Here is a 111,361-nt window from a genome sequence, read left to right on the forward strand (position 1 = left end):
GTAACCCTCTGCGGCACACGGAACGCCCCGACTCGTCGGGGCGTTTTTGTTTGTGCAAATCGTCGGACAAACTATTCTTTTGTTACCGATCCGGTAACGGTGTTTTGCTTGAAAGGCCCTGAATAGACGCCTCGATTGCGACCTTGGTAGCGGGACAGAAGCCGGCGCAATTCACTAGACTGCACGTCCTGCTACCTGTTGCCCGAGATAACAATCCATGTACCGTGACCGTATCCGCCTGCCTTCGTTGTTGGACAAAGTGATGAGCGCTGCCGACGCTGCCGCTCTGATTGAGGACGGCATGACCGTCGGCATGAGTGGCTTTACTCGCGCAGGCGAAGCCAAGGCCGTCCCTCAGGCGCTGGCTGAGCGCGCCAAGGTCACGCCGCTGAAAATCAGCCTGATGACCGGCGCAAGCCTGGGCAACGACCTCGACAAACAGTTGACCGAAGCCGGTGTGTTGTCGCGACGCATGCCGTTTCAGGTCGACAGCACCCTGCGCAAGGCGATCAATGCCGGTGAAGTCATGTTCATCGACCAGCACTTGTCGGAAACCGTGGAGCAATTGCGCAACCAGCAATTGAAGCTGCCGGACATCGCCGTGATTGAAGCCGTAGCGATCACCGAACAAGGGCATATCGTGCCAACCACCTCGGTCGGCAACTCGGCCAGTTTCGCGATTTTCGCCAAGCACGTGATCGTCGAGATCAACATGGCGCACAACCCGAATCTCGAAGGTCTGCACGACATCTATATTCCGACCTACCGTCCGACCCGCACGCCGATTCCGCTGGTCAAGGTCGACGATCGCATTGGCAGCACCGCCATCCCGATTCCACCGGAAAAAATCGTCGCCATCGTGGTCACCAACCAGGCTGACTCGCCCTCCACTGTGCTGGCGCCAGACGCCGAGACCCAGGCCATTGCCGACCACCTGATCGACTTCTTCAAACAGGAAGTGGCAGCCGGGCGCATGACCAACAAGCTCGGCCCGCTACAAGCCGGAATCGGCACCATCGCCAACTCGGTGATGTGTGGCCTGATCGACTCGCCGTTCGAAGACCTGACGATGTATTCCGAGGTGCTGCAGGATTCGACCTTCGACCTGATCGATGCGGGCAAGCTGAGTTTTGCTTCGGGCAGTTCAATCACCCTGTCGAGCCGGCGCAATGCTGACGTCTTCGGCAATCTGGAGCGCTACAAGGACAAGCTGGTCCTGCGCCCGCAGGAGATTTCCAACCACCCTGAAGTCGTGCGCCGCCTCGGCATCATCGGCATCAACACGGCGCTGGAGTTCGACATCTATGGCAACGTCAACTCCACTCACGTCTGCGGAACGCGGATGATGAACGGCATCGGCGGCTCGGGCGACTTCGCGCGCAACGCGCACCTGTCCGTGTTCGTGACCAAGTCGATCGCCAAGGGCGGTGCGATCTCCAGCGTGGTGCCGATGGTCAGCCATGTCGACCACACCGAACATGACGTCGACATCCTCGTGACCGAAGTGGGCCTGGCAGACTTGCGCGGCCTGGCGCCCCGGGAACGCGCCCGGATCATCATCGACCAGTGCGTGCACCCGGATTACCGCCAGGCGCTCAATGATTACTTCACCACCGCGTGCGCCATCGGTGGGCACACCCCACACATCCTGCGTGATGCCCTGAGCTGGCACATCAACCTGGAAGAAACCGGGCAAATGCTGAAGAAGTAATTGGTACAGATGGCAGCTGGCGCAAACACAGTTTCGTCAGCTTGCTCTTGCCTCTTCGAAATATGAAAAAAACTGTACTGCTGTACTGGTCATTTCCTAAGGAAAACTCCTACCTTTTCGGACAAAAACAACATTTTCGCACCTTAATAGTGCGGATAGGTACAGTTGCCTCAATTTAGACCAGTACACCCCCTATAAACAGTTAACTGAGCTCTCACAATACAGATGAACTGTATCTACAGAGACTAGGCAAACGAGAGGATCATGGGCACCAGTTAAACCACTACCTAATCCCGCCATAAGCGGAAGGATGTCAACCATGGAACGTACACTCAGTTCCGAACTGTTCTTCGAAGACACTGCTGCAAAAACCCAGGCTTCCCTGCCTCTGCGCGTTATCGCCAACCTGATGCTGTGGCAGCGCCGCATCACCAGCCGCCATCAACTGGCTCGCCTGGATTCGCGTCTGCTGGCTGATGCCGGGATTAGCGAAGCACAACGCTACGAAGAGCTGAGCAAGCCGTTCTGGCGCTAAGTTAGCGTCGCTGGCTCTGACCTGAAGGTCCACCGCCAGCAACCCGAATTGAAAAAACAAAGCCCGTCGTGGGAAACCACGACGGGCTTTGTCGTTTCGGAGAAGAAAGAAAAAAGCAGTACAGTTTTAACAAACAAAAATTATACCTGAACAGTTGCCTCACCAGATTTGATACAGTCTGGCAACTTCGCCAGATCAACACGATGAGACTGTCGCGGCGTCACGCACAGACAGCTACTATCAATCAGAACTTGGCGGGCAACGAGCGTCTGACACAGCAGACACTGCGCCATCTTCCAATCGGCTTACCCTAGGAGTTACACCATGTCCCGACTTCGCCTGCTCAGCGCTGCAGCCCTGCTTGCCGTAGCTGCCAATTCCCACGCCACCAGTTTTATCGTGACCACCGACGCAGTCGTTGGGGCACTCAAATCCAGTTCCGATGCGACGTCCGACATCACGTCTTCATTCAAGGATGACAAGATCGTGCTCGCCGCGCGTGACGATGCCGCCAGCTTCGTTGCCAGCGAAGGTTCCATCCGTGGGGTGAAACTGGAAAGCGCACTCAACCATATTCGTCATCAGGCACCCCAGTTGAACGCAACCGACGCACAACTGGCGCAGGCGATCCTGACGATCTGATCGACTGCTCTGTTCGGGGACACGCTCGACGTGCCCCGATATTTCCGTGCTGGCTCTGGAATGGGCCTTGCGCTAGCCTTGGGACTCACTTTTAACTGTCGAGTCTCATGCGTTTTCTTGCAAATCTGTTGATCACTCCAGTCATGATTACGGCTGCCTGTTCAGGTTCAGCCCACGCTTACGACGCCTTTAACCTGTCAACCCAGGGGATCGTGGCCAGTGGATATGCCACAAGCATGGTGACCTCCGCCCCCTTCGACCATAAACTGCTGCTCGCAGCCCAGGATGACGCCGCGGCATTCATTGCCAGTGACGGCCAGCTAAGAGGCGCACAACTGGAGTCGGCCCTGCGGTATCTGCGCCGAACCCAGGTAAAACTTCATGCCAGCGACCTTGAACTGGCACAAGCAATTCTCGTCCAATAGTTATCCCTGTTTTTTCTGGAGTCATTCCATGCGTAACCCGCTGATTGCTGCCACCTTAGGCCTGCTGCTGTTGGCCGATGTGGCCCAGGCACATACCCTGGTTGCCACCAGTAATATCCTGATCCGTGCTACCCAGCGCACCCTCGATTTCACCTCCGACACCACCACGTCCATTCGCGATTCGAAAATCGTGCGCGAGGCCCAGGACGACGCCGCCAGTTTCGTTGCCAGCAATGGCGACATACGTGGCGCTCATCTGGAATCCGCCTTCGATTTGCTGCGCACCCGCGTGCCGGAAGCCCGTGACGCCAGTGACCAGGATCTCGCTGAAGCCATCCTCGCACTGTGAAGCGTCCAGGCGCCTGGCTGCTGGCCGGGGCCCTGTTGCTGCTCGGCAACACGGCCCACGCCGGCCTTCAATTACAGCTCAAGACCGAAGGTCTGACACCCGCGCAACAGCACGCCAGCCAGGCGTTGCTCGATGAAGCCATGCAGGCACTGCCGCCACGCTTCGTCGAGCAACTCGATCGACGCATCGATGTCGGCTGGACCGATGACATGCCAAGAAATGCCTACGGTCAGGCGACACTGGTGTCCGAACTCGACCTGAACCGCAACCTGCTGGCCGGCCTCACCGATGGCAGCGCCGCGACCAAAAAAACCCATCGCCCCCATGGCACCGTACGCCGGGAAATGCTCGCCACGGTGTTGCACGAGCTGACTCACATCTACGATCGCTCACGCCTGTGGCCAAAATCGGAGCGTGCACTGATTCAACGCTGTACCCGCCAAGACAGCAGCTCAGGGCTGGTCGGCATCCCCGACCAATGCCGCGGCCAGACCGGCCGCCGCTTTACCCTCAGCGATGATCCACGCCTGCTCGACCTCGCCGGCTGGCCGCAATACGTCGGCCGTCGTGGCGAACGCGAACAGTACAACCGGCAGATCGCGCGCAGTCCGGACATCTACGAGACGAGCAGCCCCAAGGAGTTCGTCGCGGTCAATATCGAGTACTTCCTGCTCGATCCGAGCTATGCCTGCCGTCGTCCCGCGTTGTACCGCTACTACAAAGAACATTTCGGCTGGGCACCCGCTGCCAAAGACGCTTGCGGCAAAACCGTCGCCTTCCTCAATGCCGGCAGTGATTTCGCCAAAACACCACTGGGACAGGTCGATCCTGAACGGGTTTACGCCATCGATTACCTGTTGGCCGAAGCCAACCAGAACCTGTTCAGCTACTGGGGTCACAGCATGTTGCGCCTGGTCATCTGCGCACCGGGCCGGCCTCGCGGACCGGATTGCCGACTGGACCTGGACCAGCATCTGGTGCTGTCATACCGCGCATTTGTCGGTGATGTGCAGATGTCGAGCTGGAATGGGCTGGTCGGCAAGTACCCGTCGCGATTGTTTGTCCTGCCGCTTTCCCAGGTAATCGACGAATATACCAAGACCGAGTTGCGTAGCCTGGCCTCGGTACCACTGAACCTGTCGCGCCGCGAGATCGAAGATGTGGTGGAGCACGCCGCCGAAATGCACTGGAGCTACGACGGCAACTATTTCTTCCTGTCCAATAACTGTGCGGTAGAAGGACTGAAACTGCTGCGTAGCAGCACTAACAACCCGCAACTGGTTGGTCTGGACAACATCATGCCCAACGGCATGCTCGAAGTGCTCAAGGGGCGCGGTCTGGCCGATACCAGCGTGCTGGATGATCCTCGCGAAGCACTGCGCCTGGGTTATCGCTTCGACTCCTTCCGTGATCGCTACCAAGCGATGTTCGAAGTGTTGAAAAAGCAGATGCCGATCAAACAGGAAACTGTCGAAGAGTGGCTGGATCTTAAAGCCGCAGAGCGGCGGCAATGGTTCGAACAGGCCGATTTGCGTACCAGCGCAGCATTGCTGCTGCTGGAACAGGCGAGTTTCCGTCGACAGATGTTGCTGGCCCAGGACGAAGTGAAGCAGCGCTATCTGGGCGCTCGGGAGCTTAAAAACGGCGGCATGGACAAGGCCAACGAGACACTGAAGCAGATTCTCGCCAACAGCGGCTTCCTCAGCCGCCCGGCAGAGTTGCTGGGGACCACTGGTTACGGGTTGCCACAACCGAGCGAATGGCAGCATCTGGAAGCGGAAAGCAGCCAGCGCCAGAAACAACTCCTGGCGCTGTCCGGGGATCTGGACAAGGAGGTGAGGGCGTTGCTTGAACCGGGCCGCGCCGCCGAGATGGCCGCCAACGAGGCCAACGTGACGCAGATCGGTGAGCACCTGCGCAAACTGCACAAGGCATCAGGCGGGATAGAATTGCCTTGATACCGCACCTTGTGGGAGCGAGCTTGCTCCCACAAGGTTTACAGCGTTCAGGAGCTTTACCTTCAGCTGACGCGGGCTTTACGCACGCCTTCGGCCAACGCCGAGCACAGGCTCAGAACGCCATCGACGGCTTGTTCCGGGGAAGTGGCATTGGCGATGTGATCGATCAACGCCGAACCCACCACAACACCGTCAGCCAGCCGCGCAATGGACGCCGCCTGTTCTGGAGTCCGGATACCGAAGCCGATGCTGATCGGCAGATCGGTATGGCGACGCAGACGGGCGACCGCTTCCTCGACGTGCTCCAGCGTGGCGGCACCGGCACCGGTCACACCGGCCACCGAGACGTAGTAGACGAAGCCGGAGCTGCCGTTGAGAACGGTCGGCAGGCGCACATCATCGGTGGTTGGCGTGGTCAGGCGAATGAAGTCCAGGCCCGCTGCCTGCGCCGGGTCGCACAACTCTCCGTTATGCTCTGGCGGCAGGTCGACCACGATCAGGCCGTCAACGCCGGCCTCCTTGGCTTCGGCGATGAAGCGCGGTACGCCGTACATGTGAATAGGGTTGAAGTACCCCATCAGCACCAGCGGCGTTTCGTTGTTGTCCTGGCGGAACTCGCGAACCATTTGCAGGGTTTTTGCCAGATTCTGCTTGGCACCCAATGCACGGATGTTGGCGAGCTGGATTGCCGGGCCATCAGCCATCGGGTCGGTGAAGGGCATGCCCAGTTCGATCACGTCGGCACCAGCCGCCGGCAAGCCCTTGAGGATGGCCAGGGAGGTGTCATAGCCCGGATCGCCGGCAGTGACGAAGGTCACCAGGGCGGCGCGGTTCTGTTCCTTGAGTTCGGCAAAACGCGTTTGCAGGCGGCTCATCAGTGTTTCTCCTGCTTCGATTGTTCCATGTGGTGCATCACGGTTTGCATGTCTTTGTCGCCACGGCCGGACAGGTTGACCACCATCAGGTGATCTTTTGGCAAGGTCGGTGCGCGCTTGAATACTTCAGCCAGGGCATGGGCGCTTTCCAGGGCAGGGATGATCCCTTCCAGGCGGCAGCACTGGTGGAATGCAGCGAGGGCTTCGTCGTCGGTCACCGAGGTGTACTGAACGCGGCCGATATCATGCAACCAGGCGTGTTCCGGACCAATGCCCGGGTAGTCCAGGCCAGCGGAGATCGAGTGGGCGTCGATGATCTGGCCATCGTCGTCCTGCAGCAAGAAGGTGCGATTGCCGTGCAACACACCGGGTACGCCGCCGTTCAGGCTGGCCGCATGCTTGCCGGTCTCGATACCGTAACCGGCGGCTTCGACGCCGATGATCTCGACACTCTGGTCGTCGAGGAACGGGTGGAACAGGCCCATGGCGTTGGAACCACCGCCGATGCACGCCACCAGGCTGTCTGGCAGGCGACCTTCCTGGGCTTGCAGCTGCTCGCGGGTTTCCTTGCCGATCACGGCCTGGAAGTCGCGAACCATCGCCGGGTAAGGGTGCGGACCGGCCACGGTACCGATCAGGTAGAAGGTGCTGTCGACGTTGGTCACCCAGTCACGCAGGGCTTCGTTCATCGCGTCTTTCAGCGTGCCGGTACCGGCTACCACCGGGATAACCTCGGCACCCAGCAGCTTCATGCGGAACACGTTGGCCTGCTGACGCTCGATGTCAGTGGTGCCCATGTAGATCACGCAATCCAGACCGAAACGCGCAGCGACGGTGGCAGTGGCCACACCGTGCATGCCGGCGCCGGTCTCGGCGATGATGCGCTTCTTGCCCATGCGCCGCGCCAGCAGGATCTGGCCAATGCAGTTGTTGATCTTGTGCGCGCCGGTGTGGTTCAGCTCTTCACGCTTGAGGTAGATCTTCGCGCCGCCGCAGAACTCGGTCAGACGCTCGGCGAAGTACAGTGGGCTTGGACGTCCGACGTAGTCGCGCTGGAAGTAGGCCAGTTCTTCCTTGAATGCAGGATCTTCCTTGGCCAACTCATATTCACGGGCCAGGTCGAGGATCAACGGCATCAGGGTTTCGGCAACGTAGCGGCCGCCGAACGCGCCAAACAGGCCGTTGGCATCAGGGCCGTTGCGCAGATTAGTCTGGGTCATGGGGCGCTCCAGTTGAATGCGTGAAGTGATGCATAAAGAGATAGTGGGCTTCACTCTACCCCTGACGCCCCGACCTGAAAACCGATAAGATCGCCACAACCTGTCAGGAAAACTCACAGATCAAATGAGCCATGACCTTCCTCCGCTGAACGCGCTTCGCGCCTTCGAAGCCACTGCCCGCCTGAACAGCGTCAGTCAGGCGGCGGAACAGCTGCACGTCACCCACGGTGCGGTCAGCCGGCAACTCAAGGTGCTTGAAGAACACCTCGGCGTAAGCCTGTTCATCAAGGACGGTCGCGGCCTGAAACTCACAGATGCCGGGTTGCGACTGCGTGATGCCAGCAGCGAAGCCTTCGAGCGCCTGCGCAGCGTTTGCGCCGAACTCACACAAAGCACAGTCGATGCGCCATTCGTGCTCGGTTGCTCGGGAAGCCTGCTGGCGCGCTGGTTTATCCCGCGACTGGGGCGGCTCAATGCCGACCTGCCGGACTTGCGCCTGCACTTGTCGGCCGGCGAAGGCGATCTGGATCCGCGAAGACCGGGGCTGGATGCCTTGCTGATATTTGCCGAGCCGCCCTGGCCGGCGGACATGCAGGTTTTTGAGCTGGCCAGCGAACGCATCGGCCCGGTCATGAGCCCGCGGTTTGTCGGCTATGAACGGCTCAAGCAGGCGCCGGAAACCGCGCTGCTGAACGAACCCTTGCTGCACACTACCTCACGCCCGCAAGCCTGGCCGAACTGGGCGCAACCACGGGGGCTCGACCCCAGGGCGCTGAAGTACGGTCAGGGATTTGAACATCTGTATTACTTGCTGGAAGCCGCCGTCGCGGGTCTGGGCGTGGCGATTGCTCCCGAACCCTTGGTGACGGAGGACTTGAAGGCCGGGCGCCTGGTTGCGCCTTGGGGCTTCAGTGAAACCCCGGCGCAACTGGCGTTGTGGCTACCCAAGCGCGCCGCGGACGGGCGCGCCCGACAACTGGCGCAGTGGCTCAAGAACGAACTGCGTCGAGCGGATTAATCACGCTTGCACAACAGATAAGCGGCCAGCAGGCCCAATGCGCCCACGGCGACACCGGCAGTTGTCCAGGGGTGGTCCTGGGCGTAGTCCCGGGTGGCAATCCCGGTTTCGCGGGTTTTGACCTTGACCTCTTCATAAGCATCGGCAAGCAGATGGCGCGAGTGTTTCAAGGCATTCTCGGCGTTGCTTTTCAGGGTCTTGAGGGTTTTACGCGACTCGTCCGAGGTGTCGTCCTTCAGGCTTTCCAAAGACTTGAGCAGACTCTCGATCTCGGCTTCCATGCTTTGCAATGAGGCTTTGCGTAACGAGGTGTTGGCCATGGTGGCTCTCCTGCATTGGTGATGAGTGGCGTGTGTTGGTTGGGACTTCACGGGTTCGAGAAAGTGCAGAAAATCTGAACCTCACCCTCAGAACGGCCAACAGAAGAAATAGGAAAAATCACTGCTAGTCTGTAATTCACACGCCGAGGAGAACGCCATGTCTGACCATCACACCTACAAGAAAGTCGAGCTGATCGGCTCGTCCACCAGCAGTATCGAAGATGCGATCAATAACGCGCTGGCCGAGGCCAGCAAAAGCATCAAGTACATGGAATGGTTTGAAGTGACCGAGACCCGTGGGCACATCAGGGACGGTAAGGCTGCGCACTTTCAGGTGACCTTGAAAGTCGGATTCCGGATTGCCAGCAGCTGACTTTGGGCTAGTCTTCTGAACTTGCACGCCGGTCGAATGCCATAGGGAATGGCAAAGCACTCCATGAGTGCGTCCGGCTGACGGCTGGTTACCCCTATGATCCGACCAGGGAATGCAACCGATGAAGAAGTTTATGTTGGCAGTAGGTTTGTTGAGCCTTGCGGGGAGCGCATTGGCGGGCGGCAAGCCATGCGAAGAGCTGAAAGCCGAAATCGCAGCGAAACTTGATGCCAAGGGCGTATCCGGTTATTCGCTGGAGATTGTCGACAAAGGTGCCGCTGCCGGCGGGAAAGTTGTTGGCAAATGCGAAGAGGGCGCCAAAGTGATCGTCTATAAAAAGTAGGCCGATTCTCGCCCGAATAAAAAAGCCGACGCCAAGGCGCCGGCTTTTTTATGCCTGCCGTTTGAGTATCAACCCCGCATGACCTGCGCCAGCAGCTCGTAGGAATGCACGCGATCGGCATGTTCGTACAGGTCACAGGTGAAAATCAGCTCGTCGGCCTGGGTCTGTTCGATCAGGACCTCAAGTTTGGCGCGGATTTTCTGCGGGCTGCCGATCATGGCCAGCCCAAGGAAATCGTGCACGGCATCTTTTTCATGGGGCAGCCACAGGCCGTCCATGGACTTCACCGGAGGACGCTGTACCAGGCTTTGGCCACGCATCAGGGCGAGAATTCGCTGGAACACCGAGGTCGCCAGGTAATCGGCCTGCTCGTCGGTATCGGCTGCCACCAATGGCACGCCGAGCATCACGTAGGGCTTGTCCAAAACGGCTGACGGCTTGAAATGATTGCGATAGACCCGAATCGCCTCATGCATGTAGCGCGGAGCGAAATGCGAGGCGAAGGCGTAGGGCAGACCGCGCTCGCCGGCCAATTGCGCACTGAACAGGCTCGATCCCAACAACCAGACCGGCACTTTGGTCCCGGTTCCCGGCATCGCGATGATGCGTTGGTCCGGGGTACGCGGCCCGAGGTAGCGCACCAGTTCCGCCACATCTTCCGGGAAGTCGTCGGCGCTGCCGGAGCGTTCGCGGCGCAGTGCACGCGCGGTCATCTGATCGGAACCGGGAGCGCGCCCCAGGCCTAGATCGATCCGGCCCGGATAAAGGCTTTCCAGGGTGCCGAACTGCTCGGCAATCACCAACGGTGCGTGGTTGGGCAACATCACCCCGCCCGAACCGACTCGAATGGTTGACGTGCCACCGGCCAGATAACCGAGCAGCACCGAAGTCGCGGAACTGGCGATGCCATCCATGTTGTGATGCTCAGCCACCCAGAAGCGGTTGTAGCCGAATTTCTCGACGTGCTGCGCCAGGTCCAGCGAATTGCGCAGCGACTGGGCCGCGCTGCCGTTCTCGCGCACCGGCACCAGATCGAGGGTCGAGAACTTGATATCGGACAGTCGTTTCATAAACCTGCTTCTCCAATTGAGGGCGCAGGTTTGTTCTTGCGAACGCAAACCTGCCGAATCCAAAAGCCTGATTCATGCAATGAGGGCATATACCCGAGTTTCAATAGCCCGGTAAAAAATCCCGCAAAAAAAGCAGACTGATCGGACGAGATGAACTTTGCCCCACCGTCTATCCTCACAACCCAGGCAAACGGAAACCACGAAGGCGCGACGTTTCGCGCCAATCTTGAGGAGGCAGGCATGGCTATCGTTAAGAAAGCTTCGGCTCATTGGGAAGGTGATCTGAAAACCGGCATCGGCTCGATTTCCACAGAAACCGGCGTGCTCCGCGAAGCACCCTATGGCTTCAAGGCGCGCTTCGAAGGCGGCCGGGGTACCAACCCGGAAGAGCTGATCGGCGCGGCCCACGCCGGCTGTTTCTCCATGGCGTTTTCCATGATTCTCGGTGATGCCGGCCTGAAGGCCGATAGCATCGATACCCAGGCTGAAGTCACCCTGGATCAAGTGGACGGCGGTTTTTCGATTACCGCAGTTAAATTGATTCTGAAGGCAAAAATCCCCGGGGCGACCCAGGCCCGGTTCGAAGAGCTGAGCAACAAGGCCAAAGAGGGCTGTCCGGTGTCAAAAGTGCTGAATGCGAAGATCAGCCTGGAGGCAACGTTGGTCGGCTAGATTTTCATTGAAGACAAAAGATCGCAGCCTTGCACAACCTGCCGGGATCATTCGGTAAAAGGAGCTCAAGGCTGCGATCTTTTTTGCGTCCCGACAGACTTGCCCGCTAAAACTGTGGTCGAATAAATGACAGCAGCGAAAACCACGATTGTGCGTGCTGCCTCAAAGGAGCTTCACCATGAAACGTTTTGCCTTGGCGGTTATCTGTTGCGCACTGGCCACTTCGGCCCTTGCGGCACCGAAACCCTGCGAAGAACTCAAGGCCGAGATCGAAGCCAAGATCCAGGCCAGCGGCGTCACTTCCTACACGCTTGAAATCGTCACCAACGACGAGGTTCATGACCAGAACATGGTCGTGGGCTCGTGCGAAAACGGCACGAAGAAAATCATTTACCAGAAAAACGACCGCTGAACCATTCACATCAGGCAGTAGGATTCCCGGTCTTCAGCAACGATTTCGCGTTTGGCGTTGTACAGCCGGGCACCGGGGGTAAAGGCAATGGAACGGCCTTCGAGCACATAACGCTGGCCGGCTTCGAAATGATCGTATTTGATGGTCAGGTAGCACAGCCGCTCCGAAGGGCCGCTCATCATGCCCAATCCGCCACCGGGTACTTCAAAGTCGAAACGCACGATCAGTTCATGGCTGCCCGGCGTGACCTCGAAAAAACGCCCGTCGCGCAGGCGTTGTTTATCCAGTCGTTCGGCCATCAACAACTTGTCGTTAGGGAAAGGTGTCGAGAATTCGACCCAGGCCATTTTGGGATTGGGTGTCGGCATCGGGCTTTGGCAACCCGCGACAACACCGACGGCGAGTAACAGCATCAACCTGCGCATGATGGATGTCCCAAGGGATATGCATCCAGCATAACGCCGATCAGGTGTGTTGACAGCCTGCCGGCGTGCCGCGCCCAATCACTTTGCGCTGCTGATCGTAGAGTTTCGCCCAAGGCCGAAACCCGATGTTCCCTGCCTGTAGCTGATAACGCTCACCCGCGTTGAAGTCGCTGAATTTCACATTCAACTGACAATCGCGCCACAACGGCTCGGCGTCTGGGCCGATATTGGTGGGCTGGACCGCGAATTGGTAGCGGACCGTCAACTCATGGCCACCGGGTTGAACCTGGAAATAGCGTTTATCGTCGGTGTTCCTGTCATCGACCTCCAGCGCCTGCAGCGCCGTATCTTCTTGCTTCGAGTCCAGGTCGATCCAGGCTTGCGCGGGATCGTGGCGGGGTATTCCGAAACCAGCACAGCCGGCCAGCATCAGCAGGCCTCCTGTCAGTATCAACATGCGCATAGCGGAGCTCCATTCAAGCGGGATAGTCTTGCGGAAAGACTCTCCAAGGAAGAATTATTGTGATCAGGCCGCTTCCTAGCCTTGGGTTACTTGATCGCGTTTTTCGCGTTTGGTTTCCGAGCCTGTTGTTTTTGTTGCTCAACGGCTGCACCAGCGCCAGCTATTACAGCCAACTGGCCAACGGCCAACTGCAGTTGCTGCGAGCCAGGGAGCCTGTTTCCAGCGTGATTGCCGACCCGGCGCGCGATCAAAAACTGCGCACACACCTGGAGCAATCGCAAAAGGCCCGAACCTTCGCCAGCCAGCAATTGCACCTGCCGGATAACCAGAGTTACCGCTTGTACGCGGACATTGGGCGTCCCTTCGTCGTCTGGAATGTCTTCGCCACTCCGGAATTTTCCCTCAAGCCCGTAAACCACTGTTTCCCCATAGCCGGTTGCGTGGCCTATCGCGGTTACTACAGCCAGAGCGCAGCCCGCGGCGCAGCGGCTTTGCAACGCTTGCAAGGCATGGACGTGTCGATTGGCGGCGTCGAGGCCTATTCGACACTTGGCTGGTTCAACGACCCGATCATCAGTTCGATGATGGGCTGGGGGGATGAGCGACTGGCCACGTTGATCTTTCACGAGCTGGCCCATCAGCGCTTCTATGTGAAGGACGACACGGAGTTCAACGAATCCTTCGCCACCTTCGTCGAGCAGGAAGGTACTCGCCAATGGCGCGCTTACCGCCAGCTGCCACCGGATAACAATGCGCAGGCACGTCAGCGCGACCAGTTCACTGAATTGGTGCTCAAGACCCGCACCCGACTGGAAAAGCTCTACACCTTGCCGCTGCCAACTGAACAAATGCGCCAGCGCAAGGCGGCCGAGTTCGAGCGCTTGCGCAGCGAATACCGGCAATTGCGCGACAGTCAGTGGGACGCAGACAAACGCTATGACGCCTGGATCTATGCCCCCATGAACAATGCCCGGCTATTGCCGTTTGGCTTGTACGACCAATGGGTGCCGGCTTTTGCCGCACTGTTCCATCAGGAGAATGGCGACTGGCTTAAATTTTACGCCGCCGTGGAAAAGCTTGGCGCCTTGCCGACGGACGAGCGCAAGGCCGCGCTGAAGGCTTTGGCTGACGGAGCCGATCAACCAAAGAACCAGTAGCAAACCCCGATCGCACCCAGCACCCCGGCAAGCTCGGCCAGCAATGCACAACCAACGGCATGGCGTGCACGCTGGATGCCCACGGCGCCGAAGTACACCGCCAGGACATAGAACGTCGTTTCGGTACTGCCCTGGACAGTTGCCGCCACCAGTGCCGGGAAGCTGTCCACGCCCGAGGTCTTCATGGTTTCAATCAGCATCGCCCGGGCGGCGCTACCGGAGAAGGGTTTGACCATCGCCGTAGGCAGCGCATCGACGAAACGCGTGTCCCAACCGGCCCATTCCACCAGATGACGGATCCCGTCCAGGCCAAAGTCCAGCGCCCCGGACGCGCGCAGTACGCCTACCGCGCAGAGCATCGCCACCAGGTAGGGCAGCAAGTTTTTGGCGACGTCGAAACCCTCTTTGGCTCCTTCAACGAAAGCCTCGTAGACCTTCACTTTGCGCAGCGCGCCGATCACTAAGAACAGCATGATCAGGCCAAACAGAGTCAAGTTGCCGAGGATCGATGACAGGCCGGCCAGAGCGGTCGCCGAAAGGGTCGCCAGCAACGCCATGAAAGCACCGAGGGCGAGGGCGCCGGGGATCAGGTAGGCCAGCACGACGGGGTCCCAGATGCGCAGGCGCTGCATGAACGCCACCGACAGGAAGCCGACAATGGTGGAGCAACTGGTCGCCAGCAGGATCGGCAGGAACACCAGCGTCGGGTCCGGAGCCCCTTGCTGGGCGCGATACATGAAGATCGTCACCGGCAACAGGGTCAGCGAGGAGGCGTTGAGCACCAGGAACAGGATCTGTGCGTTGCTGGCGACGGTCGCGCTGGGATTGAGTTCTTGCAGTGCTTTCATGGCCTTGAGGCCGATCGGCGTGGCGGCGTTGTCCAGGCCCAGGCCATTGGCGGCGAAGTTCAGGGTGATCAGACCGATGGCCGGATGACCCGGCGGGACTTCAGGCATCAAGCGCAAGAACAGTGGTCCCAGGGCCTTGGCCAGCCATTCGACGATGCCGGCTTTCTCGGCAATGCGCAGAAAACCCAGCCAGAGGGTGAGGGTGCCGAACAGCAGCACCATGACTTCGACCGACAGCTTGGCCATGGCAAAAATGCTTTCCACCATCGCCGCGAATATCCCGGCGTTGCCACCAATCAGCCACTGGGCCAGCGCCGATACGGCTGCCACGATGAAGAAGCCAAGCCACAGGCCATTGAGCATCAGTCAAATCCCCCCAAAAGATCCGCGAATGATAGCGGGGTGGCCAGAAACGACAAACCCCGGATTTCTCCGGGGTTTGTCTGGTGCGGCAGATGCTCCCACAAGGGGTATTACATCAGCTCTTGGAAATCTCGCCTACCGGCAGCTTTTCCTTGCTGCGCCAGTGCGGCAGGGAGTTCCAGTAGCGCTGGCCCTTGGCGTCGTCGTACATGCCTTCCCAACGAGCGATAACCAGAACCGCCAGGGCGTTGCCGATCACGTTCAGCGCGGTACGGGCCATGTCCATGACACGGTCGACACCGGCGATGAACGCCAGGCCTTCCAGAGGAATACCGACGCTGCCCAGGGTGGCCAGCAGTACCACGAAGGACACACCCGGTACGCCGGCGATGCCTTTGGAGGTGACCATCAACGTCAGTACCAGCAGCAGTTGCTGGCTGATCGACAGGTCGATGCCATACAGCTGGGCAATGAAGATTGCCGCGATGCTTTGGTACAGGGTCGAACCGTCGAGGTTGAACGAGTAACCGGTCGGCACCACGAAGCTGCAAATCGCTTTCGGCGCGCCGTAGGCTTCCATCTTCTCGATCACGCGCGGCAGCACGGTTTCGGAGCTTGCGGTGGAGTAGGCCAGTACCAGCTCATCCTTGAAGATGCGCATCAGCTTGATCACCGAGAAGCCGAACAGGCGAGCGATCAGGCCCAGGATCACGAAAGCGAAGAAGGCGATGGCGACGTAAACCAGGATCACCAGTTTGGCCAGCGGTATCAGCGAGGCGAAGCCGAAGTTGGCAACGGTCACCGCGATCAGTGCGAACACGCCGATCGGGGCGTAGTTCATGATCATGTGTGTGACCTTGAACATGCTTTCCGAAACGCCCTGGAACATCTTCACCAGCGGCTCACGCAGGTCCGCCTGCAGGCTCGACAGACCGAGACCGAACAATACGGAGAAGAAGATGATCGGCAGCATTTCGCCGCGAACCATGGCCGCGAAGATGTTCGACGGGATCAGGTTGAGGATGGTTTCGATGAACGCGTGTTCATGCTGAACCTCGGCCGCCGTGGCCTGGTACTTGGATATGTCCACAGTGCCCAGGGTGCTCATGTCGATGCCGGCACCCGGATGGAACAGGTTGGCCAGCAGCAGGCCGACCACGATGGCGATGGTGGTGACGATCTCGAAGTAGATGATGGTCTTGAAGCCGATGCGCCCCAGCTTCTTGGCGTCACCGACGCCGGCAATGCCGACGATCAAAGAGGAGATGACGATCGGGATCACGATCATCTTGATCAGACGGATAAAGATATCGCCTGCCGGTTGCAGGACGTTGCTGATCCACCAGGCTTTTTCGGCACTGAAATGGTTGAGCAGCGCACCGATTGCTATCCCCAATACCAGACCGATGAGGATCTGCCAGGCGAGGCTAAGCTTTGCCTTCTTCATATTTTTACCCTTACTTGCGTTTGACTCAGGGAGATGCGCGAACTGGAACGCTTATGGCGAAAAAGTCCAGTGCATCTGCCCCCCGTATAAGGTGCCCCGGAGCGCGTGTTTGCCGCTCTCTGGCAGGCGAAAAAAGGCGCAACTATTCCGATGCAGGTAAGCGCCGTCTAATGCCGTAAACGCCTACCCTATGCAGAATCGGCATGAGGTTTTTTTAGCGAAACGCGCGTCCCAACCGGTTCGAATACGACATTTCAGCAGGCATAAGTGCCGTGAACCGGCCATCACAGAGCAGATTGAATATTTTTTGAGCAGCGACTGAGCGTTGATTTTTCAGCAAAATCCCGCAGGACGAAGGGAAAAATCGCGGCCAAAGAAAGGTGATTTTTCTCGATATACGGTCACCAATGAAACACCGAGAAAAGTATTTTCCGACGTAACAGGGATAAGGACGGGATAACACTGACGAAATAGAGACGAGCGCTCTATTTCAATATGTTGCTTGATCAAGCCCTTCGCAAGCCCGTCGAGCCTTGGCGGTCCGGCGAACTTGCGCAGTAGCTTCTCCTGACCCGGCCCTTGCGCAGGTACTCCCTGTACCCGTAGGTCACTCCGCCCCTGAAACAGGCAGAACGTCCCGACCCCTTGGTCATGCGCCGGCCTTCCTCAGGTGGCGCAGGTGGAAAGAGGCGCTGGCCTCCTTCGTGTACAAATTCTGTTCTATCAGCAAGCCCTTGATGGGGCCTCAGGCAAGTCGGGAAAACGCCAGCCCGCATGCCATGGCACTACCGCCCAACAGCAGGGCGGCTGCCAGTGACTTGAACAAACCTCTCATATCAGCCTCGACCGCGACGGCCAAAGAAGAAGGAAGCAATGAACATCACCAGGAACACGACAAACAGAATCTTGGCGATACCCGTGGCGGTGCCCGCGATACCACCGAAGCCCAGTACAGCGGCGATGATGGCGATGATCAGGAATGTGATTGCCCAGCTCAACATGGTGATTCTCCTTACGCTTCTGTTTAGAGGTGCTGCATTTCCCGGCGCATGGGGTGCGGCGGAAGTTATGTCTAGAACACCCAACGCTCTTGATGACGTATCTCACCCACAGGCCCGGCCTGGTCGACATCCATCATGCGCATCGGTGGGCTATCAGCCTGACTACTGCTGACGGCGCTGAAATGGGTTTGGGTCGGATGCGGAATCGACAGGAATGGCGCTTCCGGCTGCCGGCTCTGCTCCCAGCGCAGAAACTGCTGGCCGCCAAGCAAGGTAATCAACAGCGCCAGAACAGCAAACAGTCCTTGCTGGATATACACAGGCGAGAGTTGCAGGAGGGCGGCACGTTGACGGTTCATCCTGGGGCTCCTACCACTGGGGTCGGTTCGATAGCGGGCGCTTGTTTTTGAATACCCTGGTTAATCAGACAATTGCAGAGCGCATGCCAGCTTTGATACGAATTAATTCCCTTTAATATCAATATGTTATGAACGCCAAGGAAACCACTTCGCGCGCATCCTGCACGATGCCATCTATGCAGTCGTGCGTATTGCACGACGGGTCTGAAGGAAGGCGTAAATTTTTTGAATTGAGAGGAGGGTACGGAGGTCAGAAATTCACGCTGGCCGTTGGCAGATTCCGGGTATCTATCAAAAGACCCGCAAAGTCAGGTGGCTAACCGATACATCCGATGAGAGCTACCCTGCCATGACAGGAATGGCTCAGAATCAATCATGCAACTTGCCCGATTTCTCCGGGACTAAATTAAGATCATTCTTTAAGGAGCGTAGGAAAATGGAATCCGCCACTGAGCATCAAGGCCGCATTCTGCTGGTGGACGATGAGTCCGCCATCCTGCGTACTTTCCGTTACTGCCTTGAAGACGAAGGCTACAGCGTGGCCACCGCCACCAGCGCCGCGCAGGCAGATGCCCTGTTGCAGCGACAGGTTTTCGACCTGTGCTTCCTCGATTTGCGTCTGGGTGAAGACAACGGCCTCGATGTGCTGGCCCAGATGCGTATCCAGGCGCCCTGGATGCGGGTGGTGATCGTCACTGCCCACTCGGCCGTCGACACGGCCGTGGATGCGATTCAGGCCGGTGCCGCCGATTATCTGGTCAAACCGTGCAGCCCCGATCAATTACGTCTGGCAACCGCCAAGCAACTGGAAGTTCGACAACTGTCGGCGCGACTGGAAGCCCTGGAAGGCGAGGTGCGCAAGCCCAAGGATGGTCTGGACTCCCACAGCCCAGCCATGAAAGTGGTACTCGAAACCGCCCGTCAGGTCGCCACGACTGACGCCAATATTCTGATTCTGGGTGAATCCGGTACCGGCAAGGGCGAACTGTCCCAAGCCATTCATGGCTGGAGCAAACGCGCGAAGAAATCCTGCGTCACGATCAACTGCCCGTCGCTGACCGCCGAGCTCATGGAAAGCGAACTCTTCGGCCACAGCCGCGGCGCCTTCACCGGCGCCAGCGAAAGCACCTTGGGGCGAGTCAACCAAGCTGATGGCGGAACGCTGTTTCTCGACGAGATCGGCGACTTTCCCCTGACATTGCAGCCGAAATTGCTGCGTTTTATTCAGGACAAGGAATATGAGCGCGTCGGTGATCCGGTGACCCGTCGTGCCGATGTGCGCATCCTTGCGGCCACCAACCTCAACCTTGAGGACATGGTGCGCGATGGTCGTTTCCGTGAAGACCTGCTCTATCGCCTGAATGTCATTACCTTACACCTGCCACCGCTACGCGAACGCCGCGAAGATATTCTCAACCTGGCCGACCGCTTCCTGGCGCGCTTCGTCAAGGAATACGCCCGTCCCGCGCGCGCCTTCAGCGATGAGGCCCGGGAAGCGCTGCTGAGTTATCGCTGGCCGGGCAACATCCGTGAGCTGCGCAACGTGATTGAGCGGGCGAGCATCATCTGTCCGCAGGAGCGGGTCGAGATCAGCCATCTGGGCATGGCTGAAACCCCGGTCACCAATGCACCGCGCATCGGCGCGGCACTGAGCCTGGATGAGCTGGAAAAGGCCCACATCGGCGCGGTCCTCGCCACCGCCGACACCCTGGATCAAGCGGCGAAAACCCTGGGCATCGACGCCTCGACGCTGTACCGCAAGCGCAAGCAGTACAACCTGTGAGCAATCGCCGATGAAACTGGCGATGAAATTACGGACCCGGCTTTTCCTGAGCATCTCCGCACTGATCACCGTCGCGTTGCTCGGGCTCTTGCTCGGGTTGGTCAGCGTGATGCAGATGGCCGGCAGCCAGGAAGCACTGATCCGCAATAACTTCATCACCCTGGACCTGGGGCTCAAGCTGCGTCAGACCCTGGGTGATCAATTGATCATCATGCTCAGCGAGAAGCCTGACTCCGCCGCTTTCGCGGCCTCGAAGCAGCATTACTTCGAACTGCTGGAGGAAGGCATCGCCCAGGAGCCGGCAGATACCGGAAGCGAGCACGGCTTCAGAAAAGCCAAGGCCGACTACGAGAGCTTTATCCAGGCTTATGAAACGTCCCCGAACCCGTCGAATGTGCTCAGCAGCCACGACAACCTGACGGAAAAATTCAACGCACTACGCAATGGCCTGATCGCCGAGCACAAGCGCGCACTGGATAACATCAGCGATACCGAGCGACAGGCCCGGGAGCAGGCATTGCTGATTGCAGGGTTGCTTGGCCTGGTGGGGCTGGCAGTGCTGATCATCGGCTTCGTGACCGCGCAAGCTATCGCCCGACGTTTCGGGGAGCCCATCGAGGCCTTGGCCAAGGCGGCGGACCATATCGGCCAGGGCAATTTCGATGTCACCCTGCCGATTTCTTCGGCGATGGAACTGAACCAGCTGACCCGACGTTTCGGGATCATGGCCCAGGCATTGCGTGAACATCAGGCCACCAACGTCGATGAGCTGCTGGCCGGTCAGCAGCGTTTGCAGGCCGTGCTCGATAGCATCGACGACGGACTGCTGATGATCGACCGCCAGGGTCATCTGGAACACCTTAACCCTGTAGCCCAGCGTCAATTGGGCTGGGAGTCCGATCGTCTGGGTCAGGGGTTGGGCACGGCGCTGAAGCGCCCCGAGCTCGATGAGCAGCTGCAACTGGTACTGCGCGGCGGCACACTGGAGCGGGCGCTGGAAGACTTGAGTGTCGAAGTCGACGGCGAGTCGCGACTGCTGACCTACAGCCTGACTCCGGTCAGCCATACCCAGGGCCATATTCTGGGCGCCGTGATGGTGCTGCATGACGTCACGGAACAGCGTGCCTTCGAACGGGTACGCAGCGAATTTGTATTACGCGCCTCCCATGAATTGCGCACACCAGTCACTGGCATGCACATGGCCTTCGGATTGTTCCGTGAGCGCGCGCACTTTGCCCAGGACTCCCGGGAAGCCGACCTGCTCGATACCGTGAATGAGGAGATGCAGCGGCTGATGCAGTTGATCAACGACCTGCTGAACTTCTCCCGTTACCAGAACGGTTTGCAGAAGCTCACCCTGACGCCTTGTTCCATCGAGGCGTTGCTGGAACAGGCTCGCTCACGCTTTGCCACGGCGGCCGAAGAGCAGGAAATCAATCTGCTGGTGGAGGTGCAGGAGCCTTTGCCGCGGTTACAGGCCGACCAGCCACAACTGGAGCGGGTACTCGACAACTTGCTCGACAATGCCTTGCGGCACACCGGATCCGGCGGGCGGATACGTTTGCATGCCCGGCGCCACGGTGACCGGGTCATCATCAGCGTCGAGGACAACGGCGAAGGTATTGCCTACGGCCAGCAGGGGCGGATCTTCGAGCCGTTCGTGCAGGTCGGACGCAAGAAAGGCGGGGCCGGGCTCGGCCTGGCCTTGTGCAAGGAGATCGTGCAATTGCATGGCGGGCGGATGGGCGTCTATTCACGGCCGGGGCAGGGTACTCAGTTCTACATGGCGCTGACCGTCTAGGTCACCCTCACGCTTCGTCATCCAGGCGCCGGCCTCCCCGACGACGCCCCCGGGTAATCAATTCAGTGAACTGCACTGCGCTCAGCGCCCGCGCGAACAGCCAGCCCTGGCCGAACTTCACGCCTTCACTGCACAGGAACGCGGCCTGGGCCTCATGCTCGATGCCCTCGGCAATCACCTTCAGGTGCAGCGACTGGGCCATGTGAATGATGTGCGGGGCCACGCCGCTGCTGGCGGCGTCATGGCCCAGCGCGTCAATGAACGCCTTGTCGATTTTCAGGCAATCCACCGGCAGGGTTTGCAAATAGGCGAGGCTGCAATAGCCGGTGCCAAAGTCATCGATCAACACCTGGTGTCCGACATCCCGTAGCGCTTGCAGGTTTTCCCGGGCCACCACCACATCGACCAGCCCGCGCTCGGTGACTTCAAAGGCAATTTGCCGCGCAGCGACGCGGTGCAGGGTCAACAACCGCGCCATCACCTGGCCGATCCGCGGAACCATCACATCACACGCCGCGAGATTGACCGAGATGTACAACTGCGGGTTGGCACGCAGCAACTGGCCGAGTTGCTCGAGCAGGCGTTGCAGGACGAAGTCCGTCATCTGGCGAATCTGCCCGGTATTCTCTGCCATCGGAATGAACAGGTCGGGACTGGTCAGGGTGCCGTCCGGCCTGCGCCAGCGCAGCAGTGCTTCAGCCCCGACACAGTTGCGGCTATCGAGGTCGAAGATAGGTTGATACAGCACCTGCAACTCGCCCCGGCGAATCGCGCCGGTCAGTTCGGCGTCCAGCGACTGCCGCTGGCGCACCAGCAGAAACACCAGGAACCCGACGCAGATGCCCAGCGCGAGGCTGGCCGGCAGCAACCACCACCAGACCGCCGGGATATGCATGCCGGTGCGTGGGCTGATCAACACCAATTGATATTCCGGGTTGTCGGTGGGCATCCGGTATATCAGGCGTGCCTGGGTGATTTGCAGCGCATCACGGTTTTTCGGTGGCCAGGCCTCGTCCGGTGGCCATACCTGAGAAGCGCCGAGCACCGGAATCGCGCGCGCGCCATGGTCCAGGACTACCAGCAGGCTGCTGCCCGGCGACAGGTCGACCATATCGGTCAAATGCCCGCGAGAGGTCGCGACCCGGAAATTCCCGCGCCCGAGCATCAGCGCGGCGCGGTTTTCATCGGGTTCGGTGGTGGTGTTGAGCCAATAGCTGTAAGTCGGGCCCTTGATGTCTGGCGATCGACTCAGCGACAACCCTTCCTGGCGGGGGCGATTGGAGCAGATTCGCGAGGAGTCCATGTAGGCAGCTTCGTAGACGAAGCGATAATTGAACGAAACCTGCTGCAAGGTTGCGATCATTTCAGCATCGCAACCGCGCAACGGTTGCGCCTCAAGGTCGTCAAGGCTTTCACGCAGTTGACCGAAGAGCTGTTCCAGGCGGGCGAGGAAGCGTTCGCCCTGAGCATTCATTTCTTCGCTTTCGTTTTGCTCGACCTGGTGTATGGCGACGAACAGGCTGCCGGCCATCAACAACGTTGCGCTCAAGACAGTAGACATCAGCCCCAGGAACCAGGGGCGATGGAACCAACTACGTAAGGTCTCTCGAGCAGCGGTCATTGTGAAATATCCGAAGGATTACCAATGAGTTATAGCTGCTGATTGGAAAAAAGCCCTGACCGTCGGGCGGGCGTCATTATTTTGTCTGATTCAACACCAAAAGTAGCGCGGCAGTTTGCGCATCCGGAGTGCCATCGAAGTGCGCCGGACGGAAATGCATCTGGAATGCCGCGATCACATGTCGTGTCGCGACATCGAGCTCGCCGGTTTGTGGCGAGGCATAACCCAGGCGGGTCAACTGCGCCTGAAACCAGCTGATGCTCGGCAACTGCTCGGCGAACAACATTTGCTGGCGCGCCACCGCCTGTTCATTCGGCCAGATACCCAGGCCTTCGGCGGCCAGACGCTTCCAGGGAAACAGCGGCCCCGGGTCCAGCTTGCGCAAAGGTGCAATATCGCTATGGCCGATGATGTCGCGAGGCTTGATGCCCTGACGTTTGCTGATGTCCTTGAGCAATACGATCAACGACTGGATCTGATCTTCGGTGTAGGGATACCACACGCGTCCGGTCGGGGTGTCCTTGAAGCCCGGATTGACGATTTCGATACCGATGGAACTGGAGTTCAGCCAGGTCCGGCCATTCCACTCGCTCTCCCCGGCGTGCCAGGCCCGCACATTTTCATCCATCAGCTTGTAGATGGTGGCGCCCTTGTCGTCGCCGATCAGGTAATGGCTGCTGACTTCACCGTGGGTCAGCAATTGCAACGAACGCTCCAGCGAGGCATTGGTGTAATGCACCACCACGAACTGCACACGGCTGTCGTAATTGGCTGAGGGATGACTGGTGTCAAAACGGGGACCGCCGGCGCAGCCGGCCAGCAGAATCAGTGACGCAATCAGAGCAAAATATTTCATGGCGAAGGCAGTACACACAAGACAATAATGCAACAGTGTAACGTAATGCCTGGCGGGCTGACGGCAATCAAACAAAATGGAACAATTGACGATCAGCCCGGCTCCACGCGATTGCGTCCGGCATTTTTTGCGCGATACAGCGCCTGATCGGCTCTTTTAAGCACCTGATCGCCGTGTTCACCCGGCCTGAACGCCGTCATCCCGATAGACACGGTGATGGTCACCGGCTCTCCCTTGAAGTGGAAAGGACAAGCCTCAATGGAGGCCCGCAAGGCTTCCAGCAACTTCAACCCCGCCGCTGGCACCGTGGATGGCATCAACAGCACAAACTCCTCGCCGCCAAACCGGGCAATGAAATCCGTCCCGCGCAACCGCTTGCGCAACACACTGGCGATGATTTTCAGCACTTTGTCACCGGCCAGGTGCCCGTAGTTATCGTTGATGCGCTTGAAATGATCGAGGTCGAGCATGGCCAGCAACAACGTGTTGCCATGTTGCTGCCATTGTGTGATTTCATGATCCAGGCGCTCGCTCCAGGCCGCACGGTTGGGCAGCCCGGTCAACGGGTCGACCAATGCCTTCTGCCGTTGCTCTTCAAGGTGCTCGCGGTAACCCTGGGCCTCCTGCTCCATATGGGCGACCCGTTCGGCCAGGCTGTGCAAGCGCACAGCGACCTCCTGCTCGCGCTCATCGCGTTGTTTCTGGTGCTGGTCCATGGTACCCAGCAAGCCTTCGAGATGGTTTTCCAGTACGTGCTTGAGATCCTCCAGGTCCGCCGCTTCCTGCATGCTGCTTTGCAGGCCATCGACCTGTTCACGGATCTGCGTATCCATCTGCCGCGCAGCCGAACGGTTGTCGGCGTGCCCTGCGGTGGCGGCCTGCAAGTTGCTCTGGAACGACTCGAGACGCTCGTTCAATCGTTGCAGATAGGCTTCGAACTCATGCTGGCCGCTGTCGGTAATAGCCAGCATCAACGTGGCGAAGTCGTCGAGGATCGGCAGCAATTCGTACCAGTTCAGACCGTTTTTCAAACGATCGCGCATGGATTCGGCTTGCGGGCGATGACGTTCGGGCAATGTCAGGTCGTCGAGCAGCCCCAGCAGCGTGTCTTCGATGTGACTGGCCACCGAGCTGTAGGAGGGCTCGGGGGAATCCGGAAGTGCATAGAGAATATCGTGTTCGGATAGCGCCTGATCGACGACGGCCACATCCTCCATAGGCATCGGAGGTAAAGGCAAGCTATCCGGCGAAACTTGCGCGGTCAGCTCGTCAGGGTTTGCTTCCGATTCAGGAGTCGTCGCGATGGTTTCCGGGGCGGACTGCCCGGCCGATTCGATTTCTGCCGCGACGGCACTGGCCGGTTGAGGTTCCACAGCCGGGTGGGCAAAAGCTACGATTGCCGGAGCAGGCGCAGCCACGGTTGGCCCGGTCGGTGCAGACTCACCTTCAACTCGCGCAGCGGGGGGTACCTGGAAAGTTGCCGCAGGATTCCTGGCTACAGAGACCAGATCAGGAGAAATAACCGTTGATGCCGCTGCCTCCTCCGCTTCACGACCGCCGAACAACCGCTGCAGCAAGCCCGGCCGGCCATTCTCCGTCGGGGTCTCCAGCTGGCTCAGGGCCTTGCCCTGCAAGCCACTCAGCTCGCTGAGCAGCAAGGGTATCTCACGTGCCTGACTGACTCGCGCATCCAGTTGCTTGGCGAAACTCTTGAGTGGCCGACTCACATCCCGTGGCAACGGCAATGTTTGCAGTTGTGTGACCAGCGCATTGAGGGCGGCACTGGTCTGGTTGACCCGGGTTTCCCGACGCTGCTCCGAGTCGAGCACTGCCTTTTCAAGGCGTGGAATCAGCGCGGCCAGGCCTGCGTCCATGTCGTCGGTGCGCACGACCTCGCGCATTTCTTTCATGCATTGGTCAACGGCGCGGTCAGTACCTTCCGCCGCCAGGGTGCTGCGCACCAGCCCGCGACGCAGCAAGTCGAGCCGCGCGTCCCAGCGACGTTCGAGCTTTTCCTGTTGTTCGATGCTTTTGAGGTATTTCTCTTTCCAGCGCTGTGCTTCGTCGCTCATTCAGGGGTTCCGCGAGGGGCAGGACTCAATGCGGGCAATGCATCGGCCGTGAGCGAACCCGGCAAACGAATCTCTACCGCTACCGGCAGGTGATCGGAAATGGGCTGTGCCAGCACCTCGACCTTTTCCAGGGTCAGGCTCGGGCTCAGCAAGATATGGTCCAGGCAGCGCTGTGGGCGCCAGCTGGGAAACGTCGCTTCCAGTTGCGGCGCAAGCAGGCCGAGATCGCGCAACGGGGAATGTTGCAGCAGGTCACTGGCATGGGTGTTCATGTCGCCCATCAGTACCTGGTGCTTGTAGTCGCCAATCAACTCGCGGATGTAGGCCAATTGCAGGCTGCGGGCCCGGGCGCCCAACGCCAGGTGCATCATGACCACCACCAGCGCTTCCGGGCCTTCGCCGAACCGCACCAGAATGGCTCCGCGCCCCTTTGGCCCCGGCAACGGATGATCCTCGATTGCCCATGGGCGCAACCGGCTGAGCACGCCATTGCTGTGCTGGGCCAGGCGACCGAGATTGCGATTGAGTTGTTGATACCAGTAGGGAAAGGCACCGAGCTGGGCCAGGTGTTCGACCTGATTGACGTAGCCTGATCGCAGGCTGCCGCCATCGGCCTCTTGCAAGGCGACCAGATCGAAGTCGCCCAGCAGATTGCCGATTTTCTGCAGGTTATCGGCACGCCCGGTGTGCGGCAGCAGGTGCTGCCAGCCCCGGGTCAGGTAATGCCGGTAGCGCTCGGTACTGATACCGACCTGGATATTGAAACTGAGCAAGCGCAGACGACTGTCTGCGGGCAAGCCCGTGGACTCCAGATGATGCTCGTTGACCCGCGGATCATGCAGGCCAACGATGCGTTCAGTACCCCATCGGCGCATGGCAGTGACTGCCCTTAGTTGGCGGCAGCCTTGTTAGCCGCTCGCTCTTTGTCGATCAGTTTGTCGGCCAGTTGCAAGGCCTGTTCGGCACCGCCGGCGGAACCCACGTCAAAGCGGTACTTGCCATTGACGATCATGGTTGGAACGCCGGAGATTTCGTACTTCTTGGCCAGTTCACGAGCCTTGACGATCTGGCCCTTGATAGCGAAAGAGTCGAAAGTCGCAAGGAACTTGTCCTTGTCCACGCCTTGGGTAGCGAGGAAGTCGGCCATGTCGTTCTTGTCGGTCAGTTTCTTGTGTTCTTTCTGAATGGCATTGAACACCGCGGCATGGACGTTGTGTTCGACACCCATGGCTTCAAGGGTCAGGAACATCTGGCCGTGAGCGTCCCACGGGCCACCGAACATGGCTGGAATGCGCACGAAGTTCACGTCCGAAGGCAGCTTCTCGACCCACGGATTGATCACTGGCTCGAAGGCGAAGCAATGCGGGCAGCCGTACCAGAACAGCTCTACCACTTCGATCTTGCCAGGCACGGCGACCGGAACAGGGTTGGTCAGTTCGACATAAGGTGCGGCGGGGGCGTCAGCGGCCTGGGCAGTCATGCCGAACAGGCTGGCAGCGGCAAAAACGGCGCTGATGATCAGATTACGCATGCTTTACTCCTGGACAAATTTTATCGCCTCGCGCGACTTGTTATCGGACAGATCCTGGCGGGCTTGAGTTCTGTAGTGTAACGGCAGCGGCCACAAAAAAGGGCGGCCAAGGCCACCCTTTTTATACTTGCTGTGACGGATTAATCGAGCGTTAACACTGCAGGCGATAAGCTCGCCGCTCAACGCCTGATCCGCCGGCCTTAGTGCAGGCCTTGAATGTAGCTGGACACCGCGGCGATGTCTTCGTCGCTCAGCTTCTTGGCAATGCTCTGCATGGGCTTGGTATCGCCGTCGTTGGTGCGGCCGCCTTCTTCCTTGCGGAAATCGACCAGTTGCTTTCCGACGTATTGAGCGTGCTGACCACCCAGGTGCGGGAAACCGGCAGCCGCGTTACCTGCGCCATTTGGCGAGTGGCAACCGGTGCAGGCTGGCAAGCCCTTGGCCAGGTCACCACCACGGAACAGGGCTTCACCGCGAGCGACAATCTTCGGATCGGCGGCACCGACGCTACCTTTCTGGCTGGCGAAGTAGGCGGCGATGTCCGCCAGGTCCTGATCGCTCAGGTTGGTGAGCAGGCCGGTCATTTCCAGAACAGTGCGCTTGCCCGACTTGATGTCGTGCAATTGCTTGGTCAGGTAGCGTTCACCCTGACCCGCCAGTTTTGGAAAGTTTGGCGCCATGCTGTTGCCATCCGGGCCGTGGCAGGCGCCACAGACGGCGGCTTTGGCCTGGCCGGCTTTTGCATCACCCGGTTGTACTGCCTCACCTGCAGCATGGGCCATGCCGGAGATGCCCACGGTCAACAGCAGACTCACGATCAATTTCTTCATCAGCTAATCCAACTACGGCTAAGGGTTAAGAGTTATGGACCGGGCTTACTCGCTCATCCAAAGGATGATGGCTTGGTAATCCTCGGCACTGCAGTCCATGCACAAACCACGCGGCGGCATCGCCTTGAAACCCTGGGTCACGTGTTGCACCAGCGTCTCCATACCTTTCGCCAACCTCGGCGTCCAAGCTTCCTGATCGCCTTTTTTCGGCGCCATGGGGAGTTGGCCGGAATGACAGGCACCACAAACACGGTTGTACACAGCTTCCGGATCCTGTGTAGCCTGAGCGCTGTAAAGCGGCATCAATACACCGGCAGCTAGCAGCCATTTCGTCATAAAACGACCTTTTCAGGGTTGAGAGCGGGCTGCGTTCTAGTGCGCAATCAAGGTCTGTCGCTCTCGTGAACTTCATCCTACGCTGGGACAAAGCGCACACAAAATCTGCGGCATTATATACTGGCGTCACTGAAACGGAAGCGACACTGCTTGCCGCACCCATTCCTGGCGCCGCCCACATCGGAAATCCCATGCAACTCAAGAATCCCATCCTCGGTCTGTGCCAACAGTCCACCTTCATGCTCAGCGCCGCCAAAGTCGACCAATGTCCGGATGACGAGGGCTTCGAAGTCGCCTTCGCCGGGCGTTCCAACGCCGGCAAGTCGAGTGCCTTGAACACCCTGACCCACGCCAGCCTGGCGCGCACCTCGAAAACCCCGGGGCGCACGCAACTGTTGAATTTCTTCAAGCTAGACGATGAACGCCGTCTGGTCGACCTGCCGGGCTACGGTTATGCAAAAGTACCGATCCCGCTCAAGCAACACTGGCAGCGTCACCTGGAGGCATATCTGGGTGGTCGCGAGAGTTTGAAAGGTCTGATCCTGATGATGGACATCCGCCATCCGATGACCGATTTCGACCTGTTGATGCTCGACTGGGCCGTGGCTGCCGGCATGCCGATGCACATTCTGCTGACCAAAGCGGACAAGCTGACCTACGGCGCGGCCAAGAACACACTGCTCAAGGTTCAGGCGGAAATCCGCAAGGGCTGGGGCGACCTGGTGACAATCCAGCTGTTTTCGGCCCCGAAACGCATGGGCCTGGAAGATGCCTACACCGTACTGGCCGGCTGGATGGAACTGGCGGACAAGGGTGCCGAAGCAGAAGCCCAGTAAGTGCGAAAACTGCCTGCGGTGCACGCGGGCAGTTTTCTCGGGGCAAAAAAAACCCCGGGCTTCATATGGGGAGGGAGAAGTTCCGGGGTTGAAGCTCTAGACCGCTAGGGCGGGGTCCAGATATCTGCCAACACTTAACACAACATAGGAGCATCGAAGGGCTTCACCAGCCATTCAGTAACTCTGAGTGGTGGTGTGCAAGATTAGTTCAGATTTTTTTCAAATGGGTTTGAAATAACTCTGATAACCCTTCGGACCAAACTGTTTTTGGCGCCCTTCTGCCGCGGCACTATGCCGCAGCAGAAAAGGTCTTTTCAGGGGGCTCAGTGAGCCTCATCCCAGTTGTTTCCAACACCCACTTCGACCAGCAACGGCACATCCAGTTTCGCCGCCTCGCTCATGTGCACGCGAATTTCATCGCGAACCTGGTCGACCAGGTCTTCACGCACCTCGAGCACCAGCTCATCGTGCACCTGCAAGATGACTTTGGCGTCCAGGCCCGACACGCTCAGCCAGTTATCCACCGCGACCATGGCTTTCTTGATGATGTCTGCAGCGGTGCCTTGCATCGGCGCGTTGATCGCCGTGCGTTCGGCGGCGGCGCGCTCTTGCGGCTTGTTGGAGTTGATGTCCGGCAGGTACAGGCGACGGCCGAAGAACGTCTCGACATAACCTTGCTCGGCGGCCTGGGCACGCGTGCGGTCCATGTACTGGCGAACGCCGGGGTACCGGGCGAAGTAGGTATCGATGTAGGCCTTGGCGGTCTTGGTGTCGACGCCGATGTCCTTGCCGAGCTTCTGCGCGCCCATGCCGTAGATCAGGCCGAAGTTGATCGCCTTGGCGCTGCGGCGCTGGTTGGAGGTCACGTCGGCCAGTTCGACCTTGAACACTTCGGCGGCGGTCGCGGTGTGTACGTCCAGATTGTGGCGGAAGGCGTTCATCAGCCCTTCATCCCGGGACAGGTGCGCCATGATCCGCAGTTCGATCTGCGAATAATCCGCCGCCAGCAGCTTGTAACCGGCCGGGGCCACGAACGCCTGGCGGATGCGCCGCCCTTCGGCGGTGCGCACCGGGATGTTCTGCAGGTTCGGATCACTGGAGGACAGCCGCCCGGTGGACGCCACTGCCTGGTGATACGAGGTATGGATCCGCCCGGTACGCGGGTTGATCTGCTCCGGCAGACGGTCGGTGTAGGTGCTTTTCAGCTTGCTCATGGAGCGGTATTCCATGAGCACTTTCGGCAATCGATAGTCGTCTTCTGCCAGTTTGGCCAACACTTCTTCGGCAGTGGACGGCTGGCCCTTGGCGGTTTTCTTCAATACCGGCAGGCCGAGCTTCTCGTAAAGGATCACGCCAAGCTGCTTGGGCGAACCGAGGTTGAATTCCTCACCTGCAATCTCAAAGGCTTCACGCTCCAGCGCCACCATCTTGTCGCCCAGTTCAATGCTTTGCACGCCCAGCAAGGCGGCGTCGACGTATGCGCCCTGGCGCTCGATACGCGCCAATACCGGTACCAACGGGATTTCGATGTCGGTCAGCACGCTGGCCAGGCTCGGAATGGCCGAGAGCTTTTCGAACAGGGCATGGTGCAAGCGCAGGGTGATATCCGCATCTTCGGCGGCGTAGGGCCCGGCCTGCTCCAGGGCGATCTGGTCGAACGTCAGCTGTTTCACGCCTTTGCCGGCGATGTCCTGAAAACTCACTGTGGTGTGGTCCAGATACTTCTGCGCCAGGCTGTCCATGTCATGGCGCGTGGCCGTGGAGTTGAGTACGTAGGACTCAAGCATGGTGTCGAAGGCGATGCCACGCACGGTAATGCCGTTGTCCTGATCGCCGCCGATGGCGCAGTTGGCCAGGATGTTCATGTCGAACTTGGCGTGCTGGCCGACCTTGAGTTTGCTCGGGTCTTCCAGAATCGGCTTGAGTGCGCGCAGGACCGTATCGCGATCCAGCTGCTGCGGCACGCCAATGTAGGAATGGGTCAACGGGATGTAGGCCGCTTCATTGGCCTGAACCGCGAACGACAGGCCCACCAGTTGCGCCTGCTGCGCATCGATGCCGGTGGTTTCGGTGTCGAAGGCAAACAGCTTGGCGTTGTTCAGTTTTTCCAGCCAGGCATCGAACCGCGCCTGATCGAGGATGGTTTCATAGGCGGCTTCAGCAGCGGCGGCTGGCGCTTCGGCCTCTGGTTCGCTGAACAGATCGGCGGCCGGTGCAGGCTCGGCGGTAGCGCTCAGTTCCAGACGCTTGGCATCCCGATCGAGGTCGTTCAACCAGCTCTTGAATTCCAGCAGGGTGTACAGCTCGTAGAGTTTGGCCGGATCTTCAGGACCCATTTGCAAGTCATCGAGCCCAACGTCCAGCGGCACATCGACCTTGATGGTCGCCAGCCGATAGGAAAGGAAAGCCATTTCCTTGTGCTCTTCGAGCTTGGCCGGCAGGGTCTTGGCGCCGCGAATCGGCAGGGTCGGCACAATATCGAGCTGCGCATAGAGTTCGGTCAGGCCCCCGTTCACACCGACCAGCAGGCCGGAAGCCGTTTTCGGGCCGATACCCGGAACACCTGGAATGTTGTCGGACGAATCGCCCATGAGCGCCAGATAATCGATGATCTGCTCCGGAGCGACGCCAAATTTCTCCTTCACGCCCTCCACGTCCATGCTACTACCGGTCATGGTGTTGACCAAGGTAATGTGACCGTCGACCAGTTGCGCCATGTCCTTGTCACCGGTGGAGATGATCACCGGACGATCCGCCGCCGCGCTGCTGCGGGCCAAGGTGCCGATCACGTCATCGGCCTCGACGCCTTCGACGCACAGCAGCGGGAAGCCCAGGGCGATCACGCTCTGGTGCAGCGGCTCGATCTGCAAGCGCATGTCGTCGGGCATGCTCGGACGGTTGGCCTTGTATTCGGCGAACATCTCATCGCGAAAAGTCCCACCCTTGGCGTCGAACACCACGGCGAACGGACTGTTCGGATATTGCTTGCGCAGGCTCTTGAGCATGTTCAACACGCCCTTGACCGCGCCGGTCGGCAGGCCTTTGGACGTGGTCAGCGGTGGCAGTGCGTGAAATGCGCGGTACAGGTAAGAAGAACCGTCCACCAGGACGAGGGGGGCTTGGCTCATGAGCAGGATCAACCTTTTCGGCGGGTCCGGCGCTAGAATAGCGGGACCGTTGACGACAAAGGGACAAGGTTATCATGCGCACACTAAATCGCCTGTTGCTGGCTGGCTTGTTTGCAATCACACCACTGGCCGTCATGGCGGCGGACGATGCGCCATCGCCGGAACCGGATGTGACTATTCGCACGGAAGGCGACAACACGATCAAGGAGTACCGCCAGAATGGCTTCCTGTATGCCATTCAGGTAACACCGAAGGGCGGAAAACCGTACTTTCTGGTGCGGGCAGATGGATCGGACGGTAACTTTATCCGCTCGGATCAGCCCGATATGCTGATTCCGTCGTGGAAGATTTTCGAATGGAAGTAGTTTCTTAATTTCAATCGGCGCCGGCTCAACAGCGGCGCCCGTACTGGCAGCTTAAACATGTCTGTGTTCACCCCCCTGGCTCGGCCCGAGCTGGAAGCTTTTCTCGCCCCTTATGGCCTCGGCCGCCTGCTTGATTTCCAGGGGATTGCCGCCGGTAGCGAAAACACCAATTTCTTTATCAGCCTGGAGCAGGGCGAATTTGTCCTGACCCTGGTCGAGCGCGGCCCGGTTCAGGAAATGCCGTTCTTCATCGAACTGCTCGACGTGCTGCACGGCGCGGACCTGCCGGTGCCTTATGCCTTGCGCACCACCGACGGCGTGGCCTTGCGCGAACTGGCGGGCAAGCCTGCGTTGCTGCAACCGCGCCTGGCTGGCAAACACATCAAGCAAGCCAACGCGCAACATTGCGCGCAGGTAGGTGAGTTACTCGGCCATCTGCACCTGGCGACCCAGGCCAACATGATCAAGCGCAAAACCGATCGCGGCCTGGACTGGATGCTGGAAGAGGGCACGCAGTTTTTGTCGCACCTCGGTGGTGCCGAACAGAAAGAGCTGCTGCAGCGGGCGCTGGAAGAAATCACCCGGCAGAAAGAAAAAATCCTGGCACTGCCACGGGCGAACATTCACGCCGACCTGTTCCGTGACAACGCGATGTTCGAAGGCACGCACCTGACCGGGTTGATCGACTTCTACAACGCCTGCTCCGGGCCGATGCTCTACGACGTGGCGATTGCCTTGAACGACTGGTGCTCGGACGACGATGGCGTGATCGATGGACCACGAGCGCGGGCCTTGCTCGGCGCTTACGCGGCCTTGCGACCGTTCACCGCCGCCGAAGCCGAGTTGTGGCCGACCATGCTGCGGGTCGCTTGCGTACGGTTCTGGTTATCACGCTTGATCGCCGCGGAGTCGTTCGCCGGGCAGGACGTGTTGATTCACGATCCGATGGAGTTCCAGTTGCGCCTGGCGCAGCGCCAGACAGTCAATACGCCGCTGCCTTTCGCCCTTTAAATTGTGGCGAGGGAGCTTGCTCCCGCTGGGTTGCGAAGCGACCCCCTCTTTAGGCCTGCTGCGCAGTCCAGCGGGAGCAAGCTCCCTCGCCACAGGGTTATTGCATTAATTAAAGCGACTCCAGGCACCCTGCCAGATCATTCCCCAACTTCTCCAACACCTGCTCATAGCCCTGAACGGTCGCCGGTGTGTACCCGCCCAGCGCATCCAGTTCAGCCAGCTTCACTGGCAGTCCGGCCACCAGGGTTTCCGCCAGGCGTGGCCGCAGCGGTGGTTCACTGAACACACAGGTCTTGCCGACTTCCTGCAACCGCGCGCGCATTGCCGCGACATGCTGGGCACCGGGTTGCACTTCGGCCGCGACGCTGAACACACCCACGTGCTTGAGGCCGTAGGCGTCTTCGAAGTAGTCGAAGGCTTCGTGGAAAACGAAGTAGGGCTTGCCTTGAACATCGGCCAGGCGTTTCTTCAGGCGCGCATCCAACGCATCGAGACGCTCGTCGAAGGCTTTCAGATTGCTCTCATAGCGCGCGGCATTTGCAGGATCGGCGGCAATCAGGTCAGCGGCCATTTTCGTGGCGATGACCCGGGCGTTGACCGGCGACAGCCACAGGTGCGCATCCAGACTGCCCGGACGGTGATCGTGGTCGTGCTCGTCGGCTTCTTCGGCGTGTGAGTGGTTATCTTCGGCAAAACGACGCAGTTTCATGCCCGGCAAATCCTGCACGGCGACGTTAGGCAACGTACGACCATTGAGCACCCGTGGCAGGAAGCCTTCCATGTCCGGGCCGATCCAGTACAGCAGGTCCACCGACTGCACCTTACGTACGTCGGAAGGCCGCAACGCATAGTTATGCGGCGAAGCACCCGGTGGCAGCAAAACCTCGGGGATCGCCACGCCGTCCTGCACTGCAGCCGCGATCAACTGCAGAGGCTTGATGCTGGTAAGGACCTTGACCTCGGCCTGCGCCGAACCGATCAGCAGAAAACTTGCGATAAATGCGACAAAAACAGAAAAAAGTCGGGACACGATGACCACTCGAAGAGGCGAGAACGGGTAACATAATAACGTCTCTCACAATCGTCGTCGCCGCTCATGCTCAAAACACCGATCGCCAGCCGTCCCCACGACCACTCACATTGCGTTCACAGCGCTTTGTCCGAGGCCGATGCCCTGTGCGCGCGTCAAGGCCTGCGCCTGACCGCGTTGCGCCGGCGAGTGCTGGAACTGGTGTGGCAAAGCCACAAGCCGCTGGGTGCCTACGACATTCTCGCAGTCCTTAGCGAACAGGACGGGCGCCGCGCCGCGCCGCCGACGGTGTACCGCGCGCTGGATTTCCTGCTGGAAAACGGCCTGGTCCATCGGATTTCCTCGCTCAACGCCTTCATCGGCTGCAATCACCCGGAACATGCTCACCAGGGTCAGTTCCTGATCTGCCGTGCGTGCCACGCCGCGATCGAACTTGAGCAAAAATCCATCAGCGACGCGATCATCGCCAGCGCCAGGGATGTCGGGTTTGTCGTCGAAGGCCAGACCGTCGAAGTGGTCGGTCTCTGCTCGGGTTGCCAGGGGGCTTGATGAGCAACGCGCTGATCCGTCTTGAACAGGTTGCCGTCACGTTCGCCGGGCAACCGGTGCTGGACAACATCGAACTGAGCGTCGAGCCGGGGCAGATCGTTACCCTGATCGGCCCCAATGGTGCCGGCAAAACCACCCTGGTGCGGGCCGTGCTCGGCCTGTTGAAACCGGACAGCGGCAGCGTCTGGCGCAAGCCGAAACTGCGGGTCGGTTACATGCCGCAAAAACTTCACGTCGATCCAACCCTCCCGCTGTCGGTCCTGCGTTTCTTGCGCCTGGTGCCGGGCGTGGACCGTGCGATGGCCTTGGCGGCACTCAAGGAAGTCGGCGCCGAACAGGTGATCGATAGTCCGGTGCAAAACGTTTCCGGCGGCGAAATGCAACGCGTGTTGCTGGCCCGGGCCTTGTTACGCGAACCGGAACTGCTGGTACTCGACGAACCGGTACAGGGTGTCGACGTGGCCGGCCAAGCTGAGCTGTACAGCCTGATCACCCGCCTGCGTGACCGTCACGGTTGCGGCGTGCTGATGGTCTCCCACGATTTGCACCTGGTGATGAGCACCACCGACCAGGTGGTTTGCCTCAATCGTCACGTCTGCTGTTCCGGCCATCCCGAGCAGGTCAGTGGCGATCCGGCTTTCGTCGAGCTGTTCGGAAAAAACGCACAAAGCCTGGCGATTTATCACCACCACCACGACCACGCCCACGACTTGCACGGCTCGGTGGTCAAGGCGCCCACACCGGGCCAACCCCATGTTCACGGAGATAGCTGCAAGCATGGCTGATTTTCTGCTCTACGCCCTGCTTGCAGGCTTGGCCCTGGCCGTTGTCGCAGGCCCGCTGGGGTCTTTCGTGGTCTGGCGGCGCATGGCCTATTTCGGCGACACCCTGTCTCACGCGGCATTGCTCGGCGTAGCCCTGGGCTTCCTGCTGGATGTCAGCCCGACCGTTGCCGTCACTGTTGGCTGCTTGCTGCTGGCGGTGATGCTGGTGACCTTGCAACAACGCCAGCCGTTGGCGTCCGACACGCTTTTGGGAATTCTCGCACCCAGCACGCTCTCTCTGGGCCTGGTGGTACTAAGCTTCATGCACGAAGTGCGGATCGACCTGATGGCATACCTGTTCGGCGACCTGCTGGCGATCAGCCCGACCGATCTGGCCTGGATCCTTGGCGGCAGTGCTGCTGTACTGCTCTTGCTGGTTGCGTTGTGGCGCCCATTGCTGGCGATCACGGTGCACGAAGAACTGGCCAGGGTCGAAGGCCTGCCGGTGGCGGGATTACGCCTGGCCTTGATGCTGTTGATCGCCGTGGTGATTGCCGTAGCGATGAAAATCGTCGGGGTGTTACTGATCACTTCGTTGCTGATCATCCCGGCGGCTGCGGCACAACGTCACGCCCGCTCGCCGGAGCAGATGGCACTGGGCGCGAGCCTGCTGGGCATACTCGCCGTGTGTGGCGGACTGGCGTTGTCCTGGTTCAAGGACACCCCGGCCGGCCCGTCGATTGTGGTGACGGCCGCCGCGCTATTTCTGCTGAGTTTTGTTCTGCCCCGTCGAGGGGTGTAGACTTGCTCGTTTTTTGCGCAAATAGAGAGTCGCAGGAATGAAGTCGTTCGCCTCCCGTTATCTGCTCCTTGTCGCATTTTCTTTGCTGCTGGGCGCCTGCCAAAGCACGCCATCGGAAGCCACCAAGGCCGCCGATGCACGGGCCATGGCCATCGTGCAGCTGGAGCAAAACATCGCCAGCGATGAACTGGCCATCGCCGAAGACCAATTGGCAGCCTTGCAGGCCGAATCGCCCAACGATGCTTCCCTTGAGCAATACCAGCGGCAACTGGCCGAAGCCTATCTGCGCCGCAGCCAGACCGTATTGCAAAAAGGTGACGTGGATGCCGCCGCGACCGCCCTGAGCCGTGCCCGCGCGTTGATGCCCAAGGCTCCGGCACTGACCGGCGGAGTCAACGGCTCGATTGCCCAGGCGCGCAAGGCCGAGCTGGAAAAGGCCGAAGCCGCCCTCAAGGCTGCCGAAGCCAAGCCAAAAGCCAAGGTCATCGACCCGATGGCTGAAAGCACCACTGTCGTACTGAATATCAACGATATGGGCAAACTGCGTCGCCAACTGGATGCCATCGCCGCCGATGTGGTGAATTTTCAGTGTGATGTGAGCATTCAGGCTCCACGCACCAACGATTACCCTTGGCTGGCTAACTTGCTGACCAAGCGAGTGAAGAAGCTCGATCCTGAGTTTGATCTGAAGCTGGAGCGGCAGATTTTGCGCAGTGTTCCGGCACAGATGGTTCTGAGTCCGCGCAAACCCTGAAAAGCATCGTCGGAACGCCGACCGGAGCAAGCCCGCTCCCACAATGCCCGAGTTAGCCACAAAACAAGTGACCAACCTGGAGCCCTGTGGGAGGGGGCTTGCCCGCGAAGGCATCCTGTCTGGCAGTAAAACTCTCAGGCCGGAATCGCCTTGGCCTTCGCCTCTCTGTCCCAAACCCGATGCTGCCCTATTGCAGCCAAAAACGGTTTGATCAATTTCGCATCCGCCCCCACGATCAACCCCGCATCAGCCTCCAGCTTCAACACATCCAGCAACTGCTTCGCCTCGCCCTGCAACGCGATAGCCTTCAGATGCTTGTATGCCTCCAGCAGGTAATGCAGTGCCACTCCGTCAGTGCTCAGCGCCTTGATCGACGCGGCTCCGCCCGGCACGAACACCGCATCGAACGCCACCGAAGGCGAACCTTCCATCGAAGCTTCGACCGCAAGGGTTTTGCCATCAGCCGTTTTGACTGGCGCCGAACTCGGCCCTAACAGTATCCCGTGGGCCCCCTCCGCTTTCAGCGCTTTCTTCATTGCAGCGATCGAGGCGCCATCGACACCGTTCGCCGCCAAAATCGCAATTTTTCGCGTCTTGATGTTTTCCGGCAACAGATTGGCCTGGCTCAATGCCGGTGAATGATCCAGCGCGGTTTTGCGCACCTCGACGGTTCCTCGACTGGGCGCAGGCAATCCAAGGTTCTGCGCCACGCGCCTGGCCAATTCCAGATCGATATTGACAAGGATTTCGTTCACTTCCCGGGCGCGGATCGCCTCACGCTCGACCTTGCCCAACTCAAAGCTATAGGCCGAGATGATGTGCTCCCGTTCATGCTCACTCATGCTGTGGAAAAACAAGCGAGCCTGGGAGAAGTGGTCCGCGAACGATTCGCTGCGCAGGCGAATCTTATTGGCGTCGATGCGCTCCGGGTAGCTATCGAACCCGCCGTTCTGAGCGGAGGCCGGCGTTTCCTTTGGCCAGCCGCCATCAATGGAGTTCGGCTCATAGGAGGCACGTCCTTTGTCGATAGTGGTGCGGTGCTGCGCATCCCGCTGGCCGTTGTGGAAGGGTGACACCGGACGGTTAATCGGGATCTCGTGAAAGTTCGGTCCGCCGAGTCGGCTGATTTGCGTGTCGGTGTAGGAAAACAATCGACCTTGCAGCAGAGGATCGTTGGAAAAGTCGATCCCCGGGACGATATGTCCGGGGCAAAAGGCAACCTGCTCGGTTTCGGCGAAGAAATTGTCCGGATTGCGGTTCAGCACCATCTTGCCCAACGGCGTAATAGGGACCAACTCTTCGGGGATCAGCTTGGTGGGGTCGAGAATGTCGAAATCGAAGGCATGTTCGTTTTCTTCTTCGATGACCTGCACCCCCAACTCCCACTCCGGATAGTCGCCGATCTCGATCGACTCCCACAGATCACGACGGTGGTAGTCGGCATCTTTTCCCGCAAGCTTCTGCGCTTCGTCCCACACCAACGAGCAAGTGCCGGCCGTGGGGCGCCAGTGGAATTTGACGAACCGCGATTTTCCTTCGGCGTTGATCAGGCGGAAGGTATGCACACCGAAGCCCTGCATGCTGCGCAGACTTTTCGGGATCGCCCGGTCGGACATCGCCCACATCACCATGTGCGCCGATTCCGGCACCAGCGAGACAAAGTCCCAGAAGGTGTCATGGGCCGAGCCCCCGGTAGGGATTTCGTTGTGCGGCTCGGGTTTGACCGCATGCACGAAATCGGGAAACTTGATGGCGTCCTGAATGAAGAACACCGGCATATTGTTGCCCACCAGGTCGAAGTTGCCTTCGTCGGTGAAGAACTTCACCGCGAAACCTCGTACGTCGCGCACGGTATCGCCTGAGCCTCGCGGCCCCTGCACCGTGGAAAAACGCACGAAGACCGGGGTTTTCTTCGCCGGATCCTGCAGGAAACCGGCCTTGGTCAGTACAGAGTGGTTTTCATAACTCTGGAAGTAACCATGGGCACCGGTCCCGCGAGCGTGAACGATGCGCTCCGGGATCCGCTCGTGATCAAAATGCGTGATCTTTTCACGCATGATGAAATCTTCCAGCAAAGACGGCCCGCGGGCCCCGGCCTTCAGGGTGTTCTGGTTGTCCGCCACCTTCACGCCCTGGTTGGTGCGCAAGGCCTGCTCAGTGGCATCGGAGCGAAATGTTTCCAGGTTGTCGAGCTTGGCGTTGGTGTTGTGGCGGTCCGGGGTATCGGACCCGGCCAGGGCACTCTGGGTGGCGGCAGGCTTCTTGATACTCATCAGGCGTGAACTCCTCAGGCGTATTCCAGTGGCCTAAGTAGTGACTGACGTATTTCTTCAGCCGTTCCTTTTTTCTGACCTTTGATCGCGTTATTGCCAAATGACAGGACAAATGCGAAATAAATGCTAAGAACCTCTATACGGACAGGCTAAAATGCGCGCCCGGCTAACCGCTGATCCTTTTCTAACGCGCCCCACAAGGTTCGCTACGTGATCGAGTTTCAAAACGTCCATAAAACCTACCGCGTCGCCGGTAAGGAAATCCCCGCCCTGCATCCGACCAGTCTGACGATTGAGAACGGGCAGGTTTACGGCTTGATCGGTCATTCCGGCGCAGGAAAAAGTACCCTGCTGCGTCTGATCAATCGCCTGGAAAACGCCAGCGGCGGCAAGATCATCGTCGACGGTGAGGAAGTCACCGCTCTAGACGCCAACGGCCTGCGCCGCTTCCGTCAGCAGGTCGGGATGATTTTCCAGCACTTCAACCTGCTGGCCTCCAAGACTGTCGCCGACAACGTGGCGCTGCCGCTGACCCTGGCCGGCGAACTGTCGCGCAGCGAGATCGATTCCCGCGTGGCCGAGTTGCTGGCGCGAGTCGGTTTGTCCGACCACGCCAAAAAGTACCCGGCGCAATTATCCGGCGGGCAGAAGCAGCGTGTGGGCATTGCCCGTGCGCTGGCGACCAAGCCGAAAATCCTGCTGTGCGACGAAGCCACCAGCGCCCTCGACCCGCAAACCACCGCGTCGGTCCTGCAATTGCTGGCCGAGATCAATCGCGAGCTGAAACTGACCATCGTCTTGATCACCCACGAGATGGATGTGATCCGCCGGGTCTGCGACCAGGTAGCCGTGATGGACGCCGGCGTGATCGTCGAGCAAGGCTCGGTGGCCGAGGTGTTCCTGCATCCGAAGCACCCGACCACCAAGCGCTTCGTGCAAGAAGACGAGCAGATCGACGAAAGCGAACAGCGTGACGACTTCGCTCACGTGCCGGGGCGCATCTTGCGTCTGACCTTCCAGGGCGAAGCGACCTACGCGCCTCTGCTGGGCACTGTCGCCCGGGAAACCGGTGTGGACTACAGCATCCTGGCCGGTCGTATCGACCGCATCAAAGACATCCCTTACGGGCAACTGACCCTGGCCGTGACCGGCGGTGACATGGAAGCGGCCTTTGCCCGCTTCACCGCAGCCGACGTCCACATGGAGGTGCTGCGCTAATGGAAGCCCTGACAAGTTTCTTCGCCAATATCGACTGGTTCGAAATCTGGCTGGCCACTGGCGACACGATGCTGATGCTCGGCGGTTCGCTGCTGTTCACCGTGTTGCTCGGTTTGCCCCTGGGGGTCCTGCTGTTCCTGTGCAGCCCGCGCCAGTTGCTGGAAGCCAAAGGCGTCTACGCGATGTTGTCGCTGGTGGTGAACATCCTGCGTTCGCTGCCGTTCATCATCCTGTTGATCGTGATGATTCCGTTCACCGTGTTGATCACCGGCACGTCCCTCGGTGTCGCCGGAGCGATCCCGCCACTGGTGGTGGGTGCCACGCCGTTCTTCGCACGCCTGGTGGAAACCGCCCTGCGTGAAGTGGATCGCGGCATCATCGAAGCGACCCAGGCCATGGGCGCGACCACACGACAGATCATCACCAACGCCTTGCTGCCGGAGGCTCGTCCGGGCATCTTCGCAGCAATTACGGTGACAGCCATTACACTGGTGTCCTACACGGCGATGGCCGGTGTCGTGGGCGCCGGTGGTCTGGGTGACCTGGCGATCCGCTTCGGCTACCAGCGTTTCCAGACCGATGTGATGGTGGTGACCGTGGTGTTGCTGCTGGTACTCGTTCAGGTACTGCAAACCGTTGGCGACAAATTGGTCGTCCACTTTTCCCGTAAGTAAGACATGAGCCGGCCATTCGCTGGCAGGTGCCAAACGGGCACCGCAAGCGGGCACCTCACATGGAGTTAGCTGAATGAAAAAACTACTCGTGGCCTTCGCGGCCGTTGCGGCATTCTCTGCCCACGCTGAAACCCTGACCGTCGCAGCCACCCCGGTTCCGCACGCCGAGATCCTCGAATTCGTGAAGCCGACGCTGGCCAAAGAAGGCGTGGACCTGAAGGTCAAGGTATTCACCGACTACATTCAGCCGAACGTGCAGGTCGCGGAAAAACGCCTGGACGCCAACTTCTTCCAGCACCAGCCGTACCTGGATGAGTTCAACAAGGCCAAGGGCACCCACCTGGTTTCCGTGGCCGGCGTGCACCTGGAGCCCCTGGGCGCTTACTCCAACAAGTACAAGACCATTGCCGAACTGCCTGGCGGTGCCAACGTGGTGATCCCGAACGACGCCACCAACGGCGGCCGTGCGCTGTTGTTGATGGCCAAGGCCGGCCTGATCAAGTTGAAGGATTCGAACAACATCCTGTCGACCGTGAAAGACATTACCGAGAACACCAAGGACCTGAAAATCCGCGAACTGGAAGCCGCGACCATCCCGCGCGTACTGACCCAGGTCGACCTGGCGCTGATCAACACCAACTACGCGCTGGAAGCCAAGCTCGATCCGGCCAAGGACGCGCTGTTCATCGAAGGCAGCGACTCGCCTTACGTGAACATCCTGGTGGCTCGCCCGGACGACAAGGACAGCGACGCGATGAAGAAACTGGTCGCTGCCCTGCACAGCCCGCAAGTGAAGGCCTTCATTCTCGAGAAGTACAAAGGCGCGGTGGTGCCGGCGTTCTGATCGAACTGCTGCAACGAAAAAGGGGACGCCAAGTGCGTCCCTTTTTTGTGCCTTGAAATATAGACCCCTGTGTCACTTAGTTGCGCTTGAGCATCACCGGCAACTGCGCCACCAACTTCGCATTATTCAACGGCGCCCGAATAAACCCGCGCTGAGTGCCATCCGGCCCGATCACGGCAAGGTTACCGCTGTGGTCAACGGTGTAGTTCGGCTTGCTGGTGTCCGCCGGGATGAACGGAATGCTCACCGCGTTGGCGATCGTTTGCAACTCGTCGGTCGACGCCGGGGTCAGGCCGATGAACTGCGGGTCGAAGTAGCCCAGGTACTGCTTCAGTTGCTTGGGCGTATCGCGATTGGGGTCGATGCTGACCAGCACGATCTGCAGTTTATCCACCGCTTCTGGCGGCAACTCGCTCTTGATCTGTCGCAGTTGGGCGAGGGTGGTCGGGCAGATGTCCGGGCAGAAGGTGTAGCCGAAGAACAGCAGGCTCCACTTGCCTTTCAATTCGTTGATCGCGACCGGCTGGCCGTCCTGATTGGTCATCGTCACGTCCGGCAGATTACGGCTCTGCGGCAGCAAGATGATGCCGGCGTCGATCAGCGCCGTCGGATCGCCCTGGTTTTTCCCGGACAGCACCTTGTTGACGGTCAGGCCCAGGATCAATGCAACCAGGGCGACGAGTATGAAGACGGTTTTCTGGGTTCGAGTCATAGGTTCAACAATAGATAGTGGTCTACGAGCAGGGCGATAAACAACAGGAACAAGTAGTAAATAGAGTACTTGAACGTGTTGATCGCCGCGTGCGGCCGAGTGCCACGGTACAGCACCACGGCCCATTGCAGAAACCGCGCGCCCAGCCCGAGCGCGCAGACCAGGTAGAGCGTGCCGCTCATGTGGATCACATAAGGCATCAGGCTGACGGCAAGCAATGCGAAGGTATAAAGCAGGATGTGAATCTTGGTGTAGTGCTCGCCATGGGTGACCGGCAGCATCGGGATGTCGGCCTTGGCGTATTCCTCCTTGCGATGGATTGCCAGCGCCCAGAAGTGCGGCGGGGTCCAGGCGAAGATGATCAGCACCAGCAGCAGCGGTTCGGCGCTGACGTGACCGGTGGCGGCGGTCCAGCCGAGCAATGGCGGCGCGGCACCGGCCAGCCCCCCGATGACGATGTTCTGCGGAGTCGCGCGCTTGAGGAATCCGGTGTAGACCACCGCATAGCCAAGCAATGAGGCGAGGGTCAGCCACGCGGTCAGCGGGTTGGTGAACGCCAGCAGCATGGCTTGCCCGAGGACCGCCAATACCAGCGCGAACGTCAGCGCAGCGGTCGGCGAAACCCGGCCTTCGGCGAGCGGCCGTTTGTGGGTGCGCGCCATCAACGCGTCGATGCGCCGGTCCACCACATGATTGACCGCCGCCGCGCCACCGGCACACAGGGCGATGCCCAGGTTGCCGAAAATCAGCACCGTCCATGGCACCCCGGCGCGGGTCGCAAGGAACATCCCCACCAGTGAAGTGATGAGCATCAGCACCACGACTTTGGGTTTGGTCAGTTCCAGGTAGTCACGCCAGATCGCCTGACTGGGACGTTCGCCGATCAGAATCGCCATGGCATCTCTCCTTTTATTGTTATGGGCCCGGCTGAGTGTTTACGCGGGCTGAAGTGCCAGCGCGCTTGCTTGACCCGGACCAGACTGGTTCGGGCGTGGTAGTTGACCAACACCATGGTCAGCAACAGCACCGCGCCGCCCGCGTTATGCGCAACGGCCACCGGCAGCGGCAGATGGAACAGCACATTGCTGATGCCCAGGGTGATTTGTGCGCCAAGGGCAATCAGCACCAGGCCTGCCAGGCGCGTCATGCCGACTGTTTTCAGTTGCCAGGCCAGACCGAGCAGCACCAAAGTCACCAACAGGGCGCCAATACGGTGAGTCAGGTGAATCGCAGTACGAGCATCGCTGTCCAGTTGCCCGCCGAGGTAGTTCGGGCCGATGTGCTGGGTCAGGTGAAAGCCGTTGGCGAAGTCCGCCGGTGGCAACCACTGGCCGTGGCAGGTCGGGAAGTCGATACAGGCCACCGCGGCATAATTGGAACTGACCCAGCCCCCGAGGGCGATTTGCCCGATCACCAGCAACAGCCCCGCCGTCGCCCAGTGCTGTAAACGTCGTGGCACAGTCAGCGCCGGCAGCACACCGGACAGGCGCAAGGTCAGCAGAAACAACAGGCTCAAGGTCGCGAAGCCGCCCAGTAAATGCCCGGTGACCACCTGCGGCCAGAGCTTTAGCGTTACCGTCCACATGCCGAACGCGGCCTGGCCAAGAACCACCGCCAACAGAAACAACGGCAGCTTCACCGGTTGCCCGGGATGGCGGCGATGCACCCACGCACGACCGGCCAACACCGCGATCAACAGCCCCAGCGTGCCGGCGAAATAGCGGTGGACCATCTCGTTCCAACCCTTGTGGGCCTCGACCGGAGCGTCCGGGAAATGCAATTCGGCATGGGCCAGCTGGGCTTCGCTTTTCGGTACGCTGATGAAGCCATAGCAGCCGGGCCAGTCCGGGCAGCCGAGGCCGGCGTGGGTCAGGCGGGTGTAGGCGCCGAGCAACACCACAATCAGTGCCAGCAAGGTGGCAAACAACGCGAGGCGAAATCCAGGCTTGGCCATGACGATGCCCTTATCCGATGTTCGACAGTTTCAGCAGGTGGCGCAGATCGTTGAGCAGGTCCTTGCCCTTTACCGACGGGTCGTAGCGCAGCACCAGATTGCCGTGGGGGTCGATGATCCACAGATGCGGCGTGTCATTGCTCTGGGCGCCTTTAGTGTAGGCAGGCAAGTCCAGCGAATAGCGTTGCAACTGCGGGTACTCGCGTTGAAGTTTAGACTCGTAATCGCTGTTCAGCGTCTGCGCAGCGGCCAATGCATGACTGGCGCGGGACGCATCGCGGCCCAGGCCGATCTGGATTTGCCGCGCCAGATACACCAGTTGCTGACAATCCACCGCGCAATCCTTGGGCGCGGTCACCAGTATCTGCCAACGCTCTTCCTGGGCCTGCACGCCGATGTCCGCACGGGTCTGGCCGTTGCCGATCAGTTCGCCGTGATAACTGCGGCCCTCGGGCACCCAGAAATTCAGCTTGTACATGCCGGTGGCGAGGATCATCGGACCGATCACCCCGAGCAGGATCAGCAGCAGTTGCATACGGCCCTTGCGGCGGTTCACCGACGGTTTCGCCTCAGACATGTTGGGTGGATTCATGGCCGCTCCCATGGTGTTTCTCCTTTGCGTTGTGCCAGCCGAGATAGAGATAAAGGCCGAACAGGGCGATCGCCATGGCGAACCACTGCACGGCATAAGCGATGTGTTTTTCCGGACCCATGGCGACTACGGGCCAGTCGGCCTGATAGGTGGCGGGGCCGGTTTCGGCGCGCAGTTCGTAGGCAAAGCCTTCGCGGTTCAGTGCTGTCCAGAGCTTGTCTGGCTCAACGGCCGTAATCAGCTTCGGCCATGTCAACGTTGTGGGATCTGCGTGCAATTGGAACGTCGCCCCGGGGGAGACATAGACCCACGCCTCGAGGCTGACTGCTTCGCCAGGTGTCTTGAATTGCGGTGGTGTGCGGCGCTCCGGCCAAGGCAACCAGCCGCGATTGACCAGCAGCCAAAGCCCGGAGGCCTGGTCTAGAAAGGGTTGCAACAGCTCGACGCCAACCCTGCCGTTGCGTTGACTGTTGTCCAGCAGCAGGCTGTGTTCGGCATCAAACCGGCCGTACAGGTGAACCCGACGGAAGGCCGGGTCTGTCGTGTGTTGCAGTTCGGTGCTGGCCATCGGCTCAGCGGCCCGGCGCTCGGCGTAGGTTTGCAGCAGCGCGCTTTTCTCCGCGCCCCGGCTCAATTGCCAGAACCCCAGGAACACCAGTAGCGGCAGCAACAGCACCACCACCAGCGTTGGCACGATACCCGGCCGAAAGCGCTTCATGGCATCGCCAGAAAGTCGGTCATCGCGATAGCTATACTCAAGTGCATCGCTTATCCCCCCGGAGTCTCACCATGCTCAAAGCAGCCATCGTCCTGATGCTGATTGCCACGGTTGTCAGCCTGTTCAGCGGCCTGTTTTTTCTGGTCAAGGACGACAGCCGCTCAAACCGCCTCGTCATTGCCTTGAGTGTGCGTGTCACTCTGGCCGCCATTACCCTGGGCCTGATCACCTGGGGTTTTTTCAGCGGCCAGTTGGTTTCCCATGCCCCCTGGTAACTAAAAGCTCACAGCCTCAGAGCACATAGACGAAAACAAACAGCCCGATCCACACCACATCCACGAAGTGCCAGTACCAGGTCGCCGCTTCAAAACCGAACTGGTGCTCGTTGTCGAAGTGCCCGCGCATGATCCGCACCAGCATCACGAACAGGATGATGGTGCCGATGGTGACGTGGGCGCCGTGGAACCCGGTGAGCATGAAGAAGGTCGCGCCGTAGATGCCCGAACCCAGGGTCAGGCCCAGTTCACGGTAGGCGTGCATGTACTCTTCGGCCTGGAAGGTGAGGAACGCACAGCCGAGCAATACGGTGAGCGCCAGCCAGAGTTTCAGTGCGCCGCGATGGCCCTTCTTCAAGGCATGGTGGGCAATGGTCACGGTCACGCTGGAACTCACCAGCAACACGGTGTTGAGCAACGGCAGGCCCCAGGGGCTGATGACCTCCTTGGGCGGCGGAAACAGTTTCGAGTCAGGGTTGCTCAGCAGCGGCCAGGTGAACTGGAAGTTCGGCCACAGCATGTGCGCCACGCCTTTGGCGCCTTCACCACCGAGCGCCGGCCCGGAGATATGACGGACATAAAACAGCGCGCCAAAAAAGGCGATGAAGAACATCACCTCCGAGAAAATGAACCAGCTCATGCCCCAGCGGAACGAGCGATCCATCTGTGCGCTGTACAAGCCGCCGCGACTTTCCTTGATCACCGTACCGAACCAGCCGAACAGCATGTAGGCCACCAACAGCCCACCGACGAAAAAGATCAGCGGGCCGTGGGATTCCGGACGCGCTGCCTTCAGATCATTGAACCAGGTAGCCAGGCCAAACACCGTGACGAACATCCCGACCGTGGCGATGATCGGCCATTTGCTCTGGGCCGGGACGTAATAATGTTCATGAGTTGCCATTTATTGTTCTCCTTATCGGGCACGCTCAGCCGCCAGTGTTTACAGCTACCGGTGGATGTCGGGCGGTGATATCGAACAGCGTGTAAGACAGCGTCAGGTGCTTCACATCCTTGGGCATGTCACGGTCAACGATGAAACGTACCGGCATCTCGATCCGCTGACCGGGCTGCAGCACTTGCTGGGTAAAGCAGAAACATTCGGTCTTGTGGAAGTACGCCGCCGCATTGCTGGGCGCGATGCTCGGCACGGCCTGGGCGCTCATCGGCTTATCGGTGGGGTTGTGGGCGATGAAGATCATCTCGTTCACCGCCCCCGGGTTCGCGGTCAATTCATCATGTTTGGGGTAAAAGTCCCACGGCATGTCGGCGGTGTTGGTCGACAGAAACTGCACGCGCACCTGCCGCGAGGTGTCGACCGTTTGCTCACCCTCGTATTGCCCGCCGGTCTTGCCATTGATGCCGAAGGCCTTGCACATCACGTCGTAGATCGGCACCAGGGCAAAGCCAAACACAAACATCGCCACCACCACGGTCAGCAGGCGCGTGACCAGTTTTTTCATCGAAATCGAGTCAGCCATGGGCCAAGCCCTCCACACAGAACTCTGTGGGAGCGGGCTTGCCCGCGATAGCGGCCTGCCCGACACACCGCGTCGCATGCATCGCAGGCAAGCCAGCTCCCACAGGACCGAGGCGTTTCATTTCACTTCCGGCGGTGTGGTGAAGGTGTGATACGGCGCCGGTGACGGAATGCTCCACTCCAGGCCTTCAGCCCCATCCCATGGCTTGGCCGGTGCTGGCGGGCCGCCGCGAATGGTCTTGATCACGATGAACAGGAAGAAGATCTGCGTGGCGCCGAACATGAACGCGCCGATCGACGACACCATGTTGAAGTCGGCGAACTGCAGGTTGTAGTCCGGAATCCGTCGCGGCATGCCCGCCAGCCCCACAAAGTGCATCGGGAAGAAGGCCAGGTTCATGCCGATGAACGACAACCAGAAATGCAGCTTGCCCAGGGTTTCGTCGTACATGTGGCCGGTCCATTTCGGCATCCAGTAGTAGGCCGAGGCGAAGATCCCGAAGATCGCCCCCGGCACCAGCACGTAGTGGAAGTGCGCGACCACGAAGTAGGTGTCCTGGTACTGGAAGTCCGCCGGGGCGATGGCCAGCATCAACCCGGAGAAACCGCCGATGGAGAACAGGATCACGAACGCCACGGCAAACAGCATCGGCGTCTCGAACGTCAGCGAGCCCTGCCACATGGTGCTGGCCCAGTTGAACACCTTCACGCCGGTAGGCACCGCGATCAGCAGCGTGGCGTACATGAAGAACAACTCGCCCACCAGCGGAATACCGACCACGAACATGTGGTGCGCCCAGACGATGAACGACAGGAACGCGATACTCGCCGTGGCGTAGACCATCGAGGTGTAGCCGAACAACGGCTTGCGCGAAAAGGCCGGAATGATCGAGCTGACGGCGCCAAAGGCCGGCAGGATCATGATGTACACCTCGGGGTGACCGAAGAACCAGAATACATGCTGGAACAGCACCGGGTCTCCGCCACCGGCGGCACTGAAGAAACTGGTGCCGAAGTGGATGTCCATCAGCATCATCGTCACGCAACCGGCCAGTACCGGCATCACCGCGATCAGCAGGAACGCGGTGATCAGCCAGGTCCAGACGAACAACGGCATTTTCATCAGCGTCATGCCGGGGGCGCGCAGGTTGAGGATGGTGGCGATCACGTTGATCGCCCCCATGATCGAACTGATCCCCATCAAGTGGATGGCGAAGATGAAGAAGGTCACGCTTTCCGGCGCGTAGGTCGTCGACAGCGGCGCGTAGAACGTCCAGCCGAAGTTCGGCCCGCCACCGGGGGTGAACAGGGTCGATACCAGCAGCAGGAACGCCGCGGGCAACAGCCAGAAGCTGAAGTTGTTCATGCGCGGCAGGGCCATGTCCGGCGCGCCGATCATCAGCGGGATCATCCAGTTGGCGAGGCCGACGAAGGCCGGCATCACCGCACCGAAGACCATCACCAGGCCGTGCATGGTGGTCATCTGGTTGAAAAATTCCGGCTGGACGATCTGCAGCCCCGGCTGGAACAGCTCGGCGCGAATCACCATCGCGAACGAACCGCCAAGCAGGAACATGGAGAACGCAAACCACAGGTACAGCGTACCGATGTCCTTGTGGTTGGTGGTCAGCACCCAGCGCATCAGGCCTTTGGCGGGGCCGTGGGCGTGGTCGGTGGCGGTATGAACATGTTCATCGATTACAGCAGTCATGTCCTGTCTCCTGCAAACAGATGGGCTGGGCAGGCCGGGGTGCGTAGCCCCGACCGGTTCCGTAGGTGCGCAATAGACCGGGTCATTTGCTTTCCGCCTGTTTCAGCTCCAGCACTTCTTTAGGCGTGACCATGTCGCCCTTGTTGTTGCCCCAGGCGTTACGTTCATAGGTCACGACTGCCGCGATATCGACTTCCGAGAGTTGTTTGCCGAATGCGGCCATGGCGGTGCCAGGCTTGCCGTGGAAGACAATGCTCAGGTGAGCATCTTTCGGCCCAGTGGCGATCTTCGAGCCCTTGAGCGCCGGGAACATCGGCGGCAGGCCCTGGCCTTCGGCCTGGTGACAGGCCACACAGGTGGTGTGATAGACCTTGTCGCCGCGATCCTTGAGCTCGTCGAGAGTCCATTCCTTGCTGGTCAGCTCTTTGAGCTGCGCGGCTTCGGTCTTGCGTTCGGCCAGCCATGTTTCGTAATCGGCCTTTTCCTTGACCTCGACCACGGTCGGCATGAAGCCGTGATCCTTGCCGCACAACTCGGCGCACTGGCCACGGTAGATGCCGGGCTTGTCGACGCGGGTCCAGGCTTCATTGACGAACCCGGGAATCGCATCGCGCTTGACCGCGAAAGCCGGCACCCACCAGGAGTGGATGACGTCGGCGGAGGTCACCAGGAAGCGCACCTTGGCGCCGACCGGCAGCACCAATGGCTTGTCGACTTCGAGCAGGTAATGCTCGCCCTTGGCTTCCTTGTTGTGGATTTGATCCTGGGGAGTGGTCAGGTTGCTGAAGAACTCGACGTCCTGGCCCAGGTACTTGTAGTGCCACTTCCACTGGTAGCCGGTGATCTGGATATCGATTTCCGGCTCGCTGGCGTCGTACATCTTGATCAGGGTCGCGGTAGCGGGAATCGCCATGGCCACCAGGATCAGGAAGGGCACGATGGTCCAGAGGATTTCGACGGTGGTGCTTTCATGAAATTTGGCGGCCACCTGCCCGGTCGAGCGGCGGTGGAGAATCATCGACCAGAACATGGCACCAAATACGATGATGCCGATCACCACACAGATCCAGAAAATGATCATGTGCAGGTCGAATACTGCGTGACTGATTTCAGTCGCTCCAGGCGCCATATTCACAGTCCAGGCCGCTTGTGCCTGACTGAAAATCGACCACAACAGGAGGCCCATCCAGACATGTGGATGTCGCATCATTGCGGGTTCCCCTTATCGTTCTTGTTATCCCGCCGGCTTTCACCTGCGGCAAGGGAGCGGCTGCATCAGACTACGAACTTGAGCACCGGGCCTTGCTGCATATGCAGTCGGGCGTCATCAGCTAACTCCATTCCACCCCGAGTATAGACAGCGACTCTCACCTCGCAATGCGAAGGCGTAAATGATCTGAAACAGCATTAACTTGCGTTGCAGGGCACGAATGGAGAAGGATGCAGACGAGTGGTGGCAAACCGATATAACGGGGCCGTCTCAAGGATGAAATAATTATGACAAATGCGTCTTAGCATTTTTCGTAAGCCAGCTAAGTTATGTCTTCCCTATTTCATTGCCTTGTTTCCTGGAGTTTTCATGAACACCGCCGCATTGCGCGAGCAGATCCAAAAAGCCCAACAACACGAAGCCCAGACCGGCCTGCTGACGCGTCAGCTGGAAAGTAAGCTGTATCATCTGCACCCGGCGATCCAATTGCCGGAGGCCGATACCAACGGCGTACTGACGCGATTTGTCGCCGCCTACATCGAAGAAGTGCCCGATCTGCTGGATGCAGCCAATGAAGTCGCAAGGGAAGCGGGCATTGAGTCACAGATCAAACCGGTGCTGAGTATCGCCGAGCAGTACTTCCTCCAGCCGCCAGCCATCATGGCCGGCCATGTCGGGCTCGACAGCCTGCTGGATGAAGCTTACCTGGCGCACCGGTTTGTCGAAGAGGTCAACGACCTGTACATCAAGCATTTCGGCCAGCCACTGATCCCTTTGGACATGACTGTCGCCAACCTGATTGCTCACCAATTGATCGGTGAGGAATTTGCCAACCAACTGGACGAAGTGGTGCATCACACCATTGACGAGATGCTCAACGACGAAAGTTTCGCACTGGAGTCGGTGGAAGCCTACCGTGACAAACTCAATAGCCCGGACACCGGTGCCGCGTGGAAACGCTGGCCGTGCATGTCCCGCCGTTTGGGCGTAGGCCTGGAACTGGATCAGCCGGCGGCTTGATCCACCGGTAAACACAATCCCCTGTGGGAGCGGGCTTGCTCGCGAATGCGGTTTCACATCCAACATATGTGTTGGCTGATCCACCGCTTTCGCGAGCAAGCCCGCTCCCACACTGTTATCTACCCGGCCGCGCCGACGCCAGTATTCGTCCGCACCCGCCCCTCAAGTCTGCGCTTCAATCCCCGCGATTCAATCATCAGCTTCGAACCCTTGGCCGCATTCGCCCGACCCCATTCCTCCAGCAACTCCAGACACGAGTGATCGATGTAGCTCAGATTATTGAGCGGCACATGCACCGTCACGCCTGGTGGAATACTGCCCAGCACCTGGGTCAGCGCCGGCACTTTGAGGAAGGTCGCCGCGCCCACCAGGCGCAATTCCATTTCCCCTTCCTGCGGCAGGTCGATCAGGCTGATTTTCAACCGCGAAGCTTTCAGCGCCAGCTTCACCAGCGTCAGGCCGAAGCCAATCAACACGCCGGTCAGCAGGTCCGTGAAAACAATGGCGAGCGCGGTTGCCGCATAGGTGAACATCGGCGCCCGACCGTACCGACCCAAACCACGGAAGACCTTGAGATCCACCAGCTTGAAACCGGTGTAAACCAGCACACCCGCCAGGCTCGCCACCGGAATGCTTTGCAGCACGCTGGACAGCAACAGCACGAACGCCAACAACCACAGGCCGTGGAAAATGGTCGAAAACCGCGTGGTTGCGCCGGCCTGAACATTCGCCGAACTGCGCACGATAACGCCGGTCATCGGCAACGCCCCAAGCAGGCCACACAGCATGTTGCCGATACCTTGCGCCGACAATTCCCGGTCGAAGTCCGAGCGCTGACCACTTTGCATGCGATCAACCGCGGCAGCTGAGAGCAGGGTTTCGGCACTGGCGATGAAGGCCACCGCAAACGCCGCGATCAGTAAAGCCGGATCAGCCAGGTTGAGCAGATCCGCTGGCTTCAGCCAGTCGATGGCCTCCGTCAGGTTGGCCGGTACCTCGACCCGCTTGACCTGCAACGCCAGCATCAGACTGGCAAGCGTGGCCAGACCGACGCCGAGTAGCGCGCCAGGAACGAAGCGCAGGGATTGCGGACGGAATTTCTCCCACAGCCACATGACGGCGATCGTCGACAAACCGAGCAACCCGGCTTGCCAGCCAAACGAGGGCAACGCCTGGGCCATCGCCGCCGGGAAGGCCGCCAGGTTATCCAGGCCGGAGGGTTTGGGCACGGCATCCAGCATTACATGCACCTGAGACAGGATGATCAGCACACCAATCCCGGCCAGCATGCCGTACACCACCGCGGGTGCCGTCACCCGAAACCAGCAGCCCAGCTTCAAACGGCCAGCCACCAGTTGCAGCAAACCCGCCAACAACAGAATGGGCCCGAGCATGGCGATACCGTGTTGGCGAACCAGTTCGAATACCAGAACGGCCAGGCCCGCCGCCGGACCGCTGACTTGTAGCGGCGAGCCGGCCAACCAACCGACCACCAGACCACCGATGATGCCGGTGATCAGTCCTTTGGCCGGCGGTAGCCCCGAGGCAATCGCGATGCCCATGCACAGGGGCAGGGCGACCAGAAACACAACCACCGAAGCCAGCAGCTCCCGTGGCAGAACAGCTTTGAGTCGAGCAGCACGCATGGTGAATCTCCCGAAGTTTTCTTCAGGCATGGCAAAGCCAGGCTGCCTGAACGGCAGCCTCGGCTGAACCACACAACGATTTAGGAGGGTTTAGAAGCGCGCTTTGGGCGTCGCCACGGGAATTGGCAGGCTGCCATTAAGCGGCAGGAAACAGCCTTGATCGGCGTCGTACGCTTTGATTTCGCTGGTTTCGATGTTGTAGACCCAGCCGTGAATAAATAGCTGACCATTGGCCATGCGCGAGGCCACCGACGGATGGGTGCGCAGATGCTGCAATTGGGCGATCACATTCTCTTCGGTGAGGATGTGCATGCTTTCGCTTTCGCTAGAGCAGTTACAGTTCTCCTGCACCATGGTCTTGGCCACTTCGGCATGACGCAGCCAGGCTTTGACCGTGGGCATTTTTTCCAGACTGTCCGGGTTGAGCACCGCGCGCATGGCGCCGCAGTCGGAATGCCCGCAAATTATGATGTGATGCACTCCCAGCGCCAGTACGGCGTACTCGATGGCCGTGGAAACACCGCCGTTCATTTGCCCATAAGGCGGCACGACGTTGCCGACGTTACGGGTCACGAACAAGTCGCCGGGGGAGCTCTGGGTAATCAACTCGGGAACAATGCGCGAATCGGCGCACGCGATGAACATCGCTCGTGGCCGCTGGGCCGTGGCGAGTTTCTTGAAGAGCTCTTCCTGCTGAGGAAAGATCTCATGATGAAAATGCAAAAAGCCGTCAACGATATGCTGCAACGCTGCATCGGCGGTTTCGGCCGCGGGTTGGGCTGAAGCCGACGCAGCCAACGGCTGTTTATCCTTGTCACTCATCAATTCATCCTCATTGGCGGGCTCAGGGAGTCTTCCCGGGTGGTCCGGTGTGAAGCCAGTGGCTGTTAAAAAACATCCAGGTCAAAAATCTCGACCCATCAGTCACTCGATGAACAAGGTAGCGGCCGAATCTTAATTGAAACTGAATAAAACGCTCTGGAATGCGTGTTCCAGGTCACAAAAAACGTGACCAGCCTAAGGCGTGAGCGCGATCTTCAGTACTCAACCATAGGCCAATTGTCCTCAAATCAACGACATTTGGCGACCAGGCGGACAAAAGGCATTGCAGTCCAGGTCAAAGCCTTCCCGGCGATTGAGCCCCAGGCGCTTGATGGTTTTGGCAAAGCGCTGTGCCAGCAGGTCGGCGAAGGGGCCTTCACCGCGCATTCGAGCACCAAAGCGGCTGTCGTAGAGTTCACCGCCACGGCTCTGGCGAATCAGGCTCAGCACATGCGCCGCCCGTTGCGGATAGTGGGCACCCAGCCATTCTTCGAACAGCGGCGCCACTTCCAGCGGCAGGCGCAACATCATGTAGGCAGCACTTTGCGCCCCGGCCGCATGGGCCTCGGTGAGCAGGCTTTCGAGCTCACTGTCGTTGATCATCGGAATCATCGGTGAACACAGCACGCCCACTGGAATGCCCGCCTCGCGCATGACCCTGATCGCCCGCAACCGGGCCGTGGGCGCTGCGGCACGGGGCTCGAGGATGCGTTTGAGTTCGTCATCCAGGGTGGTCAGGCTGATCATTACCGCCACCAGCCTTTGGCTGGCAAGTTCGGTCAGCAGGTCCAGGTCGCGAAGAATCAGCGAGCCCTTGGTGACGATGGTCACAGGGTGTCGGTAACGCAGGAGTACTTCGAGGGTTTGCCGGGTGATCCTGTAGTCACGCTCGATCGGCTGATAGGGATCGGTGTTGGAACCCAGATTGATCGGTGCGCATTGATAGCCACGTTTGGACAGCTGCTCCTCAAGTACGTCCACGGCGTTGGTCTTGGCGATCAGTTTTGTCTCGAAATCCAGCCCCGGCGACATGTCCCAATAGGCGTGACTGGGGCGTGCGTAGCAATAGATGCAGCCATGCTCGCAGCCGCGATAAGGGTTTATCGAGCGATCAAAGGGCAGGTCCGGCGAATTGTTGCGGGTGATGATGGTTTTCGCCGTCTCGATGCGCACTTCCGTGCCTTGAGTCACGGGTGCTTCCTGGTACCAACCGTCGTCCTCGGCCACCGAATGATTAGGGGCGAAGCGGTTGTGCGGGTTGGTCGCGGTGCCGCGTCCGCGAGGAGGCAATGGCATATTCATAGTGAGCGCCCTACCGTACTGTATGCTTATACAGTACACCAGAACTCATCGGCGAGCCAATGCCGTTCGGCGCCTTTTGTATAAACGGCTAATTAACAGCTTGACCATTAAACATGGATGGGACGCCTCCAGAACTCTTTGAAATTGAGAGTTACATATAAAGAGTGGCCTAAAAATTATGTTTGTCTGTATTGTTTAGTCGCTGTAATCAGACATATGGAAATAACTTAAAGGGATTTAATAATGTCGTTTTTTAATCGTCGTGGTATTTTTCTGCAAAAACTTGGGCCTACCATAGTCGACCCGAATGAAGTGCTAGTCTCCATGCAGTTTGCTTTGAAAGAATCGAGTCTGGATGGTAACGGCTCTCCGACGGAGAGCCTGCTGGATTCCACCATTTACATTGCTTCGTCTCGCGACGGTGGCCAGACTTTCAGTATTGACAATGTCAGAGACGTAGAGGGTGATGGCAATATCGGTGAAACCGACAAGGTAAAAATGCTGGCACTGGCCAAAGCTTATGCAAATATTGTCAATCCATAATTGATGATTTGCAGTAAGCAATCGACAGGAGAATATCGATGTGGTTTGACCTGCTGCGCATGACGTCCATGCGTAGCAGATTGGATATATAGGGATATTATTATGTGGACACCCGGCGATACAGGTGTATTTCTACAGCGGATAGAAACACCGGGAATTGATAAGGTAATTATAAAGTTAGCAAGAAAACAATCGGACGATAGTGCCGACCAGCGATCTTTCAACCTCTACAGCAATGTCACGACAATGACCTTGCACATAAAGCCTGAGAACATCGAAGAGTACAGACTAGACTACGATCCATGGTCTGACATTAACGTAACTCCAGACCGAAGTATTGATGATAAAGATATCGACGCCATTACCAAGCTGGCTCTCGCCTTCTACAGTCAACCGATAATTGCTCCTGGCGACGGAGCTTTTCTCTCTCTTGAACCAGAGGATCTTGTTGATATCTTTGATCCAGACAAACCAATTGAACCTGTCCCTCCTCCGATAATCGGGGTGCAAATTGAAGTGCTGGATATGGAAGATAGTGATCAACCGGAGTTCGACTATTTCATGACAGCATTATCCGTGGACAATGGAGCAAATTTTAAAGTACGAAGGATCAATCCCCATTCCGGTATCTTTTACGTCCCGGGGATGGATGACTTGGTCAAATCATTCATCAAACTCAAATTGTAAGTCCATGCCAGTCACCTCAGACAACACCCTTTCACGTTTCATTGACAGTCCTCTCACAGGCCTTTGACCGCTCAGGGTTGAAGCTGGACTCCAACATCCTTTCTCTCCCTGAACGGTCACTCGGGCATGTCCTTACTGCGCTTTATCCCTGCGATGTGCCTGTTGCTGGTCGCATTGTTCAACCTCACACCAGCTCTTGCCGCCGACAGCATCTCGACTCGCCCAACAGACTGGGCGCAACCAGTCGAGGTCCAGTACAACCTTTTCCAGATGTCGCCTACGCTGTACCGCAGTGCGTTGCCGGACAGTGGGGCATTGCCGTTACTGGAAAGACTCAGGGTCGGCACGGTGGTCAGTTTTCTGCCCGAGTCAGACGCGAGCTGGTTGTCCACGGCAAAAATCACCCAAGTTCATTTGCCTTATCGAACCAACCACGTAGATGACGCAGACATACTCAAGGCACTGCGTACCATTCAAACCGCCGAAGCCAACGGTCCAGTGCTGATGCACTGCAAGCATGGCTCCGACCGGACCGGACTGATAGCGGCCATGTACAGGGTGGTGGTGCAGGGCTGGACCAAGGAAGAGGCACTGAACGAAATGACCCAAGGCGGCTTTGGCGACAGCACCCACTTCAAGGACGGCATCCGCTACATGATGCAGGCTGATGTGGAAAAACTGCGCACTGCCCTGGCCAATGGCGACTGCAGCACCAGCCCGTTCGCCGCGTGCTCGATGAAGAGCTGGTTCAAGTCCGCTCACATCGAATAAAAAAGCCCCCGCTGCATGGCGCAACGGGGGCTTTTTTTCACTCAGTGTTGTTCGTCAGGCTTTTTCTTCAATTTCGGATTCGGGAAGAACTGAACCGCCTGAACCTTGGTGTCGGCAGGTTTGGGTGCGCTGGTGTTAACCCGCGTACCCAACTCCTTGGGCACCGAAAGCCCTTGCTCATTAAGTGTGTCGGAGTAACCGCAGGCCACGCACTCTCGGTGCGGGACCTGGTCTTCATTCCACATCATCAATTTGTCCGGCTCGCTGCATGCCGGGCAGACCGCCCCGGCGATAAAGCGTTTTTTCGTAATCACAGGTCCCTCACTCATGCTGCCGCGTCCTCACTCAGGCCGCTGTGGCGCAAGAGTGCGTCAATTGATGGCTCACGACCACGGAAGTCGACGAACAGCACCATCGGCTCCTGGGAGCCGCCACGGGCCAGGATTGCTTCGCGGAACGCACGACCGGTATCGGCGTTGAGCACGCCTTCTTCTTCGAACTTCGAGAACGCATCGGCCGACAGTACTTCAGCCCATTTGTAGCTGTAGTAACCCGCTGCGTAACCGCCAGCGAAGATGTGAGCGAAGCTGTTAGGGAAACGGTTGTAGGCCGGTGGACGCATCACCGAGACTTCATCGCGCACGCCTTCAAGCACTTGCAGCACGCTGCGGCCGTCGCCGTGGGTAGCGTGCAGTTCGAAGTCGAACAGCGAGAACTCCAATTGGCGGACCATCATCAGGCCGGACTGGAAATTTTTCGCCGCGAGCATTTTCCCGAGCAGATCCTGGGGCAGCGGTTCGCCGGATTCATAGTGACCGGAAATCAGCGCCAGTCCTTCCGGCTCCCAGCACCAGTTTTCCATGAACTGGCTCGGCAGCTCGACCGCATCCCAGGCCACGCCGTTGATGCCGGACACACCAGCATGCTCGACGCGGGTCAGGAGGTGATGCAGGCCGTGACCGAACTCGTGGAACAGGGTGGTGACTTCGTCGTGGGTCAGCAGCGCAGGCTTGCCGCTGTCGGCCGGGGTGAAGTTGCACACCAGGTTGGCCACCGGGCTTTGCAATACACCGCCAGCGGTGCGACGACGGTCGCGGGCGCCATCCATCCACGCACCGCCACGCTTGTTGGCGCGGGCGTACAGGTCGAAGAAGAAGCGGCCGACGTGCTGGCCGTTTTCCTTGATTTCAAACAGGCGGACATCCGGGTGCCAGGTGTCGAAACCCTTCTGTTCGGCAATCTCGATGCCGTACAGGCGCTGGACAATGGCGAACAGGCCACTGAGCACCTTGTCGATCGGGAAGTAGGCGCGCAGGGCTTCCTGGGCCACGCTGTAGCGTTGTTCACGGAGTTTTTCGCCGTAGAAACCGCTGTCCCAGCTTTGCAGATCCGGGCAGCCCTGTTCAGCGGCATAAGCCTTGAGCTGCTCAAGATCCTGGGTGGCGAACGGCTTGCTGCGCTTGGCCAGGTCACGCAGGAAGCTCAGCACCTGATCGCTGGACTCGGCCATTTTGGTCGCCAGGCTCAGCTCAGAGAAACTGCTGAAACCCAGCAGCTTGGCCAGTTCCTGACGCAGGTCGAGGATTTCTTCCATGACCGGGCCGTTATCGTTCTGGCCGGCATTCGGGCCCTGGTCCGACGCACGGGTGCAGTAGGCCGCATAGACTTCTTCACGCAGTGCGCGGTCCTGGGCGTAGGTCATCACCGCGTAATAGCTCGGGAATTCCAGGGTGATCAGCCAGCCGTCCAGGTCCTTGGCCTGAGCCGCGGCGGCCATTTGCGCCTTGGCCGAGTCGGTCAGGCCGGCGAGGGCTGCTTCATCGGTGATGTGCTTGGTCCAGGCTTGAGTGGCATCGAGCAATTGGTTGGAGAAACGGCTGCCCAGTTCGGACAGCTTGCTCTGCACTTCGGCGTAACGCTTCTGTTCGGCTTCCGGCAGGTCGATACCCGACAGACGGAAGTCACGCAGGGAGTGTTCCAGGATAGTTTTCTGCGCCACGTCGAAACCGGCGGCCTCCGGACTGTTGGCCAGGGCTTCGAAAGCCTGGAACAGTTCGCGGTTCTGACCCATTTCGGTGGAGTAGGCGCTCAAGGCCGGCAGGCACGACTCGTAGGCTTCACGCAGTTCGGCGCTGTTGCACACGGCATTGAGGTGGCTGACCGGGCTCCAGGCGGCGCCCAGGCGGTCGTTGAGTTCGTCCATCGCCAGCACCAGGCCAGCCCATGTTGGCTGTTTGACCTGGGTCTTGAGGATCTCGACGATGGCGACACGGTTGTCAGCCAGGATCTGTTCAATGGCCGGTTGTACGTGTTCGGCGCGGATGGCGGAGAACGGCGGCAGGTCATAGGACTGCAAAAGAGGGTTGTTCACGCTCACGGTTGATACCTTGGCTGGAGAAACATGCAGCCATCTTAATTACAATCGACGTTCACCGCAGCTATCAGCAACAGAGAGAAACCCTATCGTGAACCTTCGCAAGTATCAGAACCACACGCCGCTGCTGGGTAAAGGCGCTTTTGTCGACGGCTCGGCGGTGGTGATCGGCGACGTTGAAATTGGCGAAGACAGCTCGGTCTGGCCGCTGACCGTGATCCGTGGCGACATGCACCGCATCCGCATCGGCGCGCGCACCAGCGTGCAGGATGGCTGCGTGTTGCACATCACCCACGCCGGGCCGTTCAACCCGGACGGCTTTCCGTTGCTGATCGGCGATGACGTGACCATCGCCCACAAGGTCATGCTGCATGGTTGTTCGGTAGGCAGCCGGGTGTTGATCGGCATGGGCAGCATCGTCATGGACGGCGCAGTGGTCGACGATGATGTGATCATCGGTGCCGGCAGCCTGGTGCCGCCGGGCAAGCATCTGCAAAGCGGCTTCCTGTATGTGGGCAGTCCGGTGAAGCAGATCCGCCCGCTGACTGACAAGGAGCGCGCCTTTTTCACCTACAGCGCGGCGAACTACGTGAAGCTCAAGGAGCTGCATCTGACCGAAGGCTACGACCAGCTTTGACCCGGCCCCCTTATTCAGGATTCGACATGCATTACCAAACCGTTTTGTTCGACCTCGATGGCACCCTGACGGACCCGCGCGAAGGCATCACCCGTTCGATCCAGTTCGCCCTGTGCAAACTGGGTATCGATGAGCCGGACCTGGCGAAACTCGAACACTTCATCGGCCCGCCGCTGTTGCAGGCGTTCATGCAGTTCTACGACTTCGACGAGCCGAAGGCGTGGGAGGCGGTGAATTTCTACCGCGAACGCTTCAAGGTCACCGGTCTCTACGAAAACCGCGTGTTCGATGGCGTCATGCCGCTGCTGGAAACCCTGGGCGGACAAGGGCGTCAGTTGTACATCGCTACCTCGAAACCCTGGGTGTTCGCCCGGGAAATCGCCCGGCATTTCGACTTTGCCAAACACTTCAAGGTGATTTACGGCAGCGAACTGGACGGCACCCGGACCAACAAGGTCGAGTTGATCGCTCACCTGATGGCCGAAGAAAGCCTGGACCCGGCCAACACCCTGATGATCGGCGACCGCAAGCACGACCTGATCGGCGCGCGCAGCAATGGCCTGGACGCGGCGGCGGTGGGCTACGGGTTCGGCAGCCATGAAGAGTTGAGCGCCGAAGCGCCGGCGTATCACTTTGAAACGCTGGCTGAGTTGCATCAGGCGTTTTTGCAGCGCTGATAAGGCCGACACAAATCAACTGTGGGAGCGGCGGTGCGGCGATCCCACAGGGGGACTGTGTTCTTCCTCAAGGTCTCGGCGGTGGCGCCAATTTCTGCCCTTGCTCAACCGCCCAGTTCACCACCTGCGCGGTCAACTGATCGTTCGCCTGACCGAACCCGACCACCACCGCCGGAACCTGCACATCGCTGAGTGGCTGGCGCACTTCAAAGCGGCGGCTAGCGAGGATGCGCTGGTCATAACTGCGCACCAGCAATGCATCCAGACGCACGACCGCGCTGGCATTCATGCCCTGGTATTCAGTCTGGAACGCCTGCAGGCTGCCGCCCAATTCAAGATCGGTCTGGAAAATGCTGTCATCGGTGCTCAACAATGGCACCCGTCCGTCATACTGGAAACCTTCCAGCAGACGATTGCGCACCAGCACCGGAGCCGGGTCGCTCCAGCGTGAACCCTTGTAGTGGCTGATCACATCACCTTGGGGAATCACGGCAATGTTCGGACTGTTCAACGCTTCGCTGGACTGGAATTTGCTCAGGCGCAGCGACCAGCGCTGCGGCGTGCCATGGCTGGCCGATGCACTCTGGGCCGATGGCAATCGATAGACCTCGAAGGGCTCGGGCTTGGGCAGGATCGAGCACGAACTGATCAGCGTGAAGCCAGCGACGAGGGCAATCCGAATCAGCTTCATGGTGTGAATTCCTTGGTCTTGTCACTGCCCAGCAGGTAACCGCTGGGGTTGGCTTCCAGGCGTGTGGTAATGGTGCGCAACGAACTCAGGGTTTCGCGCATCTCGCGAACGGCCGGGCCCAGGCCATTGAGGCCTTGCATGCCGCTGTTGAGCGAATCCTGATTGGCGGTGATCAGTTTGTTGAGGGTGGCACTGCTCTCCTGCAGCGACTTCATCGCCTGCTCGGCGCTGCCCAGCGCCTCCTTGCCATGCTCGTTGAGCAGCCCGTTGGCATTGCGCATCAGCGCCGTGGTCTGCTCCAGCATGGTGTTGGCCTGCTTGCCCACCGACGCCAGTTGCTGCATGGCCTGGCGAATATCGCCGCGCTGATCGGCAATGGCCCCGGTGGTTTGCTCCAGGTGCTCCAGGGTATTGCTGATGCGCTCGATGTTTTCCGTGGAGAACATCAGGTTGGCGTTATGCATCAGCGTGGTCACCCCGGCCATCAGGTCTTCGCTGTCATTGAGCAGGCGGGCGATGGGCGAGGGCGAGGCGACGATGGTCGGCAGGTTGCCATTCTTGCCCTTGAGTGTCGGGCTCTGTGGCGTGCCGCCGCTGAGCTGGATGATCGAAGTCCCGGTGACGCCGGTCAGGGCCAACTTGGCATTGGTGTCTTCCTTGACCGGGGTATCGCCGGCCAGGCGAATTCGCGCCAGCACCCGGCGCGGGTCTTTCGGGTCCAGGCGCAGCGAGATCACATCGCCGACCTTGATCCCGCTGTATTGCACCGAGCTGCCCTTGGACAAACCGCTGACCGCCTCGTTGAACACGACTTCGTAGTCCTTGAACTCGGTGTCGACACTGGACTTGGCCAGCCACAGGCCGAACAGCAGCGCGGCCGTCACCACAATAACGGTGAACAGGCCGATCAATACATGATGGGCTCGGGTTTCCATGTCAGACCTCATTGAGCTGTTGGGCGGCCGTCAATGCCGCGCGGCCGCGAGGGCCATGGAAGTATTCGTGAATCCACGCATCGTCGGTTTCCGAGACCTTGTCGATGGCATCCGCCACCAGCACTTTTTTCTGCGCCAGCACCGCCACCCGGTCGGTGATGGTGTAGAGCGTGTCGAGGTCGTGGGTCACCAGAAAGACACTCAGGCCCAGGGCATCGCGCAGGGTCAGGATCAATTGGTCGAACGCGGCAGCGCCGATCGGGTCGAGACCGGCGGTGGGTTCGTCGAGAAACAGGATGTCCGGGTCCAGCGCCAATGCCCGGGCCAGGGCGGCGCGCTTGATCATGCCGCCGGACAGCGACGACGGGTATTTCTCCGCCGCCGACAGCGGCAACCCGGCCAGGGCCATTTTCACCGCCGCCAGGTGCTCGGCGTCGTTGCGGCTCAAGCCGGCGTGTTCGATCAGCGGCAGGGCGACGTTCTCGGTCACGGTCAGCGAAGAGAACAACGCGCCTTTCTGGAACAGCACGCCGAATCGCCGCTCCACCAGCGAACGCTCGTGTTCGGACAAGGTCGGCAGGTTTTTCCCGAAGACTTTCACCACGCCTTCGCTGGGCTGGCGCAACCCGACAATGCTGCGCAGCAGCACCGATTTGCCGCTGCCGGAGCCACCGACCACGGCGAGGATCTCGCCCTTGTACAAGTCCAGGTCGAGGTTTTCGTGCACGCTCTGGCGGCCAAAGCGGTTGCACAGTCCACGGACTTCAATCACCGCCTCGGAGGGCGCTCGGGGGATACGACTCACCAACCCATCTCCATGAAAAACATCGCGGCAATCGCATCCATCACGATCACTACGAAAATCGACTGCACCACACTCGACGTGGTGTGCGCGCCCACAGACTCAGCGCTGCCGCTGACCTTGAAGCCTTCCAGGCAACCGATGGCGGCGATGAGGAAGGCGAACACCGGCGCTTTGACGATCCCCACCAGAAAGTGCTGAACGCCGATGTCCGTTTGCAGCAGCGACAGGAACATCGCCGGCGAAATATCCAGCGCCACCGCGCAGACCACGGCACCGCCGATAATCCCCGACAGCATCGCCAGGAAGGTCAGCATCGGCAGGGCGATCAGCAACGCCAGGACCCGCGGCACCACCAGCAACTCCACGGGGTCGAGGCCCAGGGTGCGGATGGCATCGATTTCCTCGTTGGCCTTCATCGACCCGATTTGCGCCGTGAACGCACTGGCGGTGCGCCCGGCCATCAGGATTGCAGTCAGCAACACACCGAATTCGCGCAGGAAAGCAAACCCCACCAGGTCCACGGTGAAGACGGTGGCGCCGAAAGTGGCCAGCACCGTCGAGCCGAGAAACGCCACCACGGCGCCCACCAGAAAAGTCAGCAAAGCAACGATGGGCGCGGCGTCGAGACCGGTCTGTTCGATGTGGGCGATCATCGGCGTGACGCGCCAGCGCTTGGGACGGAACAGGCCACGGGCGATGGTTTCGATGATCAGGCCGACGAAACCCAGCAGTTGCAAGGTGTCCTGCCAGACGGTGTCCACCGCGCGGCCAATACGGGTCAGCAACTGAATGGAAACGCTGACTTCCGGTTCCTTGATCGGTACGCAGAAATCGGTCAACGAGCAGTAGACGGTTTGCAGCAATGCACGATCGGCGGCAGAGAGTGTGCAATCAGGGTGTTCGGCGGAACGGCCGAGGCGCTCGGAGCCGAGCAGCTCGACCAACAGCGAGGCGCCAGCGGTGTCGAGGGCGCCTAGACCATTGAGGTCGATCGGGGTGTTGACGTCGTACTGGCCATGGAGTTTTTCGCTCAACAGCTTGAGGTCAGCGTAATGGGCAAGCGTCCAGTCGCCCGTCACCCGCAACCGCGCAGGGGTAATCGACGTGTCCAATCGGGCGTTGCCGGCCATCGTGCTGCTGATCATAAGCTCCGTGCTTGTTCAGTGATTACGCAGATTTACGTAATAGCACGAACCGGATTACTTTTCTTTGATCGCTGTGCTGTCCGTGACTTTGAAACGCAGCACGCCGATGACCTGGCCATCTTCGGTCAGCACCCGAACCTGCCATTTGCCGGCCGGGTTGCCCGGGAAGTTCTGCTTGTGGGTCCAGGCCCGGTAACCCTCCTTGCGCCCGCCACGAATATCCAGGGGGATGCGGTCGACCTCTTTACCGTTGAACTGCCAGACGTGATAAATCCGCTCGTCCAGGCCACGCGGGGCATTGATCGCGGTGTATGCGTAGAGCCCGCCATTGCGAATCTGCTCGGCGCTGACTTCGTCGAGGCTGGCGCCCGGCGTGCGGTCTTGCATCTGCGTGCTGATGGCCACATCGGTCATCCACAGCGTCGCTGGCGGCACCCACGAACGCAGCTCCCAACCAACGGCGCCGATGCCCAGGGTGATACTCAAGATCGCCAGCGCATTGCGCAGGGTACGAATCGGGAAGATCGACGCCAGGCTCGGGAACGACAGCAGCACCGAGATACCCAGTGCCCATTTGAAACTTTGCGCGGTGGTCAGGTGCATGATCACCGGCAAGGCGGTGAGCAGCGCGGCGAACAGGGTCAGGGTGTGCAGGGCCAGAAACGCCCAGCGCCGTGGGGCCAGCCATTTGTAGTAGAGCGGGTCGATGATCGAAATCAGCGCCGCGACGCCGAGCAGCCCGGTGAAAAACAACTGGCCACTGTTCCACGTCGTAGTGATGAAGAAGAACGGCAGGACAAAGAACAGGCTTTCCTGATGGATCATCTGCGTTGCGTAACGCAGCAAGGGTTCCGGGATTTCTCGCTTGAAGATGCGCTTGAACAGCTTGGTCAGGCTGTTTTCCAGCATCAGCCAGATCCAGCTGATCAGCATGATGGTGGTGATCCAGCTCGCCAGGCCTTGCTGGCGATCGACCAGAATGAAACTGCCCACCCCCGAGATGAAACCACAGAGCGCAATGACCCCAGGGTACCGCTTCATCAATTCGAGGATGCGCTGTACGAAAAAGGTCAGGTTTTGCATTCGGCGGTTTCACAGTCGTCGTAGGAAAAAACCTCGACAGGGTACCGCTGGTGCGGCTCTGTGGCGAGGGTTCACGGTCAGTTACACCATGCACCTGGGGGAACCGGCAAGGCCTCTCAGTCCGTTGTCACCTGGAATGGTTATTTCCTGCTATGCAAACGCCAGCCCACCAGCATCAACACGATCAAGCCCGTCCCACCGACCGCCAGCCACATCAACTGGTCATAACTGAACAACGGTTTCTCGATCCGCAAATACCCCGGTTGCAGGAGCAACTCACGCACGGCCTTGTTCGCTTCTTCCAGGGTCACCCCTTGCAGCTCCCGGGTCGGGTTGGTGAAGCGACCGTCCTCGTAGTTGCCGATGGCGCTCCAGTAGTAGTCGGCCAACGCGCTGTTGCCTTGCACGGCCCAGGACTGGCGGGCAATTGCGGCCTGCTTGAGGCGGTTGAAGGTATCAGCATTGAGGCCATCCTTGAGCAGTCCGGCCTTCAGGTCCTCAAGTACTTGTTCGGCATCGGCCACGTCGTCGCGTTCAAGGTCGGCATTGAGGCTCATGAACCCCACGCCGCCGAACACCTCGCGCTCCGCCCACGGGCCGTAGGACAAACCGTGAGCCAGGCGCAACTGGCGATAGAGCGCCCAATCCAGATAGTCCTTGAGCAAATCGAAGGTTTCATCGTGCCCATCCTCCAGTACCGGCTCCGGCACCAGCCAGTGTAACTTGGCGCCGTTGCCGACCAGACCGTGGGTCAAGGTGCGTTCATGGGCGGCGCTGGCCTGGATTTGCGGCAGCGGCGGATGCTCGCCAGGGGTGATCGCTTCCAGCGCGCCATACGCCCGCTCCAGATAGGCCGGCAGCAACTTGTCGAGGTCGCCGACCACGATCAGGGTCATGTTGTTCGGCGCATACCAGTCCTTGCGCACCTGCTCCAGCTGTTCACGGGTCAGGTCATTGACTTGCGCACGCTCCGGGCACTTGAGGCCCAGCTCCACGGCCAGTTGTTTGCTGGCCGTGTGACCGAGGTCCTGTCGATCGAGCCAGCGTTGCAGGTGCGAGTAGTGGCCGCCGTCTTCACGCTCGACCACTTGCTTGGCCGCGTTGATGGCGTTGTCGTCGAAGCGGGTCTGGGTCAGCAGCGCCAGCAACAGGTCAAGCACCTTGCGCTGGTTTTTCGCCGGGGCTTCGATGACGAAGGTCGTATCGGCATTGCTGGTGAACGCGTTCCACTCACCGCCCAGGGCCTGCATGCTTTCTTCCAGGCCGCCTTCGCCGCTGGCGTCGATTCCGCTGAACAACAGGTGTTCCAGCAGATGCGGCAGCTCCTTTTCTTCACACTTGAAATCGTCCAGGCCAACGCCGACCACCAGCCGGATCGCCACATGCCCGCGGTCAGTGCCGGGTTTGAGCAGCAACTGCAAACCGTTGCGCAGGGTGTAGCCCTCGACCTGGAAGCGATCCAGAGCGAATGACGGGAATGAGCCAAGTAACAGGCAAGCGAACAACAGACAACGCATAACGAGCTTCCGTACGGCTGGCGTAAGTTCAACAGACTTCAGGCAACTGCGGACGTTCAGGGTGAATGAGTGATGTCGCTCAAATCGTCGACCACCAGCGCACCTGTCTCCGATGTTTCCAGCACCACGTAGGCACTGCTGCAAAACAGCGAATTCAGACGTTTCATGTCGGCGATCAGTTCCAGGTGCAACGAACTGGTTTCGATACTTTGCACGATTTTTCGTTGCAAGCGGCTGACATGAGCGTGGGCCAGGCGCCGTTCCTGTGCGCGGAAACGACGTTTTTCACGCACCAACTGGCGGGCACTTTCCGGGTCGCCACTGAGAAACACCGACATCCCGAGCCGCAGGTTGGAGATCAACTGAGTTTGCAGCCCGGTCAATTCGTCCAGCCCGACTTCGGAAAACGACCGGCGCTGCGAGGTTTTCTGCTGCTGGACCTTGCGCAGCATGCGTTCGATCAAGTCGCTGGCCAGTTTCAGGTTGATCGCCAGTTCGATGATTTCCGCCCAGCGCCGGCTGTCCTGATCGCTGAGATCTTCCCGGGGCATTTGCGCCAGGTACAACTTGATCGCGCTGTAGAGCGCTTCGACATCGTCGGTCAGGCGGCGCATTTCCTGGGTGACGGCGGTTTGCTTGCCGTGCAAAACATCCAGCATGGCTTCAAGCATGTTGTCGATCAGGTCGCCCATGCGCAGGGTTTCCCGGGCCGCATTGGCCAGCGCCAAGCCAGGGGTGACCAACGCCGTCGGGTCAAGATGCCGGGGCTTGGCCGTACCGTTGGCCAGCGGGCGCTCCGGCAGCACCCAGGCACAAAACCTGGCCATCGGCCCAACGCTTGGCAGCAGGATCAGGCAACGCGCGATGTTGTAGAGCAGGTGAAAGCCGATGACCATTTCCTGAGGGCTGAAATCCAGGCCATCGAGCCAGTGCACCAGCGGATCGAGCACCGGAATGATCAATAAAAGACCAATCAGTTTGTACAGCAGGCTGCCCAGCGCCACTTGGCGCCCGGCGGCGTTCTGCATGCTGGTGCTGAGGAAAGCGAGTACACCACTGCCGATATTGGCACCGATCACTAGCCCGATGGCCACCGGCAAGCTGATCACGTTGGCGCCCGCCAGAGTCGCGGTAAGCAACACAGCGGCCAGGCTGGAATAGGAAACCATCGCGAACAGCGCGCCGACCAGGGCGTCGAGCAGGAGGTCGCCGGTGAGCGAGGCGAAAATCACCTTCACCCCTTTGGCATGGGTAATCGGGTGCGCGGCTTCGACAATCAGTTGCAACGCCAGAATGATCAACCCCAAGCCAATGGCGACACGGCCCATCTGCCCGAGTCGGGTCTGCTTGCGCGACAGAAAGAAAATCACCCCGGTAAAAATCAGCAGGGGCGACAACCACGACAGATCGAACGTCAGCACCCGCGCCATCAAGGCCGTACCGACATCGGCACCGAGCATGGTGACCAACGCCGGCGTAAGCGCCATCAGGCCCTGGCCGACAAAGGAAGTGACCAGCATGGCGGTGGCGTTGCTGCTCTGAACCATCGCCGTCACAGCGATTCCGGAGAGGAAAGCCAGCCAGCGGTTGGACATGTTATGGCTGATGACATGCCGCAAGTTGGTGCCGTAGACCCGCAGGATGCCGGTTCGGACGATGTGCGTGCCCCAGATCAGCAGGGCCACGGCAGAAAGCAAATTGAGCAGGGTGAGCATAATGACCCCCTGTGGTGTAGCGCCCCAAAGGAGCAAGTTGACGGTACCGCGCAACGTTCTACGTTCTGTACTTAAGCTGTAGTTGGCTAACGGTCTGCGCGCCAGCATCGCATAGCCAAAGAAGGGATTGAAACAAAACTGTCATGAAATCCCGTTCATGCAACCCGCCAAAAAACAAAATGGGAGCGAGCCTGCTCGCGATGAGGCCATCAGCTCCAACATTGATGTTGACTGACAGACCGCCATCGCGAGCAGGCTCGCTCCCACAGGGTGTTGCGTACTACCGGGTTACTGGCCCGGAATATCTTTGCGCAGCTTTACCGGATCCTGCTGTTTCTTCTTTTTCGCGATGGCAGTGCGCATCCTGATGTTGATCGCTTCCACCGCCAGCGAGAACGCCATGGCGAAGTAGACGTAGCCTTTTGGCACGTGCACGTCCAGGGATTCGGCAATCAGCACCGTACCGACGATCAACAGGAACGACAGCGCCAGCATCTTCAGCGATGGATGCTTGTCGATAAACTCACTGATGGTGCCGGATGCCCACATCATCACCAGTACCGCCACGATGATTGCCGCGACCATGACCGGTACGTGGGAGACCATGCCAACGGCGGTGATCACCGAGTCCAGGGAGAACACGATGTCGATGATCGCGATCTGGATGATGGTGTAGAGGAAGTTTCCGCCCTTGCCCGAAGGTTCGTCGTTGCTTTCATCTTCACCTTCCAGCGCGTGGTACATCTCTTGCGAGCTTTTCCACAGCAGGAACAGACCACCGAAGAACAGGATCAGGTCGCGTCCGGAAATACCCTGGCCGAATACGACGAACAGGTCCGCCGTGAGGCGCATGACCCAGGTGATCGACAGCAGAAGCAGGATTCGCGTGATCATGGCCAGCGCCAGACCGAAAATCCGGGTGCGTGCCTGCATGTGCTTGGGCATGCGGCTGACCAGGATCGAAATCATGATGATGTTATCGATACCCAGGACGATTTCCAGGGCGGTCAGGGTGAAGAAGGCAACCCAGATTTCAGGGTTGGTCAGCCATTCCATGTGTATTCCTTTGAGCGATTGTTAAACCACAACGGGCCCGGGCTTCAAACAGCGAAGCCTGGACCCGAAGTGGTGAGTCTTGGGCTTATAGAGTGCTGAACACCGGGAAAGTCCCCAACAGCAGTGCAGCAATCAGTATGCAGATACAAACCAGCACTGCCCACTTCAGGGTGAAGCGCTGGTGGTCACCGAAATCGATGCCTGCCAGGGCCACCAACAGGTAGGTCGATGGAACCAGCGGGCTCAACAGATGGACGGGCTGACCGACGATCGAGGCACGTGCCATTTCCACGGCGGTTATACCGTAATGGCTGGCGGCTTCGGCAAGAACCGGTAACACGCCGTAATAAAATGCATCGTTCGACATGAAGAAAGTGAACGGCATGCTTACCAGTGCCGTGATCACCGCCAGGTACGGGCCGAGGAAGTCCGGAATCACCGCCAACAGGCTTTTCGACATGGCGTCGACCATCCCGGTGCCGGTCAGGATACCGGTGAAGATACCGGCCGCAAAGATCAACCCGACCACCGCCAGCACGCTACCGGCGTGGGCCGCGACACGATCCTTCTGTTGTTGCAGGCAAGGATAGTTGACGATCATGGCGATACTGAACGCCACCATGAACAGCACCGGCAACGGCAGCAGGCCACCGATCAGGGTGCCCATCAGGGCCAGGGTCAGGGCGCCGTTGAACCAGATCAGCTTCGGACGACGGGCATCCGGGAACTGCGAAACGCTGATTTCGCTGTGATCGATTTCATCGCCAACCAGGTGCAGTTCACCCAGGCGTGCACGCTCACGCTTGCCGTAGAAGTAGGCAATGACCAGGATCGCCACTACACCAGCCAGCATCGCAGGAATCATCGGTACGAAGATGTCGGACGGGTCCACATGCAACGCACTGGCAGCGCGAGCGGTCGGACCGCCCCATGGGGTCATGTTCATCACGCCACCGGCGAGGATGATCAGGCCGGCCATGATCCGCGGGCTCATGCCGATACGGCTGTAGAGCGGCAGCATGGCGGCCACGCAGATCATGTAAGTGGTCGCGCCGTCACCATCGAGGGAGACAACGAGCGCCAGAACGGCGGTGCCGACCGAAACTTTCAGCGGGTCGCCCTTGACCAGTTTGAGAATCTTGCGCACAGCCGGGTCGAACAGGCCGGAGTCGATCATCAGGGCGAAGTACAGGATAGCGAACATCAGCATCACGCCGGTCGGCGCAAGCTTGGTAATGCCCTCGAGCATCATCGGGCCGATCTTCGGCGAAAAACCGCCGAACAGGGCAAAGATGATTGGAATGATGATCAGGGCGATCAGCGCGGACAGGCGCTTGGTCATGATCAGGAACATGAACGTGATGACCATGGCGAAGCCAAGGAAAGTCAGCATGGGAATACTCCAGGCGTAGCGCGGCTAGGGAATGGGCGGATCGGGCGGGATCAGCGCAGAACGGGAAGCACGAGACGTACGGGCGGAGTAGCAGCGAAGCGGCGGATAGAAGAGGACATCAGAATCACCATTGTTGTTGTTAAATGGGCTGTGCGAGCGATAAAACGCTGGCATTGGCCAACCGGTCTGTTGCCGGTAGTGGGGGCGATCCTAATCGGGGAAGCTTTCAGCCAGCTTTCGCCAATGAAAGCAAGGACCGGATGTGCAACCGATCGTCGGATTGGGTTTCAAGTCCCTGAACGCAGGGCGGGAGGTTGAACGTGGGCGAAGTTCACACCGGGGGCTGCCACTGCGGGCAATTGCGCTATCAATTCAGCGGGCCGCTGCACGATATCGCCCACTGCCATTGTTCGATTTGCCGACGGGTTAGCGGCGGCATCGTGACCACCTGGATCACCGTGCCGGTATCGGCCTTTCAATGGCTGGCCGGGACGCCGTCGCGCTATGATTCTTCATCCACCTGCGCGCGATATTTCTGCGGCCACTGCGGGGCGCAGTTGGCGCTGGTGACGCACCTGAGCCCGAAAAGCATCGACCTGACCATCGCCACCCTCGACCATCCAGAGCAAGCGCCGGCCGAGCGGCACATCTGGACCGACAGCCGCTTGCCGTGGCTGCATCTGGACGAACACCTGCCCGGTGAGGCCGGAGAAACACTCTGATCAAAAAACCGTCAGGTCAAACGGCCGAATAGCGCCCATCCAGATCGCGTGCTCGGTGTGGTCGAGCAGGTCGTTGCCGGTCTCCGGGTGCAGAAACACCACCAGCCCCTTGCGGTTGAGCACCAGCCACGGCAGCACGTCACCCAGCACCTGCGGCTCGAACGCCAACTGGCAGCTCCAGTCCGGGTGCGGACCGACCAGGCGCTCATGCACGCGGCCCATTTTCAGTGGAAACAATTGCGCCGCCTGCTCACACAAGGCCCGCGCCTGCCCGATTGTGCTGGCATCGAAATAAACGTGGGCGTGGTAACCCCTGATCTGCTGCATCTGAACCCCTCTGAAAACTGTTCGAACCCTTGCTGGTTCCTGCGGGTCAAACATCATACAGGCGCTGGAAAACAGGAAGCCCAGCCATGAAAAATGCCGAAACCCCCGTCGTGAAAGTGGTGCTTTATGGTGCCATGAGTAGCCTGGGCAGTGCGCTGATGGCTGAGATGCTGCGGCGCCAGCATGAAGTGATCGCAATTCTCGATGACCTCAATGCGCTGGCACCCCGTCCGGGGCTGCGCACCAAGACTGGCGACCTGTTCGACGCGCAACGGGTCAAGCAGAGTGTGGCCGGCAGCTCCGTGGTCATCTGCCTACTGGACGCTCCAGGTTTACCGTTCAGCAGCGAACACGTGGAAAAAACCATCGTACCGGGCCCGGTAGAGCAGGTGCTGGCAGTAGATGCGCTAATCGATGGCATGCAGGCAGCAAAAATCGCCCGATTGTTTCTGGTGGGTGATTTCGACGTGCTGGACGATCCGGAAACCGAGGACAGCTTGGAACGTCACGCCGCCGAGGAAATCCGCGAAGCACTGCAGAGCAGCCCTTTGCAGTGGACGATGGTTAACGAACCGCGCGGCGTACCGGGACTGACCATCGAACACTTTGCCCAAATCGGGGGCAACCTCGAGCCGGGACTGGCCGAACCACTCGGACGACTGGCCCGCACCGCCGCGGGCATTGCCGATGAATTGCACTTGAACCTGCACATCCGAGAGCACGTCAACTTCATCGCCACCGACAGCTAAACCGCAATGGACGGCAGTGTCAGCCCGTTGAGTGATTGCGCACTGCTGGCCTGCTCTGCCATCAACCAATCCACAAACTGCTGGATCAACGCTCCGCGTCGTTTGCGCTGGGGCAACACCACGTAGTAACCCAGCCTCGACATCACCGTTTCGCCGATCGGTCGACACAACAACCCCTGCGTCAGCAAGTTATCCACAAGGTGGCGCCAGCCGATGGCAACGCCTTGGCCACCAATCGCGGCCTGAATCAGCAAGGTGTAATTGTCGAAGCGCAACTGCCCGGGTGCCGGGGGCGAAGTGATGCCCAGTTCGCGGAACACACCACTCCAGTCGAACCAGTTACTGCTGTGCTCCCCACGCAGGTGCAGCAACGGAAACTCCAGCAATGCGTGGGCCGGCAAGGGCAGGGGACGTTCGCTCAACAACTGCGGGCTGCACACCGGAAACACTTCTTCGCTGAACAGCCAATGGCTTTCACCCTGCTTGAAGCGGCCATCGCCGAACAGTACCGCCACATCGATATCGGTACGTAGCATGTTATGGCTGCGTTCACTGGTGACCAGGCTGACATCCACCTGCGGATTGGCCGCGTGAAAGCGGTGCAGACGCGGCATCAACCAATAGGCGGCGAAGGCAAAATCCGTGGCCACCTGCAGCACTTCATGCTGTTGCTGTGCGCTGATCGCGCTCAATCCTGCGTCGATATTCTGCAAACCTAGCTGAACCTGCTCGAAAAGGATCTGCCCGGCCTCAGTCAGTTCGATTCCACGGTAAATGCGATCGAACAGGCGTGTCGACAGTTGCTCTTCCAGGCGCTTGATCTGCTGGCTGATGGCCGGTTGCGTGGTGCCCAGCTCAACCGCCGCGGCGGTAAAACTTCGCTGACGGGCCGCCGCTTCGAAGGCACGAAGCAGATCCAGTGACAGGTCACCAAGGGCGTCATACATAAGCTGTGCTTATCCTAGTCATTGCCGCGCGTGGGCTTTACCGCAAGCTGTGAGGGTTTCATTCTCGAAACCAGCACTCTCGCATAAACATCCACTATGGAATGCCGCGATCACATGAAGCGCAAGAACATTCTTTTCATCATGGCCGATCAAATGGCCGCGCCAATGCTGCCGTTCTACGGCCCATCGCCCATCAAACTGCCTAATCTCAGCCGCCTCGCCGCACAAGGCGTGGTGTTCGACTCGGCTTATTGCAACAGCCCATTGTGCGCGCCATCGCGTTTTACCCTCGTCAGCGGCCAGTTGCCGAGCAAGATCGGTGCCTACGACAACGCCGCCGATTTCCCCGCCGACGTACCGACCTACGCCCACTACCTCCGCCGCCTCGGCTACCGCACCGCCTTGTCGGGCAAGATGCATTTCTGCGGGCCAGACCAGCTGCATGGCTACGAAGAACGCCTGACCAGTGACATCTATCCGGCTGACTACGGCTGGGCAGTGAACTGGGATGAGCCGGACGTGCGCCCGACCTGGTACCACAACATGTCGTCGGTACTGCAAGCCGGCCCGTGCGTGCGCACCAATCAACTGGATTTCGACGAAGAGGTGGTGTTCAAGGCCCAGCAGTACCTGTTCGACCATATTCGCGAGGACGGCGACCAGCCGTTCTGCCTGACCGTTTCCATGACTCACCCACACGATCCGTACACGATTCCCAAGGCTTTCTGGGATTTGTACGACGATGCAGACATTCCGCTGCCTGTAACCCCGGACCCGCATGACCTCGACCCGCACTCGCAACGTCTGCTCAAGGTCTACGACCTGTGGGACAAGCCGCTGCCTGTGGATAAAATCCGCGACGCCCGCCGCGCCTATTTCGGCGCGTGCAGCTATATCGACAGCAACGTCGGCAAGCTCCTGCAAACTCTCGAGGATACCGGGCTGATTGATGACACCATCATTGTGTTTTCCGGCGACCACGGCGACATGCTCGGCGAGCGCGGCCTCTGGTACAAAATGCACTGGTATGAAATGGCCGCTCGGGTGCCGCTGCTAGTCAGCGCACCAGGGCAGTTCGGTGCCAGCCGGGTCAGCGCCAGTGTTTCCACGGCGGACCTGTTGCCAACCTTCGTCGAATTGGCCGGCGGCTCGCTGGAACCGGGCTTGTCGCTGGACGGCCGCTCGCTGGTCCCGCACCTGCAAGGGCAGGGCGGTCACGACGAGGTGTTTGGCGAATACATGGCCGAAGGCACCGTCAGCCCGTTGATGATGATTCGCCGTGGTGCCTACAAATTCATCTACAGCGAAGACGACCCTTGCCTACTCTTCGACGTACAGAATGACCCTCGCGAACTGGAAGAACTCAGTCATTCGCCGCAACATCGCCAGTTGTTCGACGATTTTCTCGCCGAAGCGCGGGCCAAATGGAACATTCCGGCGATTCACCAGCAGGTGCTCGCCAGCCAGCGGCGCCGACGCTTCGTGGCCGAGGCGCTGACCCTCGGCAAGCTGAAGAGCTGGGATCACCAGCCACTGGTGGACGCCAGTCAGCAGTACATGCGCAACCACATCGACCTCGACGATCTGGAGCGTAAAGCACGTTATCCACAACCCTGCCAAAACCAATAATGTTAAGGGGAAGTCCATGCAAAGGTTATCCACAGTACTGACGGTCGGGCTCCTGGCTCTGGGCAGTGCATCGGCGTTTGCCGATCAGAGTTGCGAGACCGTGAAAATGGCCGACCCGGGCTGGAGCGACATCGCCGCGACCAATGCCATCACCGGGTTTCTGCTGGACGGCATGGGCTACAAGGCCAAGGTCGACACCCTCGCGGTGCCGATCACCTTTGGCGGGCTGAAGGATGGCCAGGTCGATGTATTCCTGGGTAACTGGATGCCGGCGCAGCAGGGCTTCTATGACAAGTTCGTCGCCAACGGCGATGTCACGCAATTGGCGAAGAACCTCGACGGCACCGAATTCACCCTCGCCGTACCGGACTACGTGTGGGACGCGGGTGTGCATAACTTTGCCGACCTGAACAAATACGCCGACAAGTTCGACCACAAGATCTACGGCATCGGCTCCGGTGCTCCAGCGAACATCTCTCTGCAAGAGATCATCAAGAAAAACGATTTCGACATGGGCCAGTGGAAACTGGTCGAGTCCAGCGAGCAGGCGATGCTGGCGGAAGTGTCCCGCGCGGTGAAAAAGCAGAAATTCGTGACCTTCCTCGGCTGGACGCCGCACCCGATGAACGTGCAGCTGAAAATGCGCTATCTGAAGGGTGGCGAGAAATACTTCGGTGACACCGGCAGCGTGCATACCCTGACCCGCAAAGGTTATGCACAGGCCTGCCCGAACGTTGGCAAACTGCTGAGCAACCTGAGCTTCACCCAGGACATGGAGAACAGCATCATGGCCGAGGTGGTGAACAAGAAAGTCAGCAATGCCGACGCAGCCAAGGCGTGGATCAAGGCCAACCCGGCGGTGCTGGATAAATGGCTCGATGGGGTGAAGACCGTGGATGGCAAGGATGCGCTGCCAGCGGTCAAAGCGAAACTCTGATGATTACCTGTGGCGAGGGAGCTTGCTCCCGCTCGGCTGCGCAGCAGACGCAATCCGGTTACCTCGATGAGTCAGACACATCGTGATTGCCCTTTTGGGACCGCTACGCGGTCCAGCGGGAGCAAGCTCCCTCGCCACAATGATCGCGTTGTCCTGCTACCCTTGCGCAAAATCCCCAACCGAGAGGCCCCATGGCCCTGCCAAGCCGCCATTCACTCTTCCCCTTCCTCACCTGGCTGCCCCGGCAAACCCGCGCCAGTGTCGGTCGCGACCTGATCGTTGGCCTCAGCGGCGCGATTCTCGCGTTGCCGCAATCCATTGCCTACGCACTGATTGCCGGCCTGCCGCCGGAATACGGCCTGTACGCCGCAATCATCCCGGTGTTGATCGCTTGTCTCTGGGGCTCGTCGTGGCATTTGATCTGCGGTCCTACGGCGGCCATCTCCATTGTCTTGTACGCCAGCGTCAGTCCTCTGGCCGTTCCTGCGTCGCAGGACTACGTCATGTTGATCCTGTTGCTGACGTTTCTTGCCGGCCTCTTTCAGTGGATGCTGGGATTGCTGCGCTTTGGCGCACTGGTGAATTTCGTCTCGCATTCGGTGGTGCTCGGCTTCACCCTGGGTGCCGCCGTGGTGATTGCCATCGGTCAATTGCCTAACCTGCTGGGACTGGACTTGCCCAGTCAGGCTACCGCGCTGGATAGCTTCATCACCTTGTTGCGCCATCTCGGCGAAATGGACAAGCCTTCACTGGTACTGGGGCTGGCGACGGTGGTGGTGGGCGTGATCCTCAAGCTGCTGCTGCCACGCTGGCCGACGCTCCTGATCACCCTGGTTCTCGGCGGCTTGCTGGTTTGGCTCTGGCCATCAATGTTCGGCCATGTGCAACTGGTCAGCGCCTTTACCGGCAAACTGCCGCCCTTCAGTCCATTGCCGCTGGACCTTGATCTGATCCTGCGCCTGCTGCCCAGCGCGGTGGCGGTAGGAATGCTCGGGTTGGTCACCAGCCTGTCGATTGCCCGCTCGATCTCCGCACGTTCGCAGCAATTACTCGACGCGAACCAGGAAGTTCGTGCCCAAGGCCTGTCGAACATCGTCGGTGCGTTTTTTTCCGGATCACTGTCAGCCGGCTCCTTCACTCGCTCAGGCCTGAGCTATGAAGCGGGGGCCTGTTCGCCACTGGCCGGGATTTTTTCGGCATTGTGGGTGGCGCTGTTTGCGATCTTCGGCGCGAGCCTGATCGCGCACATCCCGATTCCGGCCATGGCCGGCAGCATTCTGTTGATCGCCTGGGGGCTGGTGGACCATCGCGGCATTCGCGCGTTGTTGCGGGTCAGCCGCGCCGAATTCGTGGTCATGGCGCTGACCTGCGTCGCCACCCTGCTGCTGGAATTGCAGACGGCAATCTACGCCGGTGTGCTGGCCTCGCTTTTTTTCTACCTCAAGCGCACATCGCAACCACGGGTGCAGCATGTGCGGGATGGCGAGGAAGACATTCTGCGGGTGGGCGGCTCGATCTTTTTCGGCGCCAGCCATTACCTGCAAGTGCGCCTGCAACGCATGCACGGCGCGCGCGTGGTGATCGAGGCGCAGCAGATCAACTTCATCGACTATTCAGGAGTGGAAATGCTGCACCAGGAAGCGCGGCGCCTGCTTCGCCAGGACCGCAGCCTGACCTTGCGCCGAGCCCGGCCGCAGGTGGTGGAAGAGCTGAGGAAACTGGAAGGGGCAGAGAAATGCCCGATCCGGTTTGAAGATTAAAGAGATCGCAACCTTCGGCAGCTCCTACGGGTTGTGTGATCACCAGTAGGAGCCGCCGAAGGCTGCGATCTTTTGACTTTAAAGGGCCAATTGCCGGCGAAGCTCAGCCAGCACCGGCACCGTATCCGGGCGCACGCCGCGCCACAGGAAAAACGCTTCCGCCGCTTGCTCGGCCAGCATCCCCAAGCCATCCATCACCACTGCCGCGCCGTTTTCGCTCGCCCAGCGGCAGAACGAGGTCGGCTCCTTGCCGTACATCATGTCGTAGCACACCGTTTTGCCAGGCTCGATCAGGCTGGCAGCAATCGGCGGCACATCGCCGGTCAGGCTCGCCGACGTCGCGTTGATGATCAGGTCCACTGACTCCCGCAACCAGTCGTAGCCACTGGCCGAGACCGGCCCCAGATCGCAGAACAGTTCCGCCAGCAACTCGGCCTTTTCCACCGTGCGATTGGCGATGATCACCGATGCCGGCTGCTCGGCCAGCAACGGCTCCAAAGCACCGCGCACCGCGCCGCCAGCACCGAGCAGCAGGATGCGTTTGCCTTTGAGGCTGAACCCGGCATTGACCGTCAGGTCGCGCACCAGCCCGGCACCGTCGGTGTTGTCGCCCAGCAAACTGCCATCGGCCAGTTTGCTCAGGGTGTTCACCGCGCCCGCCCGCTGCGCCCGTGCCGTCAGGCTGTTCGCCAGCCGATAGGCTTCCTCCTTGAACGGCACCGTCACATTGGCGCCACGCCCTTCGAGGAAAAACGTCCGGGCACAGGTGGAAAAGTCGTCCAGTGGCGCCAGTAGCGTGTTGTAGTCCAGCTTCTGCGCGGTCTGCTCGGCGAACAAGCGATGGATCAACGGCGACTTGCTGTGGCCAATCGGGTTACCGAATACGACATAACGGTCCATCAGGATTCCTCGTTCAGGCTTCGGCCAACCAATCGCGGTCTTGCAGGAAGTACTCGGTCAGGCGCGCTTCTTCGCTGCCGGGCTCGGCCTTCCAGTCGTAGCCCCAGCGCACTTGCGGCGGCAGCGACATCAGGATCGACTCGGTGCGCCCGCCCGATTGCAGGCCGAACAGCGTGCCACGGTCATAAACCAGGTTGAACTCGACATAGCGCCCACGGCGGAACTCCTGGAATTCCCGCTGTTTTTCGGTGAACGCATCGTTCTTGCGGCGCTGCACGATGGGCAGATAGGCGTCGATGTACGCATCACCGATGGCGCGCATGAAGGCGAAGCTGGTGTCGAAATCCCACTCGTTCAGGTCGTCGAAAAACAACCCGCCGATGCCACGCGGCTCGTGACGATGCTTGATGTGGAAGTAGCTGTCGCACCAGGCCTTGTAACGCGGGTAGACGTCCGGGCCGAACCGCGCACAGGCCTGCTCGGCGACACGGTGCCAGTGGATGCAGTCTTCTTCGTTGCCGTAATACGGGGTCAGGTCGAAGCCGCCGCCAAACCACCAGACCGGTTCTTCACCTTCTTTTTCCGCGATGAAAAAGCGCACGTTGGCGTGAGAAGTCGGCACGTGCGGGTTGTGCGGGTGAATCACCAGTGACACGCCAAGGGCTTCGAAGCCACGGCCGGCCAGTTCCGGTCGATGAGCGCTGGCAGACGGTGGGAGACCGCTGCCGAAGACATGGGAAAAGTTGACGCCGCCCTTTTCAATCACCGCGCCGTTTTCTATCACGCGGGTGCGACCGCCACCGCCCGCCGGCCTGGTCCAGGCGTCTTCGACGAATTGCGTGCCACCGTCTTCGGCCTCCAGAGCGGCGCAAATACGGTCTTGCAGGTCGAGCAGGTAGGCTTTTACGGCCTCGGTGCGGGTCGTCATGTCATCACCTTGAATCGGGCAAAACAACGCGGCGCTCCATTGGAGCTCAGCCTGCGCAAATGGGCGCGTAGCATACCATCGCAAGTCACCCCGCCGCAGTTGACGAAGATCAAGCTTAGGAGTCCGATAGGGAGCTTGGTAAAACGACCTATGGAGAGTTCTGATGGCAAAGCGTATCCAGTTCCGCGCCCATGGTGGCCCCGAAGTGCTCGAATATGTGGATTACCAGCCCGCCGAGCCAGGTCCGAAGGAAGTGCGCGTGACCAACAAGGCCATCGGCCTGAACTTCATCGACACCTATTACCGCAGTGGCCTGTACCCACCACCGTCCCTGCCGTCGGGTGTCGGCTCGGAAGGTGCAGGCGTGGTCGAGGCGGTGGGCAGCGACGTGAGCCGCTTCAAGATCGGCGATCGCGTCGCCTATGGCAGCGGCCCTCTGGGCGCCTACAGCGATCTTCACGTCTTGCCCGAGGCTAATCTGGTGAAACTGCCGGACGCCATCAGCTTCGAACAGGCCGCCGGCGTGATGCTCAAGGGCCTGACCGTGCAGTACCTGCTGCGTCAGACTTATGAACTCAAGGGTGGCGAAACCATCCTGTTCCATGCCGCGGCCGGCGGGGTCGGTTCCCTGGCCTGCCAATGGGCCAGAGCCTTGGGCGTCAAGTTGATCGGCACCGTCAGCTCGGCGGAGAAGGCCGCGCTGGCCAAGGCCAACGGCGCCTGGGCGACCATCGACTACAGCCATGAAAATGTCGCGCAACGCGTGCTGGAATTGACCGACGGCAAAAAAGTCCCGGTGGTGTACGACGGTGTTGGCAAGGACACCTGGCTGACTTCACTCGATAGCGTCGCGCCACGCGGGCTGGTGGTGAGTTTCGGCAATGCGTCCGGCGCGGTCGACGGCGTGAACCTGGGGATCCTGGCAGGGAAAGGCTCGCTGTACGTAACCCGGCCAACCCTGGGCACTTATGCGAACAACGCCGAGAACCTGCAACGCATGGCCGACGAGTTGTTCGAGATGATCATCGGCGGCAAGCTGACCGTGGACATCAGCCAGCGTTATCCACTGGCTGACGCGGCGAAGGCGCAGACCGAGTTGTCGGCGCGGCGCACGACGGGTTCGGTTGTTCTGCTGCCATAACCCTCTGTGGCGAGGGAGCTTGCTCCCGTTGGGCTGCGCAGCAGCCCTGCATTCGGCAACTGTGTAGTTTCAGTTATAACGCGCCTGCAGTTTTTGCGGGCGCTGCGCACCCGAACGGGAGCAAGCTCCCTCGCCACATGTCCATCCAGCTTTAGTCCGGACGCACAACCCTGCCGGTCGCCAGATCACGAATCACGCTCGGGTTCTTGCGTCCGCCCAAATTGCCACCCAGCACCAGATCCACCTGGCCACGGAAATACTGCTCGACGCGAATCCGCGTACGCGCCGCCGGGCGTCCCTGCGGGTTGGCCGACGTCGACACCAGCGGCCCGACCAGCGCGCACAAATCCCGCACCTGAGGGTGATCGCTGACCCGCAGCGCCACGGTTTCATGCACGCCGGTAATCCACTCCGGCAACAGGTTCTGGTGCGGCACCAGCCAGGTGTTCGGACCCGGCCAGGTGCTGGCCATGCGGTCCATCCACAATTCGGGGAAGTCTTCGAAAAGGAAATCGAACTGACGGATGTTGTCGGCGACCAGAATCAGCCCCTTGTCCACAGACCGGCCCTTGATCAGCAGCAGACGTTCCACCGCTTCCTCATCCCAGGGGTCGCAACCCAGGCCCCAGACTGCTTCGGTTGGGTAGGCAATCACCGCCCCGGCGCGAATTGCTTGCGCGGCTTGTTGCACACGCCAACTGTTGACCATGAAAAACACTCCAGACTAAGGCTCTGCGCAGTTTACCGATCTTGTTTATAAAACCTAGCTCACCCGCGCAAACCAGCGCCCGCTTTCGCACACGGCGCGGCCATCCATTTCCAGTTCCGTCAGCGCCGCCAGCACTTTCGGCAGGGCCCAGCCGCTTGCGTCGGCCAGCGCTTCACTGGTGTGAGGCGCGGCATGCAGCAGCTTCAGCAGTGGGTGAGTCGTTGCAGGGATGCAGGTTTCTGTGGATAACGACAGTCGTTGCCAGCCGCGCAAGGCTTCGAGGATATGTTCGATAGTTTCCACCAGCACCGCACCGTCCCGAATCAACTGATGACAGCCGCGGGCACCGGGGTGATGGATCGATCCAGGCATCGCAAACACCTCGCGCCCCTGTTCCGCCGCCAGCCTCGCGGTGATCAGAGAACCGCTGGCGACACTGGCTTCGACCACCAGCACCCCGAGAGACAAACCACTGATGATCCGGTTGCGCCGGGGGAAGTTGCCGGCGCTGGGCCCTGCATCCAGTGGAAACTCCGAAAGCACTGCGCTGCCCGACGCGATCATGGCGTCCGCCAGGCGTCTGTTTCGCTGTGGATAAAACTTCTCGAGCCCCGTGCCGAGCACACCAACTGTTTGCCCACCGACGTCGAGCGCGGCCTGGTGCGCGGCGGCGTCAATGCCCAGGGCCAGGCCGCTGGTAATGACAAAACCGGCACCGGCCAGGCTGCGGGAAAACGCGGCAGCGGTGTCCATTCCTGGCCGGGACGCGCGACGGCTGCCGACCATCGCCAGTTGTGGTTTTTCCAGAATGCCCGGATCGCCCGCGACAAATAACAGCGGCGGTGCATCGCTGATTTGTGCCAGCAGTGCCGGATAGTCCGGTTGGTCCCACATCAGTAAATGCTGGGCCGGATGCTCCAGCCAGGCCAATGCATGACTGGCGCCGTCACGGATCTCGGTGCTACGCCTGGCCTCGGAACAGGCCAGTGGCAAACCCAGCGCGCGCCAGGCACTGGCCGGTGCGCTGATCGCTTTTGACGCCGAGCCAAAGGCTTCAAGCAGCTTCTTGAAACGTGCCGGACCGAGTTCCGGCAAGCGGTGCAGACGTAATCGAGCTTCCAGTTCCGCGGGGGAAACCGGTGTAACAGTAGGCAGCGACATGGATCATCCTTGATCGTAATAAGCACCCGTACAAACGGGAATAAGCTGTGGATAACTCTGTTGGTAACTTGTGAAGCACTCTTACGGATTTCGCACCTTGTCCATCACCGACAGCGAGCGCGAAGCGCTGAGCACCAGCCCATAGCTGAGCTTGTCGTAGGTACGGAAAACCATCAGCAGACCAGCGCGCTCATCAGGAATTTTCAACGGCTGACCGGTTATCCGGTCGCGCACGGTTTCGCCGGTCTTCATCACCGCCAGCAGATTGCCTTCGGCCAGGCCGTCGCGCTGCCCCTTGTTCAGTGTTACCACGTCCAACTCGCCGATCTGCGTGACCCCACGCGGCACATCGATGATCAAACCGTTGATTTCGTGGCTCGGTGTGCTGGGCGTAAAGGTCGAGTTGATCGCGCGCTCCTCACCGCCGAACAAGCGATCGCCGAGGCGGACTTCCTGGGTCGTGCGTTGCAACTCCAGGGTGGCGACCTCACCTTCGATGGCCACGACCTCGCCGCCGCCGATGTCATCGGCGTTGATCCCCAGGATTTCCTTGCTCTGCGGATCGGTGTAGACCTTACCTTGGCGGAAGATGCCGTACGCCGGTTGCGCCGGATCGAAATGGCCGCGGGCAAAGATGCGGTCACCCGCGCCACTGAGCACGCGCTCGGCATCACCTGCGACGATGTAGGGCGCCTTGTCGAAATCCTCGGCCTTATCGATGATGCGGTTGCTCAGCAAAAAGCTGTTGATCGATTTCAGCGCAATGCCGGGGATAGCCTCGGTCACCGGGCTGCTACGCACCTGAGGCGACAGCTTTATGGTGGGAATATCTTCCCGAAGTTGCACTTGCCCGTAGGCCAGACCGGCCGAGGCCAGTAGCAGCAGGGCGAGTAGTGATTTCCTCATGCGGTGAATCCCTTTATTATGTGCATTCGCGTGAAACGCCAGAGCCGTCAGAGGCTCGCTCCCTGCTTGCTTATCAAGACTTGCTTGTCAACAAAAGGGAGCTACGTTTTACAACGGTAGCCTGCATCTTCGGACCGCCAGGCCATCGACCCGACCTTACTTCACACGTGCACTAATCAAGCTTATGGCCATTTTAAACATCCTCGAATTCCCTGATCCGCGTCTGCGCACTATCGCCAAACCAGTGGCCGTAGTGGACGACGAAGTGCGTCAGTTGGTCGACGACATGTTTGAAACAATGTATGAAGCGCCTGGCATCGGCCTCGCCGCTACCCAGGTCAACGTGCACAAACGTATCGTCGTGATGGACCTCTCCGAAGACCGCAGCGAACCGCGAGTGTTCATCAACCCCGAATTCGAACCCCTGACCGACGAGATGGAGCAATACCAGGAAGGCTGCCTTTCGGTACCGGGCTTCTACGAAAACGTCGATCGCCCGCAAAGGGTCAAGGTCAAGGCGCTGGACCGCGATGGCCAACCCTACGAACTGATCGCCGAAGGCCTGCTCGCGGTGTGCATCCAGCATGAATGCGACCACCTCAACGGCAAATTGTTCGTTGATTACCTGTCGACGCTCAAACGCGACCGCATCAAGAAGAAGCTGGAAAAACAGCATCGCCAAAACGCTTGATGCCCTCCTTCAAAGGCTTGCCGCGGCAAGCCTTTTTCTTTTCAAGATGCTTTGCAATAGAGAACACCCATGACTGAGCCACTGCGCATCGTCTTTGCCGGCACCCCCGAATTCGCCGCCGAACACCTCAAGGCCCTGCTCGACAGCCCTTACGAGATCGTCGCGGTCTACACCCAACCGGATCGTCCGGCCGGTCGCGGGCAAAAACTGATGCCAAGCCCGGTCAAGCAACTGGCGCTGGAGAACAATATCCCGGTGCTGCAACCGCCGACCCTGCGCAACGAAGATGCCCAGGCGGAACTGGCCGCGCTCAAGCCGGACTTGATGGTGGTGGTCGCCTACGGCCTGATCCTGCCGCAAGTGGTGCTGGATATTCCGCGCCTGGGTTGCATCAACAGTCACGCCTCGCTGCTGCCGCGCTGGCGTGGTGCGGCGCCGATCCAGCGCGCCGTGGAAGCGGGGGACGCCGAAAGCGGCGTGACCGTAATGCGCATGGAAGCCGGCCTCGATACCGGACCGATGCTGCTCAAGGTCGCCACGCCGATCAGCGCCGAAGACACCGGTGGCAGCCTGCATGATCGTCTGGCCGAAATGGGCCCGCCGGCCGTGGTCCAGGCGATTGCCGGCCTCGCCGCCGCAACACTGGAGGGCGAAGTGCAGGACGACAGCCTGGCCACCTATGCGCATAAATTGAACAAGGACGAAGCACGCATCGACTGGAGTCGCCCGGCGGTTGAGCTGGAGCGTCTGGTGCGTGCCTTCAACCCGTGGCCGATCACCCACAGCACCTTGAACGGCGAAGCCTTGAAAGTGCTGGCCGCAAATCTGGCTGAAGGCAAAGGCGCCCCGGGTGAAATCCTTAGCGCCAGCAAGGACGGTCTGATCGTCGCCTGCGGCGAGCAGGCCTTGTGCCTGACCCGTCTGCAATTGCCCGGCGGCAAGGCGCTGAACTTCAGTGACCTGTTCAACAGCCGCCGTGAGAAATTCGCCACCGGAACGATCCTCGGTCAAGCGGCGGACGCTCAATGAATCCGCGTCTGGCCGCCGCCAAGGCACTCGCCGCAGTCCTGAGCGGCAAAGCCTCGCTCAACAGTTCGCTGCCAACACAAATGGACAAGGTCGAGGACCGTGATCGCGGCTTCACCCAGGACCTGGCATTCGGCACCGCACGCTGGCAGCCACGCTTGTCCGCGCTGGCGGCCAAACTGTTGCAGAAGCCGTTCAAGGCAGCCGACGCCGATGTCGAAGCGTTGCTGTTGGTCGGTCTCTATCAATTGCTCTACACCCGCGTCCCGGCCCACGCCGCCATCGGCGAAACCGTCGGTTGCGCCGACAAGCTGAAAAAGCCTTGGGCCAAGGCATTGCTCAACGCTGTGCTACGCAATGCTCAGCGCGAAAGCGAAACGATTTTCGCCGAGCTGGAACGTGATCCGGTGGTGCGCACCGCCCACCCGCGCTGGTTGCAGAAATCCCTGAAGGCGTTCTGGCCCGAGCAATGGGAAGCCATTTGCGCCGCCAACAATGCGCATCCGCCGATGATTCTGCGGGTCAACCGTCGTCATCACAGCCGTGATGCCTATCTCGGATTGTTGACCGACGCCGGTATCGCCGCGACGCCATGCATTTATAGCCGCGATGGCATCGTGCTCGAAGCCGCCACCGACGTGCGCGGCCTGCCAGGCTTCGCCGAGGGCTGGATCAGCGTGCAGGACGAAGCCGCGCAACTGGCTGCCGATCTGCTCGACCTCGCGCCAGGCCAACGGGTGCTGGACGCCTGCTGCGCACCGGGCGGCAAGACCTGCCACATCCTCGAAGCCGAGCCAAAACTGGCCGGCGTCGTGGCCGTAGACCTTGAAGCCAAGCGACTGGTACGGGTGCGGGAAAACCTCGAACGCCTGAAACTGAGCGCCGAACTGATTGCCGCCGACGGTCGCGACACTCAGGCGTGGTGGGACGGCAAGCCGTTCCAGCGCATCCTGCTGGACGCGCCATGCTCGGCCACCGGCGTGATTCGTCGTCACCCGGACATCAAACTGACCCGCCAACCCGACGACATCGCCGCGCTGGCGCTGCTGCAGGGCGAGTTGCTCGATGCCATGTGGAAAACCCTGGAAGTCGGGGGCATCCTGCTGTACGCCACCTGTTCCACACTGCCGACCGAAAACACCGAAGTCATCGAAGCCTTCCTCGCCCGAACGCCGGGTGCCCGGGAACTGGACCTCGCCACGGCGGCCGGCATCAAGCAGCCCCATGGTCGCCAGTTGCTGGCCCAGGAAGGTGGCCACGATGGTTTCTACTACGCCAAGCTGATCAAGATCGCCGCCGCTCGCGGTTAAATGGATTCAATGGAGTGACTGGATGAAAATCATCATCCTTGGTGCAGGGCAGGTCGGCGGTTCGCTGGCCGAACACCTGGCCAGTGAAGCCAACGACATTACTGTGGTCGACACCGATGGCGAGCGCCTGCGCGACCTTGGTGACCGCCTGGACATCCGCACGGTACAAGGTCGTGGCTCATTCCCGACCGTGTTGCGCCAGGCCGGAGCGGATGACGCCGACATGCTGGTCGCGGTGACCAACAGCGACGAAACCAACATGGTCGCCTGCCAGGTCGCCCATACCCTGTTCCACACCCCGACCAAGATCGCCCGGGTTCGCGAAGCCGCGTACCTGACCCGCGAAGAGCAGCTGTTCCAGAACGAAGCGATTCCGGTGGACGTGCTGATCAGCCCGGAACAAGTGGTCACCAACTATATAAAGCGCCTGATCCAGCACCCCGGCGCCTTGCAGGTGATCGACTTCGCCGAAGGCAAGGCGCAACTGGTGGCGGTACGGGCGTACTACGGCGGGCCGCTGGTGGGCCAGCAACTGCGGCAGTTGCGTGAACACATGCCGAACGTGGAAACCCGCGTCGCGGCGATTTTCCGTCGTGACCGGCCGATCCTGCCCCAGGGCGACACGGTGATCGAGGCCGACGACGAGGTGTTTTTCATCGCCGCCAAGGCGAATATTCGCGCGGTGATGAGCGAAATGCGCCGTCTCGACGAAACCTATAAACGCATCGTCATCGCCGGTGGCGGGCAGATTGGCGAGCGTCTGGCCGAGGCCATCGAAAGCCGTTATCAGGTGAAAATCATCGAGATGAACCCGGCGCGCTGCCGTCATCTCTCCGACACACTGGACAGCACGGTAGTGTTGCAGGGCAGTGCTTCAGACCGCGACCTGCTGATGGAAGAGAACATCGCCGACGCCGACCTGTTCCTGGCGCTGACCAACGACGACGAAGCCAACATCATGTCATCGTTGCTGGCCAAGCGACTGGGCGCGAAGAAGGTGATGACCATCATCAACAACCCGGCCTATGTCGATCTGATCCAGGGCGGCGACATCGACATCGCCATCAGCCCGCAACTGGCGACCATCGGCACCTTGCTGGCCCACGTGCGCCGAGGCGACATCGTCAGCGTGCACTCACTGCGCCGGGGTGCGGCGGAGGCCATCGAGGCGATTGCCCATGGCGATGCGAAATCGAGCAAGGTGATCGGCAAGGCCATCGAGAACATCGGCCTGCCGCCAGGCACCACCATCGGTGCGATTATCCGCGACGAAGAAGTGATCATCGCCCACGACAACACCGTGATCGAAGCGGGCGACCATGTGATTCTGTTCCTTGTGGATAAAAAGCATATTCGCGATGTGGAGAAGCTGTTTCATGTGGGGTTGAGCTTCTTCTGATCCGGATTTTTCGGCGATCAGACTGGCCTCATCGCGAGCTTGCTCGCGATAGCGGACTTCCAGATACCGGATATTTTCCTGACACACCTCAAAAAGGAATCCACTGATGATCGAATCCCTGGAAAAAATGCTCGCCAAGGGTGTGGATAACTCATTGCTGCGCTTCGGCCTGGGCAAGGGCTATCTGGATCTGGGGGAAAACGCCAAGGCTGCGGAGCATTTCCAACGCTGCGTCGAATTCGATCCGAAGTATTCGGCGGCATGGAAACTACTGGGCAAGGCCCATCTGGCGCTGGCGGACTTTACGGCCGCGCGCCAAGCCTGGGACCAAGGCCTGGAAGCCGCTCGCGTCCATGGCGACAAGCAGGCCGAAAAGGAAATGACGGTGTTCCTGAAGAAGCTCGAGCGTCAGGCGTACTGATCAGAGATAACGCAAACCGATGCCCTCGGCATCCACCTGCACTACTTCCATACGCACCTGCGGCGCGCCTGTGGGTAAGCCCTGCACCTGACCGTAAACCACCGCGCCTTTGGGCAAAGTCGACAACCCCGGATGCTTGACGTAGACACCCGTGCTCGACAAGTTGCGCGTCTGCCCCAGGCAATCGCCAAAGCTTTCGTGACTGATCTTGATGCGGAATGACTTACGGTGTTCGGACATCTTCTGCGCCCTTGAATGAACGGTTGTGGATAACCCCGAGTCCAGGGTCATCCACAGATCATGCCAATCGATTCAATACCAACGCTCTTCACCCGGCGGACGCTTCTTGAAGCGCTTCATGCTCCACATGTACTGGCTCGGGTATGCCCGCACATAGCGCTCGACCACCTGGCTCATGGCCGCGCAGGACTGCGCGGTATCGGTGCTGTACATGGCCTCTGGCGCAGCTTCAAGGATCACTTTGTAGCCGGAACCGTCCGGCAGGCGCAGGGCATGCAGGAACACGCCGACCGCTTTGCCGCCGGCCAGCATGTTCGGCACGAACTTGCTGGTCAGCGCCTGGGTGGCGAAGAACGGCACGAAGATCCCGGCGGATTCGGACGGTTCCGGGTCAGCGGGAATGCCCACTGCACCACCTTTGCGCACTTCCTTGATGACGCTGAGGATGCCTTCCTTGGTGGAAGCGGCGACCTTGTTGCCCAACTGCACTCGCTGCTTTTGCAGCAATTCATCCACCGCTTTCAACTTCGGCGGGCGGTAGAAAATGATCGGTTTGCACTGGCTGCAATAGAAGTGGTTCAGCACTTCCCAGTTGCCCAGGTGGCTGGTGATACCGACCACGCCTTTGCCGGAGGCGAGGGCGTCCTTCAAGATGTCGAGGCCTTCGACCTCGCGCACCAGGTCGATGGAGCGCTGGGCCGGCCAGATCCAGGCGCAGGCGCTTTCGGTCAGGGACTTGCCGATGTCCTTAAGGCTCTGTCCGACTAAACGTTCGCGCTCGGCGGGGTCCATGTCCGGAAAGCACTTGGACAGGTTGATCCGCACCACGTCGCGGGAACGGTTCGGGGTTTTCCACATGACCCAGCCAATCGCCGAGCCGACGGCCTGCACGGCCCGCCACGGAAGCAGGGCAAACAGCCGCAGAGCGCCTACCAGCAAGGCGCCTTTCAACTTATCCACAGGTCACTCCTGATTTTGTGCTGTGCGCGAGGCGGCCATTCTAACCGCCGTTCGCCAACTGCGCGTAGCGGTCGCAGTCCCGGGTGTGATCCATCACCATGCCCGAAGCCTGCATCAGCGCATAGCAAATGGTCGGCCCGACGAACGTGAAACCGGCTTTTTTCAGGCCTTTGCTCATTTCCACGGCGATCGGCGTCACGGCCGGGACTTCACTGCGATCCTTGAAATGATTGATCACAGGCACGCCACCGACGAACGACCAGAGAAACGCCACCGGGTCCTCCAGCGCCAGCCAGGCCTGGGCATTGCGCCGGGCCGCGTTGAGCTTGAGGCGGTTGCGAATGATGCCGGGATCGAGCATCAACTCGTCGATTTCGGCATCGCTCATCTGCGCCACGCGCTGGACATCAAAGCCGAACATCACCTGGCGATAGTGCTCGCGTTTGCGCAGCACAGTGATCCAGGAAAGCCCGGCCTGGAACCCTTCGAGCAAAAGCAACTCGAACAAACCCTGCGCATCCCGTAGCGGCGTGCCCCACTCCTGATCGTGATAAGCCATGTACAGCGGATCTTCGGAACACCAAAAGCAGCGTGGCATAAGGCTCCAGGGGGCGTGCGCAGCAATGAATCGGGTATACTCCCGCTCTTTAAATCGCAGCCCAAGAAACAGGTGAATTTCGTGAGCCAGCCTACGCCAGCCGTGCGTACCTTCCAAGACTTGATCCTCGCCCTCCAGCAATACTGGGCCGAGCAAGGTTGTGTGGTACTTCAGCCCTACGATATGGAAGTAGGCGCCGGCACTTTCCACACCGCAACGTTCCTGCGCGCCATCGGCCCGGAAACCTGGAACGCTGCCTACGTGCAGCCAAGCCGTCGTCCGACTGACGGCCGCTACGGCGAAAACCCGAACCGTCTGCAGCACTATTACCAGTTCCAGGTGGTCCTCAAGCCGAACCCGGACAACTTCCAGGAACTGTACCTGGGCTCCCTCAAGCACGTCGGCCTGGACCCGCTGGTCCACGACATCCGCTTCGTCGAAGACAACTGGGAATCGCCGACCCTCGGCGCCTGGGGTCTGGGCTGGGAAGTCTGGCTCAACGGCATGGAAGTGACCCAATTCACCTACTTCCAGCAAGCGGGTGGCATCGAGTGCTACCCGGTGACCGGTGAGATCACCTACGGTCTCGAGCGTCTGGCCATGTACCTGCAAGGCGTGGACTCGGTCTACGACCTGGTCTGGGCTGACGGTCCGTTCGGCAAAGTGACCTACGGCGACGTGTTCCACCAGAACGAAGTGGAGCAGTCCACTTACAACTTCGAACACGCCAACGTCGACAAGCTGTTCGAACTGTTCGATTTCTACGAAAGCGAAGCCAAGCGCCTGATCGAACTCGACCAGCCGCTGCCGTTGCCGAGCTACGAAATGGTGTTGAAGGCTTCCCATACCTTCAACCTGCTGGATGCGCGCCGGGCGATTTCCGTGACTGCGCGTCAGCAATACATCCTGCGTGTACGCACCCTGGCGCGTTCCGTTGCGCAAGCCTACCTGCTGGCTCGTGCCAAGCTGGGCTTCCCGATGGCGACCCCGGACCTGCGTGATGAAGTACTGGCCAAGCTGGAGGCTGCACAATGAGTGCTCTGGATTTTCTGGTTGAACTGGGCACTGAAGAACTGCCACCCAAAGCCCTGAACACCCTGGCCGAGGCGTTCCTCGCCGGCATCGACAAGGGCCTGCAAGCTGCCGGCCTGAACTACGAGAGCAAAACCGTTTATGCCGCCCCGCGCCGCCTGGCCGTGCTGATCACCGCACTGGCCACCCAGCAGCCGGATCGCAGCATCAACCTCGACGGCCCGCCACGTCAGGCCGCGTTCGATGCCGAAGGCAACCCGACCCAAGCGGCACTGGGCTTTGCCAAGAAGTGCGGCGTCGACCTGAGCGAAATCGATCAGAGCGGCCCGAAACTGCGCTACAGCCAGAGCATCGCCGGCAAGGCGACCGCAAGCCTGCTGCCGACCATCGTCGAAGATTCCCTGAACGACCTGCCGATCCCGAAACGCATGCGTTGGGGTGCGCGCAAGGAAGAGTTCGTTCGTCCGACCCAGTGGCTGGTGATGCTGCTCGGTGACCAGGTCATCGATTGCACCATCCTCGCCCAGAAGGCCGGCCGCGACTCCCGTGGCCACCGCTTCCATCACCCGGAAAACGTGCGCATCGGTTCGCCGTCCAGCTACCTGGCCGACCTGCGTGCCGCCTACGTTCTGGCCGACGCAAACGAGCGTCGCGAGATCATCAGCAAGCGCACCGAAGAGCTGGCCACCCGTCAGGAAGGCACGGCAATCGTTCCGCCAGCCCTGCTCGATGAAGTGACCGCGCTGGTCGAATGGCCAGTGCCGCTGGTGTGCTCGTTCGAGGAGCGCTTCCTCGACGTGCCGCAGGAAGCCCTGATCACCACCATGCAGGACAACCAGAAGTACTTCTGCCTGCTGGACGCCGACGGCAAGTTGCTGCCACGTTTCATTACCGTGGCCAACATCGAGAGCAAAGACCCACAGCAGATCATCGCCGGTAACGAGAAAGTGGTTCGCCCACGCCTGACCGACGCCGAGTTCTTCTTCAAGCAAGACAAGAAGCAGAAGCTCGAAGACTTCAACCTGCGCCTGCAGAACGTGGTGTTCCAGGAAAAACTCGGCAGCGTCTACGACAAGGCCGAACGTATTTCCAAACTCGCCGCTTACATCGCAGCGCGCATTGGCGGCAACGCTTCGTGGGCTGCTCGTGCGGGCCTGCTGTCCAAGTGCGACCTGTCGACCGAGATGGTCGGCGAGTTCCCGGAGATGCAAGGTGTCGCCGGTTACTACTACGCCCTCAACGATGGCGAGCCGGAAGATGTCGCACTGGCCCTGAACGAGCAGTACATGCCGCGCGGTGCCGGTGCTGAACTGCCAAGCACCCTGACCGGTGCGGCCGTGGCCATCGCCGACAAGCTCGACACCCTCGTGGGTATCTTCGGTATCGGCATGCTGCCGACCGGCAGCAAAGACCCGTACGCCCTGCGCCGTGCCGCACTGGGCGTGTTGCGTATCCTGATCGAGAAGCAACTGGATCTGGACCTGAACGACGCCGTGGCCTTCGCTGTGAATGCATTCGGTACCAAGGTCAAGGCAGCCGGCCTGAACGAATCGGTACTTGAATTCATCTTCGACCGCCTGCGTGCCCGCTACGAAGACGAAGGTGTCGATGTCGCGACCTACCTGTCTGTACGTGCCCTGAAGCCAGGCTCGGCCCTGGACTTCGACCAGCGCGTGCAAGCGGTACAGGCCTTCCGCAAACTGCCGGAAGCCGCCGCCCTGGCCGCCGTGAACAAGCGCGTGTCGAACCTGCTGAGCAAGGTCGAAGGCTCGGTGCCTACCGTCGTGGAAGCCAAGTACTTCGATAATGCCAACGAGTTCTCCCTGTACTCGGCGATCCAGCAGGCTGACCAGGCTGTACAGCCAATGGCCGCCTCGCGTCAGTACAGCGAATCCCTGGCACGCCTGGCTGCACTGCGCGAGCCGGTGGATGCGTTCTTCGAAGCTGTGATGGTCAACGCGGAGGACGCAAAAGTCCGCGCCAACCGTTATGCGTTGCTGGCGCGTCTGCGTGGGTTGTTCCTCGGCGTCGCCGACATTTCGCTGCTGGGCTGAGGGATTGCTGTTGAAACTGCTGATTCTCGATCGGGACGGAGTGATCAATTACGACTCCGACGCTTACATCAAGTCGGTGGAGGAGTGGATTCCACTCCCCGGTTCGATCGAAGCCATCGCGCAGTTGAGCAAGGCCGGCTGGACGGTAGCGGTCGCTACCAACCAGTCGGGTATCGCTCGCGGCTATTACGACCTCGCCACCCTGAATGCCATGCACGAGCGCTTGCGCGCGCTGGTGGCGGAGCAGGGCGGTGAAGTCGGCCTGATCGTCTATTGCCCGCACGGGCCGGACGAAGGCTGCGATTGCCGCAAGCCGAAACCCGGGATGCTGAAAACCATCGCCGCTCATTACAACGTGTCGCTGACCAATCTCTGGTTCGTCGGCGACAGCCTTGGTGACCTGGAAGCCGCCAAAGCCGTCGATTCACAGCCAGTTTTGGTAAAGACCGGGAAAGGCGAAAAGACTCAGGGCAAAACCCTTCCGGTTGGCACATTGATTTTTGACGATCTGGCGGCGATTGCCGCAGAACTTATCCACAATTAGAGTGCTTCTGAATTTCCTGGCAAAGGATTGATCAGGAGTGCGCTTTATACAGGCGGGTATTGCCCGCAACGGTAAACGTCACCATGTCGATATTGCAGGCCATCAGAACCTTCCTCTTTTACCTGCTGCTGGGCACCAGCTCCTTGCTGTGGTGCAGCCTGAGTTTTTTTATCGCGCCGTTTCTGCCATTCAAGGCACGTTATCGCTTCATCAACGTGTACTGGTGCCGCTGCGCCTTGTGGCTGAGCAAAGTGTTTTTGGGCATTCGCTACGAAGTGAAGGGGGCCGAGAACGTACCTGAACGGCCTTGCGTCATTCAGTCGAATCACCAGAGCACGTGGGAGACGTTCTTTCTCTCTGCCTACTTCTCGCCGCTGAGCCAGGTGCTCAAGCGTGAATTGCTCTATGTGCCGTTCTTCGGTTGGGCCATGGCCATGCTGCGACCGATCGCCATCGATCGCGACAACCCGAAAGCCGCACTCAAGCATGTGGCGCAAAAGGGTGATGAGTTGCTCAAGGACAATGTCTGGGTGCTGATCTTCCCCGAAGGCACGCGCGTTCCTTTCGGCACCGTTGGAAAGTTCTCGCGCGGTGGCAGCGCCTTGGCGGTCAACGCCGAATTGCCGGTGCTGCCAATTGCGCACAACGCAGGCAAGTTCTGGCCGAAAACCGGTTGGGTGAAGAAGCAGGGCGTCATCACTGTGATCATTGGCGAGCCGATGTATGCCGCAGGCACCGGACCGCGAGCCATCGCTGAATTGAACGACCGGGTCCAGGCGTGGAACGAGCAGATGCAACGGGAAATGGGCTCGCTACCACCGGCTCCGCAAGCGCCGGTTTCAAACGATCAGGTGGCTGTCTGAGATTCTGTGGATAACCTGTGTACCGTTTCATTGAAAACCGTCGTTTTTTGTATGTAACCTTATGATTTTTTTACATATTTTTTTGAATGATAAAAACCATAAAAACGTGCATAAGTTTTTTTTGGACGTAAAAAAACCGGCTGATATAGCCGGTTTTTTTATGCCTGGAACAAACACTGGCTGTCGACCTGACGGGGCGGCCTGGATCACCCGGTTTCATTCTGCATACAGCGGAATTTGCAGCCTGAATGTCTATCCCACCGAACTTAATCCGACACTCGATTCGCCCACAGATCGTGAGACAGGAGCCGCAACGGGACCGCGCGTTGCTCCGGCGAGACAATAAAAAAGGCCAACGCAATGCGTTGGCCTTTTCGTTGGTATCGACCGGGATCAGAAATCCAGGTTGGACACCGCCAAAGCGTTGCTCTCGATGAAGTCACGACGTGGTTCGACCGCATCACCCATCAGGGTGTTGAAGATCTGGTCCGCGCCAATGGCGTCTTCGATGGTCACTTTGAGCATCCGGCGCTGGCTTGGGTCCATGGTGGTTTCCCACAGCTGATCCGGGTTCATTTCGCCCAGACCTTTGTATCGCTGGATGGTGTGACGCTTGGTGCTTTCAGCCATCAGCCATTCAAGGGCTTCCTTGAACTCGGTCACCGGCTTCTTGCGCTCGCCACGCTGGATGTACGCGCCGTCGTCCAGCAGGGTGCTCAGTTGAGCGCCTAGCGAAACGACAGTCTTGTAATCGTTACTGCCGAAGAAGTCGCGGTTGAAGGTGACGTAGTTCGACAGGCCGTGGGAGATCAGTTCGACCTCTGGCAGCCACACACCACGCTCACGGTCTTCACGCAGGCTGGCCTTGTAGACCAGACCCGACTTCTCGACGGTGCGCAGACGCACTTCGTACTGGGCCAGCCAATCTTGCATCGCTGCGTGATCGGACAGTTGCTCCATGCTCACCGCTGGCAGGTAGATGAAGTGCTCGGTCAGCTCCTGTGGGTACAGGCGCGACAGACGCTTGAGGGTCTTCATCACCAGACGGAAGTCATTCACCAGGCGCTCGAGGGCTTCGCCGGAGATACCCGGTGCATCCTCGTTCAGGTGCAGGCTCGCATCTTCCAGAGCCGACTGCGTCATGTACTCTTCCATGGCGTCGTCGTCTTTGATGTATTGCTCTTGCTTGCCTTTCTTGACCTTGTACAGCGGTGGCTGAGCGATGTAGATGTAGCCGCGTTCGATCAGCTCCGGCAACTGACGGAAGAAGAAGGTCAGCAGCAGGGTACGGATGTGCGAACCGTCGACGTCAGCATCGGTCATGATGATGATGTTGTGGTAACGCAGCTTGTCGATGTTGTACTCGTCGCGGCCGATGCCGCAGCCCAGCGCGGTGATCAAGGTGCCTACTTCTTGCGAAGAGATCATCTTGTCAAAACGCGCCTTCTCGACGTTCAGGATCTTGCCCTTCAGCGGCAGGATGGCCTGGGTCCGACGGTTACGCCCCTGCTTGGCGGAGCCGCCAGCAGAGTCACCTTCCACGAGGTACAGTTCGGAAAGGGCAGGGTCTTTTTCCTGACAGTCAGCCAGCTTACCCGGCAGGCCGGCGATATCCAGCGCGCCTTTACGACGGGTCATTTCACGGGCTTTACGCGCCGCTTCACGAGCACGTGCCGCATCGATCATCTTGCCGACGACCAGCTTGGCTTCGTTCGGGTTTTCCAGCAGGAAGTCGGAGAAGTACTTGCCCATTTCCTGTTCGACCGCGGTCTTCACTTCGGAAGAAACCAGCTTGTCTTTGGTCTGGGAACTGAACTTCGGATCCGGTACTTTCACCGAAATGATCGCGGTCAGGCCTTCACGGGCATCGTCACCGGTGGTCGCGACTTTGTGCTTCTTCGCCAGACCTTCGGCTTCGATATAGGTATTCAGGTTACGCGTCAGTGCGGAACGGAAACCCACCAGGTGAGTACCGCCATCGCGCTGTGGAATGTTGTTCGTGAAACACAACAGGTTCTCGTTGAAGCTGTCGTTCCACTGCAAGGCGATTTCCACGCCGATGCCGTCTTCGCGCTGAATATTGAAGTGAAACACCTGGTTGACCGCAGTCTTGTTGGTGTTCAGGTATTCAACGAACGCTCGCAGGCCGCCTTCGTACTTGAACAACTCTTCCTTGCCGCTGCGCTCATCCTTGAGGACGATGCCGACACCGGAGTTGAGGAAGGACAGTTCACGAATCCGCTTGGCCAGGATGTCCCAGCTGAAGTGGATGTTCTTGAACGTCTCGGCCGATGGCTTGAAGTGAATCTGGGTGCCGGTGGTTTCACTCTCACCAACGATTTTCATCGGTTCTTGTGGAACACCGTGGACGTAAGTCTGTTCCCAGATTTTTCCGCTGCGGCGCACCGTAAGAACAAGCTCTTTGGACAGTGCGTTCACTACCGACACACCTACACCGTGCAGGCCACCGGATACTTTGTAGGAGTTGTCGTCGAACTTCCCGCCGGCATGCAGTACGGTCATGATGACCTCGGCTGCCGAAACACCTTCTTCTTTGTGCACGTCTACCGGGATGCCACGACCGTTGTCACGAACGGTTATGGACTCATCCGGGTGAATGATGATGCTGATGTCGTCGCAGTGGCCGGCGAGAGCTTCGTCGATCGAGTTATCGACCACTTCGAACACCATGTGGTGCAGACCGCTGCCATCGTCGGTGTCACCAATGTACATACCGGGACGTTTGCGTACGGCATCCAGGCCTTTCAGCACTTTAATGCTCGTTGAGTCGTACGTATTTTCTTCGCTCAATGCCTTCACTCCCGATGGTCGTGGGTCTGGGTGATACGGCCCTGTTCCACGTGGAACAGAGCGACTGGCGTTTCCGTCTGCCAGCCTTCCCTCAATAATTCGTGATCTACACAGGTGATAAAGACCTGGCAGCGTAAGTCTTCCAACAAGCGGCAAAGTGCGCGACGGTGGTGCTCGTCCAGTTCGGACGGCAAGTCATCCACCAGATAAATACACTGACCGCGTCGAGCCTGGCTGACCAAGTGACCTTGGGCAATCCGCAATGCGCAAACCACCAACTTCTGCTGGCCACGGGACAAGATGTCCGCAGCGTTATGCGCGCCCAGTCTGAGCCGCATATCAGCACGTTGTGGTCCGGCCTGGGTATGCCCCATTTGCTGGTCCCGTTGAAGAGACCCGGCGAGCACAGTACTCAGTTCACGGTCCTTGTCCCAGCCGCGGTAATAGCTGAGCGTCAAGCCTTCAAGCTCAACCAGATCGCTCAAGGTTTGTTCAAAGACTGGTTTCAAGGCTTTGATATAAGCGCGGCGGTATTCATCAATTTCAGCGCTGGCCTGGCACAGTTCCCTGTCCCAAACCGCTTGCGAAACGGCGTCAAGTGTACCATGCCGAAGCCAAGAGTTTCTCTGGCGCAGGGCCTTCTGCAAGCGCTGCCAGGTTGACATGAAGCGCGGTTCCACGTGGAACACCCCCCAGTCAAGAAACTGCCGGCGAATCTTCGGTGCACCTTCCAGCAATCGAAAACTGTCCGGATTGATCAGCTGCAGTGGCAGGATCTCAGCCAGTTGCGCGGCGCTGCGAGCATTCTGCCCATCGATACGGATCTGGAATTCGCCCTGTCGATCCCGTGAGATGCCCAAGGCGCTATGCCCTCCCTCCGCTAGCTCAACCTGGCCAAAGACCGTACATGCCAGTTGTTCATATTGAATGACCGGCAACAGACGGGTGCTGCGAAACGAACGGGCAAGCCCCAGCAGATGGATGGCTTCCAGAACACTGGTTTTGCCGCTGCCGTTGGCGCCGTAAAGAATATTGATGCGGGGGGAGGGGGAGAAGGTCACCGGGTGCAGATTGCGCACCGCGGTGACCGAGACGCGACTTAAGGACATCTAGCTTCTGCTGGGCATGATTACAGACGCATCGGCATGACAACGTAGGCCGAGTCGTCGTTATCCGATTCCTGTACCAGCGCACTGCTGTTGGAGTCGGACAGGATAAGGCGAACCTGCTCGGTGGTCATCACGCCCAGTACGTCAAGCAGGTAGCTCACGTTGAAGCCGATTTCCAGGGAGCCGCCGTTGTATTCAACGCCCACTTCTTCTTCCGCTTCTTCCTGCTCCGGGTTGTTCGCCTGGATCTTCAGCTGACCGCTGGCCAGTTGCAGACGGATACCACGGTACTTCTCGTTGGACAGAATCGCGGTACGGCTGAACGCCTCGCGCAGAGCCTGGCGATCGCCAAGTACCAACTTGTCGCCGCCTTTAGGCAGAACACGCTCGTAGTCCGGGAATTTGCCGTCGACCAGTTTCGAGGTGAAGGTGAACTCACCAGTGGTGGCGCGGATGTGGTGCTGACCCAGCACGATGCTGACATTGCCGTCCGGCTCGGTGAGCAGGCGTGCCAGTTCGAGGATACCTTTGCGTGGCACGATGACCTGATGACGATCCGGCTGACCGATATCGGCCTGCATCGAGCACATGGCCAGACGGTGACCGTCGGTGGCCACGGCGCGGATCACACCAGCGGAGACTTCCAGCAGCATGCCGTTGAGGTAGTAGCGCACGTCCTGCTGGGCCATGGCGAAGCTGGTGCGTTCGATCAAACGACGCAGCTTGCTTTGCTCCAGGCTGCAGGTCAGCGAACCCGGGCCTTCTTCCACGGTAGGGAAGTCGTTGGCCGGCAGTGTCGACAGGGTGAAGCGGCTACGGCCAGCCTTGACCACAAGCTTTTGCTCGTCGACCTTGATGTCGATCAGCGCATCGTTCGGCAAGCTTTTGCAGATGTCCATCAGCTTGCGCGCCGGTACGGTGATGGAACCCGGATCCGCCGGCTCTTCGAGTTGAACACGACCAACCAGCTCGACTTCCAGGTCGGTACCGGTCAGCGACAATTGCTGGCCTTCGACAACCAGCAGCACGTTGGAAAGTACTGGCAAGGTCTGTCGGCGTTCGACGACGCCTGCGACCAGTTGCAGGGGTTTCAACAGGGCTTCGCGTTGAATGGTGAAATGCATGGTCTAGTCCCTTGCCTTAATAAGCTGCGCTGGTGTTCATCAAGTGGTCAGCGTACGCAGCAGGTTCTTGTAGTCCTCGCGGATGTCCGCGTCGGATTCCTTAAGTTCGTTGATCTTGCGGCACGCGTGCAAGACCGTTGTATGGTCGCGACCGCCAAACACATCGCCGATTTCCGGCAAGCTGTGGTTGGTCAGTTCCTTGGACAACGCCATGGCGACCTGACGCGGACGAGCGACCGAACGCGAACGGCGTTTGGACAGCAAGTCGGAGATCTTGATCTTGTAGTACTCGGCGACAGTGCGCTGAATGTTATCCACAGAAACCAGTTTATCCTGCAACGCCAACAAGTCTTTAAGGGATTCGCGAATCAGCTCGATGGTGATGTCGCGCCCCATGAAGTGCGAGTGGGCGATCACACGCTTGAGCGCGCCTTCCAGCTCACGGACGTTGGAGCGAATGCGCTGGGCAATGAAGAACGCGGCATCGTGAGGCAGCTCGACTTTGGCCTGATCGGCCTTCTTCATCAGGATCGCCACGCGGGTTTCCAGCTCCGGCGGCTCGACCGCAACGGTCAGGCCCCAGCCAAAACGGGATTTGAGGCGTTCTTCAAGGCCTTCGATTTCCTTCGGGTAGCGGTCACTGGTGAGAATGACCTGCTGGCCACCTTCGAGCAGGGCGTTGAAGGTGTGGAAAAACTCTTCCTGGGAACGTTCCTTGCGGGCGAAGAACTGAATGTCATCGATCAGCAACGCATCCACCGAACGGTAGAAGCGCTTGAATTCGTTGATCGCGTTCAGTTGCAGGGCCTTGACCATGTCCGCCACGAAACGCTCGGAATGCAGGTACACCACCTTGGCATTCGGGTTCTTCTTTAACAGATGGTTACCCACAGCATGCATCAAGTGGGTTTTACCCAGGCCGACGCCACCATAAAGGAAGAGTGGGTTGTAACCGTGCTTGGGGTTGTCTGCCACCTGCCAGGCGGCGGCGCGCGCCAACTGGTTGGATTTACCTTCAACGAAATTCTCAAAGGTAAAGGTGCGGTTCAGGTAACTGGTGTGCTTGAGCGCACCTTCGACCTGCACCGTACGTTGCTCGGCGCGCACAGGTGCCTGTTGCGAACTGGCACCGGCCATCGGGTCGAAGCTGTCACGTGAAGGTTCTTCTTCGGTGACCTCGGCCACTTTTTGCGTCGCACGCTTGGTCGACGCGGCGGCAGGTGCCGGCGACGGACTGGCGGGCGCTTGAGCAGCCTGGGCCTGGGAAGCCGCGGCAGCCAGGGGAGCATTGGGCGCGGCACGGGGTGCCGAACTGCGTTTGCTGCCTATTAATAAGGAAAGCGCTGGCGCCATGCCATTGCCGTGCTCATCGAGCAATTCGAGAACACGCCCCAGGTATTTTTCGTTGACCCAGTCCAGAACAAAACGATTGGGCGCATAGACACGCAACTCGTCGCCTTCGGCTTCGACCTGTAGTGGACGGATCCAAGTGTTGAATTGTTGGGCAGGCAGCTCATCGCGCAAAAGCTCCACGCACTGCTGCCAAAGTTCCACTGACACGGATATCCCCTAAGTTGAAAGCCGGTGAGGCAAAAACAAGCGGCCATTGTAGCGACCAGACGCCGACTTATCCACACGAAGGTGGTTCATCGACCAAGAAGAATCACCCTTTCATACGCAAAAAAGGCGACCAGTGGTCTGTGCATAAGCTCTGTGGATAACCGGGGTTAAGGTCGTTGTACAAGTGGGGGCGAAACTCGGTGGATAACCACCCTGTGGATAAAGCCTGCTTTCACACACAGGTTATCCGACAGCGCAGCACAGGCTGAACACTGTTTTCCACTGTAGTTGTCATTCTCTGTACAGCAGGTAAAACAAGGGTTGAATTGAGTTATCCACAGAAGGATGCGGGCCTAGCTTTTATAAGCTTTACAGAAAAGCTTTAAATACTTTCCTTTCTTATTTTTATATCTACGTAAGGTGCAAGCGCCGAAAAACCTCTGGAGATCTATTTATAAGGAAACGCTGGTTGGAAATTGACCTGAAGGCTTGCTTTCTCTAGAATCCCCGGTCTCTTAAAACGGGGGCCATTCCGGCCCGTTGTGGACGAACCAGGTAACACGACAATGAAACGTACTTTCCAACCAAGCACTATCAAACGCGCTCGTACCCACGGTTTCCGTGCTCGCATGGCTACCAAGAACGGTCGTGCCGTCCTGTCGCGTCGTCGCGCCAAAGGTCGTGCGCGTCTGGCAGTTTGATAATCCGGCACTGGAGGTGAGTCAGGACTTCAGTCGGGAAAAGCGTCTGCTTACCCCCCGGCAATTCAAGGCAGTCTTTGACTCCCCTACCGGCAAGGTTCCGGGGAAAAATCTCCTGCTCCTTGCGCGCAACAACGATCTTGATCACCCCCGTCTCGGGTTGGTTATCGGGAAAAAGAGCGTAAAGCTCTCCGTCGAGCGCAATCGCCTCAAACGTCTGATGCGCGAATCGTTTCGCCTGAACCAGGATTCACTGGTCGGCTGGGACATTGTTATCGTCGCGCGCAAAGGTTTGGGCGACGTAGAAAACCCCGAATTGATTCAGCATTTCGGCAAACTCTGGAAGCGTCTGGCTCGCAGTTCGCCGGTACCAGCAGTCAAAACCGAAACTGTAGGGGTAGACAGTCCAGATGCGTAAACTGGCACTCGTTCCGATCCAGTTTTACCGCTATGCCATTAGTCCTCTGATGGCCAGTCACTGTCGTTTCTACCCCAGTTGTTCCTGCTACGCGTTAGAAGCCATCGAAAATCATGGCCTTCTTCGCGGTGGCTGGCTGACCTTTCGTCGTTTAGGTCGCTGTCATCCGTGGAATCCCGGTGGTTATGACCCGGTTCCACCTATCCCTACCTCCCGTTCTTCTTCGATGGCCGAGTAATCATGGATATCAAACGCACGATCCTGATCGTCGCCCTGGCAATCGTGTCCTACGTTATGGTTCTTAAATGGAACCAGGACTATGGTCAGGCTGCCTTGCCGACTCAGAATGTTGCCTCCAGTACGACTGCACCGGGCCTGCCGGAAACGGCAACTGGCTCCAACGCTTCCGCCAGTGACGACATTCCACGTGCTGCAAGCGACACCAGCGCACCTGCCGAAACGCCGGTGGCTGTGAGCAAGGACCTCATCCAGATCAAAACGGATGTACTGGACCTGGCTATCGACCCACAAGGCGGCGATGTTGCCCAGTTGACCCTGCCGCTGTATCCGCGTCGTCAGGATCACCCGGAAATTCCGTTCCAGCTGTTCGATAACGGCGGCGAACGTACTTATCTGGCGCAAAGCGGTCTGATCGGCACCAACGGTCCGGATGCAAATCCGGCCGGTCGTCCGGTTTATTCCTCGGAGAAGAAGGTTTATCAACTGGCTGACGGTCAGGACCAAATGGTCGTAGACCTGAAGTTCAGCAAGGACGGCGTCAACTACATCAAGCGTTTCACCGTGAAACGTGGCTTGTATGACGTAACCGTTTCCTACCTGATCGACAACCAGAGCGCCCAGCCCTGGACCGGTGCGATGTTCGCCCAGTTGAAGCGCGACGCCAGCGCCGATCCTTCGTCGACCACGGCTACCGGCACCGCGACCTACCTGGGCGCAGCCCTGTGGACAAGTTCCGAGCCGTACAAGAAAGTGTCCATGAAGGACATGGACAAGGCGCCGCTCAAAGAAACCGTCACTGGCGGTTGGGTTGCCTGGTTGCAGCACTACTTCGTGACCGCATGGATTCCGGCCAAGGGCGAAAACAATGTCGTCCAGACCCGTAAAGACAGCAAAGGCAACTACATCATCGGCTATACCGGCCCATCGATGAGTGTTGCACCGGGTGCCAAGGCCGAGACCAGTGCTGTTCTGTACGCCGGTCCGAAAAGCCAGGCCGTGCTCAAAGAGTTGTCCCCAGGTCTGGAACTGACGGTCGACTACGGCATTCTGTGGTTTATCGCCCAACCGATCTTCTGGTTGTTGCAACACATCCACGCCATTGTGGGTAACTGGGGCTGGTCGATCATCTTCCTGACCATGCTGATCAAAGGGATCTTCTTCCCGCTGTCGGCTGCCAGCTACAAATCCATGGCGCGCATGCGTGCAGTGGCACCGAAACTGGCTGCACTGAAAGAGCAACATGGCGATGACCGGCAGAAAATGTCGCAAGCCATGATGGAGCTGTACAAGAAAGAGAAAATCAATCCGCTGGGTGGTTGCTTGCCAATCCTCGTGCAGATGCCGGTTTTCCTCTCGCTGTACTGGGTTCTGCTGGAAAGCGTCGAGATGCGTCAGGCTCCGTTCATGCTGTGGATTACTGACCTGTCGATCAAGGATCCGTTCTTCATTCTGCCGATCATCATGGGTGCAACCATGTTCATCCAGCAGCAGCTAAACCCGACTCCTCCGGATCCGATGCAGGCCAAGGTGATGAAGCTGATGCCGATCATCTTCACCTTCTTCTTCCTGTGGTTCCCGGCCGGTCTGGTGCTGTACTGGGTAGTGAACAACTGCCTGTCGATCGCCCAACAGTGGTACATCACACGTAAGATCGAAGCAGCCGCTAAAGCAGCTGCCTGATTTACACTGTGGATAACCACTCAAAACGCCCCCTAGTGGGGCGTTTTGCTATCTGTCACTTTTGTCTGGATACCGGTTTATGAGCGTTCCTCGCGAAACCATCGCAGCCGTCGCCACCGCTCAAGGTCGAGGCGGTGTAGGCATCGTGCGTATTTCCGGGCCGTTGGCCAGCGTTGCGGCCAAGGCCTTCAGCGGTCGCGAGCTCAAGCCGCGATTTGCTCACTACGGTCCGTTTTTCAGTGAAAACGACGAGGTGCTGGACCAGGGCATTGCCTTGTATTTCCCCGGCCCGAACTCGTTCACAGGCGAAGATGTGCTGGAGCTGCAAGGCCATGGTGGTCCGATCGTTCTGGATATGCTGCTCAAGCGTTGCCTGGAACTGGGTTGCCGTCTCGCCCGGCCGGGAGAATTCAGTGAGCGCGCCTTCCTCAACGACAAACTGGACCTCGCCCAGGCCGAGGCCATTGCCGACCTGATTGAAGCCAGTTCTGCCCAGGCTGCGCGAAACGCGTTGCGCTCACTGCAGGGTGCTTTCTCGTCGCGTGTGCATAACCTCACCGAGCAATTGATCGGCCTGCGCATCTATGTCGAAGCGGCCATCGATTTTCCGGAAGAGGAAATCGACTTCCTTGCCGATGGCCACGTCCTGAGCATGCTCGACAAGGTTCGCGACGAGTTATCCACCGTCATCCGCGAAGCCGGGCAGGGCGCCTTGCTGCGTGACGGCATGACAGTGGTCATTGCCGGCCGTCCGAATGCCGGTAAATCCAGTCTGCTCAATACCCTGGCCGGGCGTGAAGCGGCGATCGTGACCGAAATTGCCGGCACCACCCGTGACGTGCTCCGTGAACATATCCACATCGATGGCATGCCGCTGCACGTGGTGGATACCGCCGGCCTGCGCGATACCGATGATCATGTGGAAAAAATCGGCGTCGAGCGTGCCTTGAAAGCCATCGGCGAAGCGGATCGGGTACTGCTGGTGGTCGATGCCACGGCCCCGGAAGCCCTCGATCCTTTCGCACTCTGGCCGGAGTTTCTCGAAACCCGTCCCGATCCCGCGAAAGTCACCCTGATCCGCAACAAGGCCGACCTTACGGGCGAAGCCATTGCCCTGGAGGTCAGCGCGGACGGCCATGTCACCATCAGCCTGAGCGCCAAGTCTGGTGGTGTCGGGCTGGACCTGCTGCGCGAACACCTCAAGGCCTGCATGGGCTATGAACAAACGTCCGAAAGCAGCTTCAGCGCTCGCCGGCGACACCTTGAGGCGCTACGTCATGCCAGTGCAGCCCTCGAGCATGGCCGCGCTCAATTGACCCTGGCCGGCGCTGGCGAGTTACTGGCCGAGGATTTGCGCCAGGCTCAGCAGTCGCTGGGTGAAATCACCGGTGCTTTCAGCTCCGATGATCTGCTGGGGCGAATTTTCTCCAGCTTCTGTATCGGTAAGTAGCCCACCTGTTACTCACAGACAGGCCATTCGTGCCTGTCTGTTCTCTCCATTTCTGAAAAAAACCTCCAGTGTCGAGCGGACTTTGTCTGCTTGAGCGCAATTCCTGTACCCGAATTTCGAGCAAACGGCACTTTTCTGTGGATTAAGCCCTGTGAATAACCGTGGCTAAGGTCAGTTGATAACAGGGCCTGAAAACTGAACATAACCACCTCTGTGGATAACCACCTCTTTCATCCACAGGCTTACACCGGTTATCCAAGGGCCTCATTGGCACATGAACACAGGGTTTTGAATCTCTGTACACATTGAAAATAAAGGCCTGTATCAATCTATCCACAGAAATGATGGTGCATAGAAATAAACATAAAAACAAAGATTTAATAAATTTCTTTCTTTTTAATTTCTATAACTCCGACTTTTCCACAGCTGGTTAAATTTTGTGCAAAGGGTTCTTTAGGAAGGGCGAAGTCCCTATACTTGTCGACCAGGTCCAAAAACCTGAGCTCAAACTATTCCTGAATTACCTACTTAAGCAGGCACGAGGTGCGTGGTGGATTTCCCTTCCCGTTTTGAAGTGATCGTCATCGGCGGCGGTCATGCCGGTACCGAGGCAGCACTGGCCTCAGCACGTATGGGGGTTAAAACCCTGTTGCTGACGCATAACGTGGAAACCCTCGGTGCCATGAGTTGCAACCCTGCCATTGGCGGGATCGGCAAAAGCCACCTGGTCAAGGAAATCGACGCCCTCGGCGGTGCGATGGCCATGGCTACCGATAAAGGCGGTATCCAGTTTCGCGTGTTGAACAGCCGCAAAGGCCCGGCCGTGCGAGCAACCCGCGCGCAGGCAGACCGGGTTCTGTACAAGGCAGCTGTCCGCGAAATCCTGGAGAACCAGCCGAACCTGTGGATATTTCAACAAGCCGCTGACGACCTGATCGTCGAGCAGGAACAAGTCCGTGGTGTTGTCACGCAAATGGGTCTGCGTTTCCTCGCCGATTCCGTGGTGTTGACCACCGGCACGTTCCTCGGTGGACTTATCCACATCGGTTTGCAGAATTTTTCCGGCGGTCGCGCCGGTGATCCGCCATCGATCGCGCTGGCTCACCGTCTGCGTGAACTGCCATTGCGTGTGGGTCGTTTGAAAACCGGTACTCCGCCGCGTATCGACGGCCGGTCTGTGGATTTCTCGGTGATGTCCGAGCAACCGGGTGATACGCCGATCCCGGTGATGTCGTTCATGGGGTCCAAAGAACAGCATCCGAAGCAAGTCAGCTGCTGGATTACCCACACCAATGCCCGCACCCACGAAATCATTGCCGCAAACCTCGACCGTTCACCGATGTATTCCGCTGCCGGCGAGATCGAAGGGATCGGCCCGCGTTATTGCCCGTCGATCGAAGACAAGATCCATCGCTTTGCCGACAAGGAAAGCCATCAGGTGTTTATCGAACCGGAAGGTTTGACCACTCATGAGTTGTATCCGAACGGGATATCCACAAGCTTGCCGTTCGACGTGCAATTGCAGATCGTGCAATCGATCCGCGGCATGGAAAACGCGCACATCGTGCGTCCGGGCTACGCGATCGAGTACGACTACTTCGATCCACGTGACTTGAAGTACAGCCTGGAAACCAAAGTCATCGGCGGTCTGTTCTTTGCCGGGCAAATCAACGGCACCACCGGTTACGAAGAAGCCGGTGCCCAGGGTTTGCTGGCCGGGACCAACGCTGCGCTGCGTGCGCAAGGCAAAGAGGCCTGGTGCCCGCGTCGCGACGAGGCCTATATCGGCGTGTTGGTCGACGACCTGATTACCCTTGGTACCCAAGAGCCGTACCGGATGTTCACGTCCCGCGCCGAATATCGCTTGATCCTGCGCGAAGACAACGCCGACTTGCGCCTGACCGAAAAAGGCCGCGAACTGGGTCTGGTGGATGACGTGCGCTGGGCAGCTTTTTGCAAAAAACGCGAAAGCATCGAACTGGAAGAGCAACGCCTGAAAAGCACCTGGGTACGCCCGGGCACCGAACAGGGCGATGCCATTGCCGAAAAATTCGGCACGCCACTGACCCACGAATACAACCTGCTCAATCTCTTGAGCCGTCCGGAAATCGACTACGCTGGTCTGATCGCCGTGACCGGTGGCGGCGCAGAAGATCCACAGGTTGCCGAGCAGGTCGAAATCAAGACCAAGTACGCCGGCTACATCGATCGTCAACAGGATGAAATCGCCCGCCTGCGAGCCAGCGAAGACACCAAATTGCCTGTGGATATCGATTACACGAATATTTCCGGTCTCTCCAAAGAGATCCAGAGCAAGCTCGGCGCGACCCGTCCAGAAACCCTGGGCCAGGCCTCGCGTATCCCGGGCGTTACGCCGGCAGCCATTTCGCTGTTGATGATTCATTTGAAAAAACGCGGCGCGGGCCGTCAGTTGGAGCAAAGCGCTTGAGTTCGTTGGTCACTTCGCAACACGCAGAAGAGTTATCCACAGGTGCTCGCCAACTCGGTGTCACGCTGACAGAAACCCAGCACGCCCAGCTGCTGGGTTACCTGGCCCTGTTGATCAAATGGAACAAGGCTTACAACCTCACCGCCGTGCGTGATCCGGACGAAATGGTTTCCCGTCACTTGCTCGATAGCCTGAGCGTGATGTCGTTCATCGAAAACGGTCGCTGGCTCGACGTCGGCAGTGGCGGCGGCATGCCTGGCATTCCGCTGGCGATCCTGTTTCCCGAGTCCCAGGTGACCTGCCTGGACAGCAACGGCAAGAAAACCCGCTTCCTGACCCAGGTCAAACTCGAACTCAAACTGGATAACCTGCAAGTTATCCACAGTCGCGTCGAAGCATTCCAGCCTGCCCAACCGTTCAACGGGATCATTTCCCGGGCGTTCAGCAGCATGGAAAACTTCAGCAACTGGACTCGCCACCTCGGCGATAGCGAAACACGCTGGCTGGCAATGAAGGGCGTTCATCCGGCCGATGAGCTGGTAGCATTGCCGGCAGACTTCCACCTCGATAGCGAACACGCCCTGGCCGTACCTGGTTGCCAAGGCCAACGCCATCTGCTGATACTGCGCCGCACGGCATGATTGGGAACACAAGCAAGAATGGCTAAGGTATTCGCGATTGCGAACCAAAAGGGTGGCGTGGGCAAAACCACCACCTGCATCAACCTCGCAGCATCCCTGGTCGCGACCAAGCGCCGGGTGCTGTTGATCGATCTTGATCCACAGGGCAACGCCACCATGGGTAGCGGTGTGGATAAACATGGCCTGGAAAACTCGGTCTACGACCTGCTGATCGGAGAATGTGACCTGGCCCAGGCCATGCACTTCTCCGAGCATGGTGGTTACCAGCTATTGCCGGCCAACCGCGACCTCACCGCGGCCGAAGTGGTTCTGCTGGAAATGCAGATGAAGGAAAGCCGTCTGCGCAGCGCGCTGGCGCCGATCCGGGAAAACTACGATTACATTCTGATCGACTGCCCGCCATCGCTGTCGATGCTGACCTTGAACGCACTGGTTGCCGCCGACGGGGTCATTATCCCCATGCAGTGCGAGTACTTCGCACTTGAAGGCTTGAGCGATCTTGTGGATAACATCAAGCGTATCTCTGAACTGCTGAACCCGAACCTCAAGGTCGAAGGCCTGCTGCGTACGATGTACGACCCGCGCCTGAGCCTGATGAACGATGTCTCGGCGCAGCTCAAGGAACACTTCGGCGAGCAGCTCTACGACACCGTCATTCCGCGCAACATCCGTCTGGCCGAAGCGCCAAG

General features: G+C 59.4%; 111 protein-coding genes (1 of these 111 cut by a window edge). 54 read left to right on the plus strand and 57 right to left on the minus strand.

The window, feature by feature from the left end:
• Positions 1-217: 217 nt before the first annotated feature.
• From ACM6IT_RS06465 to ACM6IT_RS06490, 6 genes are all read left to right on the plus strand, one after another.
• Positions 218-1,711 (plus strand): acetyl-CoA hydrolase/transferase family protein, encoded by a 1,494-nt coding sequence (locus ACM6IT_RS06465; RefSeq protein WP_223542707.1) that lies wholly within the window; start codon positions 218-220, stop codon positions 1,709-1,711.
• Positions 1,712-2,030: 319 nt separating this feature from the next.
• Entirely contained in the window at positions 2,031-2,246 is a 216-nt protein-coding gene (locus tag ACM6IT_RS06470) for a DUF1127 domain-containing protein (RefSeq protein ID WP_008018491.1), read from the plus strand.
• Between the two features lie 324 nt (positions 2,247-2,570).
• On the plus strand, positions 2,571-2,888 hold the full coding sequence (locus ACM6IT_RS06475) for a DUF2388 domain-containing protein (RefSeq protein WP_056726686.1): 318 nt from the start codon (positions 2,571-2,573) through the stop codon (positions 2,886-2,888).
• A gap of 107 nt (positions 2,889-2,995) precedes the next feature.
• Positions 2,996-3,313 carry a DUF2388 domain-containing protein gene (locus ACM6IT_RS06480; RefSeq protein ID WP_414917719.1) on the plus strand — a complete coding sequence of 106 codons (318 nt, stop codon included), beginning with the start codon at positions 2,996-2,998 and terminating at the stop codon, positions 3,311-3,313.
• Between the two features lie 28 nt (positions 3,314-3,341).
• On the plus strand, positions 3,342-3,662 hold the full coding sequence (locus ACM6IT_RS06485) for a DUF2388 domain-containing protein (protein WP_057712574.1): 321 nt from the start codon (positions 3,342-3,344) through the stop codon (positions 3,660-3,662).
• Positions 3,659-5,620: a DUF4105 domain-containing protein gene (locus ACM6IT_RS06490; protein WP_414913627.1), complete on the plus strand. Its 1,962-nt coding sequence runs from the start codon at positions 3,659-3,661 to the stop codon at positions 5,618-5,620. Before ACM6IT_RS06485 ends, ACM6IT_RS06490 begins: the two co-directional genes overlap by 4 nt.
• 62 nt (positions 5,621-5,682) lie before the next feature.
• Here ACM6IT_RS06490 and trpA read toward each other — a convergent pair whose 3' ends face one another.
• Together trpA and trpB are read right to left on the minus strand one after the other, a co-directional pair.
• Positions 5,683-6,495, minus strand: coding sequence for a tryptophan synthase subunit alpha (gene trpA / locus ACM6IT_RS06495; RefSeq protein WP_015092933.1), 813 nt, complete (start codon positions 6,493-6,495; stop codon positions 5,683-5,685).
• Entirely contained in the window at positions 6,495-7,715 is a 1,221-nt protein-coding gene (trpB, locus tag ACM6IT_RS06500; protein WP_056726690.1) for a tryptophan synthase subunit beta, read from the minus strand. Before trpB ends, trpA begins: the two co-directional genes overlap by 1 nt.
• 124 nt (positions 7,716-7,839) lie before the next feature.
• Here trpB and ACM6IT_RS06505 point away from each other — a divergent pair, with 124 nt between their 5' ends.
• Entirely contained in the window at positions 7,840-8,733 is an 894-nt protein-coding gene (locus ACM6IT_RS06505; RefSeq protein WP_414917720.1) for a LysR family transcriptional regulator, read from the plus strand.
• Here ACM6IT_RS06505 and ACM6IT_RS06510 read toward each other — a convergent pair.
• Positions 8,730-9,053: a DUF883 family protein gene (locus tag ACM6IT_RS06510; RefSeq protein ID WP_056726692.1), complete on the minus strand. Its 324-nt coding sequence runs from the start codon at positions 9,051-9,053 to the stop codon at positions 8,730-8,732. The two genes, ACM6IT_RS06505 and ACM6IT_RS06510, sit on opposite strands and share 4 nt — an antisense overlap.
• A 157-nt stretch (positions 9,054-9,210) precedes the next feature.
• On the opposite strand from ACM6IT_RS06510, the gene ACM6IT_RS06515 reads away from it, so the two are divergent.
• Both ACM6IT_RS06515 and ACM6IT_RS06520 read left to right on the plus strand, forming a co-directional pair.
• Positions 9,211-9,426 carry a dodecin gene (locus tag ACM6IT_RS06515; protein ID WP_008045871.1) on the plus strand — a complete coding sequence of 72 codons (216 nt, stop codon included), beginning with the start codon at positions 9,211-9,213 and terminating at the stop codon, positions 9,424-9,426.
• Positions 9,427-9,547: 121 nt separating this feature from the next.
• Positions 9,548-9,769, plus strand: a complete 222-nt coding sequence (locus tag ACM6IT_RS06520; protein WP_056726693.1) for a DUF1161 domain-containing protein — start codon at positions 9,548-9,550, stop codon at positions 9,767-9,769.
• Between the two features lie 68 nt (positions 9,770-9,837).
• Here the strand turns inward: ACM6IT_RS06520 and ACM6IT_RS06525 are convergent, their stop codons facing one another.
• A complete protein-coding gene (locus ACM6IT_RS06525) occupies positions 9,838-10,839 on the minus strand; it encodes an LLM class flavin-dependent oxidoreductase (protein ID WP_414917721.1) in 1,002 nt (333 codons plus the stop codon).
• A 240-nt stretch (positions 10,840-11,079) separates the two neighbouring features.
• Here ACM6IT_RS06525 and ACM6IT_RS06530 point away from each other — a divergent pair, with 240 nt between their 5' ends.
• A complete protein-coding gene (locus ACM6IT_RS06530; protein WP_414913624.1) occupies positions 11,080-11,511 on the plus strand; it encodes an OsmC family protein in 432 nt (143 codons plus the stop codon).
• A 178-nt stretch (positions 11,512-11,689) separates the two neighbouring features.
• Positions 11,690-11,923 carry a DUF1161 domain-containing protein gene (locus ACM6IT_RS06535; RefSeq protein ID WP_104450431.1) on the plus strand — a complete coding sequence of 78 codons (234 nt, stop codon included), beginning with the start codon at positions 11,690-11,692 and terminating at the stop codon, positions 11,921-11,923.
• 5 nt (positions 11,924-11,928) lie between these two features.
• On the opposite strand, the gene ACM6IT_RS06540 is transcribed toward ACM6IT_RS06535, so the two are convergent.
• Together ACM6IT_RS06540 and ACM6IT_RS06545 are read right to left on the minus strand one after the other, a co-directional pair.
• Positions 11,929-12,348 (minus strand): hypothetical protein, encoded by a 420-nt coding sequence (locus ACM6IT_RS06540; RefSeq protein WP_056726697.1) that lies wholly within the window; start codon positions 12,346-12,348, stop codon positions 11,929-11,931.
• A 40-nt stretch (positions 12,349-12,388) separates the two neighbouring features.
• The gene (locus ACM6IT_RS06545) at positions 12,389-12,811 is read right to left on the minus strand and encodes a hypothetical protein (protein ID WP_056726698.1); all 423 of its coding nucleotides are present in this window, start codon (positions 12,809-12,811) and stop codon (positions 12,389-12,391) included.
• Between the two features lie 59 nt (positions 12,812-12,870).
• Between ACM6IT_RS06545 and ACM6IT_RS06550 the strand changes: the two genes are divergently transcribed.
• Positions 12,871-13,968, plus strand: coding sequence for an aminopeptidase (locus ACM6IT_RS06550; protein ID WP_414913622.1), 1,098 nt, complete (start codon positions 12,871-12,873; stop codon positions 13,966-13,968).
• On the opposite strand, the gene ACM6IT_RS06555 is transcribed toward ACM6IT_RS06550, so the two are convergent.
• From ACM6IT_RS06555 to ACM6IT_RS06570, 4 genes are all read right to left on the minus strand, one after another.
• Entirely contained in the window at positions 13,950-15,179 is a 1,230-nt protein-coding gene (locus ACM6IT_RS06555; protein WP_046042661.1) for a nucleoside recognition domain-containing protein, read from the minus strand. The two genes, ACM6IT_RS06550 and ACM6IT_RS06555, sit on opposite strands and share 19 nt — an antisense overlap.
• Before the next feature lie 115 nt (positions 15,180-15,294).
• Positions 15,295-16,626 carry a glutamate/aspartate:proton symporter GltP gene (gene gltP / locus ACM6IT_RS06560; RefSeq protein WP_056726700.1) on the minus strand — a complete coding sequence of 444 codons (1,332 nt, stop codon included), beginning with the start codon at positions 16,624-16,626 and terminating at the stop codon, positions 15,295-15,297.
• A gap of 836 nt (positions 16,627-17,462) precedes the next feature.
• Positions 17,463-17,627 (minus strand): DUF1328 domain-containing protein, encoded by a 165-nt coding sequence (locus tag ACM6IT_RS06565; RefSeq protein WP_003177151.1) that lies wholly within the window; start codon positions 17,625-17,627, stop codon positions 17,463-17,465.
• Positions 17,628-17,698: 71 nt separating this feature from the next.
• Entirely contained in the window at positions 17,699-17,986 is a 288-nt protein-coding gene (locus tag ACM6IT_RS06570) for a hypothetical protein (RefSeq protein ID WP_414917722.1), read from the minus strand.
• A 436-nt stretch (positions 17,987-18,422) separates the two neighbouring features.
• On the opposite strand from ACM6IT_RS06570, the gene algB reads away from it, so the two are divergent.
• Positions 18,423-19,769: a sigma-54-dependent response regulator transcription factor AlgB gene (gene algB / locus ACM6IT_RS06575; protein ID WP_056726702.1), complete on the plus strand. Its 1,347-nt coding sequence runs from the start codon at positions 18,423-18,425 to the stop codon at positions 19,767-19,769.
• A gap of 10 nt (positions 19,770-19,779) precedes the next feature.
• Positions 19,780-21,570, plus strand: coding sequence for a KinB sensor domain-containing domain (locus ACM6IT_RS06580; RefSeq protein WP_056726703.1), 1,791 nt, complete (start codon positions 19,780-19,782; stop codon positions 21,568-21,570).
• 7 nt (positions 21,571-21,577) lie between these two features.
• Here ACM6IT_RS06580 and ACM6IT_RS06585 read toward each other — a convergent pair whose 3' ends face one another.
• The 7 genes from ACM6IT_RS06585 to ACM6IT_RS06615 all read right to left on the minus strand — a co-directional run bounded on the left by ACM6IT_RS06585 (position 21,578) and on the right by ACM6IT_RS06615 (position 28,816).
• Positions 21,578-23,191, minus strand: coding sequence for an EAL domain-containing protein (locus ACM6IT_RS06585; RefSeq protein WP_056726704.1), 1,614 nt, complete (start codon positions 23,189-23,191; stop codon positions 21,578-21,580).
• A 76-nt stretch (positions 23,192-23,267) separates the two neighbouring features.
• Positions 23,268-24,047: an N-acetylmuramoyl-L-alanine amidase gene (locus ACM6IT_RS06590; RefSeq protein WP_223542701.1), complete on the minus strand. Its 780-nt coding sequence runs from the start codon at positions 24,045-24,047 to the stop codon at positions 23,268-23,270.
• A gap of 92 nt (positions 24,048-24,139) precedes the next feature.
• The gene (locus ACM6IT_RS06595; protein WP_414917723.1) at positions 24,140-26,119 is read right to left on the minus strand and encodes a diguanylate cyclase; all 1,980 of its coding nucleotides are present in this window, start codon (positions 26,117-26,119) and stop codon (positions 24,140-24,142) included.
• Positions 26,116-26,994: an endonuclease/exonuclease/phosphatase family protein gene (locus tag ACM6IT_RS06600; RefSeq protein ID WP_056726707.1), complete on the minus strand. Its 879-nt coding sequence runs from the start codon at positions 26,992-26,994 to the stop codon at positions 26,116-26,118. Before ACM6IT_RS06600 ends, ACM6IT_RS06595 begins: the two co-directional genes overlap by 4 nt.
• Positions 26,995-27,008: 14 nt before the next feature.
• Positions 27,009-27,650, minus strand: a complete 642-nt coding sequence (locus ACM6IT_RS06605; RefSeq protein WP_056726708.1) for a thiol:disulfide interchange protein DsbA/DsbL — start codon at positions 27,648-27,650, stop codon at positions 27,009-27,011.
• Between the two features lie 200 nt (positions 27,651-27,850).
• The gene (locus tag ACM6IT_RS06610) at positions 27,851-28,480 is read right to left on the minus strand and encodes a c-type cytochrome (protein WP_056726709.1); all 630 of its coding nucleotides are present in this window, start codon (positions 28,478-28,480) and stop codon (positions 27,851-27,853) included.
• Positions 28,481-28,525: 45 nt separating this feature from the next.
• Positions 28,526-28,816 carry a c-type cytochrome gene (locus tag ACM6IT_RS06615; protein ID WP_008002190.1) on the minus strand — a complete coding sequence of 97 codons (291 nt, stop codon included), beginning with the start codon at positions 28,814-28,816 and terminating at the stop codon, positions 28,526-28,528.
• A 191-nt stretch (positions 28,817-29,007) separates the two neighbouring features.
• Between ACM6IT_RS06615 and yihA the strand changes: the two genes are divergently transcribed.
• On the plus strand, positions 29,008-29,652 hold the full coding sequence (gene yihA / locus ACM6IT_RS06620) for a ribosome biogenesis GTP-binding protein YihA/YsxC (RefSeq protein WP_046042671.1): 645 nt from the start codon (positions 29,008-29,010) through the stop codon (positions 29,650-29,652).
• 323 nt (positions 29,653-29,975) lie between these two features.
• Here yihA and polA read toward each other — a convergent pair whose 3' ends face one another.
• Entirely contained in the window at positions 29,976-32,780 is a 2,805-nt protein-coding gene (polA, locus tag ACM6IT_RS06625; RefSeq protein ID WP_414917724.1) for a DNA polymerase I, read from the minus strand.
• Positions 32,781-32,854: 74 nt separating this feature from the next.
• On the opposite strand from polA, the gene ACM6IT_RS06630 reads away from it, so the two are divergent.
• Together ACM6IT_RS06630 and ACM6IT_RS06635 are read left to right on the plus strand one after the other, a co-directional pair.
• Complete coding sequence (locus ACM6IT_RS06630) at positions 32,855-33,145, plus strand: DUF2782 domain-containing protein (RefSeq protein WP_015092908.1); 291 nt, start codon at positions 32,855-32,857, stop codon at positions 33,143-33,145.
• Between the two features lie 57 nt (positions 33,146-33,202).
• On the plus strand, positions 33,203-34,156 hold the full coding sequence (locus ACM6IT_RS06635; protein WP_056726711.1) for a homoserine kinase: 954 nt from the start codon (positions 33,203-33,205) through the stop codon (positions 34,154-34,156).
• 109 nt (positions 34,157-34,265) lie between these two features.
• Here the strand turns inward: ACM6IT_RS06635 and znuA are convergent, their stop codons facing one another.
• On the minus strand, positions 34,266-35,186 hold the full coding sequence (znuA, locus tag ACM6IT_RS06640) for a zinc ABC transporter substrate-binding protein ZnuA (protein ID WP_414917725.1): 921 nt from the start codon (positions 35,184-35,186) through the stop codon (positions 34,266-34,268).
• 66 nt (positions 35,187-35,252) lie between these two features.
• Between znuA and zur the strand changes: the two genes are divergently transcribed.
• The 4 genes from zur to ACM6IT_RS06660 are packed head-to-tail and all read left to right on the plus strand — an operon-like array spanning position 35,253 to position 38,055.
• A complete protein-coding gene (zur, locus tag ACM6IT_RS06645; protein ID WP_056726713.1) occupies positions 35,253-35,735 on the plus strand; it encodes a zinc uptake transcriptional repressor Zur in 483 nt (160 codons plus the stop codon).
• Entirely contained in the window at positions 35,735-36,520 is a 786-nt protein-coding gene (znuC, locus tag ACM6IT_RS06650) for a zinc ABC transporter ATP-binding protein ZnuC (RefSeq protein ID WP_056726714.1), read from the plus strand. Before zur ends, znuC begins: the two co-directional genes overlap by 1 nt.
• Positions 36,513-37,301 (plus strand): zinc ABC transporter permease subunit ZnuB, encoded by a 789-nt coding sequence (gene znuB, locus ACM6IT_RS06655; protein ID WP_046042679.1) that lies wholly within the window; start codon positions 36,513-36,515, stop codon positions 37,299-37,301. Before znuC ends, znuB begins: the two co-directional genes overlap by 8 nt.
• A gap of 37 nt (positions 37,302-37,338) precedes the next feature.
• On the plus strand, positions 37,339-38,055 hold the full coding sequence (locus ACM6IT_RS06660) for a PA5502 family lipoprotein (RefSeq protein ID WP_056726715.1): 717 nt from the start codon (positions 37,339-37,341) through the stop codon (positions 38,053-38,055).
• A gap of 134 nt (positions 38,056-38,189) precedes the next feature.
• On the opposite strand, the gene katE is transcribed toward ACM6IT_RS06660, so the two are convergent.
• A complete protein-coding gene (gene katE / locus ACM6IT_RS06665; RefSeq protein WP_414917726.1) occupies positions 38,190-40,328 on the minus strand; it encodes a catalase HPII in 2,139 nt (712 codons plus the stop codon).
• A gap of 210 nt (positions 40,329-40,538) precedes the next feature.
• Between katE and ACM6IT_RS06670 the strand changes: the two genes are divergently transcribed.
• From ACM6IT_RS06670 to ACM6IT_RS06680, 3 genes are all read left to right on the plus strand, one after another.
• The gene (locus ACM6IT_RS06670; protein ID WP_056726717.1) at positions 40,539-41,546 is read left to right on the plus strand and encodes a methionine ABC transporter ATP-binding protein; all 1,008 of its coding nucleotides are present in this window, start codon (positions 40,539-40,541) and stop codon (positions 41,544-41,546) included.
• Positions 41,546-42,220, plus strand: coding sequence for a methionine ABC transporter permease (locus ACM6IT_RS06675; protein ID WP_056726718.1), 675 nt, complete (start codon positions 41,546-41,548; stop codon positions 42,218-42,220). The genes ACM6IT_RS06670 and ACM6IT_RS06675 overlap by 1 nt, the downstream gene beginning before the upstream one ends.
• A gap of 73 nt (positions 42,221-42,293) precedes the next feature.
• A complete protein-coding gene (locus ACM6IT_RS06680) occupies positions 42,294-43,064 on the plus strand; it encodes a MetQ/NlpA family ABC transporter substrate-binding protein (protein WP_414917727.1) in 771 nt (256 codons plus the stop codon).
• Positions 43,065-43,140: 76 nt separating this feature from the next.
• On the opposite strand, the gene ACM6IT_RS06685 is transcribed toward ACM6IT_RS06680, so the two are convergent.
• The 5 genes from ACM6IT_RS06685 to ACM6IT_RS06705 are packed head-to-tail and all read right to left on the minus strand — an operon-like array spanning position 43,141 to position 47,040.
• Complete coding sequence (locus ACM6IT_RS06685) at positions 43,141-43,776, minus strand: SCO family protein (protein ID WP_409078218.1); 636 nt, start codon at positions 43,774-43,776, stop codon at positions 43,141-43,143.
• Positions 43,773-44,672 carry a heme o synthase gene (gene cyoE, locus ACM6IT_RS06690; RefSeq protein ID WP_056726721.1) on the minus strand — a complete coding sequence of 300 codons (900 nt, stop codon included), beginning with the start codon at positions 44,670-44,672 and terminating at the stop codon, positions 43,773-43,775. The genes ACM6IT_RS06685 and cyoE overlap by 4 nt, the downstream gene beginning before the upstream one ends.
• Entirely contained in the window at positions 44,660-45,730 is a 1,071-nt protein-coding gene (locus ACM6IT_RS06695; protein WP_414917728.1) for a COX15/CtaA family protein, read from the minus strand. The genes cyoE and ACM6IT_RS06695 overlap by 13 nt, the downstream gene beginning before the upstream one ends.
• A 10-nt stretch (positions 45,731-45,740) precedes the next feature.
• Complete coding sequence (locus tag ACM6IT_RS06700; RefSeq protein ID WP_414917729.1) at positions 45,741-46,334, minus strand: hypothetical protein; 594 nt, start codon at positions 46,332-46,334, stop codon at positions 45,741-45,743.
• Positions 46,300-47,040, minus strand: coding sequence for an SURF1 family protein (locus ACM6IT_RS06705; protein ID WP_056726724.1), 741 nt, complete (start codon positions 47,038-47,040; stop codon positions 46,300-46,302). Before ACM6IT_RS06705 ends, ACM6IT_RS06700 begins: the two co-directional genes overlap by 35 nt.
• Positions 47,041-47,111: 71 nt before the next feature.
• On the opposite strand from ACM6IT_RS06705, the gene ACM6IT_RS06710 reads away from it, so the two are divergent.
• Complete coding sequence (locus ACM6IT_RS06710; protein ID WP_007969817.1) at positions 47,112-47,315, plus strand: twin transmembrane helix small protein; 204 nt, start codon at positions 47,112-47,114, stop codon at positions 47,313-47,315.
• Positions 47,316-47,331: 16 nt separating this feature from the next.
• Here the strand turns inward: ACM6IT_RS06710 and ACM6IT_RS06715 are convergent, their stop codons facing one another.
• From ACM6IT_RS06715 to coxB, 4 genes are all read right to left on the minus strand, one after another.
• Positions 47,332-48,219, minus strand: coding sequence for a cytochrome c oxidase subunit 3 (locus ACM6IT_RS06715; protein ID WP_056726725.1), 888 nt, complete (start codon positions 48,217-48,219; stop codon positions 47,332-47,334).
• Positions 48,220-48,244: 25 nt separating this feature from the next.
• Positions 48,245-48,796, minus strand: coding sequence for a cytochrome c oxidase assembly protein (locus tag ACM6IT_RS06720; protein WP_056726726.1), 552 nt, complete (start codon positions 48,794-48,796; stop codon positions 48,245-48,247).
• Positions 48,797-48,913: 117 nt separating this feature from the next.
• Entirely contained in the window at positions 48,914-50,506 is a 1,593-nt protein-coding gene (gene ctaD, locus ACM6IT_RS06725) for a cytochrome c oxidase subunit I (protein ID WP_056726727.1), read from the minus strand.
• Between the two features lie 82 nt (positions 50,507-50,588).
• Positions 50,589-51,716: a cytochrome c oxidase subunit II gene (gene coxB, locus ACM6IT_RS06730; protein ID WP_056726728.1), complete on the minus strand. Its 1,128-nt coding sequence runs from the start codon at positions 51,714-51,716 to the stop codon at positions 50,589-50,591.
• A 369-nt stretch (positions 51,717-52,085) separates the two neighbouring features.
• On the opposite strand from coxB, the gene ACM6IT_RS06735 reads away from it, so the two are divergent.
• On the plus strand, positions 52,086-52,736 hold the full coding sequence (locus ACM6IT_RS06735) for a hypothetical protein (RefSeq protein WP_414917730.1): 651 nt from the start codon (positions 52,086-52,088) through the stop codon (positions 52,734-52,736).
• Between the two features lie 119 nt (positions 52,737-52,855).
• Here ACM6IT_RS06735 and ACM6IT_RS06740 read toward each other — a convergent pair whose 3' ends face one another.
• From ACM6IT_RS06740 to ACM6IT_RS06750, 3 genes are all read right to left on the minus strand, one after another.
• Positions 52,856-54,382 carry a SulP family inorganic anion transporter gene (locus ACM6IT_RS06740; RefSeq protein WP_414917731.1) on the minus strand — a complete coding sequence of 509 codons (1,527 nt, stop codon included), beginning with the start codon at positions 54,380-54,382 and terminating at the stop codon, positions 52,856-52,858.
• Between the two features lie 90 nt (positions 54,383-54,472).
• Positions 54,473-55,204: a carbonic anhydrase gene (locus ACM6IT_RS06745; RefSeq protein ID WP_414917732.1), complete on the minus strand. Its 732-nt coding sequence runs from the start codon at positions 55,202-55,204 to the stop codon at positions 54,473-54,475.
• Between the two features lie 243 nt (positions 55,205-55,447).
• Positions 55,448-56,506, minus strand: coding sequence for a PA0069 family radical SAM protein (locus tag ACM6IT_RS06750; protein WP_414913609.1), 1,059 nt, complete (start codon positions 56,504-56,506; stop codon positions 55,448-55,450).
• A gap of 243 nt (positions 56,507-56,749) precedes the next feature.
• Between ACM6IT_RS06750 and ACM6IT_RS06755 the strand changes: the two genes are divergently transcribed.
• The 3 genes from ACM6IT_RS06755 (at position 56,750) to ACM6IT_RS06765 (ending at position 58,507) form a co-directional block, all read left to right on the plus strand.
• A complete protein-coding gene (locus tag ACM6IT_RS06755) occupies positions 56,750-57,049 on the plus strand; it encodes a hypothetical protein (RefSeq protein ID WP_414913608.1) in 300 nt (99 codons plus the stop codon).
• A 102-nt stretch (positions 57,050-57,151) separates the two neighbouring features.
• The gene (locus tag ACM6IT_RS06760) at positions 57,152-57,736 is read left to right on the plus strand and encodes a hypothetical protein (RefSeq protein WP_414917733.1); all 585 of its coding nucleotides are present in this window, start codon (positions 57,152-57,154) and stop codon (positions 57,734-57,736) included.
• 126 nt (positions 57,737-57,862) lie between these two features.
• The gene (locus tag ACM6IT_RS06765) at positions 57,863-58,507 is read left to right on the plus strand and encodes a tyrosine-protein phosphatase (RefSeq protein ID WP_414913606.1); all 645 of its coding nucleotides are present in this window, start codon (positions 57,863-57,865) and stop codon (positions 58,505-58,507) included.
• Positions 58,508-58,548: 41 nt separating this feature from the next.
• Here ACM6IT_RS06765 and ACM6IT_RS06770 read toward each other — a convergent pair whose 3' ends face one another.
• On the minus strand, positions 58,549-58,836 hold the full coding sequence (locus ACM6IT_RS06770) for a YheV family putative zinc ribbon protein (protein ID WP_056726735.1): 288 nt from the start codon (positions 58,834-58,836) through the stop codon (positions 58,549-58,551).
• Entirely contained in the window at positions 58,833-60,884 is a 2,052-nt protein-coding gene (gene prlC, locus ACM6IT_RS06775; RefSeq protein WP_414913605.1) for an oligopeptidase A, read from the minus strand. Before prlC ends, ACM6IT_RS06770 begins: the two co-directional genes overlap by 4 nt.
• 88 nt (positions 60,885-60,972) lie before the next feature.
• Here prlC and ACM6IT_RS06780 point away from each other — a divergent pair, with 88 nt between their 5' ends.
• Positions 60,973-61,518 carry a gamma carbonic anhydrase family protein gene (locus ACM6IT_RS06780; protein ID WP_414917734.1) on the plus strand — a complete coding sequence of 182 codons (546 nt, stop codon included), beginning with the start codon at positions 60,973-60,975 and terminating at the stop codon, positions 61,516-61,518.
• Positions 61,519-61,544: 26 nt separating this feature from the next.
• Entirely contained in the window at positions 61,545-62,195 is a 651-nt protein-coding gene (locus ACM6IT_RS06785) for an HAD family hydrolase (RefSeq protein WP_414913603.1), read from the plus strand.
• A 67-nt stretch (positions 62,196-62,262) separates the two neighbouring features.
• Here ACM6IT_RS06785 and ACM6IT_RS06790 read toward each other — a convergent pair whose 3' ends face one another.
• From ACM6IT_RS06790 to ACM6IT_RS06830, 9 genes are all read right to left on the minus strand, one after another.
• Positions 62,263-62,886: an ABC-type transport auxiliary lipoprotein family protein gene (locus tag ACM6IT_RS06790; protein WP_414917735.1), complete on the minus strand. Its 624-nt coding sequence runs from the start codon at positions 62,884-62,886 to the stop codon at positions 62,263-62,265.
• Positions 62,883-63,821 (minus strand): MlaD family protein, encoded by a 939-nt coding sequence (locus ACM6IT_RS06795; protein WP_056726740.1) that lies wholly within the window; start codon positions 63,819-63,821, stop codon positions 62,883-62,885. Before ACM6IT_RS06795 ends, ACM6IT_RS06790 begins: the two co-directional genes overlap by 4 nt.
• A 1-nt stretch (position 63,822) precedes the next feature.
• On the minus strand, positions 63,823-64,626 hold the full coding sequence (locus ACM6IT_RS06800; RefSeq protein ID WP_223542692.1) for an ABC transporter ATP-binding protein: 804 nt from the start codon (positions 64,624-64,626) through the stop codon (positions 63,823-63,825).
• Complete coding sequence (locus ACM6IT_RS06805; RefSeq protein ID WP_056726742.1) at positions 64,623-65,771, minus strand: ABC transporter permease; 1,149 nt, start codon at positions 65,769-65,771, stop codon at positions 64,623-64,625. The genes ACM6IT_RS06800 and ACM6IT_RS06805 overlap by 4 nt, the downstream gene beginning before the upstream one ends.
• Before the next feature lie 54 nt (positions 65,772-65,825).
• A complete protein-coding gene (locus ACM6IT_RS06810; protein WP_056726743.1) occupies positions 65,826-66,854 on the minus strand; it encodes a DUF5924 family protein in 1,029 nt (342 codons plus the stop codon).
• A 140-nt stretch (positions 66,855-66,994) separates the two neighbouring features.
• Positions 66,995-68,371, minus strand: a complete 1,377-nt coding sequence (locus ACM6IT_RS06815; RefSeq protein WP_056726744.1) for a M16 family metallopeptidase — start codon at positions 68,369-68,371, stop codon at positions 66,995-66,997.
• Between the two features lie 56 nt (positions 68,372-68,427).
• Positions 68,428-70,086 (minus strand): Na/Pi cotransporter family protein, encoded by a 1,659-nt coding sequence (locus tag ACM6IT_RS06820; protein ID WP_056726745.1) that lies wholly within the window; start codon positions 70,084-70,086, stop codon positions 68,428-68,430.
• Between the two features lie 288 nt (positions 70,087-70,374).
• Positions 70,375-71,142, minus strand: a complete 768-nt coding sequence (locus tag ACM6IT_RS06825; protein WP_056726746.1) for a TerC family protein — start codon at positions 71,140-71,142, stop codon at positions 70,375-70,377.
• Between the two features lie 85 nt (positions 71,143-71,227).
• A complete protein-coding gene (locus ACM6IT_RS06830) occupies positions 71,228-72,535 on the minus strand; it encodes a CitMHS family transporter (RefSeq protein WP_056726747.1) in 1,308 nt (435 codons plus the stop codon).
• A 320-nt stretch (positions 72,536-72,855) separates the two neighbouring features.
• Between ACM6IT_RS06830 and ACM6IT_RS06835 the strand changes: the two genes are divergently transcribed.
• Entirely contained in the window at positions 72,856-73,257 is a 402-nt protein-coding gene (locus ACM6IT_RS06835; RefSeq protein WP_414913601.1) for a GFA family protein, read from the plus strand.
• Here the strand turns inward: ACM6IT_RS06835 and ACM6IT_RS06840 are convergent, their stop codons facing one another.
• On the minus strand, positions 73,258-73,584 hold the full coding sequence (locus ACM6IT_RS06840) for a DOPA 4,5-dioxygenase family protein (protein ID WP_414917736.1): 327 nt from the start codon (positions 73,582-73,584) through the stop codon (positions 73,258-73,260). It abuts the gene before it with no gap.
• An 86-nt stretch (positions 73,585-73,670) separates the two neighbouring features.
• Here ACM6IT_RS06840 and ACM6IT_RS06845 point away from each other — a divergent pair, with 86 nt between their 5' ends.
• The gene (locus ACM6IT_RS06845; RefSeq protein ID WP_414913599.1) at positions 73,671-74,333 is read left to right on the plus strand and encodes an NAD(P)-dependent oxidoreductase; all 663 of its coding nucleotides are present in this window, start codon (positions 73,671-73,673) and stop codon (positions 74,331-74,333) included.
• Here ACM6IT_RS06845 and ACM6IT_RS06850 read toward each other — a convergent pair.
• Positions 74,330-75,280, minus strand: a complete 951-nt coding sequence (locus ACM6IT_RS06850) for a choline sulfate utilization transcriptional regulator (RefSeq protein WP_056726751.1) — start codon at positions 75,278-75,280, stop codon at positions 74,330-74,332. The genes ACM6IT_RS06845 and ACM6IT_RS06850 overlap by 4 nt on opposite strands.
• 114 nt (positions 75,281-75,394) lie before the next feature.
• Here ACM6IT_RS06850 and betC point away from each other — a divergent pair, with 114 nt between their 5' ends.
• The 3 genes from betC to ACM6IT_RS06865 all read left to right on the plus strand — a co-directional run bounded on the left by betC (position 75,395) and on the right by ACM6IT_RS06865 (position 79,606).
• Positions 75,395-76,909 (plus strand): choline-sulfatase, encoded by a 1,515-nt coding sequence (betC, locus tag ACM6IT_RS06855; RefSeq protein ID WP_414917737.1) that lies wholly within the window; start codon positions 75,395-75,397, stop codon positions 76,907-76,909.
• A 16-nt stretch (positions 76,910-76,925) separates the two neighbouring features.
• On the plus strand, positions 76,926-77,846 hold the full coding sequence (gene choX, locus ACM6IT_RS06860) for a choline ABC transporter substrate-binding protein (RefSeq protein ID WP_414913597.1): 921 nt from the start codon (positions 76,926-76,928) through the stop codon (positions 77,844-77,846).
• 191 nt (positions 77,847-78,037) lie between these two features.
• Positions 78,038-79,606, plus strand: a complete 1,569-nt coding sequence (locus tag ACM6IT_RS06865; RefSeq protein ID WP_414917738.1) for a SulP family inorganic anion transporter — start codon at positions 78,038-78,040, stop codon at positions 79,604-79,606.
• Between the two features lie 78 nt (positions 79,607-79,684).
• Here ACM6IT_RS06865 and aroE read toward each other — a convergent pair whose 3' ends face one another.
• Together aroE and hemF are read right to left on the minus strand one after the other, a co-directional pair.
• Positions 79,685-80,506 carry a shikimate dehydrogenase gene (gene aroE / locus ACM6IT_RS06870; protein ID WP_414917739.1) on the minus strand — a complete coding sequence of 274 codons (822 nt, stop codon included), beginning with the start codon at positions 80,504-80,506 and terminating at the stop codon, positions 79,685-79,687.
• Between the two features lie 13 nt (positions 80,507-80,519).
• On the minus strand, positions 80,520-81,434 hold the full coding sequence (gene hemF, locus ACM6IT_RS06875) for an oxygen-dependent coproporphyrinogen oxidase (protein WP_414913595.1): 915 nt from the start codon (positions 81,432-81,434) through the stop codon (positions 80,520-80,522).
• 163 nt (positions 81,435-81,597) lie between these two features.
• Here hemF and ACM6IT_RS06880 point away from each other — a divergent pair, with 163 nt between their 5' ends.
• The gene (locus ACM6IT_RS06880) at positions 81,598-82,575 is read left to right on the plus strand and encodes an NADPH:quinone reductase (RefSeq protein ID WP_414913594.1); all 978 of its coding nucleotides are present in this window, start codon (positions 81,598-81,600) and stop codon (positions 82,573-82,575) included.
• Positions 82,576-82,726: 151 nt separating this feature from the next.
• Here ACM6IT_RS06880 and ACM6IT_RS06885 read toward each other — a convergent pair whose 3' ends face one another.
• From ACM6IT_RS06885 to ACM6IT_RS06895, 3 genes are all read right to left on the minus strand, one after another.
• A complete protein-coding gene (locus tag ACM6IT_RS06885) occupies positions 82,727-83,284 on the minus strand; it encodes an L-threonylcarbamoyladenylate synthase (RefSeq protein ID WP_056726757.1) in 558 nt (185 codons plus the stop codon).
• 54 nt (positions 83,285-83,338) lie between these two features.
• Positions 83,339-84,445, minus strand: a complete 1,107-nt coding sequence (dprA, locus tag ACM6IT_RS06890) for a DNA-processing protein DprA (RefSeq protein ID WP_056726758.1) — start codon at positions 84,443-84,445, stop codon at positions 83,339-83,341.
• A gap of 81 nt (positions 84,446-84,526) precedes the next feature.
• Positions 84,527-85,351: a peptidoglycan-binding protein gene (locus ACM6IT_RS06895; protein WP_414917740.1), complete on the minus strand. Its 825-nt coding sequence runs from the start codon at positions 85,349-85,351 to the stop codon at positions 84,527-84,529.
• A 184-nt stretch (positions 85,352-85,535) separates the two neighbouring features.
• On the opposite strand from ACM6IT_RS06895, the gene def reads away from it, so the two are divergent.
• The 5 genes from def (at position 85,536) to ACM6IT_RS06920 (ending at position 90,198) form a co-directional block, all read left to right on the plus strand.
• Complete coding sequence (gene def, locus ACM6IT_RS06900) at positions 85,536-86,042, plus strand: peptide deformylase (RefSeq protein WP_056726760.1); 507 nt, start codon at positions 85,536-85,538, stop codon at positions 86,040-86,042.
• A 69-nt stretch (positions 86,043-86,111) separates the two neighbouring features.
• Positions 86,112-87,071 (plus strand): methionyl-tRNA formyltransferase, encoded by a 960-nt coding sequence (gene fmt, locus ACM6IT_RS06905; RefSeq protein ID WP_409078212.1) that lies wholly within the window; start codon positions 86,112-86,114, stop codon positions 87,069-87,071.
• Positions 87,068-88,378 (plus strand): 16S rRNA (cytosine(967)-C(5))-methyltransferase RsmB, encoded by a 1,311-nt coding sequence (rsmB, locus tag ACM6IT_RS06910; protein ID WP_414917741.1) that lies wholly within the window; start codon positions 87,068-87,070, stop codon positions 88,376-88,378. The genes fmt and rsmB overlap by 4 nt, the downstream gene beginning before the upstream one ends.
• A 22-nt stretch (positions 88,379-88,400) precedes the next feature.
• Positions 88,401-89,777, plus strand: a complete 1,377-nt coding sequence (gene trkA / locus ACM6IT_RS06915) for a Trk system potassium transporter TrkA (protein ID WP_056726763.1) — start codon at positions 88,401-88,403, stop codon at positions 89,775-89,777.
• Positions 89,778-89,880: 103 nt separating this feature from the next.
• On the plus strand, positions 89,881-90,198 hold the full coding sequence (locus ACM6IT_RS06920) for a tetratricopeptide repeat protein (RefSeq protein WP_414917847.1): 318 nt from the start codon (positions 89,881-89,883) through the stop codon (positions 90,196-90,198).
• Here the strand turns inward: ACM6IT_RS06920 and ACM6IT_RS06925 are convergent, their stop codons facing one another.
• From ACM6IT_RS06925 to ACM6IT_RS06935, 3 genes are all read right to left on the minus strand, one after another.
• Positions 90,199-90,438 (minus strand): PilZ domain-containing protein, encoded by a 240-nt coding sequence (locus tag ACM6IT_RS06925; RefSeq protein ID WP_414917742.1) that lies wholly within the window; start codon positions 90,436-90,438, stop codon positions 90,199-90,201.
• A 72-nt stretch (positions 90,439-90,510) separates the two neighbouring features.
• The gene (locus tag ACM6IT_RS06930) at positions 90,511-91,398 is read right to left on the minus strand and encodes a lysophospholipid acyltransferase (RefSeq protein ID WP_008045719.1); all 888 of its coding nucleotides are present in this window, start codon (positions 91,396-91,398) and stop codon (positions 90,511-90,513) included.
• A gap of 40 nt (positions 91,399-91,438) precedes the next feature.
• Entirely contained in the window at positions 91,439-91,996 is a 558-nt protein-coding gene (locus tag ACM6IT_RS06935) for a DNA-3-methyladenine glycosylase I (RefSeq protein ID WP_056726766.1), read from the minus strand.
• A gap of 81 nt (positions 91,997-92,077) precedes the next feature.
• On the opposite strand from ACM6IT_RS06935, the gene glyQ reads away from it, so the two are divergent.
• From glyQ to ACM6IT_RS06955, 4 genes are all read left to right on the plus strand, one after another.
• Positions 92,078-93,031 (plus strand): glycine--tRNA ligase subunit alpha, encoded by a 954-nt coding sequence (gene glyQ, locus ACM6IT_RS06940; RefSeq protein ID WP_003187265.1) that lies wholly within the window; start codon positions 92,078-92,080, stop codon positions 93,029-93,031.
• Positions 93,028-95,082 (plus strand): glycine--tRNA ligase subunit beta, encoded by a 2,055-nt coding sequence (gene glyS / locus ACM6IT_RS06945; RefSeq protein WP_414913591.1) that lies wholly within the window; start codon positions 93,028-93,030, stop codon positions 95,080-95,082. Before glyQ ends, glyS begins: the two co-directional genes overlap by 4 nt.
• A gap of 4 nt (positions 95,083-95,086) precedes the next feature.
• Positions 95,087-95,626 (plus strand): D-glycero-beta-D-manno-heptose 1,7-bisphosphate 7-phosphatase, encoded by a 540-nt coding sequence (gmhB, locus tag ACM6IT_RS06950; RefSeq protein WP_414917743.1) that lies wholly within the window; start codon positions 95,087-95,089, stop codon positions 95,624-95,626.
• Positions 95,627-95,709: 83 nt separating this feature from the next.
• Positions 95,710-96,489, plus strand: a complete 780-nt coding sequence (locus ACM6IT_RS06955; protein ID WP_056726768.1) for a lysophospholipid acyltransferase family protein — start codon at positions 95,710-95,712, stop codon at positions 96,487-96,489.
• 393 nt (positions 96,490-96,882) lie between these two features.
• On the opposite strand, the gene gyrB is transcribed toward ACM6IT_RS06955, so the two are convergent.
• The 4 genes from gyrB to dnaA are packed head-to-tail and all read right to left on the minus strand — an operon-like array spanning position 96,883 to position 103,093.
• Positions 96,883-99,300 (minus strand): DNA topoisomerase (ATP-hydrolyzing) subunit B, encoded by a 2,418-nt coding sequence (gene gyrB, locus ACM6IT_RS06960; RefSeq protein WP_056727026.1) that lies wholly within the window; start codon positions 99,298-99,300, stop codon positions 96,883-96,885.
• Between the two features lie 5 nt (positions 99,301-99,305).
• Positions 99,306-100,409 (minus strand): DNA replication/repair protein RecF, encoded by a 1,104-nt coding sequence (gene recF, locus ACM6IT_RS06965; RefSeq protein ID WP_414917744.1) that lies wholly within the window; start codon positions 100,407-100,409, stop codon positions 99,306-99,308.
• 20 nt (positions 100,410-100,429) lie between these two features.
• Positions 100,430-101,533 carry a DNA polymerase III subunit beta gene (dnaN, locus tag ACM6IT_RS06970; protein WP_007969885.1) on the minus strand — a complete coding sequence of 368 codons (1,104 nt, stop codon included), beginning with the start codon at positions 101,531-101,533 and terminating at the stop codon, positions 100,430-100,432.
• A 39-nt stretch (positions 101,534-101,572) separates the two neighbouring features.
• Positions 101,573-103,093 (minus strand): chromosomal replication initiator protein DnaA, encoded by a 1,521-nt coding sequence (gene dnaA / locus ACM6IT_RS06975; protein ID WP_056726770.1) that lies wholly within the window; start codon positions 103,091-103,093, stop codon positions 101,573-101,575.
• Positions 103,094-103,659: 566 nt separating this feature from the next.
• Between dnaA and rpmH the strand changes: the two genes are divergently transcribed.
• The 8 genes from rpmH to ACM6IT_RS07015 form a co-directional block, all read left to right on the plus strand.
• A complete protein-coding gene (rpmH, locus tag ACM6IT_RS06980) occupies positions 103,660-103,794 on the plus strand; it encodes a 50S ribosomal protein L34 (protein ID WP_003213577.1) in 135 nt (44 codons plus the stop codon).
• A 16-nt stretch (positions 103,795-103,810) separates the two neighbouring features.
• Complete coding sequence (gene rnpA, locus ACM6IT_RS06985) at positions 103,811-104,212, plus strand: ribonuclease P protein component (RefSeq protein WP_056727027.1); 402 nt, start codon at positions 103,811-103,813, stop codon at positions 104,210-104,212.
• A complete protein-coding gene (yidD, locus tag ACM6IT_RS06990) occupies positions 104,205-104,450 on the plus strand; it encodes a membrane protein insertion efficiency factor YidD (RefSeq protein ID WP_010207715.1) in 246 nt (81 codons plus the stop codon). Before rnpA ends, yidD begins: the two co-directional genes overlap by 8 nt.
• Before the next feature lie 2 nt (positions 104,451-104,452).
• The gene (gene yidC / locus ACM6IT_RS06995) at positions 104,453-106,132 is read left to right on the plus strand and encodes a membrane protein insertase YidC (protein WP_056726771.1); all 1,680 of its coding nucleotides are present in this window, start codon (positions 104,453-104,455) and stop codon (positions 106,130-106,132) included.
• Positions 106,133-106,211: 79 nt separating this feature from the next.
• On the plus strand, positions 106,212-107,582 hold the full coding sequence (gene mnmE, locus ACM6IT_RS07000) for a tRNA uridine-5-carboxymethylaminomethyl(34) synthesis GTPase MnmE (protein ID WP_056726772.1): 1,371 nt from the start codon (positions 106,212-106,214) through the stop codon (positions 107,580-107,582).
• 550 nt (positions 107,583-108,132) lie between these two features.
• Positions 108,133-110,031 carry a tRNA uridine-5-carboxymethylaminomethyl(34) synthesis enzyme MnmG gene (gene mnmG, locus ACM6IT_RS07005; protein ID WP_414913590.1) on the plus strand — a complete coding sequence of 633 codons (1,899 nt, stop codon included), beginning with the start codon at positions 108,133-108,135 and terminating at the stop codon, positions 110,029-110,031.
• Positions 110,028-110,672: a 16S rRNA (guanine(527)-N(7))-methyltransferase RsmG gene (gene rsmG / locus ACM6IT_RS07010; RefSeq protein WP_007969895.1), complete on the plus strand. Its 645-nt coding sequence runs from the start codon at positions 110,028-110,030 to the stop codon at positions 110,670-110,672. The genes mnmG and rsmG overlap by 4 nt, the downstream gene beginning before the upstream one ends.
• Before the next feature lie 18 nt (positions 110,673-110,690).
• On the plus strand, positions 110,691-111,361 hold the 5' portion of the coding sequence (locus ACM6IT_RS07015) for a ParA family protein (protein WP_056726774.1). The gene runs 127 nt beyond the window's last position; 671 of the gene's 798 nt are visible here — the first part of the coding sequence; its start codon is at positions 110,691-110,693; its stop codon lies off the right edge, out of view.

Origin of the sequence: Pseudomonas sp. IT-P4 (assembly GCF_949767755.1) — a bacterium.
Classification (GTDB): Bacteria; Pseudomonadota; Gammaproteobacteria; order Pseudomonadales; family Pseudomonadaceae; genus Aquipseudomonas; species Aquipseudomonas monachiensis.

Excerpts from the sequence above, each read along its gene's own strand:
- ACM6IT_RS06605 (WP_056726708.1), bottom strand. The coding sequence starts at position 27,650 with ATGCGTAATCTGATCATCAGCGCCGTTTTTGCCGCTGCCAGCCTGTTC.
- ACM6IT_RS06525 (WP_414917721.1), bottom strand. The coding sequence starts at position 10,839 with ATGAAACGACTGTCCGATATCAAGTTCTCGACCCTCGATCTGGTGCCG.
- ACM6IT_RS06895 (WP_414917740.1), bottom strand. The coding sequence starts at position 85,351 with ATGAGGAAATCACTACTCGCCCTGCTGCTACTGGCCTCGGCCGGTCTG.
- ACM6IT_RS06705 (WP_056726724.1), bottom strand. The coding sequence starts at position 47,040 with ATGAAGCGCTTTCGGCCGGGTATCGTGCCAACGCTGGTGGTGGTGCTG.
- aroE (WP_414917739.1), bottom strand. The coding sequence starts at position 80,506 with ATGGACCGTTATGTCGTATTCGGTAACCCGATTGGCCACAGCAAGTCG.
- ACM6IT_RS06600 (WP_056726707.1), bottom strand. The coding sequence starts at position 26,994 with ATGCGCCGATGGGGTACTGAACGCATCGTTGGCCTGCATGATCCGCGG.
- polA (WP_414917724.1), bottom strand. The coding sequence starts at position 32,780 with ATGAGCCAAGCCCCCCTCGTCCTGGTGGACGGTTCTTCTTACCTGTAC.
- ACM6IT_RS06515 (WP_008045871.1), top strand. The coding sequence starts at position 9,211 with ATGTCTGACCATCACACCTACAAGAAAGTCGAGCTGATCGGCTCGTCC.
- ACM6IT_RS06680 (WP_414917727.1), top strand. The coding sequence starts at position 42,294 with ATGAAAAAACTACTCGTGGCCTTCGCGGCCGTTGCGGCATTCTCTGCC.
- ACM6IT_RS06465 (WP_223542707.1), top strand. The coding sequence starts at position 218 with ATGTACCGTGACCGTATCCGCCTGCCTTCGTTGTTGGACAAAGTGATG.
- rsmB (WP_414917741.1), top strand. The coding sequence starts at position 87,068 with ATGAATCCGCGTCTGGCCGCCGCCAAGGCACTCGCCGCAGTCCTGAGC.
- ACM6IT_RS06485 (WP_057712574.1), top strand. The coding sequence starts at position 3,342 with ATGCGTAACCCGCTGATTGCTGCCACCTTAGGCCTGCTGCTGTTGGCC.
- def (WP_056726760.1), top strand. The coding sequence starts at position 85,536 with ATGGCCATTTTAAACATCCTCGAATTCCCTGATCCGCGTCTGCGCACT.
- ACM6IT_RS06825 (WP_056726746.1), bottom strand. The coding sequence starts at position 71,142 with ATGGAATGGCTGACCAACCCTGAAATCTGGGTTGCCTTCTTCACCCTG.
- ACM6IT_RS06760 (WP_414917733.1), top strand. The coding sequence starts at position 57,152 with ATGTGGACACCCGGCGATACAGGTGTATTTCTACAGCGGATAGAAACA.
- ACM6IT_RS06480 (WP_414917719.1), top strand. The coding sequence starts at position 2,996 with ATGCGTTTTCTTGCAAATCTGTTGATCACTCCAGTCATGATTACGGCT.
- ACM6IT_RS06710 (WP_007969817.1), top strand. The coding sequence starts at position 47,112 with ATGCTCAAAGCAGCCATCGTCCTGATGCTGATTGCCACGGTTGTCAGC.
- ACM6IT_RS06795 (WP_056726740.1), bottom strand. The coding sequence starts at position 63,821 with ATGGAAACCCGAGCCCATCATGTATTGATCGGCCTGTTCACCGTTATT.
- ACM6IT_RS06545 (WP_056726698.1), bottom strand. The coding sequence starts at position 12,811 with ATGCGCATGTTGATACTGACAGGAGGCCTGCTGATGCTGGCCGGCTGT.
- trpB (WP_056726690.1), bottom strand. The coding sequence starts at position 7,715 with ATGACCCAGACTAATCTGCGCAACGGCCCTGATGCCAACGGCCTGTTT.
- gltP (WP_056726700.1), bottom strand. The coding sequence starts at position 16,626 with ATGAAGAAGGCAAAGCTTAGCCTCGCCTGGCAGATCCTCATCGGTCTG.
- ACM6IT_RS06925 (WP_414917742.1), bottom strand. The coding sequence starts at position 90,438 with ATGTCCGAACACCGTAAGTCATTCCGCATCAAGATCAGTCACGAAAGC.
- trkA (WP_056726763.1), top strand. The coding sequence starts at position 88,401 with ATGAAAATCATCATCCTTGGTGCAGGGCAGGTCGGCGGTTCGCTGGCC.
- ACM6IT_RS06590 (WP_223542701.1), bottom strand. The coding sequence starts at position 24,047 with ATGAAATATTTTGCTCTGATTGCGTCACTGATTCTGCTGGCCGGCTGC.
- ACM6IT_RS06850 (WP_056726751.1), bottom strand. The coding sequence starts at position 75,280 with ATGTATGACGCCCTTGGTGACCTGTCACTGGATCTGCTTCGTGCCTTC.
- ACM6IT_RS06520 (WP_056726693.1), top strand. The coding sequence starts at position 9,548 with ATGAAGAAGTTTATGTTGGCAGTAGGTTTGTTGAGCCTTGCGGGGAGC.
- ACM6IT_RS06510 (WP_056726692.1), bottom strand. The coding sequence starts at position 9,053 with ATGGCCAACACCTCGTTACGCAAAGCCTCATTGCAAAGCATGGAAGCC.
- ACM6IT_RS06715 (WP_056726725.1), bottom strand. The coding sequence starts at position 48,219 with ATGGCAACTCATGAACATTATTACGTCCCGGCCCAGAGCAAATGGCCG.
- ACM6IT_RS06580 (WP_056726703.1), top strand. The coding sequence starts at position 19,780 with ATGAAACTGGCGATGAAATTACGGACCCGGCTTTTCCTGAGCATCTCC.
- ACM6IT_RS06745 (WP_414917732.1), bottom strand. The coding sequence starts at position 55,204 with ATGAGTGACAAGGATAAACAGCCGTTGGCTGCGTCGGCTTCAGCCCAA.
- ACM6IT_RS06615 (WP_008002190.1), bottom strand. The coding sequence starts at position 28,816 with ATGACGAAATGGCTGCTAGCTGCCGGTGTATTGATGCCGCTTTACAGC.
- ACM6IT_RS06565 (WP_003177151.1), bottom strand. The coding sequence starts at position 17,627 with ATGTTGAGCTGGGCAATCACATTCCTGATCATCGCCATCATCGCCGCT.
- betC (WP_414917737.1), top strand. The coding sequence starts at position 75,395 with ATGAAGCGCAAGAACATTCTTTTCATCATGGCCGATCAAATGGCCGCG.
- algB (WP_056726702.1), top strand. The coding sequence starts at position 18,423 with ATGGAATCCGCCACTGAGCATCAAGGCCGCATTCTGCTGGTGGACGAT.
- ACM6IT_RS06595 (WP_414917723.1), bottom strand. The coding sequence starts at position 26,119 with ATGAGCGACGAAGCACAGCGCTGGAAAGAGAAATACCTCAAAAGCATC.
- ACM6IT_RS06740 (WP_414917731.1), bottom strand. The coding sequence starts at position 54,382 with ATGCGTGCTGCTCGACTCAAAGCTGTTCTGCCACGGGAGCTGCTGGCT.
- ACM6IT_RS06885 (WP_056726757.1), bottom strand. The coding sequence starts at position 83,284 with ATGGTCAACAGTTGGCGTGTGCAACAAGCCGCGCAAGCAATTCGCGCC.
- ACM6IT_RS06610 (WP_056726709.1), bottom strand. The coding sequence starts at position 28,480 with ATGAAGAAATTGATCGTGAGTCTGCTGTTGACCGTGGGCATCTCCGGC.
- znuC (WP_056726714.1), top strand. The coding sequence starts at position 35,735 with ATGAGCAACGCGCTGATCCGTCTTGAACAGGTTGCCGTCACGTTCGCC.
- znuB (WP_046042679.1), top strand. The coding sequence starts at position 36,513 with ATGGCTGATTTTCTGCTCTACGCCCTGCTTGCAGGCTTGGCCCTGGCC.
- ACM6IT_RS06700 (WP_414917729.1), bottom strand. The coding sequence starts at position 46,334 with ATGGGAGCGGCCATGAATCCACCCAACATGTCTGAGGCGAAACCGTCG.
- ACM6IT_RS06540 (WP_056726697.1), bottom strand. The coding sequence starts at position 12,348 with ATGCGCAGGTTGATGCTGTTACTCGCCGTCGGTGTTGTCGCGGGTTGC.
- yidD (WP_010207715.1), top strand. The coding sequence starts at position 104,205 with ATGCGTAAACTGGCACTCGTTCCGATCCAGTTTTACCGCTATGCCATT.
- ACM6IT_RS06935 (WP_056726766.1), bottom strand. The coding sequence starts at position 91,996 with ATGCCACGCTGCTTTTGGTGTTCCGAAGATCCGCTGTACATGGCTTAT.
- ACM6IT_RS06735 (WP_414917730.1), top strand. The coding sequence starts at position 52,086 with ATGAACACCGCCGCATTGCGCGAGCAGATCCAAAAAGCCCAACAACAC.
- ACM6IT_RS06695 (WP_414917728.1), bottom strand. The coding sequence starts at position 45,730 with ATGGCCAAGCCTGGATTTCGCCTCGCGTTGTTTGCCACCTTGCTGGCA.
- ACM6IT_RS06660 (WP_056726715.1), top strand. The coding sequence starts at position 37,339 with ATGAAGTCGTTCGCCTCCCGTTATCTGCTCCTTGTCGCATTTTCTTTG.
- ACM6IT_RS06765 (WP_414913606.1), top strand. The coding sequence starts at position 57,863 with ATGTCCTTACTGCGCTTTATCCCTGCGATGTGCCTGTTGCTGGTCGCA.
- ACM6IT_RS06630 (WP_015092908.1), top strand. The coding sequence starts at position 32,855 with ATGCGCACACTAAATCGCCTGTTGCTGGCTGGCTTGTTTGCAATCACA.
- zur (WP_056726713.1), top strand. The coding sequence starts at position 35,253 with ATGCTCAAAACACCGATCGCCAGCCGTCCCCACGACCACTCACATTGC.
- ACM6IT_RS06675 (WP_056726718.1), top strand. The coding sequence starts at position 41,546 with ATGGAAGCCCTGACAAGTTTCTTCGCCAATATCGACTGGTTCGAAATC.
- katE (WP_414917726.1), bottom strand. The coding sequence starts at position 40,328 with ATGAGTATCAAGAAGCCTGCCGCCACCCAGAGTGCCCTGGCCGGGTCC.
- ACM6IT_RS06475 (WP_056726686.1), top strand. The coding sequence starts at position 2,571 with ATGTCCCGACTTCGCCTGCTCAGCGCTGCAGCCCTGCTTGCCGTAGCT.
- ACM6IT_RS06570 (WP_414917722.1), bottom strand. The coding sequence starts at position 17,986 with ATGAACCGTCAACGTGCCGCCCTCCTGCAACTCTCGCCTGTGTATATC.
- ACM6IT_RS06845 (WP_414913599.1), top strand. The coding sequence starts at position 73,671 with ATGAAAAATGCCGAAACCCCCGTCGTGAAAGTGGTGCTTTATGGTGCC.
- ACM6IT_RS06505 (WP_414917720.1), top strand. The coding sequence starts at position 7,840 with ATGAGCCATGACCTTCCTCCGCTGAACGCGCTTCGCGCCTTCGAAGCC.
- ACM6IT_RS06535 (WP_104450431.1), top strand. The coding sequence starts at position 11,690 with ATGAAACGTTTTGCCTTGGCGGTTATCTGTTGCGCACTGGCCACTTCG.
- hemF (WP_414913595.1), bottom strand. The coding sequence starts at position 81,434 with ATGACGACCCGCACCGAGGCCGTAAAAGCCTACCTGCTCGACCTGCAA.
- ACM6IT_RS06785 (WP_414913603.1), top strand. The coding sequence starts at position 61,545 with ATGCATTACCAAACCGTTTTGTTCGACCTCGATGGCACCCTGACGGAC.
- cyoE (WP_056726721.1), bottom strand. The coding sequence starts at position 44,672 with ATGGCGATTCTGATCGGCGAACGTCCCAGTCAGGCGATCTGGCGTGAC.
- ACM6IT_RS06720 (WP_056726726.1), bottom strand. The coding sequence starts at position 48,796 with ATGGCTGACTCGATTTCGATGAAAAAACTGGTCACGCGCCTGCTGACC.
- ACM6IT_RS06840 (WP_414917736.1), bottom strand. The coding sequence starts at position 73,584 with ATGCAGCAGATCAGGGGTTACCACGCCCACGTTTATTTCGATGCCAGC.
- mnmE (WP_056726772.1), top strand. The coding sequence starts at position 106,212 with ATGAGCGTTCCTCGCGAAACCATCGCAGCCGTCGCCACCGCTCAAGGT.
- ACM6IT_RS06805 (WP_056726742.1), bottom strand. The coding sequence starts at position 65,771 with ATGATCAGCAGCACGATGGCCGGCAACGCCCGATTGGACACGTCGATT.
- ACM6IT_RS06770 (WP_056726735.1), bottom strand. The coding sequence starts at position 58,836 with ATGAGTGAGGGACCTGTGATTACGAAAAAACGCTTTATCGCCGGGGCG.
- rpmH (WP_003213577.1), top strand. The coding sequence starts at position 103,660 with ATGAAACGTACTTTCCAACCAAGCACTATCAAACGCGCTCGTACCCAC.
- ACM6IT_RS06815 (WP_056726744.1), bottom strand. The coding sequence starts at position 68,371 with ATGCGTTGTCTGTTGTTCGCTTGCCTGTTACTTGGCTCATTCCCGTCA.
- ACM6IT_RS06685 (WP_409078218.1), bottom strand. The coding sequence starts at position 43,776 with ATGACTCGAACCCAGAAAACCGTCTTCATACTCGTCGCCCTGGTTGCA.
- dprA (WP_056726758.1), bottom strand. The coding sequence starts at position 84,445 with ATGTCGCTGCCTACTGTTACACCGGTTTCCCCCGCGGAACTGGAAGCT.
- ACM6IT_RS06585 (WP_056726704.1), bottom strand. The coding sequence starts at position 23,191 with ATGACCGCTGCTCGAGAGACCTTACGTAGTTGGTTCCATCGCCCCTGG.
- dnaN (WP_007969885.1), bottom strand. The coding sequence starts at position 101,533 with ATGCATTTCACCATTCAACGCGAAGCCCTGTTGAAACCCCTGCAACTG.
- ACM6IT_RS06530 (WP_414913624.1), top strand. The coding sequence starts at position 11,080 with ATGGCTATCGTTAAGAAAGCTTCGGCTCATTGGGAAGGTGATCTGAAA.
- coxB (WP_056726728.1), bottom strand. The coding sequence starts at position 51,716 with ATGATGCGACATCCACATGTCTGGATGGGCCTCCTGTTGTGGTCGATT.
- glyS (WP_414913591.1), top strand. The coding sequence starts at position 93,028 with ATGAGTGCTCTGGATTTTCTGGTTGAACTGGGCACTGAAGAACTGCCA.
- ACM6IT_RS06955 (WP_056726768.1), top strand. The coding sequence starts at position 95,710 with ATGTCGATATTGCAGGCCATCAGAACCTTCCTCTTTTACCTGCTGCTG.
- trpA (WP_015092933.1), bottom strand. The coding sequence starts at position 6,495 with ATGAGCCGCCTGCAAACGCGTTTTGCCGAACTCAAGGAACAGAACCGC.
- yihA (WP_046042671.1), top strand. The coding sequence starts at position 29,008 with ATGCAACTCAAGAATCCCATCCTCGGTCTGTGCCAACAGTCCACCTTC.
- choX (WP_414913597.1), top strand. The coding sequence starts at position 76,926 with ATGCAAAGGTTATCCACAGTACTGACGGTCGGGCTCCTGGCTCTGGGC.
- ACM6IT_RS06555 (WP_046042661.1), bottom strand. The coding sequence starts at position 15,179 with ATGCTCAATGGCCTGTGGCTTGGCTTCTTCATCGTGGCAGCCGTATCG.
- ACM6IT_RS06750 (WP_414913609.1), bottom strand. The coding sequence starts at position 56,506 with ATGAATATGCCATTGCCTCCTCGCGGACGCGGCACCGCGACCAACCCG.
- yidC (WP_056726771.1), top strand. The coding sequence starts at position 104,453 with ATGGATATCAAACGCACGATCCTGATCGTCGCCCTGGCAATCGTGTCC.
- ACM6IT_RS06880 (WP_414913594.1), top strand. The coding sequence starts at position 81,598 with ATGGCAAAGCGTATCCAGTTCCGCGCCCATGGTGGCCCCGAAGTGCTC.
- ACM6IT_RS06755 (WP_414913608.1), top strand. The coding sequence starts at position 56,750 with ATGTCGTTTTTTAATCGTCGTGGTATTTTTCTGCAAAAACTTGGGCCT.
- ACM6IT_RS06470 (WP_008018491.1), top strand. The coding sequence starts at position 2,031 with ATGGAACGTACACTCAGTTCCGAACTGTTCTTCGAAGACACTGCTGCA.
- ACM6IT_RS06820 (WP_056726745.1), bottom strand. The coding sequence starts at position 70,086 with ATGCTCACCCTGCTCAATTTGCTTTCTGCCGTGGCCCTGCTGATCTGG.
- ACM6IT_RS06830 (WP_056726747.1), bottom strand. The coding sequence starts at position 72,535 with ATGCTGACTTTCCTTGGCTTCGCCATGGTCATCACGTTCATGTTCCTG.
- recF (WP_414917744.1), bottom strand. The coding sequence starts at position 100,409 with ATGTCCTTAAGTCGCGTCTCGGTCACCGCGGTGCGCAATCTGCACCCG.
- ACM6IT_RS06790 (WP_414917735.1), bottom strand. The coding sequence starts at position 62,886 with ATGAAGCTGATTCGGATTGCCCTCGTCGCTGGCTTCACGCTGATCAGT.
- ACM6IT_RS06635 (WP_056726711.1), top strand. The coding sequence starts at position 33,203 with ATGTCTGTGTTCACCCCCCTGGCTCGGCCCGAGCTGGAAGCTTTTCTC.
- ACM6IT_RS06865 (WP_414917738.1), top strand. The coding sequence starts at position 78,038 with ATGGCCCTGCCAAGCCGCCATTCACTCTTCCCCTTCCTCACCTGGCTG.
- ACM6IT_RS06810 (WP_056726743.1), bottom strand. The coding sequence starts at position 66,854 with ATGCAAAACCTGACCTTTTTCGTACAGCGCATCCTCGAATTGATGAAG.
- fmt (WP_409078212.1), top strand. The coding sequence starts at position 86,112 with ATGACTGAGCCACTGCGCATCGTCTTTGCCGGCACCCCCGAATTCGCC.
- ctaD (WP_056726727.1), bottom strand. The coding sequence starts at position 50,506 with ATGACTGCTGTAATCGATGAACATGTTCATACCGCCACCGACCACGCC.